The organism is Rahnella variigena (assembly GCF_003610915.1).
GTDB lineage: Bacteria > Pseudomonadota > Gammaproteobacteria > Enterobacterales > Enterobacteriaceae > Rahnella > Rahnella variigena.
The window spans coordinates 1,901,207-2,016,549 of the sequence record NZ_NSDJ01000001.1 but is presented as its reverse complement, the minus strand read 5'-3'; the positions used below and the strand labels follow the sequence as shown (position 1 = coordinate 2,016,549).

Annotated in this window: 100 protein-coding genes, 1 other RNA gene and 1 other annotated feature (1 of these 102 cut by a window edge); of the genes, 54 read left to right on the top strand and 47 right to left on the bottom strand. The window is 51.9% G+C overall.

The window, feature by feature from the left end:
* The 3 genes in view from purC to dapA are tightly spaced (at most 56 nt apart) and all read right to left on the bottom strand, a layout consistent with a single transcriptional unit that may run on beyond the window.
* Positions 1–238: the beginning of a phosphoribosylaminoimidazolesuccinocarboxamide synthase gene (purC, locus tag CKQ54_RS09235; RefSeq protein WP_015698209.1), read on the bottom strand. 476 nt of this gene lie to the left of the window's left edge; only the first 238 of its 714 coding nucleotides appear in the window; it begins with the start codon at positions 236–238; the stop codon falls past the left edge of the window.
* A gap of 56 nt (positions 239–294) precedes the next feature.
* The gene (gene bamC / locus CKQ54_RS09230; protein ID WP_120160264.1) at positions 295–1,374 is read right to left on the bottom strand and encodes an outer membrane protein assembly factor BamC; all 1,080 of its coding nucleotides are present in this window, start codon (positions 1,372–1,374) and stop codon (positions 295–297) included.
* 16 nt (positions 1,375–1,390) lie between these two features.
* Positions 1,391–2,272, bottom strand: a complete 882-nt coding sequence (gene dapA, locus CKQ54_RS09225; protein ID WP_095925033.1) for a 4-hydroxy-tetrahydrodipicolinate synthase — start codon at positions 2,270–2,272, stop codon at positions 1,391–1,393.
* Between the two features lie 145 nt (positions 2,273–2,417).
* On the opposite strand from dapA, the gene CKQ54_RS09220 reads away from it, so the two are divergent.
* A complete protein-coding gene (locus CKQ54_RS09220; protein WP_120160262.1) occupies positions 2,418–2,984 on the top strand; it encodes a glycine cleavage system transcriptional repressor in 567 nt (188 codons plus the stop codon).
* 25 nt (positions 2,985–3,009) lie between these two features.
* On the top strand, positions 3,010–3,483 hold the full coding sequence (gene bcp, locus CKQ54_RS09215; RefSeq protein WP_112287579.1) for a thioredoxin-dependent thiol peroxidase: 474 nt from the start codon (positions 3,010–3,012) through the stop codon (positions 3,481–3,483).
* 73 nt (positions 3,484–3,556) lie between these two features.
* Here bcp and CKQ54_RS09210 read toward each other — a convergent pair whose 3' ends face one another.
* Positions 3,557–4,621, bottom strand: a complete 1,065-nt coding sequence (locus tag CKQ54_RS09210) for an AI-2E family transporter (protein WP_120160260.1) — start codon at positions 4,619–4,621, stop codon at positions 3,557–3,559.
* Positions 4,622–4,881: 260 nt separating this feature from the next.
* Here CKQ54_RS09210 and bepA point away from each other — a divergent pair, with 260 nt between their 5' ends.
* Positions 4,882–6,411 (top strand): beta-barrel assembly-enhancing protease, encoded by a 1,530-nt coding sequence (bepA, locus tag CKQ54_RS09205; RefSeq protein WP_165929022.1) that lies wholly within the window; start codon positions 4,882–4,884, stop codon positions 6,409–6,411.
* A gap of 27 nt (positions 6,412–6,438) precedes the next feature.
* Positions 6,439–6,795, top strand: a complete 357-nt coding sequence (arsC, locus tag CKQ54_RS09200) for an arsenate reductase (glutaredoxin) (protein WP_120160256.1) — start codon at positions 6,439–6,441, stop codon at positions 6,793–6,795.
* A gap of 64 nt (positions 6,796–6,859) precedes the next feature.
* Here arsC and hda read toward each other — a convergent pair whose 3' ends face one another.
* The 3 genes from hda to upp form a co-directional block, all read right to left on the bottom strand.
* A complete protein-coding gene (hda, locus tag CKQ54_RS09195) occupies positions 6,860–7,567 on the bottom strand; it encodes a DnaA inactivator Hda (protein ID WP_013576559.1) in 708 nt (235 codons plus the stop codon).
* 164 nt (positions 7,568–7,731) lie between these two features.
* Positions 7,732–9,024 carry a uracil permease gene (uraA, locus tag CKQ54_RS09190; RefSeq protein WP_120160254.1) on the bottom strand — a complete coding sequence of 431 codons (1,293 nt, stop codon included), beginning with the start codon at positions 9,022–9,024 and terminating at the stop codon, positions 7,732–7,734.
* Between the two features lie 206 nt (positions 9,025–9,230).
* The gene (gene upp, locus CKQ54_RS09185) at positions 9,231–9,857 is read right to left on the bottom strand and encodes a uracil phosphoribosyltransferase (RefSeq protein ID WP_095925026.1); all 627 of its coding nucleotides are present in this window, start codon (positions 9,855–9,857) and stop codon (positions 9,231–9,233) included.
* A gap of 348 nt (positions 9,858–10,205) precedes the next feature.
* Between upp and purM the strand changes: the two genes are divergently transcribed.
* From purM to CKQ54_RS09155, 6 genes are all read left to right on the top strand, one after another.
* On the top strand, positions 10,206–11,243 hold the full coding sequence (gene purM / locus CKQ54_RS09180) for a phosphoribosylformylglycinamidine cyclo-ligase (RefSeq protein WP_120160253.1): 1,038 nt from the start codon (positions 10,206–10,208) through the stop codon (positions 11,241–11,243).
* Positions 11,244–11,285: 42 nt separating this feature from the next.
* Complete coding sequence (gene purN, locus CKQ54_RS09175) at positions 11,286–11,924, top strand: phosphoribosylglycinamide formyltransferase (RefSeq protein ID WP_120160251.1); 639 nt, start codon at positions 11,286–11,288, stop codon at positions 11,922–11,924.
* A 220-nt stretch (positions 11,925–12,144) separates the two neighbouring features.
* Positions 12,145–12,720 carry a spermidine N1-acetyltransferase gene (gene speG, locus CKQ54_RS09170; protein ID WP_112287572.1) on the top strand — a complete coding sequence of 192 codons (576 nt, stop codon included), beginning with the start codon at positions 12,145–12,147 and terminating at the stop codon, positions 12,718–12,720.
* A gap of 365 nt (positions 12,721–13,085) precedes the next feature.
* The gene (gene ppk1, locus CKQ54_RS09165) at positions 13,086–15,155 is read left to right on the top strand and encodes a polyphosphate kinase 1 (RefSeq protein ID WP_112287571.1); all 2,070 of its coding nucleotides are present in this window, start codon (positions 13,086–13,088) and stop codon (positions 15,153–15,155) included.
* A gap of 22 nt (positions 15,156–15,177) precedes the next feature.
* Complete coding sequence (gene ppx, locus CKQ54_RS09160; protein ID WP_120160249.1) at positions 15,178–16,725, top strand: exopolyphosphatase; 1,548 nt, start codon at positions 15,178–15,180, stop codon at positions 16,723–16,725.
* 93 nt (positions 16,726–16,818) lie between these two features.
* Positions 16,819–18,182 (top strand): IS3 family transposase gene (locus CKQ54_RS09155; RefSeq protein WP_120349673.1). Its coding sequence is split into 2 segments (ribosomal slippage): positions 16,819–17,308 and positions 17,308–18,182, totalling 1,365 coding nucleotides; the frame shifts between segments, so codons are not numbered across the junction.
* Positions 18,183–18,257: 75 nt separating this feature from the next.
* Here the strand turns inward: CKQ54_RS09155 and CKQ54_RS09150 are convergent.
* Positions 18,258–20,489, bottom strand: a complete 2,232-nt coding sequence (locus CKQ54_RS09150; RefSeq protein ID WP_120164066.1) for a sensor domain-containing phosphodiesterase — start codon at positions 20,487–20,489, stop codon at positions 18,258–18,260.
* 503 nt (positions 20,490–20,992) lie between these two features.
* Between CKQ54_RS09150 and CKQ54_RS09145 the strand changes: the two genes are divergently transcribed.
* The 3 genes from CKQ54_RS09145 to CKQ54_RS09135 all read left to right on the top strand — a co-directional run bounded on the left by CKQ54_RS09145 (position 20,993) and on the right by CKQ54_RS09135 (position 25,131).
* The gene (locus CKQ54_RS09145) at positions 20,993–21,211 is read left to right on the top strand and encodes a YfgG family protein (RefSeq protein ID WP_112287568.1); all 219 of its coding nucleotides are present in this window, start codon (positions 20,993–20,995) and stop codon (positions 21,209–21,211) included.
* Positions 21,212–21,220: 9 nt separating this feature from the next.
* On the top strand, positions 21,221–22,660 hold the full coding sequence (gene mgtE, locus CKQ54_RS09140) for a magnesium transporter (protein WP_120164065.1): 1,440 nt from the start codon (positions 21,221–21,223) through the stop codon (positions 22,658–22,660).
* A gap of 134 nt (positions 22,661–22,794) precedes the next feature.
* Positions 22,795–25,131, top strand: coding sequence for a PAS domain S-box protein (locus CKQ54_RS09135; RefSeq protein WP_244220189.1), 2,337 nt, complete (start codon positions 22,795–22,797; stop codon positions 25,129–25,131).
* A gap of 10 nt (positions 25,132–25,141) precedes the next feature.
* On the opposite strand, the gene alkA is transcribed toward CKQ54_RS09135, so the two are convergent.
* Both alkA and cysS read right to left on the bottom strand, forming a co-directional pair.
* Positions 25,142–26,005, bottom strand: coding sequence for a DNA-3-methyladenine glycosylase 2 (gene alkA, locus CKQ54_RS09130; RefSeq protein WP_244220255.1), 864 nt, complete (start codon positions 26,003–26,005; stop codon positions 25,142–25,144).
* A 182-nt stretch (positions 26,006–26,187) separates the two neighbouring features.
* Positions 26,188–27,579 (bottom strand): cysteine--tRNA ligase, encoded by a 1,392-nt coding sequence (cysS, locus tag CKQ54_RS09125; RefSeq protein ID WP_120164063.1) that lies wholly within the window; start codon positions 27,577–27,579, stop codon positions 26,188–26,190.
* 227 nt (positions 27,580–27,806) lie between these two features.
* On the opposite strand from cysS, the gene ppiB reads away from it, so the two are divergent.
* Complete coding sequence (ppiB, locus tag CKQ54_RS09115) at positions 27,807–28,301, top strand: peptidylprolyl isomerase B (protein ID WP_113876111.1); 495 nt, start codon at positions 27,807–27,809, stop codon at positions 28,299–28,301.
* Between the two features lie 25 nt (positions 28,302–28,326).
* The gene (gene lpxH, locus CKQ54_RS09110) at positions 28,327–29,049 is read left to right on the top strand and encodes a UDP-2,3-diacylglucosamine diphosphatase (RefSeq protein ID WP_120164062.1); all 723 of its coding nucleotides are present in this window, start codon (positions 28,327–28,329) and stop codon (positions 29,047–29,049) included.
* A 111-nt stretch (positions 29,050–29,160) separates the two neighbouring features.
* On the opposite strand, the gene CKQ54_RS09105 is transcribed toward lpxH, so the two are convergent.
* The gene (locus CKQ54_RS09105; protein WP_120164061.1) at positions 29,161–29,793 is read right to left on the bottom strand and encodes a MiaE family protein; all 633 of its coding nucleotides are present in this window, start codon (positions 29,791–29,793) and stop codon (positions 29,161–29,163) included.
* A gap of 180 nt (positions 29,794–29,973) precedes the next feature.
* Between CKQ54_RS09105 and purE the strand changes: the two genes are divergently transcribed.
* Together purE and purK are read left to right on the top strand one after the other, a co-directional pair.
* Positions 29,974–30,483: a 5-(carboxyamino)imidazole ribonucleotide mutase gene (purE, locus tag CKQ54_RS09100; protein WP_120164060.1), complete on the top strand. Its 510-nt coding sequence runs from the start codon at positions 29,974–29,976 to the stop codon at positions 30,481–30,483.
* On the top strand, positions 30,480–31,544 hold the full coding sequence (gene purK, locus CKQ54_RS09095) for a 5-(carboxyamino)imidazole ribonucleotide synthase (protein WP_120164059.1): 1,065 nt from the start codon (positions 30,480–30,482) through the stop codon (positions 31,542–31,544). The genes purE and purK overlap by 4 nt, the downstream gene beginning before the upstream one ends.
* Positions 31,545–31,689: 145 nt before the next feature.
* Here the strand turns inward: purK and ybbP are convergent, their stop codons facing one another.
* Together ybbP and ybbA are read right to left on the bottom strand one after the other, a co-directional pair.
* A complete protein-coding gene (gene ybbP, locus CKQ54_RS09090; RefSeq protein ID WP_120349672.1) occupies positions 31,690–34,122 on the bottom strand; it encodes a putative ABC transporter permease subunit YbbP in 2,433 nt (810 codons plus the stop codon).
* On the bottom strand, positions 34,119–34,805 hold the full coding sequence (ybbA, locus tag CKQ54_RS09085) for a putative ABC transporter ATP-binding protein YbbA (RefSeq protein ID WP_112287557.1): 687 nt from the start codon (positions 34,803–34,805) through the stop codon (positions 34,119–34,121). The genes ybbP and ybbA overlap by 4 nt, the downstream gene beginning before the upstream one ends.
* Between ybbA and tesA the strand changes: the two genes are divergently transcribed.
* From tesA to CKQ54_RS09060, 5 genes are all read left to right on the top strand, one after another.
* Positions 34,776–35,405, top strand: coding sequence for a multifunctional acyl-CoA thioesterase I/protease I/lysophospholipase L1 (gene tesA / locus CKQ54_RS09080; protein WP_120161142.1), 630 nt, complete (start codon positions 34,776–34,778; stop codon positions 35,403–35,405). The two genes, ybbA and tesA, sit on opposite strands and share 30 nt — an antisense overlap.
* A gap of 120 nt (positions 35,406–35,525) precedes the next feature.
* Positions 35,526–36,302, top strand: a complete 777-nt coding sequence (locus tag CKQ54_RS09075) for an SDR family oxidoreductase (RefSeq protein WP_120160746.1) — start codon at positions 35,526–35,528, stop codon at positions 36,300–36,302.
* An 87-nt stretch (positions 36,303–36,389) separates the two neighbouring features.
* Positions 36,390–37,247 carry a co-chaperone YbbN gene (locus tag CKQ54_RS09070; RefSeq protein WP_112287555.1) on the top strand — a complete coding sequence of 286 codons (858 nt, stop codon included), beginning with the start codon at positions 36,390–36,392 and terminating at the stop codon, positions 37,245–37,247.
* Between the two features lie 235 nt (positions 37,248–37,482).
* On the top strand, positions 37,483–38,403 hold the full coding sequence (locus tag CKQ54_RS09065) for an SPFH domain-containing protein (RefSeq protein ID WP_095925004.1): 921 nt from the start codon (positions 37,483–37,485) through the stop codon (positions 38,401–38,403).
* Positions 38,403–38,858, top strand: a complete 456-nt coding sequence (locus CKQ54_RS09060; RefSeq protein ID WP_112287554.1) for an NfeD family protein — start codon at positions 38,403–38,405, stop codon at positions 38,856–38,858. Before CKQ54_RS09065 ends, CKQ54_RS09060 begins: the two co-directional genes overlap by 1 nt.
* 9 nt (positions 38,859–38,867) lie before the next feature.
* Here the strand turns inward: CKQ54_RS09060 and cueR are convergent, their stop codons facing one another.
* Positions 38,868–39,269, bottom strand: a complete 402-nt coding sequence (gene cueR / locus CKQ54_RS09055) for a Cu(I)-responsive transcriptional regulator (protein ID WP_112287553.1) — start codon at positions 39,267–39,269, stop codon at positions 38,868–38,870.
* A 145-nt stretch (positions 39,270–39,414) separates the two neighbouring features.
* Here cueR and copA point away from each other — a divergent pair, with 145 nt between their 5' ends.
* The 7 genes from copA (at position 39,415) to CKQ54_RS09020 (ending at position 50,241) form a co-directional block, all read left to right on the top strand.
* On the top strand, positions 39,415–41,946 hold the full coding sequence (copA, locus tag CKQ54_RS09050; protein WP_120160748.1) for a copper-exporting P-type ATPase CopA: 2,532 nt from the start codon (positions 39,415–39,417) through the stop codon (positions 41,944–41,946).
* A gap of 90 nt (positions 41,947–42,036) precedes the next feature.
* Entirely contained in the window at positions 42,037–42,837 is an 801-nt protein-coding gene (locus CKQ54_RS09045) for a TraB/GumN family protein (RefSeq protein ID WP_120160749.1), read from the top strand.
* Positions 42,838–43,088: 251 nt separating this feature from the next.
* Positions 43,089–43,568, top strand: a complete 480-nt coding sequence (ybaK, locus tag CKQ54_RS09040) for a Cys-tRNA(Pro)/Cys-tRNA(Cys) deacylase YbaK (protein WP_120160751.1) — start codon at positions 43,089–43,091, stop codon at positions 43,566–43,568.
* Between the two features lie 45 nt (positions 43,569–43,613).
* Complete coding sequence (locus CKQ54_RS09035) at positions 43,614–44,825, top strand: MFS transporter (RefSeq protein WP_120160753.1); 1,212 nt, start codon at positions 43,614–43,616, stop codon at positions 44,823–44,825.
* A 237-nt stretch (positions 44,826–45,062) separates the two neighbouring features.
* Positions 45,063–46,754, top strand: a complete 1,692-nt coding sequence (gene ybaL / locus CKQ54_RS09030) for a YbaL family putative K(+) efflux transporter (RefSeq protein ID WP_112287548.1) — start codon at positions 45,063–45,065, stop codon at positions 46,752–46,754.
* A gap of 147 nt (positions 46,755–46,901) precedes the next feature.
* Positions 46,902–48,146 (top strand): sensor domain-containing diguanylate cyclase, encoded by a 1,245-nt coding sequence (locus CKQ54_RS09025; RefSeq protein ID WP_120160755.1) that lies wholly within the window; start codon positions 46,902–46,904, stop codon positions 48,144–48,146.
* Positions 48,147–48,312: 166 nt separating this feature from the next.
* Entirely contained in the window at positions 48,313–50,241 is a 1,929-nt protein-coding gene (locus tag CKQ54_RS09020) for a metallophosphoesterase family protein (protein WP_120160757.1), read from the top strand.
* A 38-nt stretch (positions 50,242–50,279) separates the two neighbouring features.
* Here the strand turns inward: CKQ54_RS09020 and CKQ54_RS09015 are convergent, their stop codons facing one another.
* The 4 genes from CKQ54_RS09015 to CKQ54_RS09000 all read right to left on the bottom strand — a co-directional run bounded on the left by CKQ54_RS09015 (position 50,280) and on the right by CKQ54_RS09000 (position 54,604).
* The gene (locus tag CKQ54_RS09015; RefSeq protein WP_120160759.1) at positions 50,280–51,599 is read right to left on the bottom strand and encodes an inosine/guanosine kinase; all 1,320 of its coding nucleotides are present in this window, start codon (positions 51,597–51,599) and stop codon (positions 50,280–50,282) included.
* Positions 51,600–51,637: 38 nt separating this feature from the next.
* Positions 51,638–52,600, bottom strand: coding sequence for a ferrochelatase (gene hemH, locus CKQ54_RS09010; protein ID WP_120160761.1), 963 nt, complete (start codon positions 52,598–52,600; stop codon positions 51,638–51,640).
* A gap of 359 nt (positions 52,601–52,959) precedes the next feature.
* Positions 52,960–53,604 carry an adenylate kinase gene (gene adk, locus CKQ54_RS09005; RefSeq protein WP_112287544.1) on the bottom strand — a complete coding sequence of 215 codons (645 nt, stop codon included), beginning with the start codon at positions 53,602–53,604 and terminating at the stop codon, positions 52,960–52,962.
* Between the two features lie 103 nt (positions 53,605–53,707).
* Positions 53,708–54,604, bottom strand: a complete 897-nt coding sequence (locus CKQ54_RS09000) for a DMT family transporter (RefSeq protein ID WP_120160763.1) — start codon at positions 54,602–54,604, stop codon at positions 53,708–53,710.
* Between the two features lie 105 nt (positions 54,605–54,709).
* Between CKQ54_RS09000 and CKQ54_RS08995 the strand changes: the two genes are divergently transcribed.
* A complete protein-coding gene (locus CKQ54_RS08995) occupies positions 54,710–55,579 on the top strand; it encodes a LysR substrate-binding domain-containing protein (protein WP_120160765.1) in 870 nt (289 codons plus the stop codon).
* 46 nt (positions 55,580–55,625) lie between these two features.
* Here the strand turns inward: CKQ54_RS08995 and htpG are convergent, their stop codons facing one another.
* From htpG to dnaX, 4 genes are all read right to left on the bottom strand, one after another.
* A complete protein-coding gene (htpG, locus tag CKQ54_RS08990; protein WP_165353166.1) occupies positions 55,626–57,491 on the bottom strand; it encodes a molecular chaperone HtpG in 1,866 nt (621 codons plus the stop codon).
* Between the two features lie 167 nt (positions 57,492–57,658).
* A complete protein-coding gene (recR, locus tag CKQ54_RS08985) occupies positions 57,659–58,264 on the bottom strand; it encodes a recombination mediator RecR (RefSeq protein WP_112287540.1) in 606 nt (201 codons plus the stop codon).
* Complete coding sequence (locus CKQ54_RS08980) at positions 58,264–58,593, bottom strand: YbaB/EbfC family nucleoid-associated protein (RefSeq protein WP_112287539.1); 330 nt, start codon at positions 58,591–58,593, stop codon at positions 58,264–58,266. Before CKQ54_RS08980 ends, recR begins: the two co-directional genes overlap by 1 nt.
* Positions 58,594–58,634: 41 nt before the next feature.
* The gene (dnaX, locus tag CKQ54_RS08975) at positions 58,635–60,584 is read right to left on the bottom strand and encodes a DNA polymerase III subunit gamma/tau (RefSeq protein ID WP_120160767.1); all 1,950 of its coding nucleotides are present in this window, start codon (positions 60,582–60,584) and stop codon (positions 58,635–58,637) included.
* Positions 59,235–59,299: a sequence feature (DnaX frameshifting element), on the bottom strand. It overlaps the preceding gene by 65 nt.
* Positions 60,585–60,905: 321 nt before the next feature.
* On the opposite strand from dnaX, the gene CKQ54_RS08965 reads away from it, so the two are divergent.
* Entirely contained in the window at positions 60,906–62,972 is a 2,067-nt protein-coding gene (locus CKQ54_RS08965; protein ID WP_120160770.1) for an alpha-amylase, read from the top strand.
* A gap of 64 nt (positions 62,973–63,036) precedes the next feature.
* Here CKQ54_RS08965 and apt read toward each other — a convergent pair whose 3' ends face one another.
* Positions 63,037–63,588 (bottom strand): adenine phosphoribosyltransferase, encoded by a 552-nt coding sequence (apt, locus tag CKQ54_RS08960; RefSeq protein ID WP_112287535.1) that lies wholly within the window; start codon positions 63,586–63,588, stop codon positions 63,037–63,039.
* Positions 63,589–63,772: 184 nt separating this feature from the next.
* Positions 63,773–64,141, bottom strand: a complete 369-nt coding sequence (locus tag CKQ54_RS08955; RefSeq protein WP_113876128.1) for a DUF454 family protein — start codon at positions 64,139–64,141, stop codon at positions 63,773–63,775.
* Positions 64,142–64,262: 121 nt separating this feature from the next.
* Here CKQ54_RS08955 and priC point away from each other — a divergent pair, with 121 nt between their 5' ends.
* Both priC and rsmS read left to right on the top strand, forming a co-directional pair.
* Positions 64,263–64,799, top strand: coding sequence for a primosomal replication protein PriC (gene priC / locus CKQ54_RS08950; protein WP_112287533.1), 537 nt, complete (start codon positions 64,263–64,265; stop codon positions 64,797–64,799).
* A gap of 95 nt (positions 64,800–64,894) precedes the next feature.
* The gene (gene rsmS / locus CKQ54_RS08945) at positions 64,895–65,068 is read left to right on the top strand and encodes a pleiotropic regulatory protein RsmS (protein WP_015690305.1); all 174 of its coding nucleotides are present in this window, start codon (positions 64,895–64,897) and stop codon (positions 65,066–65,068) included.
* A gap of 60 nt (positions 65,069–65,128) precedes the next feature.
* On the opposite strand, the gene mscK is transcribed toward rsmS, so the two are convergent.
* Both mscK and acrR read right to left on the bottom strand, forming a co-directional pair.
* Positions 65,129–68,524: a mechanosensitive channel MscK gene (gene mscK / locus CKQ54_RS08940; protein WP_120160772.1), complete on the bottom strand. Its 3,396-nt coding sequence runs from the start codon at positions 68,522–68,524 to the stop codon at positions 65,129–65,131.
* Positions 68,525–68,696: 172 nt separating this feature from the next.
* Complete coding sequence (gene acrR, locus CKQ54_RS08935; RefSeq protein ID WP_112287531.1) at positions 68,697–69,335, bottom strand: multidrug efflux transporter transcriptional repressor AcrR; 639 nt, start codon at positions 69,333–69,335, stop codon at positions 68,697–68,699.
* A 141-nt stretch (positions 69,336–69,476) separates the two neighbouring features.
* Between acrR and CKQ54_RS08930 the strand changes: the two genes are divergently transcribed.
* From CKQ54_RS08930 to ykgO, 4 genes are all read left to right on the top strand, one after another.
* Complete coding sequence (locus tag CKQ54_RS08930) at positions 69,477–70,652, top strand: efflux RND transporter periplasmic adaptor subunit (RefSeq protein WP_112287530.1); 1,176 nt, start codon at positions 69,477–69,479, stop codon at positions 70,650–70,652.
* Positions 70,653–70,668: 16 nt separating this feature from the next.
* Positions 70,669–73,821, top strand: a complete 3,153-nt coding sequence (gene acrB, locus CKQ54_RS08925; RefSeq protein WP_113876130.1) for a multidrug efflux RND transporter permease subunit AcrB — start codon at positions 70,669–70,671, stop codon at positions 73,819–73,821.
* 119 nt (positions 73,822–73,940) lie between these two features.
* Positions 73,941–74,195, top strand: a complete 255-nt coding sequence (locus tag CKQ54_RS08920; RefSeq protein ID WP_112287528.1) for a type B 50S ribosomal protein L31 — start codon at positions 73,941–73,943, stop codon at positions 74,193–74,195.
* A 20-nt stretch (positions 74,196–74,215) separates the two neighbouring features.
* A complete protein-coding gene (ykgO, locus tag CKQ54_RS08915) occupies positions 74,216–74,356 on the top strand; it encodes a type B 50S ribosomal protein L36 (protein ID WP_004954542.1) in 141 nt (46 codons plus the stop codon).
* Positions 74,357–74,481: 125 nt separating this feature from the next.
* Here the strand turns inward: ykgO and CKQ54_RS08910 are convergent, their stop codons facing one another.
* From CKQ54_RS08910 to CKQ54_RS08900, 3 genes are read right to left on the bottom strand one after another with little or no spacing between them, the layout of a single operon-like run.
* The gene (locus tag CKQ54_RS08910; RefSeq protein ID WP_120160774.1) at positions 74,482–75,360 is read right to left on the bottom strand and encodes a metal ABC transporter substrate-binding protein; all 879 of its coding nucleotides are present in this window, start codon (positions 75,358–75,360) and stop codon (positions 74,482–74,484) included.
* A 43-nt stretch (positions 75,361–75,403) separates the two neighbouring features.
* A complete protein-coding gene (locus CKQ54_RS08905) occupies positions 75,404–76,261 on the bottom strand; it encodes a metal ABC transporter permease (protein WP_112287526.1) in 858 nt (285 codons plus the stop codon).
* The gene (locus CKQ54_RS08900) at positions 76,258–77,019 is read right to left on the bottom strand and encodes a metal ABC transporter ATP-binding protein (protein WP_120160776.1); all 762 of its coding nucleotides are present in this window, start codon (positions 77,017–77,019) and stop codon (positions 76,258–76,260) included. Before CKQ54_RS08900 ends, CKQ54_RS08905 begins: the two co-directional genes overlap by 4 nt.
* A 350-nt stretch (positions 77,020–77,369) precedes the next feature.
* Here CKQ54_RS08900 and CKQ54_RS08895 point away from each other — a divergent pair, with 350 nt between their 5' ends.
* The 3 genes from CKQ54_RS08895 (at position 77,370) to CKQ54_RS08885 (ending at position 78,581) form a co-directional block, all read left to right on the top strand.
* On the top strand, positions 77,370–77,723 hold the full coding sequence (locus CKQ54_RS08895; protein ID WP_120160778.1) for a hypothetical protein: 354 nt from the start codon (positions 77,370–77,372) through the stop codon (positions 77,721–77,723).
* A 240-nt stretch (positions 77,724–77,963) separates the two neighbouring features.
* On the top strand, positions 77,964–78,332 hold the full coding sequence (gene tomB, locus CKQ54_RS08890; RefSeq protein WP_104923047.1) for an Hha toxicity modulator TomB: 369 nt from the start codon (positions 77,964–77,966) through the stop codon (positions 78,330–78,332).
* Between the two features lie 45 nt (positions 78,333–78,377).
* Positions 78,378–78,581, top strand: coding sequence for an HHA domain-containing protein (locus tag CKQ54_RS08885; RefSeq protein WP_013576617.1), 204 nt, complete (start codon positions 78,378–78,380; stop codon positions 78,579–78,581).
* Positions 78,582–78,663: 82 nt separating this feature from the next.
* Here the strand turns inward: CKQ54_RS08885 and CKQ54_RS08880 are convergent, their stop codons facing one another.
* Positions 78,664–79,614, bottom strand: a complete 951-nt coding sequence (locus CKQ54_RS08880; RefSeq protein ID WP_244220254.1) for a LysR family transcriptional regulator — start codon at positions 79,612–79,614, stop codon at positions 78,664–78,666.
* 137 nt (positions 79,615–79,751) lie between these two features.
* Here CKQ54_RS08880 and CKQ54_RS08875 point away from each other — a divergent pair, with 137 nt between their 5' ends.
* The gene (locus CKQ54_RS08875; RefSeq protein ID WP_120160780.1) at positions 79,752–81,533 is read left to right on the top strand and encodes an adenine deaminase; all 1,782 of its coding nucleotides are present in this window, start codon (positions 79,752–79,754) and stop codon (positions 81,531–81,533) included.
* A gap of 80 nt (positions 81,534–81,613) precedes the next feature.
* On the top strand, positions 81,614–82,963 hold the full coding sequence (locus tag CKQ54_RS08870; RefSeq protein WP_120160781.1) for an NCS2 family permease: 1,350 nt from the start codon (positions 81,614–81,616) through the stop codon (positions 82,961–82,963).
* Positions 82,964–83,099: 136 nt separating this feature from the next.
* On the opposite strand, the gene ffs is transcribed toward CKQ54_RS08870, so the two are convergent.
* Positions 83,100–83,196: signal recognition particle sRNA small type (gene ffs / locus CKQ54_RS08865), an RNA gene on the bottom strand.
* 191 nt (positions 83,197–83,387) lie between these two features.
* On the opposite strand from ffs, the gene CKQ54_RS08860 reads away from it, so the two are divergent.
* The gene (locus CKQ54_RS08860; protein ID WP_112287521.1) at positions 83,388–83,696 is read left to right on the top strand and encodes an MGMT family protein; all 309 of its coding nucleotides are present in this window, start codon (positions 83,388–83,390) and stop codon (positions 83,694–83,696) included.
* Between the two features lie 85 nt (positions 83,697–83,781).
* On the opposite strand, the gene CKQ54_RS08855 is transcribed toward CKQ54_RS08860, so the two are convergent.
* A complete protein-coding gene (locus CKQ54_RS08855) occupies positions 83,782–84,363 on the bottom strand; it encodes a YbaY family lipoprotein (RefSeq protein ID WP_120160783.1) in 582 nt (193 codons plus the stop codon).
* 279 nt (positions 84,364–84,642) lie between these two features.
* Between CKQ54_RS08855 and tesB the strand changes: the two genes are divergently transcribed.
* Positions 84,643–85,509: an acyl-CoA thioesterase II gene (gene tesB, locus CKQ54_RS08850; protein ID WP_113876136.1), complete on the top strand. Its 867-nt coding sequence runs from the start codon at positions 84,643–84,645 to the stop codon at positions 85,507–85,509.
* A gap of 151 nt (positions 85,510–85,660) precedes the next feature.
* Here tesB and amtB read toward each other — a convergent pair whose 3' ends face one another.
* From amtB to CKQ54_RS08825, 5 genes are all read right to left on the bottom strand, one after another.
* On the bottom strand, positions 85,661–86,950 hold the full coding sequence (gene amtB, locus CKQ54_RS08845; RefSeq protein WP_120160784.1) for an ammonium transporter AmtB: 1,290 nt from the start codon (positions 86,948–86,950) through the stop codon (positions 85,661–85,663).
* Positions 86,951–87,034: 84 nt separating this feature from the next.
* Positions 87,035–87,373, bottom strand: a complete 339-nt coding sequence (glnK, locus tag CKQ54_RS08840) for a P-II family nitrogen regulator (protein WP_009639071.1) — start codon at positions 87,371–87,373, stop codon at positions 87,035–87,037.
* A 341-nt stretch (positions 87,374–87,714) separates the two neighbouring features.
* On the bottom strand, positions 87,715–89,514 hold the full coding sequence (locus CKQ54_RS08835) for a SmdB family multidrug efflux ABC transporter permease/ATP-binding protein (RefSeq protein ID WP_113876137.1): 1,800 nt from the start codon (positions 89,512–89,514) through the stop codon (positions 87,715–87,717).
* A gap of 1 nt (position 89,515) precedes the next feature.
* Positions 89,516–91,276 carry a SmdA family multidrug ABC transporter permease/ATP-binding protein gene (locus CKQ54_RS08830; RefSeq protein ID WP_120160786.1) on the bottom strand — a complete coding sequence of 587 codons (1,761 nt, stop codon included), beginning with the start codon at positions 91,274–91,276 and terminating at the stop codon, positions 89,516–89,518.
* Positions 91,277–91,411: 135 nt separating this feature from the next.
* Positions 91,412–91,867 (bottom strand): Lrp/AsnC family transcriptional regulator, encoded by a 456-nt coding sequence (locus tag CKQ54_RS08825; RefSeq protein ID WP_120160788.1) that lies wholly within the window; start codon positions 91,865–91,867, stop codon positions 91,412–91,414.
* A 119-nt stretch (positions 91,868–91,986) separates the two neighbouring features.
* Here CKQ54_RS08825 and CKQ54_RS08820 point away from each other — a divergent pair, with 119 nt between their 5' ends.
* Positions 91,987–93,030 (top strand): PLP-dependent cysteine synthase family protein, encoded by a 1,044-nt coding sequence (locus tag CKQ54_RS08820; protein WP_120160790.1) that lies wholly within the window; start codon positions 91,987–91,989, stop codon positions 93,028–93,030.
* A 171-nt stretch (positions 93,031–93,201) separates the two neighbouring features.
* Here CKQ54_RS08820 and cof read toward each other — a convergent pair whose 3' ends face one another.
* Entirely contained in the window at positions 93,202–94,020 is an 819-nt protein-coding gene (gene cof / locus CKQ54_RS08815; RefSeq protein WP_113876140.1) for an HMP-PP phosphatase, read from the bottom strand.
* Between the two features lie 208 nt (positions 94,021–94,228).
* Here cof and CKQ54_RS08810 point away from each other — a divergent pair, with 208 nt between their 5' ends.
* Together CKQ54_RS08810 and queC are read left to right on the top strand one after the other, a co-directional pair.
* Entirely contained in the window at positions 94,229–95,941 is a 1,713-nt protein-coding gene (locus CKQ54_RS08810) for an SgrR family transcriptional regulator (protein ID WP_120160792.1), read from the top strand.
* Between the two features lie 121 nt (positions 95,942–96,062).
* On the top strand, positions 96,063–96,761 hold the full coding sequence (gene queC / locus CKQ54_RS08805; protein WP_112287512.1) for a 7-cyano-7-deazaguanine synthase QueC: 699 nt from the start codon (positions 96,063–96,065) through the stop codon (positions 96,759–96,761).
* 84 nt (positions 96,762–96,845) lie between these two features.
* On the opposite strand, the gene CKQ54_RS08800 is transcribed toward queC, so the two are convergent.
* From CKQ54_RS08800 to bolA, 9 genes are all read right to left on the bottom strand, one after another.
* Positions 96,846–97,247 carry a YbgC/FadM family acyl-CoA thioesterase gene (locus CKQ54_RS08800; RefSeq protein ID WP_112287511.1) on the bottom strand — a complete coding sequence of 134 codons (402 nt, stop codon included), beginning with the start codon at positions 97,245–97,247 and terminating at the stop codon, positions 96,846–96,848.
* 118 nt (positions 97,248–97,365) lie between these two features.
* A complete protein-coding gene (locus CKQ54_RS08795) occupies positions 97,366–97,749 on the bottom strand; it encodes a ComEA family DNA-binding protein (protein WP_112287510.1) in 384 nt (127 codons plus the stop codon).
* 138 nt (positions 97,750–97,887) lie between these two features.
* Positions 97,888–99,768 carry a peptidylprolyl isomerase gene (gene ppiD / locus CKQ54_RS08790; protein WP_120160793.1) on the bottom strand — a complete coding sequence of 627 codons (1,881 nt, stop codon included), beginning with the start codon at positions 99,766–99,768 and terminating at the stop codon, positions 97,888–97,890.
* 165 nt (positions 99,769–99,933) lie between these two features.
* A complete protein-coding gene (gene hupB, locus CKQ54_RS08785; protein WP_013576637.1) occupies positions 99,934–100,209 on the bottom strand; it encodes a nucleoid-associated protein HU-beta in 276 nt (91 codons plus the stop codon).
* Between the two features lie 215 nt (positions 100,210–100,424).
* On the bottom strand, positions 100,425–102,779 hold the full coding sequence (gene lon, locus CKQ54_RS08780; RefSeq protein ID WP_015698322.1) for an endopeptidase La: 2,355 nt from the start codon (positions 102,777–102,779) through the stop codon (positions 100,425–100,427).
* Positions 102,780–102,970: 191 nt separating this feature from the next.
* On the bottom strand, positions 102,971–104,245 hold the full coding sequence (gene clpX / locus CKQ54_RS08775; RefSeq protein WP_112287508.1) for an ATP-dependent protease ATP-binding subunit ClpX: 1,275 nt from the start codon (positions 104,243–104,245) through the stop codon (positions 102,971–102,973).
* 205 nt (positions 104,246–104,450) lie between these two features.
* Positions 104,451–105,074 (bottom strand): ATP-dependent Clp endopeptidase proteolytic subunit ClpP, encoded by a 624-nt coding sequence (clpP, locus tag CKQ54_RS08770; RefSeq protein ID WP_056771081.1) that lies wholly within the window; start codon positions 105,072–105,074, stop codon positions 104,451–104,453.
* A 416-nt stretch (positions 105,075–105,490) separates the two neighbouring features.
* Positions 105,491–106,795, bottom strand: a complete 1,305-nt coding sequence (gene tig, locus CKQ54_RS08765) for a trigger factor (protein WP_112287507.1) — start codon at positions 106,793–106,795, stop codon at positions 105,491–105,493.
* 446 nt (positions 106,796–107,241) lie between these two features.
* Positions 107,242–107,556, bottom strand: a complete 315-nt coding sequence (gene bolA / locus CKQ54_RS08755; protein ID WP_013576642.1) for a transcriptional regulator BolA — start codon at positions 107,554–107,556, stop codon at positions 107,242–107,244.
* Between the two features lie 342 nt (positions 107,557–107,898).
* Between bolA and CKQ54_RS08750 the strand changes: the two genes are divergently transcribed.
* The 7 genes from CKQ54_RS08750 to cyoE all read left to right on the top strand — a co-directional run bounded on the left by CKQ54_RS08750 (position 107,899) and on the right by cyoE (position 115,327).
* Entirely contained in the window at positions 107,899–108,477 is a 579-nt protein-coding gene (locus CKQ54_RS08750) for a lipoprotein (protein WP_113876144.1), read from the top strand.
* Positions 108,478–108,622: 145 nt separating this feature from the next.
* Positions 108,623–110,101: a muropeptide MFS transporter AmpG gene (gene ampG, locus CKQ54_RS08745; protein WP_120160795.1), complete on the top strand. Its 1,479-nt coding sequence runs from the start codon at positions 108,623–108,625 to the stop codon at positions 110,099–110,101.
* 432 nt (positions 110,102–110,533) lie between these two features.
* On the top strand, positions 110,534–111,493 hold the full coding sequence (gene cyoA, locus CKQ54_RS08740; RefSeq protein WP_112287504.1) for a cytochrome o ubiquinol oxidase subunit II: 960 nt from the start codon (positions 110,534–110,536) through the stop codon (positions 111,491–111,493).
* 3 nt (positions 111,494–111,496) lie between these two features.
* On the top strand, positions 111,497–113,488 hold the full coding sequence (gene cyoB, locus CKQ54_RS08735) for a cytochrome o ubiquinol oxidase subunit I (protein WP_112287503.1): 1,992 nt from the start codon (positions 111,497–111,499) through the stop codon (positions 113,486–113,488).
* Positions 113,478–114,092 (top strand): cytochrome o ubiquinol oxidase subunit III, encoded by a 615-nt coding sequence (locus CKQ54_RS08730; protein WP_013576647.1) that lies wholly within the window; start codon positions 113,478–113,480, stop codon positions 114,090–114,092. Before cyoB ends, CKQ54_RS08730 begins: the two co-directional genes overlap by 11 nt.
* Positions 114,092–114,424 carry a cytochrome o ubiquinol oxidase subunit IV gene (locus tag CKQ54_RS08725; RefSeq protein WP_013576648.1) on the top strand — a complete coding sequence of 111 codons (333 nt, stop codon included), beginning with the start codon at positions 114,092–114,094 and terminating at the stop codon, positions 114,422–114,424. The genes CKQ54_RS08730 and CKQ54_RS08725 overlap by 1 nt, the downstream gene beginning before the upstream one ends.
* Before the next feature lie 18 nt (positions 114,425–114,442).
* Entirely contained in the window at positions 114,443–115,327 is an 885-nt protein-coding gene (gene cyoE / locus CKQ54_RS08720) for a heme o synthase (RefSeq protein ID WP_112287502.1), read from the top strand.
* Positions 115,328–115,343 lie beyond the last annotated feature (16 nt).

Sequence of the window (115,343 nt, the reverse complement as noted above, 5' to 3'; positions counted from 1 at the left end):
GCACTTCAGTGTCAGACAACAGGCGTTCCATTTGCGTAGGAATACCGGCTTCTTCCAGCTTAGCCATGATGAAATGGTTAAATTTGTTGTTAACCATACCTTTACGGTCGAACTGCTCAATACGCTGACCATCCAGTGCTGACGTATCGTTACGGAACTCCAGTACCAGAAGGTCCGGGTTTTCGGTGGTGTAGACGGTTTTCGCCTTGCCGCGATACAACTCAGCTAACTTTTGCATCTTTACTTACTCCAGTGGAAAAAACAGATGTAAAAAGGGGCCGGAGCCCCTTGGTATTATTTTGCGCTGCTCTGGCTAAACGCGGCCTGCATGACCGCCACCATCGCGTCGTTCTGCGACTGGCTGAGAGCATGTCCTTTCGGATCAAGGAACTGCAAGCTACTACGGTTGTCGAGGTCGCCAACCTGAAGTTTGTAATCACCGGAGCTGAGGCCCGGATCTTTCGCACCCAGTGTCTGCCACGCATCGTCATTCAGCGGTTTGTAAGTCACAGACATTGTACCTTGCGGACGGCTGCTGTCGGTCACTTTCATGCCGGCTTTCGCCAGGGCATTAGGCAGACGATCCCAGACCACACCGTAAGATGAACGGACGATCAGCACCGGTAAGCCGGTATCATCAGCGCCGCTCTGGACGTCGATTTCACCTACGCGGCGGTTATCGAGACGCGCCTGAGTATCCTGCTGCACTTTATCCAGGTTCGCCGTGATGGCGTTCATCATCTGGCTGTTGTAGCGCTGGATTTCGGCAGTAGACGTCACCGCTTTATCTTGCTGTTTCAGCTCAAGCGTTTTCACGGTCAGTGCCAGCTGGTAGCTCTGCTGTTTCACGCTGATCTGATAACGGCCCTGATACTGGAAGTCTTCATCCGCACGATTCCAGTCAATGAAATCGGTGGAGAGCGTCTGGTTCGCGTCATCACGGTTGGCAATTTTGAATTTATTTTGCTCAACAGCTTTAACGACGTTGTTCCACAAATCACGGTTTTGCGGCGTGTTTTCCAGCAGCACGGTACTGGTGTCGCCGGAGAACTGAGTCTGAGAACCGTTCAGCAATGCCAGCGGCTGGGCAGGTGGACGAATGTCGAGCTGCTTACCTACCGCGCCCTGCATTGCGCCTTGCTGAATATCATAAGTGCCGTTCTGCACTGGCAGGATCATGCCTGATGGTGCTTTCAGCTCATGCAGCGCGGGCGCATCCAGGTAGGCTTCATCACCGCTCACCTGGCGCTTGTAGCGCTGGTCACTGGAACATGCAGCCAGCAGCATAATCAGGGAAACACCCACGACTTTTGCTACGGCTGTTTTCTGCAATCGGGTCATCTGGAAACTATTCTTGTCAAATAAAGAGGCCATCAAATCTTCCTAAGAGTTACAGCAAACCGGCGCTTTTTAATGCTTCTTCCACGACCGGACGGGCAGCATCTGTTAACGGCGTCATAGGCAGACGCATCGTATCGGTTGCCATCAAACCCAGTGCCTTACAGGCCCATTTCACCGGGATTGGGTTTGCTTCTACAAACAAATTCTGATGCAAAGGCATCAGGCGCTGATTCAGGCGACGCGCCTCGGCAAAATTGCCAAGAGCAGCCAGCTCACAAAGTTGTGCCATTTCACGGGCAGCGACGTTAGCAGTAACGGAAATAACGCCCTTGCCACCCAGCTGCATAAAGTCCAGACCACTGGCGTCATCGCCGCTCAGCAGAATGAAATCTTCATCATCAACCAGCACTTGGATCTGACTAACACGACTTAAGTTCCCTGTTGCCTCTTTAACAGCAACAATATTCTTCAATTTTGCTAAACGCGCGATGGTCGGCGGCAGCATATCGCAGCCGGTACGTGAAGGCACGTTGTAGAGAATTTGCGGCAGGGAGGTGTTTTCAGCGATAGCTTTGAAGTGCTGATACAGGCCTTCCTGAGTCGGACGGTTGTAATAAGGGGTGACTGTCAGGCAGCCAACAACGCCACTTTTTTCAAAACGTTGCGTCAGAGAAATCGCTTCAGCGGTGGCATTTGCACCTGTGCCTGCGATCACCGGAATGCGGCCGTCGGCCAGTTCCAGTGTTTGTAAGACCACGTCACCATGCTCTTCGTGGCTCAGCGTTGCTGACTCTCCGGTTGTGCCAACGGAAACGATCGCCGCAGTACCACTGGACACATGATAATCAATCAGTTTTTTCAGACTTGCGCGATCGACGGCACCTTTGGTGTCCATCGGCGTAACCAGTGCAACAATACTTCCCGTAAACATTGACCTTCCCCTCCACAAACAGGTCACTCATGGTACTTTTGACACCACTGCAAAAGCAAGCAATCAACGAGCGGTAACCGCTTGTCCGGCGGTTTTTTTTATGTTTACCTTGGGAATACTCCAAAGCACGACAGGAAGACCCATTTTGCCGCAGCCACAACAACATTATCTGGTCATCACCGCATTGGGTGCCGATCGCCCTGGTATCGTCAACACTATTACCCGTCAGGTGAGCAGCTGCGGCTGTAATATCGAAGACAGCCGGCTGGCAATGTTGGGCGATGAGTTTACGTTCATCATGCTGCTTTCCGGCAGCTGGAACGCCATCACCCTGATTGAATCCACCCTGCCGCAAAAAGGGGCGGAGCTTGAATTGCTGATTGTGATGAAACGCACCAGCGCGCATGAGCGCCCGCCGATGCCGGCAACTGTGTGGGTGAAAGTGGAAGTCAAAGACTCGCCGCATCTGATTGAGCGTTTTACCGATTTATTCGATACGCATCAGATGAATATCGCCGAACTTGCGTCAAAAACCCGTCCGGCGGACGCCACGTTGCCCGCGCAGCTTTCTATTCAGATCACGGCGCACAGCGCGGCAAATACCGATCCGGCAATTATTGAGCAGGCGTTTCATCAGCTATGTACAGAACTGAAAGCGCAAGGCAGTATTAACGTCGTTAGTTATTCTGAGAATGAAGATAAACTGCAGTAACAGCTGAAAGATACGGAGAAAGACAATGAGCCCACTGAAAGCCGGTGATCCTGCGCCGCAATTTAGTTTACCCGATCAAGATGGTGAACAAATTAATCTGGCCGACTTCCAGGGACAGCGTGTCCTGGTCTATTTCTATCCAAAAGCCATGACCCCGGGTTGTACGGTACAGGCCTGCGGACTGCGCGATAACATGGATCAGTTGAAAAGTGCAGGCGTCGAAGTGCTGGGGATCAGCACCGATAAGCCAGAAAAACTGTCGCGTTTTGCTGAAAAAGAGCTGCTGAACTTCACGTTGCTTTCCGATGAAGATCATCAGGTCTGCGAGCAGTTTGGCGTCTGGGGTGAAAAATCCTTTATGGGTAAAACCTACGACGGCATCCATCGCATCAGCTTCCTGCTCGACGGCAATGGCAAGGTCGAGAAAGTGTTCGACGACTTCAAAACCACTAACCACCATGACATCGTGATGGCCTATCTGAACGAGAAGTCTGCCTGATCTCTCACGCCTGACAAACGTTCATAAAAAAAAGCGCAGACGCGCTTTTTTATTTTTCACTCAGAGCCGGTTCTCAGACCGTTTCGTTCAGTGATTCATCCGGCCAGACGTGAACCACGGCTTTGACCAGCGTCGCCAGCGGTATTGCAAAGAATACACCCCAGAATCCCCACAGCCCGCCAAACACGACAACCGCCAGAATAATCACCAGCGGATGCAGGTTTACCGCCTCTGAGAACAGCAGCGGCACAATCACGTTACCATCGAGTCCCTGAACGACCAGATACGCGACAATCAGCGTCCAGAAATCCGCGCCGAGTCCCCACTGGAACATCGCCACAATCACCACCGGAATGGTCACCAGCATCGCGCCGATATACGGGATAAGCACAGATATGCCCACCAGCACCGCCATCAGCAACGAGTAACGCATGTCCATCACCACAAATACCAGATAAGTGGCGACACCGACGATGATCATCTCCAGCACTTTACCGCGGATATAATTAGTAATTTGCTGATTCATCTCCACCCAAACCTGTCCGGCCAGCCCGCGATCGCGTGGCAGCACGCGACGCACGGCATTGAGCATCTGCTCTTTATCTTTGAGGAGGAAGAACACCATCATCGGCACCAGAATCAGGTAAATCGCCAGCGTCAGTAAGCCAACCAGCGAGGCCAGTGAATATTTCACCACAGACTCGCCCAGCCCGGATAACTTGCTGCGCATGTTTTCGGCCATCATATCGATGATACCGGCATCGACCAGCGCCGGATAACGCTTGGGTAACGTGGCGGCAAAATCGTAAAAACGGTTAAGCATACTGGGCAAATCTGTCATCAGATTCACGCCCTGTTGCCAGGTAACCGGTGCAATGACGAACATGCCGAGCAGTAAAATACCGGCAAAAATAATCAGCACGACGCTGACGGAAAGCGTGCGGGAAAGCCCGACATGTTGCAGACGAACAGTTGGCCATTCCAGTAAATACGCCAGAACAATCGCCACCAGAAGCGGAGCAAGAATGCCATTAAGAAAATAAAGAATACAAAAACCCGCGACCAGGATGGCCAGCAGCGCAATGGCCTGGGGATCGGTAAAGCGACGGCGATACCACTGTAACAACATGTCCAACATCAGAGAACGCTCCTGTAGTTTCCTGTTCTGGCGGGTGTGCGCTGTATGTTCCCTGCGCGCGCAGACACAAGTAACTATCTAAAAAATTCGTTGTCATACAACTGTAGCTGCACAGTGTTTTAAACTCTCACGAGGATAGCTACTATAGAGACAGGCGCAAAGAAAAGCGTCAGAAAATAATGGTCTGACTCACTGATCATGGAAGAAAGGCTCGCAAAGCTCATCGGTATCGCGGTTCACTTATTGGGAAGCAAATGTTTATGGTCATGCGGTTGAAAAAAACGGTGATTGCCCTGTGTCTGGGCAGCCTGCTCACAGGCTCTATTCTGCCCGCAGGTGCGGATGACAGTTCATTCTGGTCAACGCCGGTGAGTTCTGCCAAAACCAGTTCACCCCTGGCTCCGCCGGTAAGCGACCAGTTACCCGATATCGGTACCACCGCAGGCGGCACGCTGAGCATCAATCAGGAACTGCAGATGGGCGATTTTTACGTCCGTCAGATGCGCGCCAGCACGCCGCTGATAAACGATCCGCTGCTTAATCAGTACGTCAATGAACTTGGCCAGCGGCTGGTAGCACACGCTTATTCCGTCCGTACTCCTTTTCATTTTTTTATCGTCAATAACGATGAACTGAACGCCTTTGCTTTCTTTGGCGGCAACGTGGTGATCCACTCTTCCCTGTTCCGTTATACCGATAATGAGAGCCAGCTGGCTTCCGTTATGGCGCACGAAATTTCCCACGTGACCCAGCGCCATCTGGCGCGCGCGATGGAAGATCAGCAGCGCAACGCCCCGCTGACCTGGGTGGGCGCACTGGGCTCTATCCTGCTGGCGATGGCCAGCCCGCAAATGGGCATGGCAGCGCTGACCGGTACGCTGGCAGGCACGCAGCAAGGCATGATCAGCTTCACGCAAGGCAATGAGCAGGAAGCGGACCGTATCGGCATTCAGGTTTTGCAGCGTGCCGGATTTGATCCGCAGGCCATGCCCGCCTTCCTGCAAAAACTGGCCGATCAGGCCAGCTATTCGACCCGCCCGCCGGAAATGCTGCTGACGCACCCGTTACCCGACAGCCGTCTGGCCGATATCCGCAACCGCGCCAACCAGATGCCGCACCCGATTGTGCAATCTTCACAAGATTACACCATGGCGAAAGTGCGCATATTGGGGATGTACGGTTCCGACAGTTTCCCGCTGAGCGATGATTATTTACTGAAGCTGAGCAACGGCAATATCCGTGAGCAGCTGGCAGCAAAATACGGCCATGCGCTGCAATTCTACAAAGCTAAAAAATACGATCAGGCACGGGCGATCCTCGAGCCGCTGCTGGCACAAAATCCCGGCAACGAATGGTTGCTGGATTTAGCGACCGATACCGATATCGAGAGCAAACGTGCACCGCAGGCTATTGCGCGTCTGGAACAGGCGGGTGCGGCGACCAGCTCAAATCCGGTACTTCAGCTCAATCTGGCCAACGCTTACCTCGAAGGGGCGAAACCGGCCAATGCCATGAAGATCCTCAACCGCTATACTTTCAATTACCCGGGTGATCCGAATGGCTGGGATCTGTTATCTCAGGCCGCTGCGGCGCAGGGTTTGCGTGCGCAGGAACTGGCCGCCAGAGCGGAAAGCATGGCGTTAATTGGCCGTCTGGATCAGGCGATTGAAATGCTGAGCAACGCCAGCGCATTACAAAAACTAGGCAGTCTGGAACAGGCCCGTTACGACGCACGCATCGACCAGCTTCGTCAGTTGCAGGGGCGATTCCGTCAGTATCAGAAAGGCTGATTTCAGCGCCAGAATGGAGAAATTTTAATGCCACATGATGTCGCGATTTACCACAACCCGGCGTGTTCAAAAAGCCGTGAGACTCTGAAATTACTGGAAGCAGAAGGCATTGAGCCGCAGGTGATTTTGTATCTGGAAACTCAGCCGTCGGTGGATAAGCTGAAAGAACTGCTGGGGCTGCTGAGCTTTAGCTCGGCGCGGGAACTGATGCGCAAAGGCGAGCAGATTTATAAGGATCTGAATCTTAAAGATAAAGACCTGAGCGAGGAACAACTGTTACAGGCAATGGCGGATCATCCGCGGCTGATTGAACGTCCGATTGTGGTTGCCAACGGCAAAGCGCGTTTAGGTCGTCCGCCGGAACAGTTTAAAGAGATTTTATAACCCCGCCAGTACATTCGGGTTCGGTTCACGAACCCGGCTGTCCTTTCCCATTAAAGCCTTCCGCTCACAGCCCGAGAATTTCTTTCACGAACGGGATCGTCAGTTTGCGTTGCGCGGTGATAGATGCGCGATCGAGCTGATCGAGCGTCATAAACAGCGTACGCATTTCCCTGTCCAGCCGTTTTAACAGGAAACGGCCCACGTCTTCCGGCAATTCAAAGCCGCGCAGTTTGGCGCGTAACTGCAATGCCTGAAGTTTTTCTTCGTCGGAAAGTGGCTGAAGTTTGTAGATTTGCCCCCAGTCGAGACGGGAAGCCAGATCCGGCAGGCTGAGATTCAGCTGACGCGGAGGACGATCGCCGGTAATAAACAGACGCGTGCGACCGGTTTCAAGAATGCGGTTATAGAGATGGAAAACAGCGGCTTCCCATTCATCATCACCGGCAATGCCTTCGATATTATCGATACACACCAGCGCCAGATGCTCCATGCCGTCCAGCACTTCCGGCACGAAATAAGCCCGCTTGTCTAAAGGCACATATCCCACCGCTTCGCCGCGCTGCGATAATTCTGCGCAAGCTGCGTGTAACAGATGGCTGCGGCCGCCGCCCTCGCGTGACCAGAAATAAATATAGGTGCCGTGTTCCTGATGCAATGCGCTCTGAATGGCAGATAGCAGAGAAGGGTTTTCCCCCGGATAAAAACTGGCAAAGGTTTCATCATCGGGTAGATAAAGTGGCAGGGAAAGCTGTGCCGGCGTATTCAGAAGCACCTCAACCGAAGCGGCATAAAGACCGCAGATGTTGTCACGTCAATAAAAGGAACTGCCGAATTCTAGCAAGGATCCGTCGTGAAATGAACTGTACCCGGTGCAACCGCTTGCGATCCGAGCACCTGACCGGCAAGCAGGTGCCTGACGGTCAGGAATGATCACGGTCAGACTGGCGGATTTTCCCGCTCATCTTCCACGTCAATGATCTGTTCTTCGCCGCGGAAAATCTCAATCACTTTGAACAACAGGCTCAGGAAGATACCGACGATCGTCGCCAGCGCCATGCCTTTCAGCTCAGCAGCACCGATGTGGATCTTCGCTCCGCTGACGCCGATGATCAGGATCACCGCAGTCAGGATCAGGTTCTGCGCTTTGTTGTAATCGACTTTCGATTCAATCAGTACGCGGATCCCCGAAGCGCCAATCACGCCGTAAAGCAGCAGCGAGACGCCGCCCATCACCGGTACCGGCACCGCCTGAATGGCCGCCGCCAGTTTCCCGATACAGGAAAGCAGAATAGCCAGGATTGCCGCGCCGCCGATAACCCAGGTGCTGTAAACCTTGGTGATCGCCATCACGCCGATGTTTTCGCCGTAGGTGGTGTTTGGCGTTGAACCGAAGAAACCGGACAGCACGGTCGACAGACCGTTCGCCAGCATCGAACGGTGCAAACCCGGATCCCGCAGCAAATCTTTCTTCACGATGTTTGCCGTCACGACCAGATGCCCGACGTGCTCAGCAATCACCACCAGCGCTGCAGGCAGGATGGTGAGGATAGCCACCCATTCAAAACGCGGCGTGTAGAAAGTTGGCAGCGCGAACCAGTGTGCGTTTTCAATAGCAGAAACATCCACTACGCCCATGAAGAACGAGAGTGCATAACCGACCAGCACGCCAATCAGGATCGGGATAATCGCCAGGAAACCGCGGAACAGTACGGAACCCAGAATCGTCACCGACAGCGTCACCAGAGAAATGGTGATGGTGGTGGAATCCACGGTTGCGCCATCGGCAGGCAGCAATCCGGCCATATTCGCTGCGACACCGGCCAGTTCAAGCCCGATGACGGCCACGATTGCACCCATCGCCGCGGGCGGGAACATCACGTTGATCCAGCCAATCCCGGCTTTCTTAACTATCAGCGCCACCAGACAGAACAGTAAACCGCAGGCAATAAATCCGCCCAGCGCCACTTCATACCCCATCGGCAACAGCAACAGCACAGGTGAAATAAACGCGAAACTCGAGCCGAGATACGCCGGTATCTTCCCTTTACAGACAAATAAATACAGCAAAGTCCCTATGCCATTGAACAGCAGCACCGTTGCCGGGTTTATCTTAAACAGAATGGGAACCAGAACGGTGGCACCAAACATGGCAAACAGATGCTGGAAACTCAGGGGGATTGTCTGCAGCAATGGCGGACGTTCGCTTACCCCGATGACACGACGGGTCATGAATGTGATCCTCTCAATGGTGTGATGTTGTATTAAACCGAACCCTTTGCTCGAAATAATTCGGGTTGCAGGAAGGCGGCAAGCCCGTGAGTCCCTGGGAGCATAGATAGCTATGTGACCGGGGTGAACGGGCGCAGCCAACGCATCTGCAGCCTGAAGTATGACGAGCAAAAAAAAGCCGACTGATTAGTCGGCTAAACGCTTATTTACTTCGTACCAAATATCTTGTCGCCCGCATCACCGAGCCCCGGGATGATGTAGCCTTTCTCGTTGAGCCCCTGATCCACCGAGGCGGTGTAGAGTTCAACGTCCGGGTGCGCGGCTTCGAGAGCGGCGATCCCTTCCGGTGCGGCAACCAGCACCAGCACTTTAATGCTCTGGCAGCCGGCTTTTTTCAGCAGGTCGATGGTGGCAATCATAGAACCACCGGTGGCCAGCATCGGGTCAACGACCAGCGCCAGACGTTCTTCGATGTTAGAAACCAGCTTCTGGAAATACGGCACAGGTTTCAGGGTTTCTTCATCACGGTACACGCCGACGACGCTGATACGCGCACTCGGAACGTGCTCCAGTACGCCTTCCATCATGCCCAGACCGGCACGCAGGATTGGCACGACAGTAATTTTCTTGCCTTTGATCTGATCGATTTCCACCGGGCCATTCCAGCCTTCGATGGTGACTTTTTCAGTTTCTAAATCGGCAGTCGCTTCATACGTCAGCAGACTTCCCACCTCAGAAGCCAGTTCGCGAAAACGTTTCGTGCTGATGTCGTTTTCACGCATCAGGCCCAGCTTGTGTTTCACCAGCGGGTGTTTCACCTCGACGATCTTCATTATTTATTCTCCTAAGGTGGTTGAGCTGCAAAAAAAAATCGCGAGATTATAACGCCATTTTTTTTGAACGCCATACCAATTAGCCTGATCCAAATCAACTTATCCTTCTTCATTGAAGCCGCAGCTGCGTTAGCGGCTCTCTCTCACCCGAATCACTGACTCAAGTCAGCTCATCGGGATTCGCTCGTTTGCTGCCTTGCTGCAACGCCAATGACTTCGGCTAAGTGTGGTATCTTTAAGTATAGATAGTGACTCTGAATAAGGCGCTCGCAAACGTTTGCTTCCACTGTTAGAATTGCCCCGCTTTATTCTTCAACCACCAACCCAAACCGCCGTGGGGACTTCGCAGTGACCGACAAAACCTCTCTCAGCTATAAAGACGCAGGCGTAGATATCGATGCCGGTAACGCATTGGTAGATCGCATTAAAGGTGTAGTAAAACAGACCCGTCGCCCGGAAGTTATGGGTGGATTAGGGGGTTTTGGTGCTCTCTGCGCGCTGCCGCAAAAATATCGTGAACCCGTGCTGGTTTCGGGTACCGACGGCGTTGGCACTAAGCTGCGTCTGGCGATGGATTTAAAGCGCCACGATACTATCGGTATCGACCTGGTCGCGATGTGCGTCAACGATTTGATCGTTCAGGGCGCTGAACCCCTCTTCTTCCTCGATTATTACGCCACCGGCAAACTGGACGTCGATATCGCCGCCAGTGTGATCACCGGTATTGCAGAAGGCTGTAAACAGTCTGGCTGTGCGTTAGTCGGCGGCGAAACCGCTGAAATGCCGGGCATGTACCACGGCGAAGATTACGACGTCGCCGGATTCTGTGTTGGCGTAGTGGAAAAATCAGAAATTATCGACGGCAGCAAAGTGGCTGACGGCGATGTGCTGATCGGCCTCGCCGCCAGTGGCCCGCACTCCAACGGTTACTCCCTGGTGCGCAAAATTCTGGAAGTCAGCAACACTGACCCGGAAACCACCACGCTGGCAGGCAAATCCCTGGCCGATCACCTGCTGGCACCGACCAAAATTTACGTGAAGTCGATCCTCAATCTGATCGAAAACGTGGACGTTCACGGTATCGTTCACCTGACCGGTGGCGGCTTCTGGGAAAACATTCCGCGCGTACTGCCGGAAAACACTCAGGTCATCATCGAAGAAGCCAGCTGGCAGTGGCCGGACGTCTTCACCTGGTTGCAGACTACCGGTAACGTCAGCCGTCACGAAATGTACCGCACCTTTAACTGTGGCGTGGGCATGGTGGTCGCACTTCCGGCAGAACTTGCCGACCAGGCCATTGCGTTACTGAATGACAAGGGTGAAAAAGCGTGGAAAATTGGCTATGTTAAGGCCTCTGACTCCGCTGAGCGCGTCGTTATTGAGTAATCAGTCAGGTCACTCTATTCACTGAAGACGACAGGTAGGGATATGAAAAGGATTGTGGTTTTGGTATCGGGCGAGGGAAGCAACTTACAGGCCCTGATCGATGCCTGCCAGCAGGGACGAATCAACGCAGAAATCAGTGCAGTCTTCAGTAATAAAATCGCTGCATACGGGCTTGAAAGAGCCCGTTTAGCCGATATTCCGGCACATGCGCTGGATGTAAAAGCTTACGAAGATCGCATCGCCTTTGACGTTGCACTGGCTGACGCTATTGAAATCTTTAAGCCCTCTCTGGTGGTTCTCGCCGGTTACATGCGGATCCTGAGCGCCGAATTCGTTCAGCGCTTTGCAGGGCGCATGATTAACATCCACCCTTCCCTGCTGCCGAAATATCCGGGTTTACATACTCACCGTCAGGCGATTGAAAATCAGGATGCCGAACACGGCACGTCCGTACATTTCGTGACGGAAGAACTTGATGGCGGCCCGGTGATTTTACAGGCCAAAGTGCCTGTTTTTGCTGAGGATACGGAAGAAGAGCTGGTTGCCCGCGTGCAAACGCAGGAACACAGTATTTATCCGCTGGTGGTCAGCTGGTTTGTTGACGGACGTTTATCACTGCAAAACGGTCAGGCGTTTCTGGATAACAATCCGCTATGTGAGCGCGGATACGCAGAAGATTAATCTGCTCTCGCCTCACGATTTCACTATAAACCGGCCACGTGCCGGTTTTTTATTTTCCATCATTTGACATTTGTTTACATTTCACCCGATATAATGCACATCCCGGCGCACGTTTAAACGTCGTTTGTGCGCCGACCTTCATCTGAAACACGGTTGTTTCAGACCTCATATTTACGAAGGTTACCCTCATAAAACGGCTTTTATAGTTGAGGAACACCCCATGTTTAGCCATAACAGCGTCAGATTACGTCCACTGGAAAAGGACGACCTGTCGTTTGTTCACCGTCTTGATAATAACGCCAGCATCATGCGTTACTGGTTTGAAGAACCTTACGAGGCTTTCGTCGAACTGACCGACTTGTATCACAAACACATCCATGACCAGAGCGAACGCCGCTTTATTATAGAATTCGAAAGCGGACCGGTCGGCTTAGTGGAGCTGGTGGAAATTAATCATATTCACCGCCGCGCGGAATTTCAGATAATCATTGACCCGCAACATCAGGGCAAAGGCTTTGCCGGTGATGCCGTGCGTCTGGCGATGGATTATGCCTTCTCTGTTCTGAACCTCTACAAACTGTATTTAATCGTGGATAAAGAAAATAAAAAGGCGATCCACATTTACAGCAAATTAGGGTTTGAGATCGAAGGTGAACTGAAACAGGAATTCTTTGTGAACGGGGAATACCGCAGCGCCATCCGCATGTGTATTTTCCAGCCGCAATTCCTGGCGAAGTACAAAACCAAACCGGTTCAGGTCAAAACTGAATCACTGATTGGCGCCAGCGCTGTGTAGTTTAGTGCTGTATAGTTTAGTGCTGTATAGTTTAGTGCTGTACTGTTTAGCGCAGTAAAAATCAGGCCATACATTACCGGTGAGGGGAAAAGAACTCCTTCACCGGTAAGACTTTTCCTGCCTTTTTCTCTCATTTATTCCCCTGATATAAACTCTCCTGAAATCATCCCCAGTTATGTTGGACTTTCCTGTCAATCTTTCGCAATATTGATAGCAGACACTAGGCCCCTCTCACTGACAGCTTCCTGTTGCGCTGACCTGAAAATATGGCCCGTAACACGAGGAATAAGCTGAGCTAAATTGCGGTGTTTTCGGGCAAATTTGCCTGTATGGGCCAGGTTGCAAGCTAAATGAACGGAGTGAAAATGGGTCAGGAAAAGCTTTATATCGAGAAAGAACTAAGCTGGCTGTCCTTCAATGAGCGCGTGTTGCAGGAAGCGGCAGACAAAAGCAATCCTCTGATCGAACGGATGCGTTTTTTAGGGATCTACTCCAATAATCTGGATGAGTTCTATAAAGTCCGTTTTGCCGATTTAAAGCGACGGATCCTCATCAGTGAAGAACAAGGCTTTCTGGGTGCTTCCCGTCATTTACTGAAAAAAATTCAGGCGAAAGTTCTGCGTATTGATCAGGAATTTGACAGCCTTTACAACGATTTGCTGCTGGAAATGGCGCGTAATCAGATCTTCCTGATTAACGAACGGCAGGTTTCTGAGAATCAGCAAGCCTGGTTGCGTCAGTATTTCAAACATCATCTGCGCCAGCACATCACGCCCATTCTGATTAATCACGACACCAATCTGGTGCAGTTCCTCAAAGACGATTACACCTATCTGGCGGTCGAAATTATCCGTGGCGAAGAAATTCACTATGCGCTGCTGGAAATTCCTTCAGATAAAGTGCCGCGCTTCGTCAATCTGCCGCCGGAAGCTCCGCGCCGCCGCAAACCAATGATCCTGCTTGATAACATTTTGCGTTATTGCCTGGACGATATTTTCAAAGGCTTCTTTGATTACGACGCGCTGAATGCCTATTCGATGAAAATGACCCGTGACGCCGAATACGATCTGGTCACGGAAATGGAATCGAGCCTGCTGGAACTGATGTCATCGAGCCTGAAACAGCGTCTGACCGCCGAGCCGGTGCGTTTTGTTTATCAGCGCGATATGCCCGATGAAATGGTCGAATTACTGCGCGGCAAGTTGGGTATCTCGAACTATGATTCCGTGATCGCCGGTGGCCGTTACCATAACTTTAAAGATTTCATCAGTTTCCCGAATGTCGGTAAAGCCAATCTGGTCAACCGCCCGCTGCCACGCCTGCGCCATTTATGGTTCGATAAATTCCGCAACGGCTTTGCGGCGATCCGCGAGCAGGATGTGCTGCTGTATTATCCGTATCATACGTTTGAACACGTGCTGGAGCTGCTGCGCCAGGCGTCGTTCGATCCGAACGTTTTATCCATAAAAATTAATATTTACCGCGTTGCGAAAGATTCACGCATCATCGAATCGATGATCCACGCGGCGCACAACGGTAAGAAAGTGACCGTCGTCGTCGAACTTCAGGCGCGCTTTGATGAAGAAGCCAACATTCACTGGGCGAAACGTCTGACAGAAGCCGGTGTACACGTTATTTTCTCTGCGCCGGGCCTGAAAATTCACGCAAAACTCTTTCTTATTTCCCGCCGCGAAGGCGATGAAATTGTCCGCTATGCTCATATTGGGACCGGTAACTTTAACGAGAAAACCGCCCGCCTTTATACCGACTATTCGCTGCTCACCGCGGATGCGCGCATCACCAACGAAGTCCGCCGGGTGTTTAACTTTATTGAGAACCCTTACCGTCCGGTCTCTTTCGAACATCTGATGGTGTCGCCGCAAAACTCGCGCGACATGTTGTATCGCCTGATCGACAAAGAAATTGCCAATGTACAGGCTGGCGGCACAGGCGGTATTACGCTGAAAATCAATAATCTGGTGGATAAAGGACTGATCGACCGCCTGTACGTCGCGTCTAACGTCGGGGTGAAAATCCGTTTACTTATCCGCGGTATGTGTTCGCTGGTCCCTAATTTACCGGGCTTTAGCGAAAACATTCAGGTGACCAGTATTATTGACCGCTATCTTGAGCACGACCGTGTTTATGTCTTTGAAAATGGTGGCGATACCAAAGTATTCCTGTCTTCTGCTGACTGGATGACCCGTAATATCGATTACCGAATTGAGGTTGCTGTCGCCCTGCTCGATCCACGCCTTAAACAGCGCGTTCTGGATATTCTCGAACTGCTGTTTAGTGACACGGTAAAAGCCAGAGTGATTGATAAAGAACTGAGCAACCGGTATGTTCCACGCGGAAATCGTCGCAAAGTGCGTGCGCAGCTGGCGATTTACGAATATCTGAAAGATCTGGAACAACAAAGTCAGCAAGCCTGAATCTCTGGAGCGCTACACAACTATGCCCCTTAAAAACAGCCCAATGAACGCCAAGCCACAGGAAATTGCGGCTATCGATCTCGGATCGAACAGTTTCCATATGGTCATCGCGCGCGTGGTTAACGGCGCGATGCAGGTCTTAGGTCGCCTGAAACAACGCGTTCATCTGGCCGATGGTCTCGACAATAAAAGTGTGCTCAGTGAAGAAGCCATGCAACGTGGGCTGGATTGCCTGGCTTTATTTGCAGAACGTCTGCAAGGTTTTCCGGACAGCAACGTCACCATCGTCGGCACGCATACCCTGCGTCAGGCGGTGAACGCCGAGGAGTTCCTCAGGCGTGCGAAAGAAGTGATCCCCTACCCGATTGAAATTATTTCCGGACAGGAAGAAGCCCGTCTGATTTTTATGGGTGTTGAACACACGCAGCCGGAAAAAGGTCGCAAGCTGGTCATCGACATCGGGGGCGGTTCTACGGAACTGGTCATCGGCGAAGATTTCGAACCTTTGCTGGCAGAAAGCCGCCGTATGGGCTGTGTCAGTTTTGCGCAGATGTTTTTCCCGGAAGGCGAAATCAGTCGCAGCAACTTCAAACGCGCGCAACTCGCTGCCGCACAGAAGCTGGAAACACTGGCCTGGCAGTACCGTCTGCAAGGCTGGCAGTATGCGCTGGGCGCGTCCGGCAGTATCAAAGCGGCTTACGAAGTGCTGGTCGCAATGGGGGAGAAAGATGGACTGATCACCCCTGAACGTCTCGAAATGCTGACCGAAGCGGTGCTGGATTTCAAAAAATTCAGTGATCTGGATTTACCGGGCTTATCAGAAGACCGTCAGTCAGTGTTTGTGCCGGGACTGGCGATTTTGCGTGGCGTATTTGATGCGCTGGCTGTCAAAGAGCTGCGTCTTTCAGACGGCGCGCTGCGTGAAGGTGTGCTGTATGAGATGGAGGGTCGTTTCCGTCATCAGGACATCCGCACGCGTACCGCAAAAAGTCTGGCCGACCATTACAATATCGACCGGGAACAGGCACGCCGCGTGCTGGAAACCACCGAGCAGCTATACAGCCAGTGGTTAGCGCAAAATACCAAACTGGTGCAGCCACAGCTGGAATCACTGCTGAAATTCAGCGCCATGCTGCATGAAGTGGGTCTGAGCATTAACCACACCGGAATGCATCGCCACTCTTCTTATATCCTGCAAAACACTAATTTGCCGGGCTTTAATCAGGAACAGCAAACGCTGCTGGCGACGCTGGTGCGTTTCCATCGTAAAGCCATCAAGCTGGAAGAATTGCCACGCCTGAATCTGTTTAAGAAGAAGCACTACATTCCGCTGATCCAGTTGCTGCGTCTTGGCGCATTACTCAATAACCAGCGCCAGTCCACAACCACGCCGGGATCCCTGCGGTTATCTACCGATGATAATCACTGGACGCTGCGTTTCCCGGCCGGCTATCTGGCGCAGAACAACCTGGTTCAGCTGGATTTTGAAAAAGAACAGAGCTACTGGGATGACGTCACGGGCTGGAAACTGATGCTCGAAGAAGAAGAAGACGGCGCCACGGAAGACTAATTCGTTTGTCGCAGTAAAAAAGCCCTCCGGCACAACGTGCTCTGGACTGCACCCCAAAAGTTGGACACCCAACTGAGTAAGGTGCAGTTTTTTATGGCGAAGCCAAAATATACCCTCGAAACCAGAATGGCTGTGGTCAGCCATTACCTCTACGGCAATGACGGGACACAACGGACCGCAGAACGTTTTGGTGTCGAAAGAACATCCGTTCGTCGCTGGGTCAGAGCCTGGCAATTACACGGTATTGATGGCATTACCTGGAAAAATGACCGCCATTCTCCGGCATTCCGGATTGCTGTTGTCCGGACTGTTCTCGGTGAAGAACTTTCAATGCGCGAAGCTGCCGCACGGTTTAATATCTCAAACGAGACCGTCGTCCGGCACTGGGTTAATGTCTACAAAGACGCTGGTGAGAATGGACTTCTGAGCATAAAACCCGGCCGGAGCAAAGGCATGACAAAACCCAAAAAAGCATCCCCACTTACCGATGAGGCGCTGGAAAAGTTATCTCCCGAAGAGCTGCGGGCTGAGCTCCGTTACCTGCGTGCAGAGAATGCCTACCTAAAAAAGCTAAAGGCCTTAGTTCAAAGCGAGAAAAACGGCAAAAAGCCGCAATAATCAGTGAACTAAGGCGTAATTATGCGCTTAGTGACCTTCTGCGTGCAGCGGGGATGTCCCGCAGTACGTGGTATCACAATGTGAACGCGCTGAAGCGAGTGGACAGGCATGCCGGACTGAAAGACAAAATCAGAGAGATATACCACCATCATAAAGGGCGTTATGGTTACCGCAGGATCACGCTCTCACTGAGAAAGCAGGGGCTGCTGGTGAACCATAAAACAGTACAGCGGCTGATGGCAGAGGTGTCGCTCCGGTCGCTTATCAGGGTGAAGAAATATCGCGCCTGGAAAGGGGAAGCGGGCAAGGCAGCCTCCAACATCCTGAGTCGGGACTTCAGTGCATCAAAAGCCAACGAAAAGTGGGTTACGGATGTTACAGAGTTCTCGATACAGGGTAAAAAGTTGTACCTGTCACCGGTTCTCGATCTTTTTAACCGGGAAATCATCTCATACAGCCTGTCGGAAAGACCGGTGATGGAAATGGTGAATACCATGCTGCGTGATGCGTTCGCAAAGCTCAGTCCAGAAGATGCCCCGTTGTTGCACTCGGATCAGGGTTGGCAGTATCGAATGGCAGCCTATCAGGCAAAATTAAAGGCAGAGGGCATAACGCAAAGTATGTCGCGTAAAGGAAACTGCCTGGATAATGCTGTAATGGAGAACTTCTTCGGTACGCTGAAATCGGAGTGTTTTTACCTGAGCCAGTTCGGGAGTCTCAGGGAACTGAGGGAGGCGATAGAGGGATATATCCATTACTACAACAACGAAAGAATAAGCCTGAAATTAAAAGGGTTGAGTCCGGTAGAATACCGAACCCAGGCCCTGAAAGCCGCTTAACATGAACTGTCCAACTTTATGGGGTCAGTCCACTCAGAGGGCTTTTTATTTTCTATGCCCCAATCCCCCGCGAAATCAGGTAGCAGGGAAATCGAGCAATGTGGCCAGTGGCTCCGGTTTACCCACCAGATATCCCTGCATGTAATCGACGCCCAGCGCATGGAGCGCGGCTTTCTGTTCTTCCGTCTCCACATACTCCGCCACAATAGACAGATGCTTCATACGTGCGACCTGGCAGATAGATTGCACAATGTAAGCATCCAGTGAATCGGTGAGCATATTGCGCACAAAACTGCCGTCAATTTTCAGGATGTCGGCCTGAATAGCTTTCAGACGTCCGTAACTGGCGTAACCGGTGCCAAAATCGTCTATTGCAATCCGGCAGCCATAAGCACGCAGTTCCCGCATCGCGAAGTCGGCATATTTCATATTCTGCAAAAGATGCGATTCGGTGACTTCCAGAACGATCTGGAACGGCTCAATTTCATATTCCAGCATCAGCGATTTAAAATCGCGGGTGAACGTCGGACGACATAACGTCGATGGCGTGAAATTCACGGCAAAACGCAGGCTCGGCAGACGTACACGGTTCTGATTAATAAACATCAGCGCATGCCGGAGTACCCACATATCCATCTGATAAGACAGCCCGAATTCGTGAACTACCGGCAGGAATTTATCCGGCGTGATCAGGGTATCCTGCGAACCATCAAACATGCGCAGCAGGATTTCGTAATAGCTGTCGCCGCGAACGCCCAGTATCGGCTGAGCCATCAGAACAAAGCGGTCGTCATCTAAAGCACGCTGAATTTTGTGCAGCATGTCGACTTTGTCTCTGATCTCCAGCTGAACCTGACTGTGGTCGCTTTTATTCGACTCAGGCTGACCGGTGGTCAGTGAAACTTCTGCAATACCACTGAGTTCACCCAGCAAAATAGGCAGATGCTCGACTGGCGAATATACCGTGCAGTACGACAAACCAATGTTGGGATGCAACGGCAACCCGTTCCAGAGCAGGCGGAAATCCTCGAGATAATCATGCAGCCCCTGCAATTTCATATCTGCATCTTCACAGTTCAGGCGCAGAACCAGATCATAGCCGGGTAAGTGATACACACGCTCGCCGGACTGAAGGAAAGGTTTGAGCCCGACCGCCAGTTGCTGTTTGAACTGGATCCGCAGCTGCATCCCGTAGTTACGGCTGAGAACGTCCATATCCGACACGCGGATGAAACAAAGCATGGAACGCGGATGGCGGGCTAAATCGCGGTTAAAGGCACGCAGATTAGGCAAACCAAACACCGGATCCAGCAAGGCGGCTGATCTGAATTTTTTCATCAGCAGTCGCTGGCGCGAAGAAAGCGCCGACATCAGCAACAGCGTAATGGTGTAAACCAGCATCAGCGCTGAGACAAAGACCAGATTATGGACAAAGCCGGTTTCTGAGATAAACCCCTGATAATTGTAGAATAATACAGTGAGCGTAATACTCCATACGATACTGATGAAGTAATAGCCATAGCGTAACGCCCCGAACAGCATCACAGGGAAAAGCAGCGTCAGAGTGTAATCACTCAGCAAAATTTTTGTGAACGGCTCGCTTATACTGGGCACGCTGAGCAGCGTGACCATGGTGGCCATGACCAGAAACCAGACCACCATTTCGGTGGTTTTCACGCCCGGCGCCCGCTGCTTACGCAACATCATCCGCAACACGCGCCAGTAGCGGGGCTGGCGAATCATGCGGATCACCAGGTAAATAACGTGCGAATTGAGCAAAATGCCGATGATCATCGCCTGCAAATTGATGAGTGTCCGCAACGTCACAAAATCAGCCGTGACCAGCCCCAGATAACCCGGCAGCAACCCGCTTTCCACCACAATCTGCAGTACGGTCATGAAGAAGACTGTGAGGAAAACCAGCAACCAGCCGACACGCATCCACGCCAGATTCATCAGACCTAATGGCGCCGACCAGCGATTTCCGGCCTGCCAGCGGTATCCGAGCCAGGCCAGAAAAAGAGAGGTGAAATAAATAACCGTCAGCAACGTCGCCATTTCTGCGCCGACCCTGAAATAATAACGCAGGAACAACGTCAGGACGATCCCGGGTAATGCAGCCCAGTCAAATACCATCAGCAGCGCAACACACGTCGCCAACGGCATATAAATCAGATAGGTGCGACCTTCAGGCAAGAATATGATCGGAGAAAGCCATGAGGTAACGGGGATCAAGACCAGCGCGCAAATGATGGGAAGTCCCCACCATTTATGGCGAATCTCATGCCAGGAAAAAATTTTACGCATTCAGTCCATCTAAGTTTTGCGCATGAACTTCATGCCGCGGTGAGTGATTCATCGTGTAACGGACGCCAGACAAGCTGGCTGACAACCGCAGTTGCAGACGTCGTCTAAAATTATCGTAGTAAAAACGTCACTTCACACAAAATAACTGAAGAAAAAAGAATACAGCGGAGGTCAGAGTACAACGCTTCAAAATAAGACTGAATTCTAATGTTACTTATCTTAAATCCCTTGATGCAGATCATTAAACACAATCTTTGTGTTTTAACGTAAAAATCATCTTAAACAAATTCATCGCGTGACTAACAAAATGGTTTTTATATCCAGTGATATAGAATAATCCCAGGAAAAAGGAAAATTACTCGTTTACAAAAATGGACGTAACGGAAATTCGCCTTTATTTGATTATCTGGCTGCTCGTTTAGATGTGTTATATATTGTAAACGTTATCATTTGCAGCTCTTCATCCTTCCACCGGAGCAACGATTTACTTAAGCGATAAAATTATGTCTCGAAAAACCAACATCACAATGACGAAAATCGTTTTATCGATCAGCTTCATTATTTTGTTAGGACGTCTGGTCTATTCCGGTATCGGCGCGTATTCCCACCATCAGAACCAAAAACAACAGCAAACAGATGGGCAAACTGTCGCACCTCAGGAACCGACTTCCGACAAAACTTGTACCGGCACACTCAAAACCTGCCGCTACCATAAGGACTAAGGATCCCGAATGTCTGCCGAAAAACCAAAAAGTTACGGTCAAAAACTCGCCGAGAGTCGTGGCCGGATCCTCGATCTCCTGCTTAACACCGATGATCTTGCTGACAGCATTCTCGGTGAAGAAATTGACGTTGATGATGCCACCCGCGCCAGGCTGATGGATTACACCGCGGAGCTGAGCTCGCGGGTGCAGAAACTCCATGCCGCTGACGTGGCGGATGTGCTGGAAGCGTTACCCATTCACGAACGCCTTGCGTTGTGGCGGCTGGTTGAACCCGCTGCCCGCGGTAAGGCGCTGGTCGAAGTCTCTGAAACCGTCTGGGACAGTCTCATTGAGGAAATGAGCGATAAAGACCTGCTGAAAACCATGTCTCTGCTGGATGTGGATGATCAGGTCTATCTGGCCGAATATCTGCCGCGTGACCTGACGGGCCGCGTGCTTACCTCACTGGATCCGCGTCAGCGCGATAAAGTGCGCGAGGTGATGAAATTCAATAAAGAGTGCGTCGGCAGGATCATGGACTTCGAGCTGCTGACGGTTCGCCCTGATGTTTCTCTCGGCACCGTGCAGCGCTTTCTGCGTCTGAATAAAGCCATCCCGGAAGCGTCCGATAAGCTGTTTATCACTGACCGTAAAAACACGTTATTAGGCGAACTGCCACTGACGGCGATTTTGCTGAACCCGCCGCATACGCTGGTTTCAGACGTCATGGTCACCGATCTCACCAGTTTTGAGCCGGAAGATAAAGCCGAAGACGCCGCCAGTGCGTTCGAACGTTATGACCTGATCACCGCGCCGGTGGTGGACAAAAAAGGCAAGCTGATGGGACGTCTGACGGTGGAAGAAATCGTCGATTTCGTCAATAACGACACCGACAGCAATTTACGCCGCATGGGGGGGCTGAGCCCGGAAGAGGATGTCTTTTCACCGGTCACTAAAGCGGTGCGTAATCGCTGGGCGTGGCTGGCGATCAATCTGTGTACGGCCTTCGTGGCGTCGCGCGTGATCGGTTTGTTTGAACATACGATTTCACAACTGGTGGCGCTGGCTGCCCTGATGCCAATTGTTGCCGGCATCGGCGGGAATACAGGCAATCAAACCATCACCATGATTGTCCGCGGACTAGCCCTGCACCATGTCCAGCTCGGTAACCTGAAGTTCCTGATGTTCAGGGAACTGGGCGTCGCGCTGATTAACGGCCTCGTCTGGGGCGGACTGATGGGCGTGGTGACCTGGCTGCTGTACAGCGACTGGGAAATGGGCGCCGTAATGACGCTGGCGATGGTGCTGAACCTGCTGCTGGCAGCGCTGATGGGCGTGGTTATTCCGCTGACCATGGTGCGTCTGGGGCGCGACCCTGCGGTCGGTTCCAGCGTGATGATAACCGCCCTGACAGATACCGGCGGATTCTTTATCTTCCTCGGCCTCGCCACCATTTTTCTGCTCTGACCCTCTTATTCCGGCCATCCGGCCGGAATATTCGTCAACTATTCCAACGTAACGTAAAAATTATATTAATAATTAGTCACGCTTTTCCGATACTGATAGTACGTGTCATTGTTTGTGCTCATGGTGACGCCTGAGTGATAAAAAATACAAAAACGACCATCACTACAACTGTTCTGGATCCAAACACCAGTCAGAAAAAGGTTTTCACCGTGGAAAAAAGCAAACCACCCTCGATCACAATAAGCCGGGCGAACTGGACATCTCACGTACTGTTAGGCATTTCTGTCTGCCTGCTGGCGCTCGCCTGTATGAACGTGATCCAGAAATCGTCCAGCCTTGCTGGCTTGTGGCTGCCAACAGCGCTGATGATCCCGGTTCTGTTTCGCCATCGCTACCGAGACTGGCTGCCATTACTGTGTGCCAGCGCATTGGGCATTGCAGCGGCACATTCCGTTCTGGGCACGCCTTTCCTGCGCTATCTGCCTTATCTGCTTAACAATCTTTTTGAAGCCGCATTTTGCGCGGCATTGTTGCGGCGATTGTTGCCGGAGCAGGATCCCCTTACCGGCCTCGGTTACTGGGTCAGATTCCTGATGGTTGCAGTCATTTTCTGTCCGCTGGTCAGCGCCTTGATCATGATCCTGTTTATCCTGAACATTCAATCGCCGGTGGAATTGCAAAGTCGTTTTGCTACCTGGTTCATGTCTGAAGCTGTCGCAATCCTGGCGCTTACCCCGCTCGGGCTGGTTTATCAGCGCGGTTATTTCAGGAAAAACCTGACTTCCGGGCGTTTTTTCGGATTGCTTCTGACGCTCATCATCACGCTGGCGGCAGGTTTTCTGGCGCTCAAATGGCTGCCTTATACCTTCGCTTTTATCACCATTCCGCTGTTGTGGTGCGCCATCCGTTTACCCCGCATTGAAGCGTTCATTATTTTCCTGTCGATGACGCTGATGATCGCCTTGCTGCACACCAGCGGCATTGTTTCCGTGCAGCCGCATACCGTCGTGCAAATTCCTCAGGGGCTGATTTTCCTGCCACTGCTGCTGATCCTGACTCCGGCAAACGCCATGGCGATGGCGATGCACGCCCTTCGGGCAGAGAAATCGCATATCACGCAAAGTGAAAATCGTTTTCGCAACGCGATGGAATACTCGGCAATCGGCATGGCGCTGGTATCCCCGCAAGGCAGGCTGCTGCAGGTCAATAAATCGCTGTGTAATCTGCTGGGGTATGAGGCGGAATATCTCACCACGCTGACCTTCCAGGAAATTACTTATCAGGAGGATTTGGGCAAGGATCTGGCGATGCTGGAGCAACTGCTTAACGATGAAATCCAGACCTACACCATGGAAAAACGTTACCTGTGTCGTAACGGAGAAGTGATTTGGGCTTTACTCGCCGTGTCGCTGGTGCGTGATGAAGAACACAATCCGCTATATTTCATTTCTCAGATTGAAGATATCAACGAGCTCAAACATACCGAAATGACCAATAAGCGTCTTTCGGAAGCGCTGCATGAAGAGAAAGAACTCATGCACATCACCCTCAATTCCATCAACGAGGCGGTGATTTCCACCGACCGGAATATGAATATCACGTTCATGAATCCGGTGGCGGAGAAAATGACCGGATGGACAGAGGAACAGGCGCAGGGCCAGCCGGTGAACCGCATTGTGCTCATCAGCAAAGGGCAGGATGGTCCGCTAATCGATAATCTGCTGCATTTTGATATCAATGAAAATCTTCACTCTTCCGTTGAGCGTTCGCTGGTGTTGCACGGCCATCATACCGGTCTGTTTGATGTCCAGCTGGCGGTGTCTCCGCTGCGGACGTTAAAAGATGAACCGATCGGCATCGTGCTGGTATTGCAGGACGTCAGCAGATCGCGCGAACTGATGCGCAGGCTGAGTTACAGCGCGTCCCACGATTTACTGACCGGATTGTCGAACCGTGGCAGTTTCGAATCCAGCCTGAAAAAAGCACTGAATCTGATAGCCACTGCGCATCAGTCGCACTGTCTGGCGTTTATCGATCTGGATCATTTCAAAGCGATTAATGACACGGCCGGGCACGCCGCCGGTGACGAACTGTTACGTCAGATCAGTACGCTGATGCAGGAACACATGCGCAACAGTGATCGCCTCGCGCGGCTGGGCGGCGATGAGTTTGCGCTGATCTTATTTGATTGTCCGGTGGAACAGGGTTTGAACACCCTCTCCAAACTGGTGAGTGAAATCAATCAGTTCGAATTTATCTGGGAAGACAAAATTTACCGCATCGGTGCCAGCGCCGGATTAACGAAGATGAATGACCCCACCGTCAGCGGCAGCGAGTACATGGCGCAGGCGGATAAGGCCTGTTATACCGCCAAAAATAACGGACGGGGACGGGTTTTCCGCTATGAGCCGCAACAGAAAACCGCCAGCGTTCATACCGACGACAGCATTTTCCCGCCTGAAAAACCTTAGCCGGCATGGATTAAGGCATATCCGGTTGCCAGTCATTATTGAACCATAAATGCAGCGTGGCGTAGGTACGCCACGGTTTCCAGACTTCGGCATAGCGGGCAATTTTTCCCGGCGTCATGCCCGGAAAACGCTGTTTAATCAGATAATCACCGCCAAGAAAAACGTCCGGCGCAGACCATGCCCGCATCGCCACATAACTGGCCGTCCAGCTGCCAATTCCCGGCATCGCCAGCAGTAACCGGACGCCTTCCTGCACATCGGTAATGTCATCGAGCGGCAACCGCCCTTCTTCCACTGCCTGCGCAATATTGATCAGACAGGCTGCGCGTTTGGCCTGCACGCCGATACCGCGTAAATCATCGACCGTTAATTTCGCCATCGCCGCCGGAGACGGAAACAAATGTGTCAGCGCCGCGAACGGCGTGCTCACCGGCTCGCCCCATTTTTCGGTCAGCCGGGTTGCCAGCGTCGCGGCCATTTTCACACTGACCAGTTGCCCGAGAATGGCCCTGACCGTCAGCTCAAAACGGTTGATGCAGCCCGGCAGACGTAATCCCACGGCGTTTTCAGCCAGCGGACCTAAACCCTCAGCGATAAGTAATGGCTGCGCATCGAGATCAAGTAAACGCCGCACCTGCTTTGCCACGCTATCCGTCACCGGCTCAAGCGACGGCGAAATCTCAAGTTCGACGCTGTTAATGTCCACCAAAGGCCGCAGCCGCAACCAGCCGTTCAGCCGCACGCCGTTGTGTATTACCGCCAGCGTCCGCTGATAATAGTCGCCGTCCTGCTGCTCGATGCCCTGCAACGCACGCGCACCGAGAAACGCCTTCATCCACTGCCAGTCATACGGAGGCTGATACGTCAGAAGCATTTGGGTCACAGGATGATCCTTATAAAAAAGCCTCCCGGAAGGAGGCTATATGTCTCGCATCTCCAAAATAACTGGAGTTGCAGCAAGGCGGCAAGTGAACGAATCCCGATGAGCTGACATAAGTCAGTGATTCGGGTTCGCGAACGCAGCCAACGCTGCTGCGGCTTCAGGTATGAAGGAGATTATTTACGACGCCAGGTGGTGCCGTTCGCGCCGTCTTCTAACACGATGCCCATTTCATTCAGACGATCGCGCGCTTTATCCGCCATACCCCAGTCTTTGCTGGCGCGGGCATCGTTACGCTGTTTGATCAACGCTTCGATTTCAGCAACTTCATCGTCGTTGTCCGCCTGCGCACCAGATTTCAGGAACAGCTCCGGATCCTGCTCCAGCAAGCCCAGCACGCCCGCCAGCTGACGCAATTCTGCTGCCAGACCGTTGGCCGCCGCCATATCTTCCGCTTTCAGGCGGTTAATATCGCGCGCCATATCGAACAGCACGGAATAGGCTTCCGGCGTATTGAAATCGTCGTCCATTGCCGCACGGAAACGCGCCACGAAAGCCTCACCACCGGCTGGCGTTGCAGTAACGTCCGTACCGCGCAGCGCGGTATACAAACGTTCCATCGAGGTACGTGCCAGTTTCAGGTTCTCTTCGCTGTAGTTCAGCTGGCTGCGGTAATGGCCAGACATCAGGAAGTAACGCACGCTTTCGGCGTCGTAATATTTCAGCACATCGCGCACGGTAAAGAAGTTGTCCAGTGACTTGGACATCTTTTCGCGGTCGATCATCACCATGCCGGAGTGCATCCAGGTGTTGACGTACGGGCCGTCGTGCGCGCAGCTGGACTGAGCAATTTCGTTTTCGTGGTGCGGGAACATCAGATCAGAACCGCCGCCATGGATATCGAAATGCGCGCCAAGCTGTTTGCAGTTCATAGCAGAACATTCGATATGCCAGCCAGGACGACCTTCGCCCCACGGTGACGTCCAGCTCGGCTCACCAGGCTTGGACATTTTCCACAGCACAAAGTCCATCGGATTGCGTTTCACGTTAGCTTCAACTTCAACGCGTGCGCCTGCCTGCAACTGATCCAGATCCTGACGGGATAACACGCCGTAATCAGGATCGCTCTCCACCCAGAACATCACGTCGCCGTTCGATGCCACATACGCGTGGTCACGGTCGATCAGCTTCTGCACGATATCGATGATTTCGTGAATGTGCCCGGTGGCACGTGGCTCAGAATCCGGCGGCAAAATGTTCAGTGCAGCAAAATCCGCGTGCATTTCGGCGATCATACGATCGGTCAATGCCATAAAGGTTTCGCCATTCTCCGCGGCACGTTTAATGATTTTGTCGTCAATATCGGTAATGTTACGCACGTATTTCAGGTCATAACCGACGTAACGCAGGTAACGCGACACTACGTCGAAAGACACAAAGGTGCGACCGTGGCCGATATGACACAGGTCGTAAACAGTGATCCCACACACGTACATCCCGACTTTACCGGCATGAATTGGCTTGAATTCCTCTTTTTGGCGACTCAGGGTATTAAAAATCTTCAGCATCAGGCTATTCCGTGTGTTGGGCGTAGAAAATGACGTTGGCGCATTTAAGCGACACTAACGGCCATAATATAACGAAAATGATTTCACCGAAACGGCATAAGGCCGCCGGACGGGCTTTAGTGGTCATAAAGGCGCTGCTGACGGCAACTTTTGAGTTATGGTATAAGAAAAGGCTATAGTAGCCGCTCTGACACAGAGCACACATCAACATTAGCAGGATGATAATTATGGTCACTTTCCACACCAACCACGGCGACATCGTCATTAAAACTTTCGCTGACAAAGCGCCAGCCACGGTTGAAAACTTCCTGAACTATTGCCGTAAAGGCTTCTACGACAACACAATTTTCCACCGTGTGATTAACGGCTTCATGATCCAGGGCGGCGGTTTTGAGCCAGGCATGAACCAGAAAAACACCGATGCACCTATCGATAACGAAGCAGACAACGGCCTGAAAAACACCAAAGGCACGCTGGCGATGGCGCGTACCAACGATCCACATTCTGCTACCGCACAGTTCTTCATCAACGTAACTGACAACGACTTCCTGAACCACAGCGGCAAAAACGCACAGGGTTGGGGCTACTGCGTATTCGCAGAAGTGGTTGAAGGTCAGGACGTGGTTGACGCGATCAAAGCCGTCAAAACGGGCCGCAGCGGTATGCACCAGGACGTTCCAAAAGAAGATGTTGTGATCAAAAGCGTGACAGTCAGCGAATAACCGACGTTTTTAAGAACACGTCGGCATGACCACGTTTTTTATCGCAGATATCCATCTTTGCGCACAGGAACCGGCAATCACTGCCGGTTTCCTTCGTTTTCTACGTGAAGATGCGCCACAGGCCGATGCTCTGTACATTCTCGGCGACCTGTTCGAAGCCTGGATTGGCGACGACGATCCGCAGCCGCTTCACGCAGAAATCTCCGCCGCACTGAATCATTTGCACCAGCAAGGCGTGCCCTGCTTCTTTATTCACGGCAACCGCGATTTTCTGCTCGGCAGACGTTTCGCCCGCGACAGCCTGATGACGTTGCTGCCGGAGAAAAAAGTGCTCGAGCTGTATGGCCGTCGCATCCTGATCCTGCACGGCGATACGCTGTGTACCGACGATGTCGCGTATCAAAACTTCCGCAAAAAAGTCCACAATCCGTTTATCCAGAAACTTTTCCTGATGCTGCCACTGAAATGGCGACTGGGCATTGCTGCCAGAATGCGCGCCAACAGCAAAGCGTCAAATCAGGGCAAATCACTGGAGATTATGGATGTGAACCCGCAGGCGGTGGTCAGCGAAATGCAGATGGCTGGCGTCGAGTGGATGATCCACGGTCACACCCATCGCCCGGCGATCCACGATGTGCCGCTGGAAAACAAAACCGGCCACCGCGTGGTACTCGGCGCATGGCACGAAGAAGGGTCGATGGTGAAAGTCACCGCCGATAACGTCGAGCTGATCAGCTTCCCGTTTTAAGTCACCTCAACGTTACCCGAAATAATTTGAGTTGCTGGAAGGCGACAAGCTCATGAATCCCCGGGAACTTAGCTGACTAAGTGACCGGGGTGAATGAGCGCAGTCAACGCATCAGCAGCCCGAAGTAAGAAGGGTAACGGGTACGCCTGAATGGAAGCGGAACTGTTCGTCTGGTGTAAGAATTAATTCCGCTTCAATCCTGCCAAACTCCTCTACCCGCTCACTGATATCCGTTCCGGCATATTGCTCTGCCAGCGCCAGATAATCGGCAAAATGGCGTGATTCAGATCGCAGCAGCGAAGTGTAAAAACGCGACAAGGTTTCATCGAGATGCGGCGCTATTTTGGCAAAACGCTCACAGGAGCGCGCTTCGATATAAGCGCCGATAATCAGCCGGTCGACCAGAATGTTCAGGTCATCGTGATGGCGGGTATGTTTAATCATGCCGCTTGCGTAGCGCGACGGTGAAAGCTGGGTGTAGGTGATATTGCGTTTTTGCATGATTTCCACCACTTGTTCAAAGTGATGAAGTTCTTCACGCGCCAGACGCGCCGCACAAAATAGCAGTTCGGTGCGATCCAGATATTTCGTCATCAGGCTCATCGCCGTCGCCGCCGCTTTCTTTTCACAGTTAGCGTGGTCAATCAGCATGACCGTCTGATTTTCCAGCGCCACATCCACCCACAGAGCGGGTGTTTCACAGTGAAGAAAATCATAAATCGGTGCCAGTAAAGCCTGCGTCATAAATCAGTTTCCACTCAAGTTTGTCTTTAATATATTGGTTTGGATTATACAAATCTGCCGCCAACTTCTCATCAAAAATGCGCCGTTTTCCGGCCACGCAACCGTTTTCCTCCCTCACGGAGCGTGTTATCATTTGCGCCCTCGCAGTTTCTATTTCCGAATCACAGGAGCTTTAAAGACATGTCATCCAACGTTACCCCGGCAAAAATCGCCATCGTTATGGGGTCTAAAAGTGACTGGGCGACCATGCAGTTCGCCGCCGAAGTTCTCACAACGCTGAATATTCCTTTCCATGTCGATATCGTCTCCGCTCACCGCACACCGGATAAATTGTTCACTTTCGCTGAGCAGGCTTCCGCCAATGGCTTTGATGTGATCATCGCGGGTGCCGGTGGCGCAGCGCATTTACCAGGCATGCTGGCGGCAAAAACGCTGGTGCCGGTGCTCGGTGTTCCGGTTCAGAGTGCAGCCCTGAGTGGCATCGACAGTCTGTATTCCATCGTACAAATGCCGCGTGGTATTCCGGTCGGTACGCTGGCGATCGGAAAAGCCGGTGCCGCTAACGCCGCATTGCTGGCCGCACAAATTCTGGCGCTGCACGATACTGAGATTGCTAAAAATCTGGCGGCATGGCGCACCGCGCAAACTGACGACGTGCTGAATAATCCCGATCCGCGGGAGGAAGCATGAAGCCGGTTTGCGTCCTTGGAAACGGTCAGTTAGGCCGGATGCTGCGTCAGGCGGGTGAACCGCTGGGCATCGCCGTGTATCCCGTCGGACTGGATGCCGAACCGGAAGCCGTGCCATATCAGCAAAGCGTGATCACCGCTGAAATCGAACGCTGGCCGGAAACTGCACTGACCCGCGAACTGGCAACGCACAACGCGTTTGTTAACCGCGAGATTTTCCCACGTCTGGCTGACCGCCTGACGCAAAAACAGTTGCTCGACCAGCTCGGCCTGGCAACTGCGCCGTGGCAGTTGCTGGCTGATGCCGCCGAATGGCCGCAGGTCTTCTCTCAGCTTGGCGAACTGGCGATTGTTAAACGTCGCGTCGGCGGGTACGACGGCCGTGGTCAGTGGCGCTTACGTTCTGGCGAAGAAAAAACTCTGCCGCAGGATTGCTACGGCGAATGCATCGTTGAGCAGGGCATCAATTTTTCCGGCGAAGTTTCGCTGGTGGGCGCACGCGGTCACGACGGCAACACTGTGTTTTATCCGCTGACCCACAACCTGCATCAGGACGGCATTTTGCGCACCAGCGTCGCATTGCCGCAGCCGGACGCAGCCCTGCAACAGCAGGCAGAAAGCATGCTGTCAGCCATTCTCAACGAACTGAATTATGTCGGCGTGATGGCGATGGAATGTTTCGTGGTCAGCGAAGGTTTGCTGATCAATGAGCTGGCTCCGCGCGTTCATAACAGCGGTCACTGGACGCAAAACGGCGCGTCCTACAGCCAGTTTGAGATGCATTTGCGCGCCATCCTTGGTCTGCCGCTGCCGAAACCGGTAGTCAGTACGCCGTCGGTGATGGTGAATCTGATTGGCACGGATGTGTCAGAAGAGTGGCTGAGCCTGCCGCTGGTCAATCTGCACTGGTACGAGAAAGACGTGCGTCCGGGTCGTAAAGTCGGACACCTGAATCTCAACGACGCCAGCGCCAGCCTGCTGAAAGACACTCTCAACGCACTGGTTCCGATGCTGCCGGCAGAATACGCCAGCGGCATTGAGTGGGCAGTTGAAAAGCTTTGATTTGATCGGCTCCTTCCCCTGCGAAGGGGAGGGTTGGGGTGGGGTATTAAGGTCAAAATCTCATAGTTAAAGTGTGCTTTGACAAACAGTTAGCCATTAAAACCCCCTCCCTGCCTCCCCCTTCGCAGGGGGAGGAGTTTAGAAACTACGCGTCGTATTGCCGGAATAATGCCCGCCCCCGCAACAACCGCACCCCCAGCCAGCCACCGCAGACGGACAACAACACCGCGCTAACCACCGGCACCGCAATCCACATCAGGTAATTCGGTTCCCACGGGAAATCGAACACCTTGCGTTGCAGCAGCCACAGTGCGGCTTCCGCGCCAATCGCGGCAGCGATACCCGCCACCAGACCAAGCACGGCAAACTCACACCACAGCGTCCGGTGCAGCATTTTTTTGCTGGCCCCCAGAGTGCGGTAAACGATCAGCTCCTGACGGCGCTGACGCATGCCGACCTGAATCTGTGCGAGTAATAACAATCCACCGCACAGCATCACCAGCAGAACCATCACTTCCAGCGCCCTGCTCACCTGCTGTAAGACCTGACCGACCTGCCGCAGGATAGAACCAATATCCAGCAAACTCAGTGTCGGGAACTGGCGGTTTAGCTGCGTAATGGTGCTGACATCCCCGTGATAACGGAAACTGGTCAGCCAGCTTTGCGGCTGAGCGTCCAGCGCTCCCGGCGGGAAGATGAAGTAGAAATTCGGCTTCAGGCTGTCCCAGTCCACTTTCCGCAGGCTGGTGATTTTGGCGCTGAATTCCTGCGTATCGCCGCTAAACGTCACGGTATCGCCTGGCTTCAGCCCCAGCCGCCCCGCCAGCCCTTCGTCAATCGACACTTCACCGGCTTTCGGTGGCCCGTTGCCCGCGACCAGCGGATTATGATCCGGCAGCCCCTCCATCCAGGTCAGATTCAGCTCACGGTTCACCGCTTCGCCGCCCGCATCGTCCGGTTTGATGATATCCGTGGCAACCTTGTCGTTAATCTTCGTCAGGCGAACCCGCACAATCGGATAGAAGGTTTCCGGCTCCGCTTTATGCTGATGCAGGAAATCCTTCACCTGCGGAATTTGTTCTTTGGTGATATTAAGCAGGAAGTAATTCGGGCTGTCCGGCGGCAGCTGTTGCTCCCAGCGATCCAGCAAATCTCCGCGCATCACCAGCAGCAAGGCCAGCAACATAAATGACATCGAGAACGCCGCCAGCTGACTGAGTGTCACCCACGGCTGGCGCAGCAAACGGTTAACGGCCAGACGCAGCGGTAACTGACGAAACGTCAGCTTGCGTAGCAGCAACAGCGCGCCCCAGCCAATCACACCGAGCAGCAGCGAAAGTACCAGCACGCCCGCCAGCAGTGACCAGAGCAGCGAACTGCCGCCCATCAGTGCCGCCAGCAGACCGACGACCACCAGCACCATCACCGGCAGGAAATACCGCAGCGGCCAGACATTCGCCACCACGTCATTGCGCAGCACACGCAGCGGCTGAGTGGCCAGTAACTGGCGATACGGGCGGATACCAATCAGCAGCGAGATCACCACCATCGCGCCCATCGACCACACCCACGGCCAGCCACCGGCAGGCGGTAACGCGGCAGGCAGAACCGGCGCCAGCACTTTCATCAGCACGGCTTCGAACAGCAGGCCGACCACGCTGCCGCAAATTCCCGCCAGCACCAGCACCGCCAGCCACTGACCGATGATCAGTTTTTGCAGCGCCTTTTTCCCGGCTCCCAGCGTTTTCAGCACCGCAACCAGATCGTAACGGCTGCGACAGTAATGCCCCATCGACACGGCAATGGCAGCAATCGACAGCATCAGCGTCAGCAGCGCCGACAATGTGAGGAATTGTTGTGAACGTTGTAATGATTTGCCCAGCGCGCCTTCGGAATCTTCCATGCCGCTCCAGCGCTGATCGGGCTTGAGCAGGCCTTTTATCGCCTCGCCGTACGTCTGAATAGCCTGCGGAGAACCGGCAAACATATAACGATAGGTCAGGCGACTGCCCGGCTGAATGGCACCGGTTTTCGGTACGTCATCCAGATTCATGATCACGCGGGGCGCGGTCTGAAACGGGTTAAACCCCGAATCTGGTTCCTGAACAATCACTCCGGCAATTTTCAGCGTGGTATCGCCGACGTCCAGATTGTCACCGACTTTCACGTTCAGCAGCGCCAGTAAACGTGGCGCAACCAGCACGGTTCCCGGCTCAGGTTTCAGCCCTGCCGGTTCGGTTTGTAACGCGCCATAAAGCGGATACGCCAGATCGGTGGCTTTGACGGCCGCCAGCTGCGGCGTTTCACCGGCAAAGGTCATGGTCATAAACGAGAGCTGACGGCTGACTTTCAGCCCCTGTGACTGCGCATCCTGTAGCCAGGCTTCGGTAATCGGATGCGCGGAACGCAACACGCGATCGCCTGCGATAAATTCGCGGCTTTGCTGACTCAGCCCTTTGTCCATGCGGTCGCTGATGCTGCCGAGCGCCAGCACACAGGCGACCGCCAGCGTCAGCGCCAGCCAGACAATCAGCAGCGAAGGCGATCGCCATTCCCGCCAGAACCAGCGCCAGATCATGCTTCCTCCCACAATTTCCCGTCGCGCAGACGTAAGCGCCGCTGGCAACGCGCCGCCAGCTGTTCATCATGCGTGACCAGGATCAGCGTGGTCGCCGCATCGCGGTTCAGTGAGAACAACAAGTCAACAATACGTTCGCCGGTTGCGCGATCCAGATTGCCGGTCGGCTCATCGGCAAACAGCAGTTTAGGTTTACCGATGAATGCCCGCGCCAGCGCCACACGCTGCTGTTCGCCACCGGAAAGCTGCGCCGGAAGATGATGCAGACGCCCGCCCAGCCCGAGACTTTCCAGCAACTGCACCGCCTGCTGACGGCTGCTGCTGTCGCTTTCGCCACGCAACAGCGCAGGAAGTTGCACGTTTTCCAGCGCGTTGAGCGTCGGCACAAGCATGAACGACTGGAACACAAAGCCGACATTTTTTGCCCGCAACGCTGCGCGCCCTTCCTCATTAAGTTCGCCAAGGGATTTGCCCAGCAACTTCACGTCGCCGCTGGTGCCATCATCCAGCCCGGCAAGAATGCCGAGCAGGGTGGATTTACCGGAACCGGATTCGCCAATCAGGGCAATTGTCTGGGCAGGTTTGACAACCAGCTCCACACCGGACAGGATGGTGAGCTGACCTTCACCCTGACCGACGTGCTTACTTAAATGATGAACTTCAAGAACATTTTCCGCTGGCATCTCCCCTTCCTTATGTTGTTAGGATTATTGAGTTTTCGCGCCGTTGCTGCTGATAACTTGCTGATTATTGGCGACAGTTTGAGTGCTGTCTATCGCCTTCCGGTAGCCGAATCGTGGCCGACATTACTGAATAATAAATGGCAAAAAGAAGGTGACAAGCCCACCATTATTAACGCCAGCATCAGCGGCGATACCGCTGAACAAGGGCTGGCGCGTTTGCAAACGTTGCTGGAACAACACCATCCGCGCTGGGTGCTGATTGAACTGGGCGCTAACGACGGATTGCGCGGTTTCCCGCCGCAAACCATTTCGCAAACGCTGACGCAGATTATCAGTCAGATCAAACAGGCCAATGCCCAACCGCTGCTGATGCAAATCCGCCTGCCGCCTAATTATGGCCGTCGCTACGGTGATGCGTTCTACGCTATTTATCCGGCGCTGGCGAAGCAGGAAAATATCCCGCTGGTACCGTTCTTTATGGAACAGGTCGCCGTTAAACCTGAATGGATGCAGGACGACGGTTTGCATCCGGCGCTGGCAGCACAGTCGTTTATTGCCGGCTGGATGTCAGAAAAACTCACACCGCTGCTGACGCATTAAGTTTAAAATACGACGAATAAAATAATACCGGGACGTGAGTAAAACCAAGACGTTACCTTTTCATCCGACTCCCTAGTAAATCACAGTCATAAAAAATAGGGACATCCCACAGGTAAAGTTATGCAAAAAGCTGTATTAATCACCGGTTGTTCAAGCGGTATCGGGCTGGTCGCCGCACAGGATTTACGCGCTCGTGGCTACCGGGTACTGGCGGCATGCCGCAAAACGCAAGATATCGACACGCTGCAACAAATGGGTTTTGAAACTGTTCAGCTCGATCTTGATGACAAACAGAGTGTGGAACGCGCCGCCGCCGAGGTCATCGCGCTGACGGGAAACCGTCTGTACGGCCTGTTTAATAACGCGGGTTACGGCGTTTACGGGCCACTTAACAGCATCAGCCGTGAACAGTTCGAGCAACAATTTTCTACCAATTTGTTTGGCACGCATCAGCTGACGCAGCTTTTGCTGCCGGCCATGTTGCCGCACGGCGAAGGACGCATTATCCAGACCAGTTCGGTGATGGGGCTGATTACCACGCCGCGTCGTGGCGTTTATGCCGCCAGTAAATTTGCGCTGGAAGCCTGGTCCGACACGCTGCGTATGGAGCTGCACGGCTCGGGAATTCAGGTCAGCCTGATTGAACCCGGCCCGCTGAGCAGTAATTTCACCGCCAACGTCAGTCAGTCACAAGCCGATCAGCCGGTAGAAAATCCGGGCATTGCACGACGTTTTACGCTCAAGCCGGAGGCAGTTTTACCCAAACTACACCATGCTTTAGAAAACCCGCGCGCGCGTTTTCGTTATCCGGTCACGCTGGTCGCCCACGCACTGACGGTGCTGAAACGACTGTTGCCAGCCCGTTTGATGGACAAAATATTACGCGGAAACAGCTAAGTAAAAACGATAAGGGGTTGAAGCGGCACGAGTCGCCCCCATTTCCTTTTTAATGCTTTTAACGCCTTAGTCAGAGAGACAGAATTCATGCTTGCACAACCTACAGTAATCGATATCAACGAATCCAACCTGCACCAGACGCTGGAACAATCTATGTCTGTGCCGGTGATGTTCTATTTCTGGTCTGAACGCAGCCAGCACTGCCTGCAACTGGGGCCGATTCTCGACAAACTGGCTGTGGAATACGCCGGTCAGCTGATCCTGGCAAAAGTGGATTGCGATGCCGAGCAGATGATTGCTCAGCAGTTTGGTCTGCGTTCTATCCCTGCCGTGTACCTGTTTAAAGACGGTCAGCCTGTCGATGGTTTCCAGGGTCCTCAGCCCGAAGAAGTGATACGCGAACTGCTGCAAAAAGTGTTGCCGAAAGAAGAAGAACTGAAACTCGCTCAGGCGCAGGAAATGCTGCAGGCGGGCAATGTGGCGGAAGCCCTGCCGCTGCTGAAAGATGCCTGGCAGCTGAGCAATTACCGCAGTGATATCGGCTTGCTGCTGGCGGAAACGCAAATTCATCTGAACCGCACCGATGATGCCGAAGCCGTGCTGGCGACCATTCCGTTACAGGATAAAGATTCCCGTTATCAGGGGCTGATCGCGCAAATCGAGTTGCTGAAACAGGCCGCCGACACGCCGGAAATTCAGCTCCTCCAACAGGAACTCCAGCAGGATCCTGAGAACGCCGAACTCATCGTCAAACTCAGCCTGCAATTGCATCAGGTCGGGCGCAACGAAGAAGCGCTGGAACTGCTGATGGCGCCGCTGAAAAAAGATTTAGGCGCGGCGAACGGTGCAGCGCGTAAAACGCTGATGGATATCATGGCCGCTCTCGGTACCGGCGATGCGCTGGCTGCCAAATATCGCCGCCAGCTATATTCTCTGCTGTATTAATTCATACTGCCCGGCTGTAAAACATCAGACGCACGTCACTGAACAGGACGTGCGTTTTTTTTGTGCTTTCCTCCGCCTTTTATCCCCTGAACTATCCTTTATTAATACGATGTAACGGTTATTTGTGCGACAATTGAGCACACACTTTGCCGGTCGGCCAGTGTGCCAGGGACATGTTTTTACTCGACTATTTCATCCGGATTAGTCAGGACACAGTTTTACAGGAGTTCACCCTATGTTTGATCTGATTCCCATTCCTATCCTTATTTTGATCGTGCTGGCGCTGCTGGTGGTTTACGCCGGGATCAAAATTGTGCCTCAGGGTTATCAGTGGACTGTCGAGCGCTTCGGCCGTTACACCAAAACGCTGATGCCGGGGCTGAATCTGGTGGTGCCGTTTGTGGACCGCATCGGCCGTAAAATCAATATGATGGAACAGGTGCTGGATATTCCTTCTCAGGAAGTGATTTCCCGCGATAACGCCAACGTTGCCATCGACGCCGTGTGCTTTATTCAGGTGATTGACCCGGCGCGTGCCGCGTATGAAGTCAGCAATCTGGAACAGGCGATCGTTAACCTGACCATGACCAACTTCCGTACGGTTCTGGGTTCCATGGAACTGGACGAAATGCTGTCACAACGCGACAACATTAACGCACGTTTGCTGCATATCGTCGACGAAGCCACCAATCCGTGGGGCGTCAAAATCACCCGTATCGAAATCCGTGATGTGCGTCCGCCTGCTGAACTGATCTCCGCCATGAACGCGCAGATGAAAGCCGAACGTACAAAACGTGCCGATATTCTGGAAGCTGAAGGCGTGCGTCAGTCTGCCATTTTGCGTGCTGAAGGTGAGAAGCAGTCGCAGATTTTGAAAGCGGAAGGTGAGCGTCAGTCAGCGTTCCTGCAGGCCGAAGCGCGTGAACGTGCGGCGGAAGCAGAAGCCCAGGCAACCAAAATGGTGTCTGAAGCGATTGAAGCCGGTAGCGTGCAGGCGATTAACTACTTCGTGGCACAAAAATATACCGATGCACTGACCAAGATCGGTTCTGCTAATAACAGCAAAATCATCATGATGCCGCTGGATGCCACCAGTCTGATGGGCTCCATTGGCGGGATTGCTGAGCTGCTGAAAGAAACCAAAGGCGGCAAATAATGCTGCACGATTTCATGGCAAATCCGCACGTATTCTGGCTGTCTCTGGGCGGCCTGTTGCTGGCGGCTGAGCTGGTGGGTGCGAGTGGTTACTTGCTGTGGAGCGGCGTGGCGGCAGCCTTAGTAGGCGCTGTCACTTGGATCCTGCCGTTGCCGTGGGAATGGTCAGGCACGGCGTTTGCGCTGCTGACCATTCTGGCGGCGTGGCTGTGGTGGAAGTGGCTGAATCAGCGTGTCGACAAATCTGCAGGCAATTCAGCGCTGAACCAGCGCGGCCAGCAGTTAGTAGGCACTCATGCCACCGTGCTGGAACCGGTCACTAACCAGTTTACGCGGGTACAGATCGGTGACAGCAGCTGGCGGGCAATTTGCGCGTCGCCGCTGAACGTCGGTGACAAAGTGGTGATCACCGGCGTAGAAGGCGCGACGCTGCGCGTGGAACCTGAGGCTCGCTAAAACAAAATCTCAGTGCTTATGACAGCATCCGCTGAGGTTATCAATGATCGGGCAGTCTGCCCCTTCGTCACCCGGACAGGCATCAGCCAGCGTCAGTAAGCGCTCACGCATTACTTTCAGTTCTTCAATGTGCCGCGCAATTTCGGCGGCCTTTTCTAATGTCCGCGCTTTCACGTCCGCACTGTGGCGATCCGGGTTGTGGAATAACGCCACCAGTTCCTGACACTCTTCCAGCGTGAATCCGACCTGCCGCGCCTGACGCAATAACGTCAGTTCTTCGATATGTTTTTGCGCATAACTGCGGTAGCCGTTTTCGCTGCGAGCCGGTGCAGTAACCAGCCCCTTCTCTTCATAAAATCGAATCGCTTTACTGGTGAGACCGGTTTTTTTCGCTACATCACTGATGTTCATTTCGCCTCCACGACAAGCTGATTGTTGCGCATGATACGAACATCATACGCCATGAAATTAAAATAACAGAGACTGCGGCTTGACCTTCCCCTTGCTGGAAGGTTTATCCTCTGTCCTGAGTGAAGTTAACCCAAGGAAAATGATCATGACAACCACCGTATTATCTCTGCAAGGCCTGTCCTGCGGGCACTGCGTGGCTTCAACGCGTAAAGCGCTGGAAGCCGTGGAAGGCACGACTGCCGTTGAAGTTTCTCTGGATAAAGCCATCGTCAAAGGCGATGCCAGCAGCCAGAGTCTGGTCGATGCCGTGGTTAACGCCGGTTATGAAGCACAGGTGGTGGAAGACGCATCCCCAAAATCTGAGCCGCTGACCGATAAGGCGAAAGTTTTGCCGGAACCCCTGTCAGCGGCGGCGTCACCTGTTCCGGCAGAAACTCATGCACCACAAACCGCAGACGACAGCGTGCAGCTGTTGCTCAGCGGGATGAGCTGCGCCAGTTGCGTCAGTAAAGTGCAGCGGGCGCTGGAAGGCGTGAGCGGTGTCGAACGGGCACGCGTCAATCTGGCGGAACGCAGTGCGCTGGTCAGCGGTAATGCCGACCAGAATGCGCTGATTGCCGCCGTTGAACACGCCGGTTACGGCGCCGAAATCATTATCGACGAAACTAAACGCCGTGAGCGCCAGCAACAAACCTCACGCAAAAGTATGATCCGCTTCAGCTGGCAGGCGGCTCTTGGCTTAGCTGGGGGTATCCCGATGATGTTATGGGGATTACTCGGCGGTGAAATGATGGTGACCGCCACCAACCAGACCGGCTGGCTGATTGTCGGCCTGCTGACATTGCTGATCATGATTGTCGCGGGCGGCCATTTTTACCGAAGCGCCTGGAAAAGCCTGATGCACGGCAGCGCCAATATGGACACGCTGGTGTCGCTCGGTACCGGTGCGGCCTGGATATTTTCCTTCGCCGTCAGCCTGTGGCCGGATGCGTTCCCGATGCAGGCACGTCATCTTTATTATGAAGCCAGCGTGATGATTATTGGTCTGATTAACCTCGGCCACGCGCTGGAACAACGCGGACGTCAGCGTTCGTCTCAGGCCCTCGAACGCCTGCTGGATCTGACCCCGCCGACCGCTCGCGTGGTTACCGAAGAAGGCGAAAAAAACCTGCCGCTGGCTGACGTTCAGCAAGGTATGACGCTGCGCCTGACGACCGGTGACCGCGTGCCAGTTGACGGCGAAATTCAACGTGGTGAAGCCTGGATGGATGAAGCGATGCTGACCGGGGAGCCGATCCCTCAGCAAAAATCGCAGGGTGAAAAAGTGCACGCCGGTACGCTGGTGAAAGACGGCAGCGTGCTGTTCCGCGCAGATGCCATCGGCAGCCAGACCACCCTTTCACGCATTATTAATCTGGTGCGTGAAGCCCAAAGCAGTAAACCTGAAATCGGGAAACTGGCGGATAAAATCTCTGCTGTCTTCGTACCGGTTGTGGTGCTGATTGCGTTATTCAGCGGTGCCATCTGGTACTTCTTTGGTCCGCAACCGCAACTGATGTATACGCTGGTGATTGTCACAACGGTACTGATTATCGCCTGTCCTTGTGCGCTCGGTCTGGCAACGCCGATGTCGATTACCGCCGGTGTCGGACGCGCCGCTGAGTTTGGTGTGCTGGTGCGCGATGCCGATGCACTGCAAAAAGCCAGTACGCTTTCCACGCTGGTGTTTGATAAAACCGGCACGCTGACCGAAGGCCAGCCGAAAGTGACAGACATTCATACGTTCAGCGGTTTCAGTGAACAACAGGTTTTACGGTTTGCCGCTGCACTGGAAAAAGGTTCACACCATCCTCTTGCCCAGGCCGTTGTTGAAAAAGCGCAAGGGCTGGAAATCCCTGATATCGCGAATTTCCGTACCCTTGGCGGGCTGGGTTTGCGCGGTGACGTGGAAGAACAATCCCTGCTGCTGGGCAATCAGGCGCTGATGCATGAAAACGGGGTGGATACTCAGGCGGCTGACACGATGCTGGATACGTTAGCCAGCGAAGGTGCCACGCCGGTATTGCTGGCTGCTAACGGCAAGATTGCGGCGCTGTTTGCCCTGCGGGATCCGCTGCGTGAAGACAGCGTCAGCGCGTTGCAGCGCCTGCATCAGCGGGGTTATCAGCTGGTGATGCTGACCGGCGACAACCCGCGAACTGCGCAAGCTATTGCGGCGCAGGCGGGAATTGACACAGTAATTGCCGGCGTGCGTCCGGAAGGGAAAGCCGACGCCATCAAAGCTTTGCAGGCCAAAGGGCAGCAGGTCGCGATGATTGGCGACGGCATTAATGATGCTCCGGCGCTGGCTCAGGCGGATGTCGGTATTGCGATGGGCAGCGGCAGCGACGTGGCGATTGAAACCGCGGCGATTACGCTGATGCGCCCGGGTCTGAACGGTGTCGCCGATGCGCTGGCAATGTCTCAGGCGACACTGCGAAATATGAAGCAGAACCTGCTGGGTGCTTTTGTTTACAACGTGATTGGTATTCCGGTTGCCGCCGGTGTGCTTTATCCGCTGACCGGAACTCTGCTCAGCCCGATAGTGGCGGGTGCTGCGATGGCGCTTTCTTCCATCACAGTGGTCGCCAACGCAAACCGTCTGTTGCGCTTTTCACCTAAAAAAGGACAGTCATGAAAAACACGCCGAAAAAACAAGACGTTTCCCCTGTTCGCTAAATCGCAGCCGCGTTAGCATGGTCTCTCATTTTTCGGGAGACCCTGCATTATGGCGCCTTTCTTAAACCGGGCATTCAGCTGGCTTCGCTGGCTGTTTCCCGCTGAGTATTCCTATCCCGCCCTGGATATCCGGCTTCCCGGCAATCGCTACCTGCATCTGGTCGGCAGTATTCATATGGGCACGCAGGATATGCAACCGCTGCCTGCGCAACTGTTGCGCCGCCTGAAAAAAGCCGATGCGCTGATAGTCGAGGCAGATATCAGCGGCACCGATTCCCCTTTCAGTATGACCGGCGAATATCCTCCGCTGGCTGAACGCCTTTCTGAATCGCAATATCTGCACGTCGAACGTTTATGCGAAGAACTGGGTGTGTCGATGTGGACGCTTAATCCTTTGCCGTCATGGCAGGTCGCGCTGATGTTGCAGGCCACGCAGGCGCAGCGTCTCGGACTGCGCGGAAATTACGGCATCGATTATCAGCTGTTGCACAACGCTAAAGAGCAGAACACGCCAGTCATTGAACTGGAAGGGCCGGAGGAGCAGTTTGCGCTGTTGCAGCAACTTCCCGACGACGGGCTCGGACTGCTGGAAGATACCCTGACGCACTGGCACACCAACGCGCGCCTGCTGCAAACCATGATCAGCTGGTGGCTGGACAGCAAACCAGGGCTGGCGGTCGAGCAGCTTCCGAATACCTTTAGCAGTGATTTATACGATGTGCTGATGAATCAGCGAAATGTGCGCTGGAAAAAACAGCTGCTGGACTTACCTGCAGGAAACTATGTGGTAGCAGTCGGTGCGCTGCATTTGTACGGCGAAGGGAATTTGCCGGAGCTGCTGAAAGGATAAAAAAATGGCCGGTTTTTAAGGCCGGCCAGTCAAAGAGGAATTTCATTTTATTAGTTATAGCTTCAGTACCGGCCTTTTCAGGCACAGCACCGGCGCGCACAGGGTATCAATCTGCGGCGGGTCTTGGCAATAACCATTCATTGCTCTACTATTTCATCCTCGCTCAGTAATCATACTTTATTGTTTGTTTTCATCAGATTGAGCTGATGACGATTTTCCGAACAAAAAAGTAAATAAAATAGGCGGTAATCATGACACCCGCGGTCATCCTCCTGGAAAAAAACAACGTCAGCTTTACCCTTCACCCGTACGAACACAGCAGCGATGAAACCAATTTTGGCGATGAAGCCGTGAAAAAGCTCGGGCTGGATGCGCGTCAGGTTTATAAAACGCTGCTCGTTTCGCTCAACGGCGATGCCAAAAATCTGGCCGTTGCCGTCACGCCGGTGGCGTCGAAGCTGGATTTAAAAAAGGTCGCCAAAGCCCTGAAAGCCAAAAAAGCCGACATGGCAGATCCGGCTATCGCCCAGCGCATCACCGGTTATCTGGTCGGCGGCATCAGTCCGCTGGGACAGAAAAAACTGCTGCCGACGGTGATCGACAGTCCGGCGCAGACGTTTTCCACGATTTATGTTTCAGGCGGTAAACGCGGACTTGATATTGAACTGGCGGCAGGCGATCTTTGCCGTTTACTCAAAGGCCAGTTTGCCGATATCGCTAAAGTCGACTGACAGGCAGGTACCCTGCACCTCTACAATAAGAAGGCTTCCTCCGCTATGACAGACACGACGTCAACGCCAGTCAGCCCGCAGAAAGACGCAGTCAAAAAGACTGCGTTTTCTATTCTGGCGGCGATCAGCGTTTCTCATCTGCTCAATGACATGATTCAGTCGCTGATACTGGCGATTTATCCGTTACTGCAAAACCAGTTTTCCCTGAGCTTTACGCAAATCGGGCTGATTACCCTGACGTATCAGATAACCGCCTCGCTGTTGCAACCGCTTATCGGCTATTACACCGACAAGCATCCGCAACCCTATTCTCTGCCGATCGGCATGGGCTTTACGCTCTCCGGCCTGCTGTTGCTGGCGGTCGCGCAGAGTTTTCCGGTGGTGTTGCTGGCCGCGGCGCTGGTCGGCACAGGCTCCTCGGTGTTCCATCCGGAATCGTCGCGCGTGGCGCGTATGGCTTCCGGCGGACGTCACGGGCTGGCGCAGTCGCTGTTCCAGGTCGGTGGCAATCTGGGTTCTTCACTTGGCCCGTTGCTCGCGGCGCTGATCATCGCGCCTTACGGTAAAGGCAACGTCGCATGGTTCTCGCTGGCGGCGCTGCTGGGGATTGTCGTGCTGCTGCAAATCAGTAAATGGTATCGCCAGCAAAATCAGATCGCCAAAAAGCGTGGCCCGGTGAACAGCAATATCACCCTGCTGCCGCGTAAAACCGTGGCGATGTCGATGGGTATTCTGCTGGTGCTGATTTTCTCAAAGTATTTCTACCTGACCAGCCTGAGCAGTTATTACACCTTTTACCTGATCCATAAATTTGGCGTCTCGGTACAAAGCGCGCAAATCCATTTATTCGTCTTCCTGTTTGCCGTCGCAGCGGGCACCATCATCGGCGGGCCGGTGGGCGATAGGATTGGGCGCAAATACGTCATCTGGGTCTCAATTCTGGGTGTCGCGCCATTTACGCTACTTTTGCCACATGCCAATCTGATGTGGACCAGCGTGCTTAGCGTGATTATTGGCGTGATCCTGGCCTCGGCATTTTCAGCCATTCTGGTGTTTGCGCAAGAGCTGATGCCAGGCAAAGTCGGCATGGTTTCCGGCCTGTTCTTCGGTCTGGCCTTTGGTATGGGCGGGCTGGGCGCCGCGGTTCTCGGCTATGTGGCGGATAAAACCAGCATCGAACTGGTGTATCAGATTTGTGCCTTCCTGCCGTTGCTTGGGATCCTGACAGCATTCCTGCCAAATATTGAACGCAAATAGCCCTTAACCTTTCCTTCCCGGCTGCCGATAGTTAAATATCGGCAGCGTCTGAACCCTTATTCCCTTGATATCTGCCTGATAAAACCCATTTAAATCCCGCGTTGGAATTTTTTTTATCGTCTGCTGATGATTTTTAATAAAAAAGGCCAAAATTCCCCAACGCGAAAACGATTTTTACCATAAACTTAGAAACAATCAGCAACATATTTGCTTTATGCATAACCAGAAGGAGTCTGAATGCATCATTCTACGCCTCTCATCACTACCATCGTTGGCGGTCTGGTCCTGGCTTTCCTGTTAGGAATGCTTGCCAACCGCCTGCGAATTTCTCCTCTGGTTGGCTATCTCGCCGCTGGCGTGCTGGCCGGCCCTTTTACACCGGGCTTCGTTGCAGACACCTCACTGGCCCCGGAACTGGCTGAAATCGGCGTCATTCTGCTGATGTTTGGGGTCGGTCTGCATTTTTCCCTGAAAGATCTCCTCGCCGTAAAGTCGATAGCCATTCCCGGCGCTGTAGCGCAAATCGCGGTAGCGACGCTGCTTGGGATGGGGTTATCAAGTCTGATGGGCTGGGATCTGGCGACCGGGTTGGTGTTCGGGCTGTGTTTGTCCACCGCCAGTACCGTGGTGCTGTTGCGTGCTCTGGAAGAACGGCAACTGATTGATAGCCAGCGCGGGCAAATCGCCATCGGCTGGCTGATTGTTGAAGATCTGGTGATGGTGCTGACGCTGGTTCTGCTGCCTGCGTTCAGCGGCATGCTGGAAAGCCATCACTCAAGCCCGGTCGAACTGCTGACCGGACTGGCGGTGACCATTGGTAAAGTGATTGCGTTCATGGTGCTGATGATGGTGGTCGGCCGCCGCGTGGTGCCATGGATCCTCGCCAAAACCGCCAGTACCGGTTCACGCGAACTGTTTACGCTGTCTGTTCTGGCGCTGGCGCTGGGCATCGCGTACGGCGCCGTCGAATTCTTTGATGTGTCGTTCGCGCTGGGTGCGTTCTTCGCCGGTATGGTGCTCAATGAATCCGAACTCAGCCAGCGTGCAGCGCACGACACGTTACCGCTGCGCGATGCGTTTGCGGTACTGTTTTTCGTCTCGGTTGGCATGTTATTCGACCCGATGATTCTGGTGCGTGAACCGCTGACCGTGATTGCCACGCTGGCGATCATCGTGTTCGGTAAATCCATCGCCGCGTTCCTGCTGGTGAAAATGTTCGGGCATTCCAAACGCACCGCACTGACGATTTCCGTCAGTCTGGCGCAGATTGGTGAATTCGCCTTTATTCTCGCAGGCCTTGGGATTTCACTGGGTTTGCTGTCTGAACATGGCCGCAATCTGGTACTGGCGGGGGCCATTCTGTCGATTATGTTTAACCCGCTGCTGTTCACGCTGCTGGAAAAATATCTGGCGAAAACAGAAACCATCGAAGACCAGAGCGTTGAAGAAGCCGTTGAAGACGAGAAGCAAATCCCGTTCGATTTATGCAATCACGCACTGCTGGTCGGTTATGGACGTGTCGGCAGCCTGCTCGGTGAGAAACTTCAGGCCGCCGGAATTCCGCTGGTGGTGATTGAAAATTCGCGTCCGCGTGTCGAAGCGCTGCGCGATCAGGGCATCAGCACGGTGCTGGGCAATGCTGCCAATCAGGAAGTGATGGATCTGGCGCGTCTCGACTGCGCCCGCTGGCTGCTGGTGACCATTCCGAATGGTTACGAAGCCGGAGAAATCGTCGCCTCTGCGCGTGCCAAACGGCCTAATATCGAGATTATCGCCCGCGCGCATTATGATGACGAAGTGACTTACATCCTGGAACGTGGTGCAAATCGCGTAGTGATGGGCGAACGTGAAATTGCCAACAGCATGGTCGATATGTTGCAGATAGATGCCATGACCGAAGACGAAAAAAGGCCGTTTTGCCCGATCTGATTTGTTCCTAACGCCGGGCGCAGTACTTTTGCTGCGCCTGCCCCCCTTCCCGCAAAAAATTCCCTTTAACTTTCGCGACATAAAAAACACCTAATCAGATCATTTCGCGGTATTCTCTTTTTATGTCAAAAATTGACCGGTACTGCGATGTTGCTATCCCATCTGGAAACATTGAACATTTTGAGCACGCCGGTCTGGGTTGTCTCAGTACATAACCAGCAAATTATTTTCGCTAATACGGCGGCCCGAAAACTTGCGGGTAACAGTTTGCTGGGCCCCCTGCGCAACGGTCAGTTTTCGGTCCAGTCTTTGCAATCCCTCGAGTCCTATCTGCCTCATCTGCAAAAAGGCGATCAGGTCATTGAAATCTGGACCATCCACAAAGAAGGCCGCGCCTTTCCCCTGAGCTGCCGTCTTTCTCTGGCACAATTGGGCTTGCAGGAACCGGTCATCGTGTTCGAAGGAACGCACACCTCCGCGGCCAACGTTCCGGCACCCGGTTCGTTCCTGAGCGAAGCCCGACCTTACCGCCGTGATCAGAGCGGTTTCTATGAGCGATTTTTCCAGACTAATACGGCGCCAATGCTGCTGATTGACCCTGCTAATAACGGGCAGATTGTCGATGCGAATCTGGCGGCGACACGATTCTATGGCTATACACGCGACGAAATGTGCATGAGACACACCTGGGAAATCAATGCGATGGGCCAGGACGTGCTGCCGGTGATGCATGAAATCGCCCGTCTGCCCGGCGGACATAAACCGCTGACCTTTGTGCACAAACTGGCGGACGGTAATCTGCGCCATGTGCAGACTTACGCCGGCCCGGTGGACGTGGATGGCGTGCGTCTGATGCTGTGCATCATTCACGATATTACCGAGCAAAAGCGCCTTGAGCAGGAGCTGGAACACGCCGCACTCCGTGATCCGCTGACCGGACTGGGCAACCGCCGCCAGTTTATGCAACTGGTAGAAAACGCGCGGACGCAAAATCCGCAACGCACGCACAATTTCAGTCTGATGCTGGTCGATGCCGATCATTTCAAAGCAATTAACGATCAGCACGGGCATAACAAAGGCGATGATGCACTGGTGATGCTGGCGAGAACGCTGGAAACGGGGATCCGCGAAAGCGATACCGTATTCCGCTGGGGTGGCGAGGAGTTTCTGATTTTGCTGCCGCTGACCGGTCTGGAAGGCGCATTACACGTCGCTGAGACGCTCCGCTTAGCCGTTGAAGAGTATAAGCATCCTGATTTACCTTCGATGACAGTGAGCGTCGGTGTGGTGCAGTACGAAACCGGAGAAGACTTCACCAGACTGTTTAAACGTGTGGATGACGCGTTATATCGCGCAAAGACATCTGGAAGGAATCAGGTTCAGATGGGATAGTTTGAGTTCAGAATTGGCAATAATTAATTATCGTCAACACATAGCCTTGCTGATGTTATTCACGGAATTAATGTTAATAAATTTTAATAGTTAATTCCATATACTTAAGAAAATCATCCGTTATCATCCAGCCTCTTTAATATGGATATTGACGGAAAATATAAACATGAATATATCTAAGAAAAAAACAAAAAAAACATTAACCCTGGCAATTTTATCAATTATCTCTGCAACCTCCTATGCTGCCTCTACTTATACCGCGCCGGGTATTACGTTCATGGATTCAGGTTCGGAATCTGCGGGGTCGATATCTGCAGGGTCGATACCTGCAGGATCGATATCTTCGGATTCGATATCGCCTGGCACGAATGTTCCCGCATCAATTATAGATGGAAGAACATATAATTCAGATGCCCATGGTCAGGGACATACAGAATCACCTGAGGACAGTGTAGACCCAGACAAAAATACTCACGCAGTAATGTCTGATAATTTAAACACCTTGTATTCTGCATCATCCACTAATGAACAACCGGTTATCACTACCAACGGTGACTTCGCCTTTACGTCCGGTGAAGTGAATTATAAAGTTAATGGCGAAGAGCGTAAAATAGACTATACGATCAGCTCAGACACAGTACAAGATGTGGAATTATCTCTTGGTACTTTTAAAACCAGAACGCTGGAAAAAATAAAAAACGAGCAGGGAGATAGTACAGTATCCTATGGTTCACTCGGTTCTCCTAAAGGCTGGGGTGAAACAGGAACCAAAGGCGAAATCTATTCCGCAAACTGGTCAGATGGACTCCACTTTTTTGAAGCAAAACAAGATGGTAATCCAAGCCGTAACAAGTGGTATTATCCGGAAAACAACAAGGACAATAAATGGTGGAAAATTGTCCATTCAATTGAATATTACGCAATTACCTCTGATCCGCAATATGCTCGCACACCCGACGGTGTTGACCAAAAAGAGCAGGCAAAACCGGCTATCTACAATCAGTACCAAGTGCTCAACAGTCTGAAAAGTACTTATGGTGATGCCTTTAAGGGCACCATCATTAACGGTGATATCACAGATTTTGGTCATGACTGGCAGTGGACAGAAATGAAAAAAGCCCTGGGAACGCTTAACCATGATTATTGGTATGGGTTAGGCAATCATGACTATGAAAATAATGTCGATGATTGTTTCACCAATAACTGTGCCGTACGCAGTATCCGTGAGCTGACCAACAATCTTAAATCGCGTAAAAATATTAATGCGATCGATTACAACGTAATTTCAGGTTATTCATTCCCTTCTCTTTCGACGAACTATACTGGGAGTTTCTCCTATAGCTTTGATATGTCAGGCATTCGTTTTCTCCAACTGAACAACTACGCCGAATACACCAAGCAATTTAGCGGATTTAGTATGAAAGACGCCCGCAAATATACAGTAAAAGTCACCCCTTCTGTAGACTGGCTGGAACAACAACTCGCTGACGCCCGTAAACAAGGTAAGGCTATTATATTACTTTCGCATATTAAAAATATGGGTGCAGCGAATTCACGCCTGCAAAAGATGACGGCAAAAAATAGCGATTATGATATTACAGCTATTTTCAACGGCCATACTCATGAAATGTCTGTAGGCGATTATTACGCCAACAGTGGTGCGACGTTCAAAGAAACTTTTTTATTGGTTGAAGTTAATAACCTCAAAAGAGAATTGTCCATTTATGAGGTTTCAGATAACAACCTGAAAACGAAAAAGTTAGAAGCCACTATCCCACTTAAACTTTCCGCAGTAGATAAGACCATTAAGGAAAATTCTTTCAGGGTTACACTGAAAAACGGTGGCGGTTATATTGGCGTTTATAAAGTTAAATACGTCCGGGAAGACGGATCAAATGCAACCATTGATCATCGTCTGGCATTAGGCAACACCGTCACTGTCGAAGTGCCACGTGGGGCTAAAAATGTTCAGGTTATTGGGAAAACAAAAACCGGTCGGTCACTTTATAACGTCAGTCTGAACGATTATAAAAATGTCTGTATTAAAAGCTGGGGAACACTGCCTAAAAACTTGCATTGGGCCTATTGCGGATAAAAACTATAGGCGGGGATGAAAATCCCCGCCTTGTTTATTTAACGTTCCCAGTAACTCTCTTCCAGACTGTCTTCACGCTCCGGCAATCCTCGCGTCAGGCGCGGTGAATGCTGGTTCAGCACCTGATAACTCACGCGGTTGGCGTATTTACACACCTGCGCCAGTGAGGAGTACGTCAGATACTCGCGGGTATGTTTGCTGGAATTCGGCACTGAAGTGCGGTGGAAACCGTTCGCGGCAATGTCATGCAGCAGCGCAGACAGCGCGCCATCCCCCGCCCCATTGGTATTCATGATTTTTTCCGGTCCGCCCATATACGGCGCAATGTGGGAATAAATCTTCAGCGGAACCTGACAACATTCACGACGCATCGCCCGGCTGAATTCATACTGATTAAATTCAGCAATCGCGCCCGGCAGCAACGGATGCTGAGTCGTGCGTTTGAATTCGTCCTCGGTATAACTCGCCATAAACAGACCGTTCGGTCCGGCGGTACACAACACCAGATCCACCCAGTCCAGCGCTTTATCCGCCGCCATCAGCGGATCTTTCATGCCGGTCAGCGCAAACCCTTCGTCTTCGTTCATCGCCAGAATCGACACGTTATCGCGGATGAAATCGCGCCATGCCTGCGGATCTTCCGCGATGACGTATTGCGTCCCCAGCGTTAACACTACCGGCACATGGTATTTTTTAGCGTATTCAATGGCCTGCATGGTGGCTTCTGGCATCGGTTCGCCCGGCTTGCTGCGCAGCAGGTACGAGGTGAGCAGCAGCGCGGACGCGCCGGCAATCACATCTTCCGGCACGCTGCAGGCATGCAGTTCATTCATTTTGCCCGGACTGATAGCAAAGGTGCGCTCGCCGGTGTCGCTGATCAGCGTGAAACAGCGGCCAATTGCGCCGTCCACGCCTTGCAGAAAGTTAAGATCCACACGGCTTGAGGTGTTACACAAATAGCGGTAAGCGTAATCACCGATTTTGACGTTGTTACACATCACGCCCAGCAGTACCGAACGGTCATCAGCCAGCACGGAATAGTTATGCAGCGTGTTACCGACGGTGCCACCGGCAAACTGATGGCTGATAAGCGCGTGGCTCATCAGTTCCTGATACAGCGCTTCGGACATATCATCGTCAAGAATATTGGATTCACCCGGCGTCAGGCCGTAACGGGCCACAAAATTTTCATCCACGCGCGCTTCAATATCGACCATTGTCTGGTCGATGCCGACGATGTACGAGGCCCCGGCTTCAGATTCCGGCTGCATGGCCTGCAGCATGGAATCACGCAATAAAGGGTCACGCGCGCTGACCGGAAAATAGTGTTTAGACTTACGTTTACCAGGAAATTTCATTCATTATTCTCGGGAAATTCAAAAAGCTCAGGCTTCATTCAGAAGTGCTGAGTGACCAGTTGTTGCAGCAGATCGATATGCTCCGGCTGGTCGTTTAAGGCGTCAATATATTCGAAGCGCTCGCCGCCTGCATGAATAAAAATCTCACGGTTCTCGCCTTTGATCTCTTCCAGCGTCTCCAGACAGTCTGCCGCAAAGCCAGGGCACATGATCTGAATATGCTTAACTCCCTGAGCCGGAAGGCCTTTCAGTGTTTCATCCGTGTACGGGGTCAGCCACGGTTCGCGACCAAAGCGCGACTGGAAGGTCAGCATTATTTTGCCCGACGGCAGTTGCAGTGCGTCGGTCAGCGCCTGCACGGTATCGCGGCAGCGCTGTTCATAATCATCGCCTTCAGCGACAAAACGTTTAGGAATACCGTGGAAGGAGAGCACCAGACGATCCGGTTCGCCATGCTGAGCAAAGGAACGTTCGATGCTGGCTTTGAGCGCAGAAATATAGGCCGGATGAGTGGCGTAGTCACGGATAAAGCTCATTGAAGGCAGGCGACGCTGAGATTTCAGCACGCGCGCCACACCGTCAAAAACCGCGGCGCTGGTTGAGCAGGAGTATTGCGGATACAGCGGCAGTACCACCATTTTAGTCACGCCCTGCGCCAGCAGTTTTTCAATAGGTTCTTTCATGCCCGGTTTGCCGTAGCTCATCGCCAGTTCAACCGGCGTGCCCGGCAGACGTTCTGCCAGCGCTTTCTGCTGACGGCGGCTGTACACCATCAGCGGCGAGCCTTCTTCCATCCAGACCGCTTTATACAGTTTGGACACGCGCGGGGAACGCAGCGGCAGGATCACCAAATTCAGGATCGGCCACCACAGCAGACGGGGCGTATCCACGACGCGGATATCACTCAAAAACTCAGCCAGATATTTTTTAACGGCCTGCGGAGTCGGTGCTTCCGGTGTTCCAAGATTGACCAGGAGAACACCGAATTTAGTCTGCGTCATGCTGAATATCCTAAATTGAAGGCATTGAAGCCGTGTGAAAAATGATGGGCGCCGCCGTTTTTTGGTGCTGCAATTTGCAATGCTGAAAAGAGGCGCAGGTCATTGTAACGAAAACAAAGACGATGGGAACAACGGCATAAGCTATCAATGCGAATTGTTATTAATACCCTTCATACTTCACGCGGCAGATGCGTTGGCTGCGTTCACTCACCCGAATCACTTACTTCAGTAAGCTCATCGAGACTCGCTCGCTTGCCGCCTTCCTGCAGCTCGAATTATTTTGGGTATTGGAAATGGAGACCCTAAAAAAACAAACGGGGCGACCGAAGTCACCCCGTGGTAGCGCGCAGTGCAGACGATTAGCTCAGGATTGCAGCCAGTTCGTCACGCACAGCAGAAACCTGCTGTGTGCCGTCAATTTTGACGTATTGAGTGTTACCCGCTTCTGCTTCTTTGCTGTAGTAAGATACCAGCGGCTCAGTCAGCTCATGGTATTCCACCAGACGTTTACGCACGGTTTCTTCCTGATCATCTTTACGGGTGATCAGTTCTTCGCCAGTCACATCGTCTTTACCTTCCACTTTTGGCGGATTGTATTGGATGTGGTACACGCGGCCAGAGCCCGGGTGTACGCGACGGCCAACGATGCGATCAACGATCAGTTCATCAGGCACATCAAATTCCAGCACGTAATCCACTTTGATGCCCGCGTCTTTCATGGCATCAGCCTGCGGAATGGTGCGTGGGAAACCGTCTAACAGGAAACCGTTACGGCAATCTTCCTGCTGAATACGTTCTTTCACCAGTGCGATAACCAGTTCATCGGTCACCAGTTTACCGGCATCCATAATCTCTTTTGCTTTCTTGCCGAGCTCACTTCCGGCCTTCACAGCGGCGCGCAACATATCACCGGTAGAAATCTGAGGAATACCAAATTTCTCCATGATGAATTGAGCCTGAGTACCCTTACCTGCGCCCGGAGCGCCCAGCAGAATGATACGCATTGCGTAAATCCCCTTGCATGTAATTATTATGAATCACGAAAACCGGTCAACCATACCATTCTGAGCACTTTTGCTCAAGGAACACCCCCCGCTGAAATTGGGGTTAAGCCTGCGCTATCCGGCGTTTTACCCACCAGGTTTGCGACACCACCGCCAGCACGATGATCACACCACCGGCAACCGCCGTCGGCGCAGGATCCTCATTTAAAAACAGTGAGATCCAAAGCGGTGCCAGTGCGGTTTCCAGCAGCAAAAACAGCCCCGCATTGACCGGAGAAACCAGCCGTGTCGACATCGTAATCAGCCCCATCGCCAGCGGCATAATTACCCCGCCTTCAAGTGCTATCCATAGCCATTGTTCACCGGCTAAGGCGGGTAAACCATGCAAAACGCTGCCACCGGAAAAAATCACTACACAAAAAGAGGCCAGGATACCGCCCAGTGAAGGCAGCCCGACGGTGCCGCTTTCGACTTTCGACGCGAAGATAAACGCCAGCGCCATCGACACCGCCGTGGCCAGTGCAAAATAGTTGGCGAAAGGGTCGTGGCCCGTGCTGCGTCCGCTCATCACCACGGCGACGCCCGACATTCCGGCCAGTGCCGCCAGCATCAGCGGTTTATCAATGCGAACGCGGAAGAAAATCCACGAAATCAATGCCGACACAAACGGTGTGGAAGAGATGATCACCAGCACCGTGGCGATGCTGCCGCGGTTGAGCGCATTGACGAAACACGCTGACGCAATACAGAAGAACAGCGTAGACAGCGCATTTTTACGGGTGATCCACGGTACGCCCAGCGTGGAACGCGAAGCCGGCCAGAACAGGTACAACATCGCCACCAGTGCCCACATAAACAGACCGCGCAGTACCACGATCAGCCATGAGTCTTCGACCGACATCAGGCGGATAAAAACGGAATCGGTACTGAGGATCACCCCGCCGAGAATGCCGATAAGAGTACCCGTAAAAGTGCCGTTTACCGGCGAAGACTGACGCATTTTTACCTCCTGTGATTCAACATGCGACAAGGTTAATGCGCTTTCAGCGGCAAAAAAAATGATATAAACAGACACAGTAGATGAAAAAAACTCACAAGGTTTAAAATGAATGATCTCCCTTCGCTGCGTGCCCTGCATTATTTTAAACAGGCAGCGCAGTTTGAAAGCTTCAGTACAGCGGCGGAATCCCTGAACGTGACACACAGCGCGGTCAGCCATCAGATGAAAAATCTCGAAGGCTGGCTGGGGACGGTGTTATTTAATCGCACAGCTGGCCGCGTGTTTCTCACCGCTGACGGAATTAAACTGAAAACCTGCTGCGATCGGGTATTTGATGAGATAGCAAAAACCTGTCACGAGATCCGAAATGGCAGCGAACAGCATCTTATCATTGCCTGCTCGCCCAGCTTTCTGGCGCAGTGGCTGCTGCCGCGCATCAGCCGGTTTTCACAACTTTATCCGCAGATAACGCTTTCTTTTCAGACGCAGACCCCGCCCGGACAACTGGAAAACCAGCGTGCCGATGTACTGATAAAAAGCGGTCCGCACATTGAAAACCCAGACACTGACGCTATGCACATTGCCTCTGATTTTATCGGGCCGGTTTGTGCGCCTGGCTTGTGCCATGGCCTGATGCCGCCGCCGGATTTCGGCGCCCTGCCCTTACTGCACGCAGATACGAAGATCAATGCCTGGCAGGAATGGGCAAAGGCGACGGGTGCGCGGGGCGATGTCAGTACCGGTAAACATTTCGATAATCTGATACTGGCAATCCAGGCAGCGAAAAACGGGCTGGGGATATGTATCGCACCGAAAATGCTGGTGGAGAAAGAGCTGGAGGAAGGTTCTCTGATTGCGCCGGCGGGCTTTTGCGAAGTGGATCGCGCTACGACCGTGCTGGTGAGTTCTCAGCGCCGTGACGAGCCGGAGATCCGTGCTTTCAGGGAATGGATCCGGGAAGAAGCGAGGCAATAAAAAAGGGTGTCGCTTTCACGACACCCTTTCGTTTTACGCCCGGCGATTACGCCTGTAACAGCGTGTTCATACGGCGGATGAACAGGTTTGGATCTTCCAGCGTGCCGCGTTCTGCGAACAGCGCCTGATCCAGCAACAGCTCAATCCACTCGCTGAACTGGTCTTCATCAGCCACATCAGAAGCACGTTTCACCAGCGCGTGTTCCGGGTTCAGCTCAAAGATGTATTTCACTTCCGGCGCTTCCTGACCGGCAGCGGCAAAGAGTTTTGCCATCTGCGTGGTCATTTCGTCGGCACCGGTGGTAACGATGGCTGGTGTATCGGTCAGACGGTGCGTCAGACGCACTTCTTTCACACGGTCCCCCAGCAACGTTTTCACGCGCTCAACGAACGGCTCCAGCGCTTTTTCAGCTTCTTTCTGCTCTTCGCTTTCGTCAGCCAGTTTGTCCAGTGTATCGTCGGCCTTGCTGACGGACTGGAAGACTTTGCCATCAAACTCAGTCAGATAGCTCATCATCCATTCGTCGATGCGGTCAGACAACAGCAGAACTTCAATGCCTTTTTTGCGGAACAGTTCCAGATGCGGGCTGCTCTTCGCCGCGGCATAGCTGTCAGCAGTGATGTAATAAATCTTGTCCTGACCTTCCACCATGTTCGCCACATACTCTTCCAGCGACAAAGTCTGCTCGCTGCTGTCGTTGCGGGTGCTGGCGAAACGCAGCAGTTTGGCGATCGCTTCTTTGTTTGCGCCGTCTTCTGCAGGACCTTCTTTCAATACCAGACCAAACTGTTTCCAGAATTGCAGATATTTTTCGTTGTCGTCTTTCGCCAGTTTTTCCAGCATTTGCAGAACACGTTTGGTCAGCGCACTGCGCAGGTTCTGGGTAATGCGGCTGTCCTGAAGGATCTCACGTGACACGTTCAGAGGCAGATCGTTGGAATCTATCAGACCACGAACAAAACGCAGGTAGTTCGGCATGAACTGCTCGGCTTCATCCATGATAAACACGCGCTGAACATAGAGTTTCAGGCCGTGTTTGTGATCGCGGTTCCACATATCCCACGGTGCCTGTGAAGGGATATACAGCAGGCTGGTGTATTCCTGCTTACCTTCAACGCGGTTATGGCTCCAGCTGAGCGGATCGCTGAAATCATGAGAAATGTGTTTGTAGAATTCTTTATATTCTTCGTCGGTTACTTCGGCTTTACCGCGGGTCCACAGGGCTTGCGCCTTGTTGATTTGTTCCCAGGTTACGGTGCCGTCTTCTTCGTTGCGGGTTTCGACTTCAACCGGCAGCGCAATGTGATCAGAGTATTTGCTGATGATGGAACGAACGCGCCAGTCATCCAGGAATTCGTCCTGATCTTCACGCAGATGCAGGGTGATTTCAGTGCCGCGATCTGCTTTCTCGATGTCCGCCAGGGTGTACTCACCTTCACCGGCAGATTCCCAGAATACCCCTTCGTCAGCGCTGGCACCGGCTGCGCGGGTGCGCACGGTGACTTTATCCGCCACGATGAATGCAGAATAGAAACCGACACCGAACTGACCAATCAGCTGGCTGTCTTTCGCCTGCTCGGAACCCACGGATTGCAGGAACGCTTTGGTGCCGGATTTGGCGATAGTCCCGAGGTTGTCGATCACTTCATCACGGCTCATACCGATGCCGTTATCGCTCAGTGTCAGGGTGCGTTTTTCTTTATCAAACGACAGACGGACGTGCAGCTCGCCATCACCTTCATAAAGCTCAGGTGCGGACAGTGCGCGGAAACGCAGTTTGTCGGCTGCATCCGAGGCGTTGGAGATCAGCTCGCGCAGGAAAATTTCTTTGTTTGAATACAGAGAATGGATCATCAGATGAAGCAGTTGTTTTACTTCAGACTGGAAGCCACGTGTCTCTTGTCCTTTCATACTCATCAAATTACCTCAATCCAGATACTGTTATTGACCAAATCAGACGTTGAGGAATAAGTGGGGTTATATGTCAGGCTTTTCAAGCGCAGGAGGAAATTTTTAAGAAGAAATGCAGAGGGATAGCAGAATAATACGAGGCGCAGAAGGCTGCGCCCGTATAACAGTCAGAACCGGAAGGGGTTACGCCCGGCGAGGGAATGTGACAGCGTGGTGCCATCGACCATATCCAGTTCGCCACCGACCGGCACACCGTGCGCGATACGGCTCGCCAGCACGCCAAACTGGCCGCACATTTCAGCGATATAGTTGGCGGTCGCTTCGCCTTCTACCGTCGGGTTGGTCGCCAGAATCACTTCCTGGATGTTTTCACTCTCCAGACGCTCTTCCAGACGGCCCAAACCAATGTCGTCAGGCCCGATGCCATCAAGGGGTGACAGGTGCCCCATCAGCACAAAATAGCGACCAGAAAACTGACCGGTTTGTTCTATCGCATGGATGTCCGCCGGACTTTCAACCACGCAAATCTGACCGTTTTCTTTACGCCGTGGATTGGCGCAAATGGTGCAGATTTCCTGTTCGGTAAAGGTACGGCAATCGGCACAGTGGCCGATCTCAGACATAGCACGTGTTAAAGACTGCGCCAGCCGCATTCCGCCGCTGCGATCACGTTGCAGCAGCTGGAATGCCATACGTTGCGCGGACTTCGGGCCAACGCCCGGCAGGCAACGCAACGCCTCCATTAAAGATTCAAGGAGAGGGCTGGTTTGCATCAGAACGGCATCTTAAAGCCTGGTGGCAACTGCATGCCGCCAGACACGGCTGCCATTTTTTCTTTCTGAGTTTCTTCGATACGACGTGCTGCATCGTTGAACGCCGCAGCGATCAGATCTTCCAGCATGTCTTTATCGTCTTCCAGCAGGCTTGGATCGATTTCAACGCGACGCACGTTGTGCGCACCGTTGATGGTGATTTTCACCAGGCCAGCGCCTGACTCACCGGTCACTTCCAGCTGAGCGATTTCCGCCTGAGCCTGTTGCATTTTTTCCTGCATTTGCTGGGCCTGTTTCATCAGGTTACCAATGCCGCCTTTTCCAAACATAGTCTTCTCTCTCAGCAATGGCCGCGTCACAATCGCGGCGTTTAAATTGGGCGGATACTTTCTTCATCCAGCTCCGCGTCGAAGAAACGGCGCAGCGTCTGAATGTTGTTATCCGCAATAATAGACTGACGCGCCTGCGCCAGTTTTTCTTCATAAATGGCCTGTCGCCATTCCAGCGGCGTCTTCACCGCCAGATTATCATCTTCCAGCACGGTCAGTTCAACCGGCGTCTGATGCAATGCCGATAAGGCATCCGTCAGCACTTTCTGCGCGGACGGCGAATTCAGGTGCTTTTGCGAGGAACGCAGGTGCAGGCAAATTTTACCCGGCTCCGGCTGCTCGCGATACGCATTCAGCGCCAGTTGCTGCACCAGTTTCGGAATGGTCATCCGGCTGATTTCAGCCGCCCATTCGTCGCGTTCAATCGCTTCTTCCGCCAGACGGGAAGCCAGTTCAGGCGATTTTTCATATTCCAGCGCGGTGCGCAGCGCTTTCGGTGTCGCTACCGGTTCCGGTGCGACTTCCGGTTCCATCGTCGCTTTCCAGCGATAAGCCTCTTCTTTTACCGGCGCGGCAGGTTCTTTCTTCACCGCCAGAGTCTGCGCACGTTCAGTCACCGAAGCGAGGCGCTCCAGTGCTGAGGTTGCCGGCCGCGCTTTTCCTGGCGCTGCCGGCTCAGCTTTTTTTGGGGTGGTACTCCCCTGCCTGAGCAATTGTGTTCGCGCCTGTAGAAGTTGCGCGGTGGAATCCGGCATCGCGGCCGGTTCGGCATTGCCCTGTGGCGGCGGCGCATTGTAGTTTTGTTGCGGCGACTGCTGCGGCTGCGCTACAGCAGGACGCGATGGCTGTGGCGCTACAGCCGCCGGAACTGCGACCGGCTGCGGAGCAGGTTCAGCAATAATTACTTTTGGATGGAAGGCCAGCGCACGCAACAGGGTCATTTCAACGCCCATGCGTTTGTCCGGCGCATACGCCAGCTCTTTGCGGCCAATCAGTAAGGTCTGGTAATAAAGCTGAACGTCAGCCGGCGGAATAACACGCGCCAGTTCGCGCAGACGTTGTTCGATAGCCGCGTAATGGTTATCGAGCACGGACGGCAACAGCTGAACCATCGCAATGCGGTGCAGCAGCGCCAGTGTTTCCACCAGCAGGTTTTCCCAGTCCACGCCACGTGACGCGGCTTGTTCAACCTGGGCCATCATCTGACCGCCATCGGCGCTGACCAGCGCTTCCAGCATCGCCAGCGGTTGTTCGTCGTCCAGCGTACCGAGCATTTGCGCCACGGTTTCGGTAGTGACGGCGCCCTGCCCCATGGCGATTGCCTGATCGGTCAGGCTCAGCGCATCGCGCATACTGCCGTCGGCAGCACGAGAAAGCAGCTGTAACGCACGCGGTTCAGTGGTGATGGTTTCCTGCGTTAATACGTGTTCAAGCTGTTTGCGGATCTGTTCAGCGTCCAGCGCTTTCAGATGGAACTGCAAACAACGCGACAAAATGGTGACGGGTAATTTTTGCGGATCGGTTGTCGCCAGCAGGAATTTGACGTGCGAAGGCGGCTCTTCCAGCGTTTTCAACAGCGCATTGAAGCTGTGACGCGAGAGCATGTGCACTTCGTCAATCAGGTAAACTTTGAAACGACCACGCGCCGGTGCGTATTGCACGTTATCGAGCAGTTCGCGGGTATCTTCGACTTTAGTACGGGAAGCGGCATCGATTTCAATCAGATCGACAAAACGACCCTGCTCGATTTCACGGCAGTTATCGCACACGCCACAAGGCGTGGAGGTAATCCCGGTTTCGCAGTTAAGTCCTTTTGCCAGCAGACGGGCGATGGTGGTTTTCCCGACGCCACGGGTTCCGGAAAACAGGTAAGCGTGGTGGATGCGCCCGAGCGACAGGCCATTGGCCAGTGCGGTCAGCACATGTTCCTGTCCGACGACGTCGGCAAAAGTTTGGGGGCGCCACTTACGGGCAAGAACCTGATAGCTCATTAACACTTCATCGTTGATTTATAATGAATAATTTGACGATACACGAAAAAACATCGTTTAACCCGATTTTCTGCGCGGGTCGGCGAACCGGCGACTAAAGGCTAAGCATAATGATGCACGCGCCAGACTGCCACTTCTTAGTGTACCAGCAGGGTCGCCATCATTCCTATTACTTTACTTTTTGCGTACCGCGCCGCAGTTTCTCCACCGTCGTCCTCCTCCTGACAATTCGCACAAGGGGATGAGGGCAAATTTTGCACACTGATTACACTGAATTCACCTCTGTTCTGATAATGCTTCCTGCCCCGTGTAAGGAGAGCCATGAAATACCTGACATTGCCTTTATTACTGCTCGTTTCCCCCGCCGCACAGGCCAGCTGGGCGCTGGAAGGTTTTCCTGCGTTTGCTGAGCCGGTCAGCGGAATATTCACCAGCGATGCCACGTTATCCAAAGGACAGCGCACACTGGAATTACATCAGGATAATCAGTGCTGGCAACCTTCGGGCGCGGTAAAGCTTAATGAGATGCTGTCGCTGCAACCCTGTGAAAGTCATCCGCCGGTAAACTGGAAACAGTTTCGCACGGGCGATTATCAGGTACGCATTGATACCCGCAGCGGCACGCCCACGCTTCAGCTGAGCCTGAAAACGGCGCAGGAAACCGTCGCTGCCGTGACAAAAACCTGTCCGCGCCAGGATGGCAAACCGCTGACCGTGGAGGTATCCGGTACCTTCAGCGATGGCGAAACAGTGCGTGATTTTTATTCCGGCCAGAGTGCAGTGGTCGCTAATGGCCACATCACGATGACGCCCGATCCGGCCAGCGGCGGCCTGCTATTGCTGGAATCTGCGACGCGTAAAACTCCCGCCACGTTCAGCTGGCAAAACGCCACCGTCTATTTCGTGCTGACCGACAGATTCGAAAACGGCAATCCGGATAACGATCACAGCTATGGCCGTCACAGTGACGGAATGCAGGAAATCGGCACTTTCCATGGTGGCGATCTGGCCGGACTGACCAGCAAACTGGATTATCTGCAACAACTGGGCGTGAACGCATTGTGGATCAGTTCGCCGCTGGAGCAGATCCACGGCTGGGTCGGTGGCGGCACCAAAGGCGATTTCCCGCATTATGCATATCATGGCTATTACACGCTCGACTGGACAAAACTCGATGCCAATATGGGCACCGGCGAAGATTTACAAAAGCTGGTCAGCGAGGCGCACAGACGCGGGATCCGCATTCTCTTTGACGTGGTGGTCAATCACACCGGTTACGCCACGCTGGCGGATATGCAAACGTTCCATTTTGGCTCGCTGTATCTCAAAGGCGATGAAATCGAAAAGACGCTGGGCAAAAAATGGACCGACTGGAAACCTGGCCCCGGCCAGAACTGGCACAGTTTTAATGATTACATCAATTTCAGCGACAAAGACGGCTGGAGCACCTGGTGGGGCAAAAAATGGATCCGCACCGATATTGGCGATTATGACTCGCCCGGTTATGACGATCTGACCATGTCGCTGGCGTTCCTGCCGGATATCAAAACCGGATCCACACAAGCCAGCGGCCTGCCTGTTTTCTATCGTCATAAACCTGATACCGCCGCCCGCGAAATCCCCGGCGCTACGCCCCGCGATTATCTGGTGACGTGGCTCAGTCAGTGGGTTCGCGATTACGGCATTGACGGTTTCCGCGTCGATACCGCCAAACACGTGGAAAAACCGACGCTGGCGTTGCTGAAAGCGCGTTCTGCCGAAGCACTGAAACAGTGGAAAGCCGCCAATCCTTCACAGGCGCTGGATGACGCGCCGTTCTGGATGACCGGTGAAGCCTGGGGTCACGGCGTAATGAAAAGTGATTATTACGATAATGGCTTCGACGCGATGATCAACTTTGATTTTCAGGATCAGGCAGCGGCGGCGCTGAATTGTTTTGCAAATATCGATGCCACCTATCAGCAGATGGCGGAGAAAATGCAGGATTTCAATGTGCTGAGTTATCTCTCATCACACGATACCCGGTTATTTTTCACTGACGATGCCAAAGGGTCAGTTCCCCTGCAACAACGCGCGGCGGATTTATTACTGCTGGCACCGGGCGCGGTTCAAATCTATTACGGCGACGAAAGCGGACGTCAGTTCGGCCCGACGGGTTCAGATCCTTTACAGGGAACGCGATCAGACATGAACTGGAATGAGCTGAACGGTGCAAAACAGGCGTTGCTGAAGCACTGGCAAAAACTGGGGAAATTCCGGGAACAACATCCGGCGGTCGGTGCAGGTGTGCAGAAATCACAGCAGACAGCAGAATATTACGCCTTCAGCCGTCAGCATGGTGACGATAAGGTGATGGTAGTCTGGACGGGAGAAAGCGGGAAAGAATAGTGCAGAAAGCAAAAGGCCTCGCGTTAACGGCGAGGCCTTTTTACATCACACTGCAGAATTTAAATCAGTGCCCGTCGAAACACACCAGGCTGTAGCAGGTGATATTGGCATCGTTCAGGCGTTTTTCACCGCCCAGTTCCGGCAGATTGATGATGAATGCAGCATCCGTCACTTCCCCACCCAGACGGCGGATCAGTTTCGCGGTAGCTTCAATGGTGCCACCCGTTGCCAGCAAGTCGTCAATCACCAGGATCTTCTCACCCGGCAGAATGGCATCCGTGTGGATTTCAAGACTGTCAGTGCCGTATTCCAGATCGTAAGTTTCGCTGATGGTTTCACGCGGTAATTTGCCCGGTTTACGCACGGGAACAAAACCCACGCCCAAAGCCAGCGCAACCGGCGCGCCAAACAGGAAACCACGTGCTTCGGTGCCCACCACTTTGGTGACGCCGGCATCGCGGTAACGATCGGCCAGTAACTGAATGCTTGCAGCGTAAGCTTTTGGGTCTTCCAGCAAGCTGGTGACGTCACGGAACAGTATGCCTGGCTTCGGATAGTCAGGGATGGTCTTGATACTGTCTTTAATAAACTGTAGCTGCTGTGCGGTAGCGGTCATAATGTTAATTGCCTGATAAAGCTGCTGTTCATACTTAAACGCGGGCGGTCAAATGTCCCCCGTCATGCCCTTTTAAAGCATGTCGTTCAAGGAAGGAAATTGGGAGCGCACCGACGTACGAGATGCCCAAATCTATGCAAAGCTGCTTTAAAAAGCAACCCGCAGCCGGACATGATCGCCTGTTTTATTGCTCAAGGTCAACCACTGGTAATCGCCACATCATGATCAGTAACGCAAACATCATGCAAACCAATAAAATACGCACCCACAATAACGGCACAAAATAGATCGAAATCGCGAATGTCGTCACAATCAGCGCAACGGCTTTTGGCTTCGCCCCTTTCGGCAGCGCGCGATGCGCCTGCCAGTGACGTAAATAGCTGCCAAACCAGGAACGGTGCAGCAGCCAGTGATGAAAGCGTGGAGACGAACGGGCAAAACACCAGGCGGCCAGCAGTAAAAACGGCGTGGTGGGCAACAGCGGCAGCACAACGCCCAGCGTTGCCAGTACCACACACAGCCAGCCGACCATAATCAGTAATATGCGCTTCATGCAGTTCCTTTTGATTCGCACAAATTGCCAGAAATTAAGCCCCCAGTTTATACAAGTGCAACGAAGGTGTCATAACCGCCGGTTGCAGGTAAGCTATGAGTGTCATTAATGGAGATAACCTGTGAGCACTGAACGAATTTTACATGTCCTTGATCAGCAAATAGAAACTCTGGCGCGGGAAATCGAACCCATCGGCCATGTTTCCGCTTCGCAGGCCCGGTTTGATATCGCCCTTTTCTCAACCAAAGGCACCCGTCTGCGCGATTATCTGGCAGAAATTAAGATGAATTTACAGCAACTCAATCAGGAAGTGGTTGAGAAACGTTCCGCGCAGGTGGCGTTTATTGCCGAGCGACTGGTGGCACAAATCACCGCCATGCAGCGTGAACTCGCCACGCAAACACTGCGTAAAACGCACCAGACGCCCGAGCGAAAAAGTCATGATAATTATACCAAACTCGCGGAAACTCAGCAGTTCGAGCGTCGTCTGATTGCGATGATTGAGGATCGGGAAACCACGCTCGGACAACTCGCCACGTTCAGCGATCAGCAACGCGTGCAAAAGGAACTGGCTGCGCTGGAAGGACGTTTAATGCGCTGTCGTCAGGCGCTGGCCAAAATTGAGAGGCAAATCGAGCGGCAGGAAAAAGGTTTTTGAATCTTTATCACATTTTTTTAATCCGGCGTTCAGACCCGCCATTTTCTTATCTATAATGGTAAGTCCAAAACCTGCTAATAATAATGTTGGCCAATATGTCCGTAGAAAATGCGCCTCCCGAACTTCAGCTTGCTGTTGATCTGATTTACCTGCTTGAGTGCAACGAAATTGCACCGGAAACCGCTCTCGCAGCACTGGAAATCGTACAACGCGATTATCAGGAGAAGCTGAAAAACAGCAAAAGCACGCTGTCTATTAGTTACCTTTAAGCCGTCCGGCTGACTGTATCAGGGGAACCTTTCGCATTCCCCTGAATTGCCCGCTTCCCATTAGCCCTGAGGCAACGCATCCGGTTCATCACCCGGTTGTCTCAACACGCGCTTAACTTCCTGAATCTCGCTGCCGTCCTGATTGTGCAGATACACTTCCAGCTGATTGAAGGCGATATTAATGTCGTTCTCGCGGCACAGTTTATCAATACTGCGGTTAAGTTCATCGACGGTATAACTGCGGTCACCCAGTTCACGAACATAAACTCGCAGTTCGTGATCGAGCGTGCTGGCACCAAAATTAAGGAAGAAGACCAGCGGTGCCGGATCACTCATCACTCGGGCGTTTTCATGCGCCGCCTGCAACAAGATCTCTTTCACTTTATCCAGATCAGAACCGTACGCCACACCAATTTTGATCAGCACGCGGGTGACGGTATCGCTCAGTGACCAGTTGATCAGCCGTTCCGTCACAAAGGCTTTGTTAGGAATGATCACTTCTTTACGGTCAAAATCGATAATGGTAGTTGCGCGGATACGGATACGACTGACCGTGCCGGAAAATGCTCCGATGGTCACAGTGTCGCCAATACGTACCGGGCGTTCGAACAGGATAATCAGACCTGAAACAAAGTTCGCAAAAATTTCCTGCAAACCAAAGCCCAGCCCGACCGACAGCGCCGCCACCAGCCATTGCAATTTATCCCACGAAACCCCGAGAGAACCGAGCGCTGTAATGGCCCCGATCACCGTGATCGAATACGTCAGGATGGTGGTAATAGCGTACGACGTCCCCTGCCGCAATTGCAGCCGCGACAGCACTACGACTTCCAGCAGGCCCGGCAGGTTTCGTGTCAGAACATACGCCACAATCACGGCGAGGAAACCGAGTAATAAATTGCCCAGCGTCACGGTTTGCTGAATGACCGCGCCCGCCACCGTGCTGGAGTAATGCCATAACGTTATGCTGTCGAGATAGGAAATCACCGTCAACAAGTCAGACCAAATCCAGTAGAAGACTGTCGCGAAGATGAAGAACAGCCCCATGGTGGTCAGGCGCAGCGACTGCTGGTTAATCTGATCCAGACCAATTTGCGGTTCTTCAACCGGCTCATTGCCTTCAGCGCCCTCTTTCGCCAGGTTTGTCTGACGGCGGGCCAGCGCACGACGATACGCCAGACGCCGTGCGGCAACACTTAATCCCCTGAGCGCAGTGAGATAAATAATGTTCCAGAAAATCAGCAGGTAAAGACTGTCAATCCAGCGGCCCGCAAGACGCAGCGTGGTGTAAAAATATCCGGTGACCACCAGCCCGACCAGGAAAGCCGGCGCAATCGCAATCGCCGTGACCACCACCAGACGAATGCTGTGAGAATCTTTTTCACGCCAGCCATCGCGTGCGATCGGGAATACGAGAACCGTCAGCGCCAGCAGCGTCAGGAAAATCACCACCTGCCCGATGATGTCATCCACCAGACCGAGCGGTGCTTTCTCGCCGCGCACGGACCAGAAAATCAGCGGCAACATCACCAGGCTCAGACGAATGACGGAACGACGATAATGCGCGCAAGTGGCCGCAGGTGTATTAAAGTGCCGCTCGTTGATCCCACCGGGTTTAAGAATACGATAGCAAAAGCCCATGACCAGCTGGAACACCGCCAGCCGCTGCGCCAGCGTCCATAAAAAGTCGCTCGGTTCGATATCACATTGCGAAAGCCAGTAGCCGACGCCCAGCATCAGCAACACGCCGGGTAAAACGTTCAGAGCCATCAGTAACAGCGCCTGCGGCGTGTGCAGCTGGCTGTCGCGCTTGAGTTGTCCGACATCATTACTCAACATATCAATCCGCTGATCAATGTATTTCCTGCGCCATAACAGCAGCAAAATAACGATTAGCAACGGGATGGTCACCGGCAGGGAATGCAACGCACCCAGCATCAGTTCACCCGGTGGAATACTGACATGCAGGTCGCTAAGTTGACTTTTGACATCGCCCGGCAATGATTTGATGAACTCCCAGTTCATCGGCTTGTTACTGCTCACCCAGAAAATCTGCTGAGTCAGCGTTTCGGTCAGTGACTGGTTGATGCTCAGCAATTGTTGCTGGTTAATCTGCAAATTGATGGCGAGCGACAGCTGATTACCCAGTTGCTTATTCAGTTGATCAAGCAGTTCTCGGCGCATATCAACAATCTGATCCAGCGCATCGCTGATATCGTCATTAATCGTCTCTTTGCTGTTGGTCACCACCCCCTGAATGTAACTGTCGCCCTGAAATAAGGCATCACGCTGCTGATTAATTTTGAACTGCTCAAGCCGCAAATCTGCAATCCGCGTGCTCATATCGGTCATCAGACCGGAAGGCGGGATAGTATTTTGCTGCTGCTGATACAAAATTCGTGACAATAATAAGCTGCCTTTCAGCACCGTAATTTGCTCTTTAAGGTCATGCTCAGCCTGCGCCGAACGATCCAGCCAGTTTTTAACTGTGATATTTTTCTGAACCAGCTGGTTGCCTTCCTCGGTTGCGGCAATCAGACGTTCACTGAGCTGGCGGTTAATTCCCAGTTCCTGCGCCACCAGCGGGTCATTTTGGATATTCGAGGCATCGTCCGGCGTTTGGGCTTCTTTCGCTGTCCGCTCGGACAAAATCAGCCGTTTGCCGTTGACCACTTCCTGCAATAACTGCGCGGTGTGTTCAAGCTGATTGATGTGCGCGTTGGTGTAATCACGTTGTTTTTGCAGTAAATCCTGCAACGTGGTATTGGCTTCGAGGCTCTTACGTTGCAGGTCAATCTGCGCCGCAAGTAAAGCCTGTTGCGTGACCAGCATGTTTTGTTGCGTGTTACGTAAATCCTGCTGACCGGGCGACATGCCGTTGAGCTGATTACGGATTTTCTGAATCGCCAGCGAATAGGAGTACATCGCGTTCTGGACGCGCTCAGGCTGAGTTTGCAGGGAAATCAGCTGCGTATTAAAAGTCGATAAATCTTCCTGCGAGGACTGCAAATCGTCGAGTGTGTCATTAAGACGGTTTTCCAGCTGACGCAGCGACAGAGCGGAAAGCTGAGCTTTATTCACATCATCTTTCGGATTGTTTTTGATCTGATCCAGACCGTCCATGGCGACCCGCAGCTTTTGCGGTGCGTCGGCGACCTGTTTTTGCAGCTGATTTGCTTCCTGCTTCACTCTTTCCAGCGCATCAAGATATTCCAGTGTGTGGATCAGATCCTGTTGCGAAAGCTTATCCACCGGCGTCAGGTTCTTCTGGCGGTTTAACGCATCAAGCTGGTTCTGAACTTCATTCCTGCCGGGAATATCATTACTTGCCGCATGGCCGGAAAAGGAGATAAAAAGCAGTGCAACGCATATCACAAACGTGAAAAAACCTGTCATTCCCCTTTTTTTCAGGGAAAGCCTTACATCAGAAGGGGCGGCTAAAAACCGGATACACATACGTCAGCGTCAACTCATTTACTGAATGAATAATATGGAGATGACAATAGCAGCGTTGGCGATGAAAGGAAGGAGAAAAGCGTTTCTGAATACAACATCAGAGTGTGTATTTTATAAACAAAACGGGATATAAATTTGCAGGCTTATTAATTAACAGGAAAGTATTGAGCGGTTATTTTACCGCAGTGAGAAAGGACGAATGGCACAACATGTCTATATAAGTATCCACGAATCGCCCAGCATTTCCTTCTAAATCAAAGCTTTCAGGAATAAATAACCAGTTTTCCATCAGCCCTGTGAGATAAGCACGAAGAATAATGGCGGCCTGGCGGGTATCAAGATCAACCGGGAGCTGCTTTTCTTCTATACAGCGCACGAGAATACGCTCGATTTTACCGTATCCTTCCATGTATAACGCTTTGCGCGCTTCATGAACTGATGTCATCTCCCCAACAAATTCACATTTATGGAATATAATCTCCATCAATGCTTTACGTTGGCTATCGGTGACAGTGGCGACCAGAATGTAAATTAAGATTTCGCGTAAAATACGCAGTGGATTATTCGGATACTTTGTCTGATACTCTACTTCAAGCACTTTTATGCGGGATTCATAAGCTTCCCAAATCGCATTAAACAGCTCCACTTTGTTCCTGAAATGCCAATAAATTGCGCCCCGCGTCACACCGGCTGCATTCGCAATATCAGTCAGTGATGTCGACGATACCCCACGGGCAGAAAACTCACGCACAGCAGCATCCAGAATCTGTTGTCTGGTTTCCAGCGCCTGTGATTTGGTTTTTCGTGCCATAGGTTTATCTTTAAGGGGAGTTTGATTTACATACATTCTTGAATGTATGTAACATAGCACGCACATACTAAAAGCGCAGCAATGGATTTGGAATGTTGTGATCCATTGGACAATTTGAAATCGGACACTTGAGGTTTATTTATGAACAAAAACAGAGGGTTAACGCCTCTGGCGGTAGTTCTGATGCTATCCGGAAGCTTAGCACTTACAGGATGTAACGATAAAGAAGCTCAACAAGGTGCACCTCATGCTCCGCAGGTTGGGGTCGTTACTCTCAAAACTGAACCGTTGAATGTGACTACCGAACTTCCTGGTCGTACTGCTGCTTTTCGCATCGCTGAGGTACGTCCGCAGGTTGGCGGCATTATTCTTAAACGTAATTTCGTTGAAGGCAGCGAAATTAAAGCCGGGACATCGTTATATCAGATTGATCCAGCCACTTATCAGGCCGCGTATAACAGCGCTAAAGGCGATCTGGTAAAAGCTCAGGCGAATGCACAGATTTCCCGTCTGACGGTGACTCGTTATAAACCTCTGCTTGGCACTAACTACATCAGTAAGCAAGATTACGATACCGCTGTGGCCACTGCCGCTCAGGCTGACGCCGCTGTTGTCAGCGCCAAAGCTGCGGTTGAAAACGCGCGTATCAATCTGGCTTATACCAAGGTCACCTCCCCTATTAGCGGACGTATCGGTATTTCGTCGGTAACTGAAGGTGCGCTGGTGTCGACCGGCCAGACCAATGCGCTGGCAACTGTTCAGCAACTTGATCCTATCTATGTTGACGTCACTCAGTCGAGCAACGATTTCCTGCGTCTGAAGCAGGAACTGGCAGATGGCTCACTCAAGCAAGTTAACGGCAAAGCACAAGTCAAGCTGCTGTTGGATAACGGTAAAGAATATTCACAGGCGGGTACATTAGAATTCTCTGATGTGACTGTTGATGAAACCACCGGTTCCATTACTTTGCGTGCCATCTTCCCTAATCCAAATGACGCCCTGCTGCCAGGTATGTTTGTGCGCGCGCGTCTGGATGAAGGCGTAAACGACAACGCTCTGCTGGTTCCTCAGCAAGGTATTACCCGTAACCCACGTGGTGATGCCACGGCGATGGTGATTGGTGCGGACAATAAAGTTGAAATTCGTACAGTGACCACAACGCAGGCAATTGGCGACAAATGGGTCGTGACAGACGGCCTGAAAAGTGGCGATAAAGTTATCGTGACAGGTCTGCAAAAAATTAAGCCAGGCGTACAGGTTACTGCACAGGAAGTCGATCAAAACGCAGCAGCACCCGCTACAGCGACGAAGTCTTAATAGGAGCCGGTAATTCATGGCTAAGTTTTTTATAGATCGTCCCATCTTTGCATGGGTAATTGCGATCATCATCATGTTGGCAGGGGGATTGGCAATACTTAAATTGCCAATCGCACAGTATCCAACCGTTGCGCCACCGGCTATCCAGCTGACCGCAACTTATCCGGGTGCGGATGCGCAGACCGTACAGGATACCGTTACTCAGGTTATCGAACAGAACATGAACGGTATCGACAACATGATGTACATGTCGTCGACCAGTGATTCATCAGGTACTGTTCAGATTACCCTGACCTTCGCTTCCGGTACTGACGCAGATATCGCGCAGGTACAGGTTCAGAACAAACTGCAGCTGGCAACACCATTGCTGCCGCAGGAAGTTCAGCAACAGGGTATTTCGGTTGAGAAATCGAGCAGCAGCTTCCTGATGGTAGCGGGCTTTATTTCCAATAACGGTTCAATGACCCAGGATGATATCGCCGACTACGTCGGTTCCAACATCAAGGATCCTATCAGCCGTACTGCGGGTGTAGGTGACGTTCAGCTGTTTGGTGCTCAGTACGCGATGCGTATCTGGATGGATCCGAACAAACTGAACAACTTCCAGCTGACGCCGGTAGATGTCATCAACGCCATCAAAGTACAGAACAACCAGATCGCAGCAGGTCAGCTCGGTGGTACACCACCGGTTCCGGGCCAGCAATTGAACTCATCTATCGTGGCGCAGACCCGTCTGAAGTCACCGGATGAATTCGGCAAAATCATTCTGAAAGTAAATCAGGATGGTTCTCAGGTTCGCCTGAAAGATGTGGCTAAAATCGAACTCGGCGGTGAAAACTACGACGTTATTGCCCGTTTCAACGGACAACCTGCGTCAGGCTTGGGTATCAAACTGGCAACGGGTGCGAACGCCCTGAATACCGCGGCGTCTGTAAAAGCCACACTGACTAAGCTTGAGCCATTCTTCCCGGCTGGCTTAGAAATTGTTTACCCGTACGACACCACGCCGTTCGTAAAAATCTCGATTAAAGAAGTAGGTAAAACGCTGTTCGAGGCCATCGTCCTGGTATTCCTGGTCATGTTCTTGTTCCTGCAAAACTTCCGCGCAACGCTTATCCCGACCATTGCGGTTCCGGTGGTCCTGCTCGGTACCTTTGCAATTCTGGCAGCGTTTGGCTATTCGATAAACACCCTGACAATGTTCGGGATGGTGCTCGCGATAGGCCTGCTCGTCGATGACGCCATCGTCGTCGTCGAGAACGTCGAACGTGTCATGGTCGAAGAAGGCCTGCCTCCGAAAGAGGCCACCAAAAAATCCATGGAGCAGATCCAGGGTGCATTGGTGGGGATCGCGATGGTGCTGTCCGCAGTATTCATCCCGATGGCCTTCTTCGGTGGTTCTACCGGTGTTATCTACCGTCAGTTCTCCATCACCATCGTTTCGGCCATGGTGCTGTCGGTTCTGGTGGCGATGATCCTGACACCTGCGCTTTGTGCGACCATGCTCAAGCCGGTTGCCAAAGGTGAGCATCACGATAAGAAAGGTTTCTTCGGCTGGTTTAACAAGAAATTTGACCAAAGCACGCACCACTACACCGACAGCGTAGGCAACATTCTGCGCAGCACCGGTCGTTATCTGGTGATTTATCTGCTGATCGTTGTCGGCATGGCATTCCTGTTTATCCGCCTGCCAACCTCCTTCCTGCCGGAAGAAGACCAGGGCGTATTCCTGACCATGGCGCAATTGCCAGCAGGTGCGACCCAGGAGCGTACACAGAAAGTGCTCGACGAAGTCAGCGATTACTATCTGACGAAAGAAAAAGCCAACGTGAAGTCCGTGTTTACGGTTAACGGCTTTGGCTTTGCTGGTCGTGGTCAGAACACCGGTATCGCGTTTATCAGTCTGAAAGACTGGTCTGAGCGTAGCGGCTCGGAGAATAAAGTTCCTGCCATTGCAGGCCGTGCGATGGGCGCATTCAGCACCATTAAAGATGCACTGGTATTCCCGTTCAACTTGCCAGCGATTGTTGAGTTGGGTACAGCGACAGGCTTCGACTTCCAGTTGATTGACCAGGCTAACCTTGGACATGACAAACTGACACAGGCACGTAACCAGTTGCTGGGCATGGTTGCTCAACATCCGGACTTGCTGACTCAGGTTCGTCCAAACGGTCTGGAAGATACACCACAGTTCAAAATCGAAATTGATCAGGAAAAAGCAACGGCACTTGGCGTTTCAATTTCCGACATCAACACCACTCTCGGTGCTTCGATTGGTGGTAGCTACGTCAACGACTTCATCGACCGTGGTCGCGTGAAGAAAGTGTACGTTCAGGCTGAAAATAAATACCGTATGTTGCCGTCAGACATCAATAACTTGTATGTCCGTGGCAGTGCTGGCCAGATGGTGCCGTTCTCCGCATTCTCCAGTGCGAAATGGGAATACGGTTCACCACGTCTGGAACGTTACAACGGTCTGCCATCCATGGAAATTCTGGGTCAGCCAGCTCCGGGCAAAAGTTCGGGTGCTGCAATGGAGATGATGGAGTCTCTGGCTTCCAAACTTCCAAGCGGTATCGGCTATGACTGGACCGGTCTGTCCTATCAGGAACGCTTGTCAGGGAACCAGGCTCCGGCCTTGTACGCTATCTCCCTGATTGTCGTATTCCTGTGTCTGGCAGCGTTGTACGAAAGCTGGTCAATACCGTTCTCGGTCATGCTGGTGGTTCCGCTCGGGGTTGTGGGTGCGCTTCTGGCAGCCACGATGCGCGGACTCAGTAACGACGTTTACTTCCAGGTAGGCCTGCTGACCACCATCGGGTTGTCCGCGAAGAACGCCATATTGATTGTTGAGTTCGCCAAAGACCTGATGGACAAAGAAGGTAAGGGTCTGATCGAATCCACACTTGAAGCGGTTCGTATGCGTCTTCGTCCGATTCTGATGACCTCACTGGCATTTATCCTCGGTGTAATGCCGCTGGTAATCAGCTCCGGTGCAGGTTCCGGTTCTCAGAACGCCGTAGGTACCGGCGTAATGGGCGGGATGATCACAGCAACGCTGCTGGCGATCTTCTTTGTTCCGGTCTTCTTCGTAGTGGTTCGTCGCCGCTTCGGTAAGAAGAACGAGGATATCGAACATACGCACAAAACAGAGCATCCGACGCTGTAACGGATCCTCATACTGACGAAAGGCCGCTTATGCGGCCTTTTTTTTCGCCTGAGTCTTGAACCGGAAAACAGATGGGTGCATACTCATTGTTATAGTATAACATAACAACTTGAGGCATTATGAAACCCGCTATCCATCCTGCGTATCGCACCGTGGTTTTCCACGACACCAGTGCTAATGAATACTTCAAGGTCGGTTCAACCATCTCGACAGACCGCACCATTGAGCTGGAAGGTGCAACCTACCCTTACATCACGATTGAAGTTTCTTCCGCTTCCCATCCGTATTACACCGGTAAGCAGAAAGAGTATTCAAAAGAAGGCAGCACCGCGCGATTCAATCAACGCTTCGGCAGCTTCCTCGGTAAAAAGTAAACAACATCAGGGAAATTGTTATGCAGGTTCTGAGTTCATTACGTTCGGCAAAAAATCGTCATCCGGATTGTCGCGTGGTTCGCCGTAAAGGCCGGATTTATGTGATCTGTAAAAGCAATCCGCGTTTTAAAGCCGTGCAGGGCAGAAAGAAAAAGCGTTAACGCTGCGCCTTTCCATTACGCCCTCATAAAAAATAAAAGCCCCGCCGCTTGCCCGACGGGGCTTTTTCTTATGTTAAGACATGATGTAAAACCTCCTCACAGCGAAACCGTGAGGAGGGGAAATCTTATTTCATGCTGGCAACGATCGTCTCAACGTTATGCTTAAACGCTTTGATATACGTCGTGGCCGGGCCTTGCGGGCCTGAAAGTGCTTCAGGATACAGCTCACCACCAGGTTGCGCGCCGCTCGCCGCAGCAATCTGTTTCACCAGACGCGGATCGGTTTGATTTTCGATGAAGTACGTTTTCACCTTCTCCGCTTTGATCTGCTTAATCAGCGACGCGACTCCGCTGGCGCTGGCCTCCGCTTCGGTAGAAAAGCCGACCGGTGCCATAAAGCTGACATGGTATTCCTGACCAAAATAACCGAAAGCATCATGGCTGGTCAGCACTTTACGCTTTGACTGAGGGATGCCGGTGAATTCAGTTTTGGCCCACGCATCAAGCTTCTGTAACTGCTCAATATAGGCGGTTCCGCGCTGGCGGAAATAGTCAGCATCTTCCGGATCGGCTTTGATCAGCGCATTCATCACATTGGTCGCATAAATCACGCCGTTCGCCATGCTGTTCCAGGCGTGCGGATCGGTAATTTGTTTGCCGTCTTCTTCCATTTTACGGGAATTAACACCTTCAGATGCCGTCACCAAATGACCTTTGTAACCGGAAGCCGTCACCAGACGATCGATCCACCCCTCCAGACCTAAGCCACTGACGAAAACGACATCAGACGCGTTAATCGCCTTACTGTCTTTCGGCGAAGGCTCAAAGCTGTGCGGATCACCGTCAGGTCCGACTAGCGTCGTCACTTTAACGTGCTCGCCGCCCACTTCCTGAACGATATCCCCGAGAATAGAAAAACTGGCCACCGCATCCACGGTTTTCGCCATAGCCAGCGGGCTCGACAGCAGGGCAGCTGCTGCGAGTGATACAGGTAATACTTTCATCATGTCCCCTTAATTGTGGTACTGCTTATTAATTTACTGCTGCTTAAGTTCGCGAAGCCGTTAACATCCCGCCCCGCTTTCCAAATAAAACTGAAATAAAGAAGATCACCGTCGCGCTGAGGACGATAGCCGGGCCTGCGGGCAGCGAAGCATAATAAGACCAGATAAGCCCGACGATACTGGCGATCACACCGATAATCATGGCGCTCAGCAAGGTATGGGGTAAATCCTGCGCCCAGAAACGTGCGCTGGCCGCGGGTAACATCATCAAACCGACGGACATCAGCGTGCCGAGGATCTGGAAGCCGGCAACAAGGTTCACAACGACCAGCGCCAGGAAAATCCCATGTATCGCCGCCAGCCATTTCCCTGCGCTGACCCGTAAAAACAGTGAATCGAAAGATTCTATGACCAGGGCGCGATAAATACAGGCCAGCACCAGCAATGACACACTGGTAATAATGCCGACCATAATCATTGCTGAGGAATCGATAGCGAGAATGGAGCCAAAAAGAACGTGTAGCAGATCAACACTGGAACCGCGCAGGGAAACCAGCGTCACACCCAGCGCGAGCGATCCCAGATAGAAACCGGCAAAACTGGCATCTTCTTTTAATTGCGTGCGGCGGCTCACCAGGCCTGACAGCATTGCCACTGCAAGTCCTGCAATAAAACCGCCAATTCCCATGGCGACCAGCGACATTCCTGAAATCAGATAACCGATAGCCGCACCCGGTAATACGGCGTGGGAAAGTGCGTCTCCCACCAGACTCATCCGGCGTAATAGCAGGAAAACGCCCAGAGGCGTGGCGCTGATGGATAATGCGATACAGGCAATTAACGCGCGGCGCATGAAACCAAACTCAATAAAGGGATCGGCCAGTAAATGAAAAAGCATCATGAATTGGCGGCTCCCGCGACGAGAGAAAAAGGTTCGGTCGAAATACAGGCATGCGCCTGATGCGGGAAGTGACCCAATACGTCGTGCGCCGTTCCCCACAGATTCTGTTGCGCGCTGAGGTAAAGCACATGAGGAAAATGCCGGGCAACCATTGAGATATCATGTAAAACCGCAATGACGGTTTTGCCTTCCTGATGCCACTGCGCAATCACCTTGAGCAGCAGTTCCGTTGTCTGGGTATCGATGCCGGTAAAAGGTTCATCAAGCATGATAAGAGGCGCCTGTTGCACCAGTAATCGCGCGAATAAAGTGCGTTGCAGCTGACCACCAGAAAGCGAACCTACGGGCAAATGCGACATTTCAGTCATCCCGACCGTCTCAAGCGCCTGAGTTACTGCGGTGGCTGACTGCTGATTTATGCCGCCAAAAAGTCCGCTTTGCGGCCAGCACCCCATGGCGACCAGGTCGAATACGCTGATCGGAAAACCGCGATCCAATTCCGCCTGCTGCGGTAAATAGGCCAGACGCGGACGCTTTCCGCCGGTGAAGGTAATATTGCCCGCAACCGCCTGCTGAAGGCCAGCCAGCGTTTTGAGGAAAGTGGATTTACCCGCCCCGTTAGCCCCGATAACCGCCGTCAGTGAGCCCGAAAGAAACTGCCCGCTGATCGGCATCGCAACCGCCCGGCGGTCATAGCCGACTTCAACATTATTAACAAAAATCATGGTAGCGATATTGCCCAGTAAATTGCGGCCCATAAAATAGCCAGTACAGCCAGCACGGCGAGACAGCGCACTGGCGAAGAAAGTGTAAAGAGTGTTTTGGTCATAGCCCCTCCATTCGTTACAATATAACATCACACACTAAGCTTTGTATCAATACATGAACTGTTTCGATTTTTTACCAGATGCCCTTTCGGAACGAGGATTGCACACCCCGGGCCAGGCGAAATTGTTAGAAAAGGGTAAAAATTGATGAATAGAAACTAATTGTCATTACAATCAGAAAGTTATGTTTTTTCGCACTGGAAATTTTTTTCTCTGCTCAAAACACATCCTGATAAAAGTATGCAATAATAGAAAGGTATGGAGTTCAAAGGCGAAAACCGGTGAAAAAATTTATCCCCTACCCTATTAATGGGGAAAATCTGACTCCTTCAGATTTGCTGCAGATTATTGAACGTTATTTATCTGAAATTGAAGAACCCTTAATTGGTGATTTAACTTACTTCTCAGAAAATGCACGTTACGAACCCAATTCTTTGCAAATCGTGTCAATCGTTGCAATTGGCGAAAATTGTTATTCGCTGAACTACCATTTCAGATGGACGATTTTCAACGGTTGTCTGGACATTAATGCACAAGAGTTCACGACGCAAAGTGTCACATTCCTTGTAAAGCCGGCAGGTCTGGAGTTTGATATTATTGATTTGTTCAAAGGTTCAACGGCTGAAGAATTGTAAGTTTGAGTAATACGTTTGCGCAGCTTTCTCAAAATGAATTATATTTAAATTATATGTTGTGTAATTAGCCTGAGAAAGTTCATCCCAAAGACTGCGATTGTCTTTGATGTATAAGTCAGTTCATAGCGTTAGTCAGTTCATAGCGTTAGTAGTGAGAGCCGTTTTCTGTAAGCCATCAAGTTTTGTTGTTTACTCACAGAGTGTTATCAACACCGAATAAACCATTACGGAGGGGATGATATGGATGAGTACTCGCCTAAGCGGCACGATATCGCTCAGTTACGCTACCTGAATGAAATGTTGTACGATGAAGGCATCGCGACACTGGGTGACAGTCACCACGGTTGGGTCAACGACCCCACTTCTGCTGTTAACCTGCAGCTCAATGAACTGATTGAGCACATTGCATCCTTTGTGATGAGCTTTAAAATTAAGTATCCGGACGATACCCATTTAAGTGATCTGGTTGAAGAGTATCTGGATGATACCTACACCCTGTTCAGCAATTATGGAATTAACGATTCTGATTTACGCCAATGGCAAAAGACCAAGAAGCGATTATTCAGAATGTTCTCAGGGGACTACATCTGTACCCTAATGAAGACTTGAGTAATAATTTATATGCAGTCATCAGATAAAAATGAAAAGGCTAAGATGAACAAAATCGACTATTTGATGCGTTTAAGAAAATGCACCACTATTGATACACTTGAACGTGTCATTGAAAAGAATAAGTATGAACTGTCCGACGACGAGCTGGAATTGTTTTACTCAGCAGCTGATCATCGTTTAGCGGAGCTAACGATGAACAAGCTGTACGATAAAATCCCGGTATCAGTCTGGAAATTTGTACGCTGACAGACAGAGTCAGGTCGAAATACCTTTCGACCTGACGCTCATAATTCATACAAAATAACTTAAGCAATTTTTAACTATTTCTTCAGATATTTCTTTCTGCTTTCTCTTTGATCTGCCGGTGAAATGTTTGTAAAAGAAACTGGAAACATTGTTCTGTTTTAGGCGAGCGCAGAGGCGCAGGCTTACGCATCATCGCAACTGTACGACTTAATGTGGGTTGCTGCAGATGAATCACTGTTAATTCATCATCATTAAGTGTTGCAGTATATAACTCTGGTAATATCGCCAGAGCCAGACGTGAACGAACTAAACCATATAACGTCTCCTGAAAATCCACTCGATAACTCACCCGCAAATTCAGCCTGTTACTTTCAATCAATGAACTCACCAGCCTGCTAACATTTCCTTTTGAAAACAAAGCAATATCCCTTTTAGCCAGTTGTCTCCAGGGAATATTATGACCTTCTGATAAGGGATCATCGCGCCGGATCACCGCCACAAAAGGGTCTTCCAGCAGCGGATATATCGCGACAGAATCCGGCACCGTGCTGTCGGTCGCACCAATACCAAAATCCACAGATCCGTTCTCCAGTTCCAGTAATAATGCATCGTTTGTCAGGTCATGAAATTCCACACGCATATCAGGGAAATATTCCGATAATAACTGCGGAACGACCGGGAATAACAACGTACTGACTGAAGGCACTAATCCGATACGTAAAGTTCCATCACCCCCCTGCCGCATAATTTGTTGCATATCATCGAAGGCACTATGCGCTGTATTCAGTAGCCTTTCTGCATAAGGTAAAACAGCTTCGCCCTGTTCGGTCAGGCTGACTCCCTGAGCGGTGCGGTTTAATAATTTTCCCCCCAGCACTGATTCAATTTGCCGCAGTGCGCTGCTTAAAGCTGGCTGACTGATCGCCAGACGGTTCGCCGTGTCGGTGAAACTGCGTAACTGCGCCAGCGTTACAAAGTATTGAATTTGCTTAAGGGAGAGCGCAGGCAACCGGCGCCAGGGTTCAGACATGATGGTCAGGGATCCCGCTAAAAATAGAAAACGTTTGCTCAGCATAACCGCATCTTATAAACGGATAAAATAATTCATCTGTGCAAAGCCATTCCCTCTCCCTACATTAGCCCCATCACTTTGTAAATCCGGATACTGACATGACTGAAAACATTGCTCCGTTACCCCTGCGCCAGCGCGCGGTTCAGGCTGCGTTAGGGAAAATCCCTTTTGATCGTCTGCTTATCAACGCAAACGTTATCGATATGGTGACGGGGGAAATTCGCGAAGCCGATGTCGGGATCATTGGCAATATGATTGCCAGCGTCCATCCGCGTGGAAAATTCTCTCAGGCAGAAAATGTCGATGACTTAACCGGTCGCTATCTTTCGCCGGGACTTATCGACACCCATGTGCATATCGAAAGCTCTCACCTTTCGCCGGAAAAATACGCCGGGATTGTCGTTGCTCAGGGGACGACCACCGTGTTCTGGGATCCGCACGAACTGGCAAATGTGCTGGGTGTCGCCGGTGTGCAATATGCCGTTGAGTCGAGCCGTAATTTACCTCTGCGCGTGATTTGCGCAGCCCCTTCCAGCGTACCTTCCACTCCAGGTTTAGAAATGTCCGGCGCTGACTTTCACGGTCAGGAAATGCAAACCATGCTGAGCTGGCCGGAAGTCGCCGGGGTTGCAGAAGTCATGGATATGCACGGCGTGATTAATGGCAGCGGGCGGATGCTGGAAATTCTCGAGGCCGGTTTAAACAGCGGCAAACTGATCGAAGGCCATGCCCGCGGGCTGAAAGATGAACAGTTGCAAGCCTATCTGGCGGCTGGCGTCACCTCTGATCACGAACTGACTTCTGCGCAAGATGCACTGGAAAAACTGCGCGCCGGTCTGACGCTGCAAATCCGCGGCTCGCATCCTTATCTTCTGCCGGAGATCGCTGCTGCGTTGCTGGCGCTGCCACATCTTTCCTCACAGATTACGCTGTGTACTGATGATGTTACGCCCGATCATCTGCTGGAAAAAGGCGGGCTGATTGCGTTAGTCAAGTTGCTAATTTCACACGGGTTACGTGCCGAAGATGTGTTGCGCATGGCGACTTTCAACGCCGCTATACGCATGCAACGTTCAGATTTAGGGCTGATTGCACCAGGCCGTACGGCAGATATCATCGCGTTTGATTCATTGGAAAATCTGCATCCGCACGCCGTATACGTGGCCGGAAATTGTGTGGCAAAAGAGAGCAAACTTCTCTTCACGCCAGCGGCGGCCAGTGGAGTGACACCTCCTCTTGACACAATGCGGCTCAGCGCACTTATTCCAGACGACTTCTGCATGAAAATTGCTGGGCTGACAAACGGCAAAGCCCGTCTGCGTAATATCAAAGGCGCACGCTTTACACAGTGGAGCGAAGTGACCGTTGACGTCAAAGACGGCGTGGTACAACTCCCGGAAGGCTTCAGCCTGATTTGGGTACAGCACCGCCACGGGCGGCACGACGCCACCCCCAAAATGGCATTACTGGAGGGCTGGGGAGAACTGCGCGGAGCGATTGCCACTTCCTACTCGCACGATTCCCATAATCTGGTGGTACTGGGACGTTCCCCCGCAGATATGGTTGTGGCGGCGAATCAGCTCATCTCCAGCGGCGGCGGAATGGCACTCAGCCAAAACGGCACATTGCTGGCTAAAGTGGATATGCCCATTGCCGGAATGCTCTCTGAATTGCCAGCGGAACAACTGGCTGAACAATTCAAAAACTTGCGTGAACTCAGCGCACAGATAGCCGACTGGGAACCCCCTTACCGCGTTTTCAAAGCCATCGAAGGCACATGTCTGGCGTGTAATGCCGGGCCGCATCTGACTGACTTAGGTCTCACTGACGGCGGACTGCGTGAAATCGTCGACCCGGTTCTGGAAATCTGGCCGGAATAAATCTGCCCTCCGGCGCCACGCCGGAACAGAAATGATAGCAAACACAACATTATAAAAATTATCGTCAGGGGAATTTAAGCATGTCTGAAAGTTCTGTTAAAAACGTAGCAACCTCAACGCAGGAAAGCTGGTTGCAGCGACGCTTTCATTTACATCAGCGCCAGACCCGGGTGAAAACCGAATGTCTGGCAGGGATCACCGGATTCCTCGCCGCTGCTTATTTGCTGGTGGTGATCCCCGGTTTGCTGGCAGTGAGCGGGATGGACAAAGGCGCGGCGACAACCGGCGTGATCCTGGTATTTGTGCTGGGCTCATTACTGATGGCGTTCTACGCTAATCTGCCGTTTATGGTCGGCCCCGGCATCGGCGGTTCCGTGCTGGTCGGAGTCACGCTGGCCGGTGACGGCATCAGCTGGCCCATCGCATTAGGGATAGCCTGCTGGTCGGGTATTTTATTCTTCGTGATGACTGTTTTTGGTCTGCGGGAAGTCGTCACACGTTCTGTGCCGCAGTCCATCAAACTCGGTCTGACGGCATCGATTGGTATTTTCGTTGCCCTGCTCGGTTTTCGTAACGCCGGACTGGTGATGGCTAATGCAAAGACACATGCACTGGCGTTAGGCGATTTCACCGCGCCGGGTGCGCTGATTGCGCTGCTCGGTTTGATGCTTGCCGTGGGATTGCAGGCGCGCAAAGTACCTGGAGCAATTCTCTGGGCTATTTTACTGGCGACCGTGGCCGGTATTCCGTTTGGTGTGACGCATCTGCCGGAACAATGGATTTCCCTGCCCCACTCAGTGGCTCCGCTGTTGGGCAAAGTCGATTTGATCGGCGCGATTAATATCGCTTTCCTGCCTTTCCTGTTCATCTTCTTTGCATCAGAATTCTTCTCAACGATGGGCACAACGCTGGCGGTAGGCGGAGAAGCCGGGTTGCTTGATGAACATGGCAATATGAAGCACATCAACCGTCCATTCATGGTGGACTCTGTTGCCGCAGCGCTCGGCCCGATTGTGGGGATCCCAGCCGCAACCGCGCTGATAGAATCGTCCGCGGCTGCAGAAGCCGGAGGTAAAACAGGCCTGACGGCGCTGTCTGCCGCAGTGATGTTCCTGCTGATGCTATTGTTCACACCGGTTGCGCTGATGATCCCGAAAGAAGCGACCGCACCTGCGCTGATCCTGATTGGCCTGAACATGTTCAGTAACCTGCGCAAGGTCGATTTGGCTAACTTCACTGATGCGCTGCCGGTGCTGATGATGGTGATGATTACCCTGATTTCCAACAGCTTCGGTACCGGAATTGCCGGTGGCCTGCTGTTTTACATCATCATTAAAGTGGTGGCCGGTAAGGTGCGCGAAGTGCCTTTGGGATTGTATATACTCGCCATCCCGCTGGTGTATTACTTTGCGACGCTGGTTCATCACTAAAAAAACCAGTAAACAATCAGCAAACCAGGGCGCGGATAACGTGCCCTTTTTTATGGGCGCAGTTTGGCTAAGAGGGAGTAATGAATCGGGAAAATAAGGGGATTGATAAAACGGGAAGGCCTGAAATTGGTGGAGGCCCTGCCAGCTACATCCCGGCACACACGACACCTGCTATGGCTGCTTCCTTCCGGACCTGACCGAGTTAACAAGTTAGCGTTGCGGGAGAACCAACAGGGCCCCCATTGACGTTGTCGGCTTCATTTCTCCTGAAAGAATCGAAGCGGTGGGCATTATCTGTGATGCCCGAGGCAAAAGCAAGTTAACCGCCGACAACCGTTGTTTTCTTAAACAATACGCCTGAATCTGGACGGACAGAAGGACATTTTTTGCGTCATACTGTTTGCCAAACACTGAGGAGGATGTCATGTCAGAGCCCGATAACTTTCGCCAGCGCGTATTCCAGATAATCGCTGCCATTCCCCCGGGTCAGGTCACGACTTATGGCAACGTCGCTCAGCTGGCTGGTTCTCCGCGGGCGGCACGTCAGGTGGGCGGTGTGCTCAAAAAGTTACCCGAAGGCAGCACACTTCCCTGGCATCGGGTGATTAATCGCCACGGTGAAATTTCCCTCCAGGGTGAGGACTTTAAACGTCAGCGTCAGGCGCTTCTGGCCGAAGGGATTATCTTTAAGAAAGGCAAAGTCGATTTAGAAAAGTATGGCTGGAAGTGGTAGTTTTGCGCACATAATTACGCAAATAAAAAAGCACCGCCGGAGCGGTGCCTGAATCATCACGAGTCACGAATAAGTAAGTAACGAATTAGTACGTTGCTGACTGTTTCGGAACTGCACTTACCGGTGCCGGTGCCGTGCCCAGACCCGAATTTGACGGGTTAGTCATTGGCGCCAGAGCATTCGGTTTAGTCGCCACAGGGACGGCTACGACCGGAACAAGTTGCAGGTCGGCACGCGTGCCCTGACCGTTATTGATGACTTCTTTGATGCTGTCAGTAACAAAGGTTACCTGACCATTAATGGTCACCGCCGCACTTAACAGAACACGCGCATTAGGCGCAATTTCCTGTGGGTTATACGGCAGGATAAAGGTAAACGGTGACTGTTTGCCCTGGGTTCTCGCGACTTTCTGCGAGATGACACGCGACGGCGCATCAGCAACCGAAGCATCAGACAAGGTCACGGTCAGAACCGCATCTGGCGGCAAGGCCACACGCTGATTGATGAACACGCTACCCGATACGTTCGGGCCGGTGATCGCAGGTGCAGTGGCCGGGCTGGCCGCGGTATTCACTGGAGGTTGCTGCGCTGGAGCCTCGTGATGCTGTGCGCATCCGGCAAGAGTCAGAGACAGCGCGGTTCCACCTACTATCTGCCAAAGTTTCATTGATCCTTCTCCCTTTTATTATTCGATTGTCGACAAGTTGTAACAAACGTAACCAGCGCCGACGATGAACTTAGTGACTTAAACCAGCTTACCCATTAATCATGGCACAAAAAACCAGAGTTCGCCGCCCCGAGGATAAAACAAGACTTCTGAGGTTTCAAAAGATCCACTATGATTAACAGGTTAGACCTGTCAGCGAAGGTGTATTTCAGAACATTCCTGCCTGCAGTATCCCGAACAACTTAGGTCAATATCACCGGTAACTTTCATGAGGCCACTATGAGTCAGGCATTAAAAAATCTGCTGGACCTGTTAGATCTGGAAAAAATCGAAGAAGGACTGTTTCGTGGTCAAAGTGAAGATCTGGGCTTGCGTCAGGTCTTTGGTGGTCAGGTTGTCGGTCAGGCGCTGTACGCCGCTAAACAAACCGTGCCCGTCGATCGCGGTATTCACTCTTTTCATAGCTACTTTCTGCGTCCGGGTGACAGCAGCAAACCCATCATTTATGACGTGGAAATTCTGCGAGACGGCAACAGTTTTAGCGCACGCCGCGTAAAAGCCGTTCAGCATGGCAAACCGATTTTTTATATGACCGCGTCGTTCCAGAGCCAGGAAACCGGCTTCGAACATCAGAACACCATGCCTGATGTCCCGGCACCAGAAACGTTGGTTTCAGAATCAGATATTGCCAAAAATCTGGCGCATCTGATCCCTGAAAAATTCCGCGAAAAATTCATTGGTCACAAGCCGATTGAAATGCGTCCGGTGAAATTCCACAACCCGTTGAAGGGAAGTGTAGAAGAACCTCACCGCGCGGTCTGGTTCAGGGCTAACGGAGAAATGCCGGATGATTTGCGCATCCATCAGTATCTGCTGGGTTATGCCTCGGACTTCAATTTCCTGCCGACTGCATTGCAACCGCACGGTATCGGGTTCCTTGAGCCGGGAATGCAGGTCGCGACCATCGACCATTCGATGTGGTTCCACCGCCCTTTCCGTATGGATGACTGGCTGCTATACGCCGTTGAAAGCACATCTGCTTCGGGCGCTCGTGGTTTTGTACGCGGACAATTTTATACCCGTGATGGCGTGCTGGTTGCCTCTACGGTACAGGAAGGCGTGATCCGCCAGCGGACGCCTGAATAAACATTCTCCGATCACGGTTGGCAAAAACTGTGCATTAAAAAGGGGCGATATCATTATCGCCCCTTTCGCATATCATCATTATTTTATTGTTTTGTACTGCTTAATGAGAGAGTTAGCGCACTACTTTCTCTGAAATCCTGTTACTGAGCCATTACTGGTTATAGGCGTTTTCGCCGTGGCTGTTCACATCCAGACCTTCACGTTCCTGCTCTTCAGGAACACGCAGGCCTACAATCATGTCAGCCACTTTGTAACCGATGAAGGCCACAACACCAGACCACACCAGTGTGACGCAAACGCTGAAGAACTGAACCCAAACCTGATGGCCCATGGTCACGCCTTCTGCGTAACCCACGCCGCCCAGAGAGCTGGAAGTGAATACGCCGGTCAGCAGGCAACCTACGATACCGCAGACGCCGTGAACACCGAATACGTCACAGGTATCATCAACGCGCAGCCATTTTTTCAGGGTAACAACACCCCACAGGCCAGTCACACCGCCGACCAGACCGATGATCAACGCACCGCCCACGCCGACCGTACCACACGCCGGAGTGATGGCAACCAGACCTGCGATAGCACCGGAACTTGCGCCCAGCAGAGAAGGCTTGCCGCGAACCATCCACTCAACCAGAGTCCAGGACAGGATTGCGCCAGCCGTTGCAATCACAGTATTCAGGAACGCCAGCGCGGCAATGGAACTTGCTGCACTTGCAGAGCCGGCGTTAAAGCCGAACCAGCCGACATACAGGATTGCAGCGCCAGTGAACACCATTGGCAGGTTGTGAGGTTTGAACGCTTCTTTACCGAAACCAGCACGTTTGCCCAGCAGATAAGCACCGACCAGACCCGCGATAGCGGCGTTGATATGAACAACGGTACCGCCGGCGAAGTCCAGCGCGCCATCAGCAGCCAGGAAACCGCCCGCCCACACCATGTGCGCCATTGGAATATAGGAGAAGGTCAGCCAGATCACGGTGAAAATCAGCACCGCAGAGAAACGCACACGTTCAGCGATACCACCGACGATCAGTGCCACGGTGATACAGGCAAATGAACACTGGAATGCCACATGGATCATCTGAGAGAAGGTGCCGGTAACAGAATCCAGGCCAATGCCTTTCATCATTACGTTGCCGAAACCACCGAAGAAGGCGTTACCTTCGCTGAATGCCAGACTGTAACCGTAAAGGATCCACAGAACGCAGACCAATGCGAAGGTCACAATAACCTGAGTCAGCATGGATAAAACGTTTTTGGAACGCAGTAAACCGCCGTAGAACAACGCTACGCCAGGTACGGTCATAAACAATACCAGCGCAGTACAAATCATCATAAAGGCGTTATCAGCGCCGTTGGCGGCGGCTGGTGCTGCGGCCATGGCAAACGAAGGCAATAATGCCACTGCGCCCAGCCCCATCATGGATAAAAGTTTTTTCATTATTAACCCACCCCTGTTTCTCAAAACTGTTTTTCTAATCTGATTTATCTCAAACCGGTTGGCATGAGAGATAAAAACCGGAAATTACAGTGCTGCTTCGTCGGTTTCACCAGTACGAATACGGATAACACGTTGCAATTCAGCAACGAAAATTTTGCCATCACCGATCTTGCCGGTGTAGGCCGCTTTGCTGATCACGTCGATCACTTCATCGAGCTGATCGTCAGCAATAGCAATGTCGATTTTTACTTTTGGAAGGAAGTTCACGCTGTATTCCGCGCCACGGTAAAGTTCGGCATGACCTTTCTGACGGCCAAAACCTTTAACTTCCGTTACGGTCAGCCCCTGAATTCCAACAGCAGACAGCGCTTCACGCACGTCTTCCAGCTTAAAAGGTTTGATCACCACAGTAACCAGCTTCATTGTGCCACTCCTCGAATTAAGGGCTTACCGCGAGAGGATTCGCGCCCGATACGCAAGGGATAAAGCAAAGGGTGTGCCAGAGTTGAAACTGATGAAAGATTCCTGCAATTCCCGCGCAAACTGGCATTTTCAGAATAATCGTGACCGGGCGCACAGTTGTTTCGCCACACAGCACACAGCAGCGCACGCACCATTTAAGTGCTCATCGCTGCTTTATAGTGCAAGGTGTAAACCGCAAGTATTTTGCCTGCATGAATACGGTGCGCGGGATGGGATGGCGCGAGGATAAGACGTTGAGGAGAGAATGCTGGCGTAGCGAACGCGTTACGCCAGCTGACAGTTTATGCGTTTTCTGTGGAAGGAATTCCCTGCTCAGCTGACGCCAGTTCTTGCCCGGCAAGTTGCAACTGATACATCTGATAATACCGGCCTTTTTCTGCCAGCAGCTGTAAGTGGTTGCCCTGCTCAACGGCTTGCCCGCGGTGCAATACCAAAATATTATCTGCATCCACAATCGTCGACAGCCGGTGTGCAATTACAACCAGAGTTGTTTGCTGACGAATGGCACGTAAAGCACGCTGAATTGCCTGCTCGGTTCCTGAGTCGATATTGGCCGTTGCCTCGTCAAGGATCAGAATTTCTGGTGCCTGCACCAAAACGCGCGCCATCGCCAGCAATTGTTTCTGTCCGACAGAGAGATTATTACCCTGTTCGCCCAGACGCGTATTCAACCCTTCCGGCATTCCCCGTACCAGCGGAGAAAGCTGCACAATATCCAGTGCGTGCCAGACCTGAGCTTCATCAATATCGCGACCTAAAGTCACGTTAGAGAATACCGATTCCGCCAGCACCACCGGATCCTGCTGGACCATAGCAATTCCCTTTCGCAGACTGGAGTGCGAGAGATCAGCAAGGTTACGCCCGTCGACGCGGATCTCACCTTTATTCAGCGGATAATAGCCCATCAGGAGATTCGCCAGCGTACTTTTGCCACTACCTGTGTGCCCGACCAGCGCCACAAATCCACGTGAAGGGACATGCAGGGTAATATTCTCCAGCACCCATTTGTCCGGGCGGTAGGCAAAACTGACGTCGCGAATATCAATCTCGCCGCTGGTCAGCAACTTATCGTCCGGTCCGTACTGCTGCTGAGTCCGGTCCATCAAATCAAAGATACGTTCACCTGCGACTACAGCCTGCTGGAGAATGGATTGCTGCGACGTCAGCTCAATCAGAGGTTCGTTGAGACGCCCGAGGTAGTTGATGAAAGCATACAAAACCCCCACGCCAATCGAGCCTTCGGCACTGAAACCGAACAAGATTAACAGGCCGCACAAAATCAGGGATGAAAATAAGCTGAGTAATGGCCGCAGCAAAAATCCTTCGAGCCTGAGCGTCTGCATGCGGGCCATATAATGTGACTGACTGGCGCGGGACAGTCGTTCACCAAAACGTTTTTGCTGACGGAATTGCTGAATAACGTTCATGCCATTAATGACTTCGTTGAAGCCATCATTAATGTCCGCCAGATAAGCACGCACTTTACGAACGACCGGCGTACTGTAAATCTGGTACAGCCCCATCACCACAAACACAGCCGGGAAGATGCAGATAGCCACCGAGGCAAGTCGCCAGTCAAGGCTGAACATCGCCACCAGCATTGCGCCAATCAGCGCAATGCTGCGCAAAACCGTCGATACAACAGTGACATAAAGGTCACGGATCACTTCAGTATCATTGGTCACACGCGAAATCAGCTGCCCGACCGGCTGGGTATCAAAGGCGCTCAAAGGCTGACGCAATGCCGCATCCATGACGTCGGTGCGCAAACGCTGCACCACGCCAACCGCAGCACGGTTAAACAGAAGTGCCTGAAAATAGTGCAGGCTTGCTGCCAGAAATTGCAGGAAGATGAAACTCAGCGCCAGCAAACTGACTTTCCCCCAGGGCATTTCACCTTTCGCCACATAGTGATCAATAAAGAAACTGATCAGGATCGGGCCGGTGACTTCCGCTGCGGCGGCAATCCACAGCATCAGCACCGCATAAGACAGAGGCTTACTGTAAGGTTTGCCATATCCCAGAAGACGTTTAAGCGTAGGCCAGAGCTTCTGGATTTTACTCACTTTTTGTTCAGCCATGTTATTCCGCCTCCTTTTCCGGCACATCATCCAGCGCAGCTTCAAGCTGCTGATAGCGGAACATATCGCGATACCAGCCCGGCTTCGCAGCCAGTTCGTCATGATCGCCACGCTGTGAAATGCTTCCGTGACTGAATACCAGAATCTCACTGGCTTCGGTCAACGCAGAAAGCCGGTGAGCGCTGATAATCACCGTTCTGTCACTGCCCCACTGACGCAGATTTTGCAGGATTTGATGTTCCGTGCGGCCATCGACGGCAGATAGCGCATCATCCAGGATCAGAATTTCAGCTTTCAGCAACAGCGCTCTGGCAATCGAAATACGTTGTTTCTGGCCGCCCGAAAGCATAACGCCACGTTCACCGACTTCTGTTTCATATCCCTGAGGCAAACGCAGAATGTCATCGTGAACGCTGGCAAGCCGTGCCGCTTCCTCAATGTCTTCCTGCGTGGCATCCGGCCGGCCGAGCGCAATGTTCTGCGCGACGGTGTCTGAAAACAGGAAAGGCGTCTGGCTGACTACCGCAAGCCGCGCGCGCCAGTCATCGAGCCGGATCTCTTTGAGTGACAGACCGTGGTAACGCACATCGCCTTCAGTCACATCGAACTGGCGCTGAAGCAATGCCAGCAAGGTACTTTTTCCAGAACCCGTCGGGCCACATAAACCGAGCATTTGCCCCGGTTTCAGGGAAAATGCCACGGACGTTAAGGCAGCGTGTTGGTGTTCGGGATAATGGAAATTGTTGATCTGCGCTTCAAGCACTGCGCGCCCCGCCGGTAAAGGCGTTGCGCCATCGGCCACCGCTGGCGCTTCCTGTAACAGGCTGCGGATACGGCTGTAGGCGGCACTGCCACGCTCTACGATATTGAACATCCACGCCAGCGCCAGCATCGGCCAGATCATCAGCCCCAGATACATCACAAAACTGGTCAGTTCACCGAGTGTCAAATGCCCGTTGACCACCATCCAGCTGCCGCCGCCAATGGCCAGAAGATTTGCCATGCCGATGGAGACGTAAATCGTCGGATCAAAACGTGCATCGACCCGGGCTACGCGCAGGTTTTTAGCACCGGTATCCGCGGCAACATCGGCAAATTGTGATGACTGATGATTTTCCAAACCAAAAGCTTTGATCATGCGGATGCTGGTCAGGCTTTCCTGCGCCTGATCGTTAAGAGAGGAAAATGCTGCCTGTGCGGTTTTAAAGCGGGAGTGCAACTGGTCGCCGTAACGCTTGATGATGATCGCCATCACCGGCATCGGCACCAGCGAAAGCAGCGTCAGTTCCCAGCTGATCTGGGTTGCCATGACAATCAGCACGGCAAGTCCCATAACCAGTGAATCCACCAGTGTCAAAACGCCCTCGCCTGCGGCAAACACCACGCGGTCTACGTCGTTGGTGGCACGGGCAATCAAATCGCCGGTGCGATGACGCAGATAAAAAGCCGGATGCTGACGACTGAGCTGGCGGAAGAAATCCTGGCGTAACTCGACGGCCAGCTTATAGGACGCACCGAATAACAGTACGCGCCAGACATAGCGCAGCAGGTACACGACTATCGCTGTGCCGAGCATCAGACCCAGCCATGCGAAAAGCACGTTGTAAGACATTTGTTTTGACGTTACGCCATCAATGATTATGCCCACCAGTTTTGGCGGCAGTAATTGCAGGACAGCAATAATGATCAGCAAGGCAACGGCACCCAGATACCGGCGCCATTCGCGACGGAAGTACCAGCCTAATTGTGCAAACAGTCTCACGCAGAGTTTTCCATACAAATAATAATGATTTTATTGAGTTAACAGATATCACAAATACCCGTTTGCTCTTCAGGCTGACAAGGATACCAGAGTTAACATGCGTTTCTGATGAAACTTTTTACTGCAACTTTTGCATTAAATGGGCAATGCGGTGGTCGATTTTATGCGCTCCATCGCAAAACTTGAGGTCACATCGTTCAGTCCCGGAATGCCGTTCACAAGTCGCTTGTAAAAGTTATCGTAGCTTTTCATATCGGAAACCTGCACCTGCAATAAATAATCATATTCTCCGGCCATCCGGTAGAAGCCCAGTACTTCCGGAAATGCTTCAACCTGTTGTACAAAGCGCTGATACCATTCGCTGTTGTGATGCTGAGTTTTGATCAGCACAAATGCCGTCAGACTCAGCCCCAGCTTATCGCCATCCAGCAACGCCACTTTGCCGCGAATAATCCCGTCATCTTCAAGGCGCCTGATTCTTTTCCAGCAGGGTGTGGAGGTGAGATTAACGGCATCCGCCAGTTCGTTCAGGGAAAGGGTGCAATCTTTTTGCAGCAGGGCTAAAAGCTTGAGGTCAATTTTATCTACCATAAAGCACTCCGGGAGAATATTTTTCTACAAATACGGCAAACCGTGGGTCAAAGAGTAACTTATTTCTCTGGTGATTACGTTATTCTTATCTCATCAAAACACTTTTATGAGTCTGCAACATGCGTAATTCCTGGGTCACTCACGCCATTAAAGAAATCGACGCCGATTTTCAACGTTCAGCCGACACACACTTAATTCGTCTCACACTGAATGACTTACCCGGGATTTCCATGTACCTGAAGGATGAGAGCACCCACCCTTCCGGCAGCCTGAAACATCGCCTGGCACGCTCACTGTTTTTATATGGTCTGTGCAACGGCTGGATCCGCGAAAATACGCCCATCATTGAAGCTTCTTCGGGCAGCACCGCCATTTCCGAAGCCTACTTCGCCCGGCTGCTCGGTCTGCCTTTTATTGCCGTGATGCCTTCCTGTACGGCTCCGCGCAAGATTCAGCAAATTGAGTTTTACGGCGGCCGCTGTCATTTCGTCGAAAATTCCAGCCAGATTTATGCGGCTTCTGAGCAACTCGCCAGAAAACTGAACGGCCATTATATGGATCAGTTCACCTACGCGGAGCGCGCGACCGACTGGCGCGGGAACAACAATATTGCCGACAGTATTTTCCGCCAGATGTCCCGCGAACCGCATCCGGTGCCGCGCTATCTGGTGATGAGTGCCGGTACCGGCGGAACCTCTGCGACGCTCGGGCGTTATATCCGTTATCAGGGGCACGACACCGAACTGGTGGTGGTGGATCCTGAAAACTCGGTATTTTACGATTATTATCAGCAACGTGACGCCAGCGTCACCGCGCAATGCAGCAGTCGCATTGAGGGCATTGGCCGCCCGCGTGCCGAACCCTCATTTATCCCTGACGTCATCGACAACATGATGCAGGTGCCCGATGCCGCAAGCGTGGCGACCGTCCGCTGGTTAGAAAAGGTGCTGGGACGAAAAGTCGGTGGCTCAACGGGCACCAATATGTGGGGCGCTTTGCAGCTGGCAAAACAAATGCGTGAGAAAGGCGAAACAGGTTCGATCGTCACCCTGCTTTGCGACAGCGGCGAACGTTATCTGAATACCTATTTTGACGACAGCTGGGTGACGAAGAATATCGGGGATATTTCCGTTTACGCTGCACAACTGGAAGGACTTAACTAATATTTTTCCAAAATAATTCGTGTTGCAGGCAGGTGGCAAGTTTGTGAATCCCGATGAGCTTACATGAGTAAGTGATTCGGGTGAGCAAACGCAGCCAGCGCATCTGCAGCTTGAAGTATGACGGAAAAAAGCCGGGACAGTTAAAGTGAACCCGGCTTGCTGCAATACCTTTTATTCGGGGGAATAGGTGAGGTGTGGAGTGTGCAGCCAGTGTTGCAAAAAGTGAGACACCGCCTGATTGCGGCAATGCCCGATGATTTGTAAGTGAGGAGATTGCTCTTTAAGCACCGGTAATGCGTTGCCCATTATCAGCCCCATCCCGACGCCTTCCAGCATTTCTTTGTCGTTCATGGCATCGCCAAAGGCCATGCATTCAGACATTTCAATCCCCAGCCCTGCCGTCAGAAGTGCCAGGGCACTGCCTTTATTGCTGCCCGCAGGCTGCACATCCAGACAATCTGCCGCTGAGAAACACAAATCTAAGCGCGGTCCGAAGTGCGCTTTCAGCTGAGGAACCAGCGCCAGCAGGGTTTCGTGAGGCGCGCAGAAACACACTTTACTGTTACCGGAATCCGGCAACAAACGCAGATCCTGCAACTGGTAACGGAAACCGCTGAACTGGTGCGGGATCAGTAAGTCTGGATCATCGAGCGACGTAAACCAGCCTTCATCGCGGAACACGTGCAGACTGGCCGGAGTATCCCATTGCGTGTGCAGAAGCTCATGCGCACAATCTTCGGACAAATCGCTTGCGTGCAACCTGTGGCCGGCTAAATCATGAATACGCGTGCCGTTACCGGTGATCAGGAAACCGTCCAGCCCGATATTTGCCAGAATATCTTTCATTTCAAGATAATGACGGCCGGTCGCAAACGTCAGTTTTACCGGTTTTTCAGCCAGCTGACGCAGCGTTGCCAGTGTTTTTTCGCCCAGGGTGTGATCGGGTAAAAGCAGCGTGCCATCCATATCAAATGCAGCTAAACGGTACATGTTTCCTCTCTGAGCGGGAATAATTTTCACTTTCAAAGTATGTACCCGGATTTGCGGAACTAATAGTGAACAGTTTATGAATACTGTTCCGGTTTTAGCTCACACTTTCTTTCTTCGCGTCAAGCCAGCGCGCCGTGCGTGGGATATCCTGAACAAACGATATGCTGAACAAACAAGTTAACCTGAAAAATAAGGTTCCGTATTTATCATGCGCCTGCAAAACCGCCTTAATCAATTCCAGCGTCTGCATCTCAAAACCGGATCGTTTCCGGTTCAGCTTACTGTGGCAGAGCTGGCAGACATTTTTTGCTGTAGCGAACGCCATACGCGAACTTTACTTACTCATTTTCAGGATGCGGGCTGGATTGAATGGAAATCACAGGCTGGCCGCGGTAAACGCGCCTCGCTCTGCTGCCTGAGAACACCCGAAGATCTGCGCGGCACCTATTTACAGGAATTACTGATTAACGGTGAACATTCTGCGGCACTGCAATTAAGCCAGCTGGATCCCACACACCTCAATGCCCTGCTGGCACCGCATCTCGGCGGACAATGGCAGGAAGACGCCCCCACATTACGCATACCATATTACCGCCCTCTCCAGCCTTTGGATCCTCTGACCCTGACGGGGCGGGCGGAGCAGCATCTCGCCCATACCATTCATGCGGGGCTGACGCGTTATATTCCGGGAAACTCTGCGCCACAGCCTGATCTGGCACATCACTGGCAGGTCAGTAACAATGGCAAAACCTGGCAGTTTTTTCTGCGCAGTCAGTTGTTCTGGCATAACGGCGAGCCGCTTAAAACACCGCAACTGATGGCCCGGTTCCAGCAGCTAAAAAATTCGTCACGCGGCAAACACAATCTGGCGTCCGTCACCCGACTGTCGCAGCCTCACGCGCTATGTCTGCAATTTGATCTCGATAAACCCGATTACTGGCTGGCACATCGTTTTGCCGATCTCAATTGCCTGCTTTCGCACCCTGAAGATCCGCACATTGGTGCCGGACCTTTCCGCCTGACCACGTTTTCCCCTGAGCTGGTCCGGCTGGAGCAACACACGTTGTATACGCTGCAACATCCTTATCTGGCGGCGATTGAGTTTTGGATCACGCCACAACTGTTTGCTCAGAAAAACAATGTCAGCTGTCAGCATCCGGTCAGGATCATTCTTGGCGAGCAAGAAGAATTAGCGCGGGTAAAACCGGTAAGACGCAGCACCAGCCTTGGGTTTTGCTATATCGCCGCCAATCTCCGGCGCGGTGTGTTAAATGAAACGCAGGCGCGGAAAATCGTTCGTCTGATCCAGCGCAGCGGCATGTTAAATAATTTGCCTATCGATCATGACCTGGTGAAATCCAGCAAAGAAATGCTGCCGGGCTGGCCAATTCCTTTGCATGATGATGCGGATGTTCCGCTGCCGGAAAAACTGACGCTGCTATTTCATCCGCCCGTTGAATTTGAACTGGTGGCGCAGGCGCTGAAAGAACGGCTGGCGAAAGAAGGTTGTCGGCTTGAGGTCGGGTATCATGCCGGCAGGCTTTGGGAAGACGATACGTTGCTCCGCTCGGCCGATCTTCTGCTCGGGGACCGCCTGATTGGTGAATCGCCCGAAGCATCGCTTGAAAACTGGCTACAGCAAGACCCGCTCTGGCCGGAGATCCTGCGCGATGAAGATTATGCGTGTCAGCAACAGCGCCTGGAAGTGATTCAGCAAATCCCGCAGGAAAACCGTCGTTCGGATGAGCTTCGCGATCATTTCTTTCAATGGATGAAATCAGGCATCGTGACACCCTTGTTTAATTATCAATATCAGGTCAGTGCGCCACCGCGTATCAGCGGCGTTCAGCTTACGGCCTGGGGCTGGTTCGATTTTTGTCAGGCCTGGGTTCCGCCACCCCTGCAGGATGAAAATGCGTGAAGGAGCTGTTTCACTACACTCTTTCACTACACTCTGGCACTAAAGAAAAGTAACATTAGGGCAGTTTTACTGTCCGGCGGGCAGTGAATTCAGATAATGGTTTCAACAACAGGTAATCAGAATGAAAAGAGCAGTGGTAGTTTTTAGCGGCGGACAAGATTCAACAACCTGTCTGATTCAGGCTCTGAAGCAATATGACGAAGTCCACTGCGTCACGTTCGATTATGGTCAGCGCCATCGTGCTGAAATTGAAATCGCACAGAAATTATCAGTGGAACTTGGCGCCCGTGCGCACAAGGTTCTGGATGTTGGTTTGTTAAATGAACTGGCCGTCAGCAGCCTGACCCGCGATAACATTCCGGTACCTAACTTTGGGGATGAAAATAACGGCGGCCTGCCAAGCACTTTCGTTCCAGGTCGTAATATTTTATTCCTGACACTGGCAGCAATTTATGCTTATCAGATCCAGGCTGAAGCGGTGATCACCGGAGTTTGTGAAACCGACTTCTCAGGTTATCCGGATTGCCGTGATGAGTTCGTGAAGGCGCTGAACACGGCCGTTTCGCTCGGTCTGGCACGCGATGTCCGTTTTGAAACGCCGCTGATGTGGCTGAATAAAGCGGAAACCTGGGCGCTGGCTGATTATTATCAGCAGCTGGATCTGGTCCGCCATAAAACGCTGACCTGTTATAACGGCATTGCCGGTGATGGCTGTGGCGAATGTGCGGCCTGTCATTTGCGCGCCAATGGTTTGCAGCAATTCCAGCAGGATAAAACGGGCGTGATGAACAGCCTGAAGCAGAAAACCGGTCTGCGCTGATTAAGCAGACGTCAGAAGCAAAGTGGGTGGCCATCAGACCACCCGTTTTCTATTAATCAGCTTGTTTATCAGTACTTAGCCAAATCAGTCGTTTTCCAGTTCCAGTTCACGTAATCGCTCCAGCAACTCACCTTCCAGCGGCAACGCCTTTTGCGTACGCAAGTCGATACAGACGAACGTCAGCGTCGCATCGGCAACCACTTCACCCTCACAGGTCACAACCTGTTCCAGCACACCGCTGCGTCCGTTTAATTGCTGCATGCTGCTGTCAATGCGCAACACATCGCCAAGCACTGCGGGTTTGCGATAATTGATGTTGATATTCACCACGATAAACGCGATTTTATTTTCGCTCATCCACTGGAAACCCGACTGATTATCGAGCCATTCCCAGCGGGCAGTTTCGAGGAATTCCAGATAGCGCGCATTGTTGACGTGCTGATAGACGTCGATATGAAAGCCGCGAACTTTGATAAAGGTATGCATAGTGGTTAAAAAACTCCTGATAGTCGTCTGAGGCATACAACCAAACTGGTCAGATGTCTTTAGAGATTAGCAGAAGAAAACGGCGGCAACCGTTAAGGGTTTACCGCCGCGACATCCGTCACAATTTCAGACGGTCCTTGTTACGTTCAAATAATGCGGCACCAATTCCCGGTACTTCGCGCAGTTGTTCCACATCGGTAAACTGCCCAAGTTCCTCGCGATAGCTGATGATGGCCTGTGCCTTCTTCATCCCTACCCCGTTCATCACCTTGGCAAATTCCTCTGCAGTCGCAGTGTTGATGCTGACAGTACTTTCATCTGTAACCGCAGCCTGCTCCTTTTTCACTTGCGGGCCTGAGACTTTACCTGCAGCCGTCACCGGCGCTGCCGTAGTAGTCGCCACAGGGCTGGTGGCATTGGGTGCCGCGTGTAACATAACGGGCAGAGTAGAAAGCCCCAGTGCCAGAGCCAACGAAAGTGATGTAATGCCTAATTTTTTCATGCTGTATCCTCCATGTGTTTGACAGCACGGAGAGAGTGCATCAGGCAGGAAAAGCGAACAACGGGCAAGTTTCAAATATGGAAAAGGCCGCGAAAGCGGCCTTTGTTTGTTGCAACGCGTTGCAAAACTTTGCGGCGTTTACTGGTTTTGTGCAGCTGAACCGTATTTGATTTTCGCTTCCTGACGCAGATTAGTCAGCAAGGCATCAAAGGTTACGTTCGAGGAGGTTTGTTGCATCTCCTGATTGAAACGTCCGATATCCGCTTCAGGTACGACACCCGACGTCACAGTATTCAGTTTAACCAGCACGCTGTTGCCTTTATTGTCCTGAGTCAGACCATAAACTGGCTGGTCTTTCTGAGGATGTGGCAACGCGTAGACGTTAGATTCAAACGCAGAAGGCTGCTGACTGCGCTGAACTTTCTGCACAGCACCGAAGCTCAGACCTGCCGCTTTCATCGCGTCATCGCCTTTGCCGTCTTTCAGAGCGGTCAGCAGTTTTTCGCCATCCATCCGTGCCTGATCTTGTGCTTTCTGGCGTTTAACCAGCGTCGTCACCTGATCTTTCACTTCAGCAAAAGGTTTCACGCCTTCCGCCTTATGCGCTTCTACACGAACCACAAAGGCGCGATCGCCATCGACAGTAATGATATCGGAGTTACTGCCCGGAGAACCGTCCTGACCAATCAGACCACCATCAAAAATCGCCTGTACGACAGGTTTGAAGTTGATGCCAGCAGGAATTTGGTTTTGGGTAAACCAGTCGGTATGCACCGCTTTAGTTCCTGCAACTTCTTCGGCTGAAGTCAGAGATTCATTATCATTGGTTGCCGCTTCGCTGACTTTCTGTTGCAGCGCGTAGTAAGCATCCAGTGATTTTTCCTGCTTAAGCTTGTCAGTGATCGCGTTACGGACAGCCGCTAACGGTTTGACCTGCTCAGGCGTCACGTCATCAAGGCGCAGGATGAAGAAACCGCTGTCAGATTTAATCACGCCGGAAACCTGACCTTTAGCCGTCAGATTAGCGTTCTTAAATTCTGGCAATGTGGTTTCAGGTTCCATCCAGCCCAAATCACCACCCTGTTTAGCGCTCAGGGCATCGGTAGATTTAGTCTTAGCCAGTTCGGCAAAGTCAGTCCCTTTTTTCAGCTCGGCGGCAACCGCGTCGGCATCAGCCTGTGATTTCAGGACAATGACGCTGTAACGGCGACGTTCAGGCTGACCGAACTCACTTTTGTGCTGATCGTAATAGGCACTGATATCAGCATCTGTCACTTCAGTTTTGCCCTGCATAGCCGCGGCATCCATTTCGATGTAGCTGACTTTTACCTGCTCAGGGGAAATAAAGCTGTTTTTGTTCTGGTCGTAGAAAGCCTGTAACTCTGCGTCAGTCACCTGCTGTTTAGCAGCCAGCGCATCGGTATCCAGAGTGGCGGTTTGTACTTCACGAACCTGCAGAAGCAGTGCAGCCAATGATTTGCTTTCTACCGGCAAAACGAAATCTGACTGGCCGTAGGCCTGCTCAAGCTGCTGACTGATGAGCTGCTGTTTCATCAACTGCGCAAAATTATCCGCGCTGTATCCCATGCTCTGGATACTTTGCAGATATTTGGCGTTATCAAAACGGCCATCAGTCTGGAATTGTGGGGTGGCAAAAATCGCATCTTTGATCTGCTGATCGCTGACGGTAATACCCAATTTTTTGGAATACTGATCCAGCAAAGTGACGTCAATCAGATTGCTCAGGGATTCCTGACGCAGTTGCTGCATGTAACCGTCACTGCCCGCCAGTTCAGAGAACTGATCGCCAAGTTGCTGCTGCAACCGGTTACGCTGGTTCTGTACAGCCTGCTCTAACTGAGCCCGACCGATTTCCTGACCATTCACTTTCGCTGCATAGTCGCCTGAACCGCCGACCAGGTAGTTGCCCACCCCTGTCAAAATAAAGGACAGAATAATCAGGGCCAGAATGATTTTGAGCACGACGTTGTTGGAAGCCGCGCGTAAATTGTCCATCATAGTGAGGCAACACTCCGCTGTAATAAAAAAAGCGCATCGTTCTCGATGCGCCTTGTATCTTACCTTACCAGCCCGATGACGTCAGGTTATTGTTTAACAACCAGACCTGAATGAAAAAGCATCAGTGATGCGCCTCACACGGTTGTAACGTCAGCTTGCAGATAATTAGCCGTTAACGGCATCTTTCAGCGCTTTACCTGCACGGAAGCCAGGTACTTTGGCTGCTGCAATGCTGATTTCTTTACCGGTCTGTGGGTTACGACCAGTACGTGCTGAACGTTCACGCACGGAGAAAGTACCGAAGCCTACCAGAGCTACTTCATCCCCCGCTTTCAGGGTGTCAGTGACAGATGCAAGAACAGCATCTAAAACACGTCCCGCTGCGGCTTTAGAAATATCAGCACCGGCAGCAATTTTGTCGATCAATTGTGACTTATTCACTCTTATCATCCCCTCTTAATTTCGTTCATCACGCCGCATTTTCCCTGCAGACGTGACCGCGCTGCTGTTATATCAATCTTGTCAGAGCGATGCAAGCGACTGAAAGCAGCCTGAAACCCTTTGACCGTTGACTACGTTAACGGCACAAAAAAAAGCTGGCAAGTGAGATTTCACCTGCCAGCCTGAGTTTTATTCAACTGTGTAAGCTGATGTCACTATTTTGCTGCCACCGGCAGTGCGCCGTAAGCCGGATTTTGCAATGCGATGTTCAGAACATCATCAATGCGTTTTACCGGGTGGATCTCAAGATCTGCCAGCACGTTTGCCGGAATTTCTTCCAGATCGCGTTTGTTGTCATCCGGGATCAGAACCACTTTGATGCCACCACGATGGGCTGCGAGCAGTTTTTCTTTCAGACCACCAATTGGCAGAACCAGACCACGCAGAGTGATTTCACCTGTCATCGCAACATCCGCACGAACCGGGTTCCCCGTCAGACAAGACACCAGCGCAGTACACATTGCGATACCGGCACTCGGACCATCTTTCGGCGTTGCCCCTTCTGGTACGTGAACGTGAATATCACGTTTTTCGTAGAAGTCAGGGTTGATACCCAGTTTATCAGCACGTGAACGCACAACGGTCAGCGCGGCCTGAATGGATTCCTGCATCACTTCACCCAGAGAACCGGTGTACGTCAGCTTACCTTTGCCCGGTACGCAGGCCGTTTCGATGGTCAGCAATTCGCCGCCCACTTCGGTCCACGCCAGACCAGTGACCTGGCCCACACGGTTTTCGGTATCAGCACGACCGTAATCGACCTTCTGCACGCCGAGGAAATCTTTCAGGTTGTCGCCGTTGATTTCAATGTGCTTGATGTTTTTATCCATCAGCAATTGTTTAACTGCTTTTCGGCAAAGTTTAGACAACTCACGTTCTAAACTACGCACACCCGCTTCACGGGTATAGAAACGGATAATGCCGATAATTGCGCTGTCATCAACCGTCAGTTCGTTCTTCTTAAGCGCATTACGCTCAAGCTGCTTCGGCAGCAAATGCTGTTTGGCGATGTTCAGTTTTTCATCTTCGGTATAGCCCGAAAGACGGATCACTTCCATACGGTCAAGCAGCGGAGCCGGGATATTCATCGAGTTCGAGGTCGCCACAAACATCACATCTGACAGGTCGTAATCGACTTCCAGATAGTGATCGTTAAACGCCACGTTCTGTTCCGGATCCAACACTTCCAGCAGAGCAGAAGCGGGATCACCACGCATGTCAGATGACATCTTGTCGATTTCATCTAGCAGGAACAGCGGATTTTTAACCCCGACTTTCGCCATTTTCTGGATCAGTTTGCCCGGCATGGAACCGATATAGGTACGACGGTGACCGCGGATTTCCGCTTCATCACGTACGCCACCCAGCGCCATACGCACATACTGACGGCCCGTCGCTCGTGCGATTGACTGACCCAGTGAGGTTTTACCCACACCCGGAGGCCCGACCAGACACAGGATTGGGCCTTTAATTTTGCTGACACGACTCTGTACTGCGAGGTATTCCAGAATGCGGTCTTTGACACGCTCCAGACCATAATGGTCAGTATCCAGAACTTCCTGCGCTTTGAGCAGGTCTTTTTTCACTTTGCTGCGGGCATTCCATGGCACCTGAAGCATCCAGTCGATATATCCACGGACAACCGTGGCTTCGGCGGACATCGGCGACATCATTTTCAGCTTTTGCAACTCAGCTTCGGTTTTTTCACGCGCATCTTTCGGCATTTTGGCCGCTTCGATTTTGCGTTTCAGCGCCTCATGCTCGTCAGGCGTATCGTCCATTTCGCCAAGTTCTTTCTGAATCGCTTTCATTTGCTCATTCAGATAGTACTCGCGCTGGCTTTTTTCCATCTGTTTTTTGACACGGTTACGGATGCGTTTCTCAACCTGTAACAGGTCGATTTCCGATTCCATCATCGCCATCAGATATTCCAGACGCTCGGTGATATCAAACATTTCCAGCACGGATTGTTTGTCAGCGAGTTTCAATGGCATATGCGCAGCGATGGTGTCAGCCAGACGTGCAGCATCTTCAATGCTGTTCAGTGAAGTCAGCACTTCCGGCGGGATCTTTTTGTTCAGCTTGATGTAGCCTTCAAACTGATTAATCGCAGTACGCACCAGAACTTCCTGCTCGCGTTCATCCACGGCAGGAGATTCAAGATATTCCGCCTGGGCAGCAAAATGCTCGCCACTGTCAGAAAGTGTCGTAATACGCGCACGTTGTAACCCTTCCACCAGCACTTTGACCGTGCCGTCCGGGAGCTTCAGCATTTGTAATATTGAGGCAACCGTACCCACGGAGAAGAGGTCATTAACGCCCGGCTCATCTGTTGAAGCTTCTTTCTGCGCCACCAGCATGATTTTTTTGTCGTGATCCATCGCAGCTTCGAGGCACCGAATCGATTTTTCCCTGCCAACAAACAACGGGATCACCATGTGCGGATAAACCACCACATCGCGCAAAGGCAATACGGGGATTTCTATGCGTTCAGAACGCTCAGGGTTCATAGAGCTCTCTCTTAGTTTAGCTTCCGCCAGGTTAAGGAAATCTCGTGAAACACGAGTCAGACGGGTTTCAGCAAGTCGTTAACTGAGTATATGGGGATGAATGTCTGACATTCAACGTTAAGAATGTGCGAAAAAAAAATGGGGGACAAAATCCCCCATTTCATGGCTAACTCTCTGGATAGATTGGCTAATTATTCGCCAGATGCCTGTTGCGCTTCTGGTTTGCCATAAATCATCAGAGGTTCTGACTGGCCCGCAATCACGGACTCATCAATCACCACTTTTTCGACATCTTCGAGAGACGGCAGATCATACATAGTGTCCAGCAATGCGGCTTCTACGATGGAACGCAGACCACGGGCACCGGTTTTACGGACCATGGCTTTTTTCGCAATCGCAACCAGCGCTTCATCGCGGAATTCCAGTTCAACGCCTTCCAGATTGAACAATGCCTGATATTGCTTAGTCAGGGCATTTTTCGGCTCTTTCAGAATCTGAATCAGAGCTTCTTCGTTCAGCTCGCTCAGGGTCGCTACCACTGGCAGACGACCAATGAACTCAGGGATCAGACCAAATTTGATCAAATCTTCTGGTTCAGCCTGCGCCAGCAACTGACCTTCGGTCGCTTTCTGTTCTTTGCCTTTCACTTCTGCACCAAAACCGATACCGGTATTGGTGTTGATACGCTGACCAATCACTTTATCCAGACCGGCAAATGCGCCGCCACAGATAAAGAGGATTTTCGACGTATCAACTTGCAGGAATTCTTGCTGTGGATGCTTACGTCCGCCTTGCGGTGGAACGGCAGCCACGGTGCCTTCAATCAGTTTCAGCAGCGCTTGCTGAACACCTTCGCCCGACACGTCACGCGTGATAGACGGGTTGTCAGATTTGCGGGAAATCTTATCGATTTCATCAATGTAAACAATGCCGCGTTGCGCTTTCTGTACGTCGTAGTCACATTTCTGCAGCAGTTTCTGGATAATATTTTCGACGTCTTCACCGACGTAACCGGCTTCGGTCAGCGTGGTAGCATCAGCCATCGTAAATGGCACATCCAGGAAACGCGCCAGGGTTTCAGCCAGCAGCGTTTTACCGCTACCGGTTGGCCCGATCAGCAGTATGTTGCTCTTGCCTAATTCGATACCGTTGCTGGTATCGCCATTACGCAGGCGCTTATAGTGGTTGTACACAGCCACAGCCAGCACTTTCTTCGCAGGTTCCTGGCCGATAACATAATCGTCAAGGTGCTGACGGATTTCATGCGGCGTCGGTAACGCACTGCGTTCACGGTGTGGCGCGACTTCTTTGATCTCTTCGCGAATAATGTCATTACATAAATCGACACATTCATCGCAGATATACACTGACGGCCCGGCAATCAGCTTACGCACTTCATGCTGGCTTTTGCCGCAAAAAGAGCAGTACAGCAGCTTTCCTGAACCGTCTTTGCGCTTATCTGTCATCAGTAAACCTCTTCTCTAGTATCAGTCCCGCAGCGTAACAAGAACACCACGGCACGACCATATTACACAACAGCCGCATGATTGGCTGATGTCTGTTCATTCCTGTTATGACTCATGGCAGGCAGGTTTTGCTTGATACAAAACCTGCCGTTGAGACGTCCGTATGAGTATAACTATAGACCATCAGCCCGGCAGAAATAAGCCGTCAGGCGCGATGGGTAAATACGGAATCCACTAACCCGTACTGTACAGCCTCATCAGCAGACAGGAAACGGTCACGCTCAGTGTCACGCTCTATTTCTTCAAGAGTTTTACCCGTATGTTTCGCCATCAGCTCATTCATACGTGATTTCACTTTGAGAATTTCTTTTGCGTGGATTTCGATGTCCGTCGCCTGGCCCTGGAAACCGCCCAGTGGCTGGTGGATCATCACGCGTGAGTTTGGCAGACAGAAACGTTTGCCTTCTGCACCGGCGGTCAACAGGAATGCCCCCATTGAACAAGCCTGCCCCATACAAATGGTGCTGACGTCCGGTTTGATAAACTGCATGGTGTCATAAATCGACATACCGGCAGTGATCACACCACCCGGTGAGTTGATATAAAGATAAATGTCTTTTTCCGGACTTTCTGCTTCCAGAAACAGCATCTGGGCAACAATAAGGTTAGCCATATGGTCTTCAACCTGACCTGTCAGGAAGATGATGCGTTCCTTAAGCAGACGGGAGAAGATGTCGTATGAACGTTCGCCCCGTGAAGTTTGCTCAACCACCATGGGTACCAACGCCATGTTTGGTGCAAATTGCTCTCTTTCACCACTGTATGACATAACCGTCTCCTAATAGATTCTGTTTGGCGCTCTTTAAAACCGATTCTACTTGAGATAGGCACACATGACTATGCTCAAGCGGCCAAGTCGCCATTTACACGCCTGACGGTCGTTATCAGTCAGATTTTAACTACAAATTTACCTGGGTTCGTTCTTATCAATTGGGGGATTTAGCCCCTTTTTTCAAGCCTGCAGGAATATTTCTTTTTCTCACGCTGTCCTGAACCGATGAAAGCCATTGTGGATGAGGCCAGTGTGAGGTTTCTACGTGGGCTGTGCCTTATAGTGATAAATATAGTGCAAAAACAACAGTCAAAAACAAAAAATACCTGATTTTCAGCAAATAAAAAGCCCGCAGTAAAAACTGCGGGCCTGAGAAGCGAACCTGTAAACAGGTTCAGCAACGTGCAATTAACTTATGCAGGTTGAGTCTGGTTCATCAGCTCAGTAAAGGTAGTGGCTTTTTCAGTCACTTTCGCTTTAGACAACAGAGTTTCGACCGCTTGTTCTTCCAGAGCGACGTTACGCATGTTGTTCATCAGCTCTTTGTTTTTGCTGTAGAACTCAACAACTTCTTGTGGATCTTCGTACGCAGAAGCCATTTCTTCGATCAGCGCTTTAACGCGATCTTCGTCAGCTTTCAGTTCGTGCTGGCTGATCACTTCGCCCAGCAGCAGACCAACAACGACGCGACGTTTAGCTTGCTCTTCGAACAACTCACGTGGCAGTTCCAGCGCTTGTTTTTCGTTGCCGCCGAAACGTTGTGCAGCCTGACGACGCAGAACATCTACTTCGCCGTCGATCAGTGCAGCTGGCACGTCGATTTCATTAGCGCTGACCAGACCGTCGATTGCCTGAGTTTTGATGCGGTTACGAACAGCGCCTTTCAGCTCGCGTTCCATGTTTTTACGCACTTCAGCGCGCAGACCTTCAACAGAACCATCAGCCACGCCGAAACGTTTGATGAATTCTGGCGTCAGTTCTGGCAGTTCACGCTCTTCAACTTTCTTCAGAGTGATCGCGAACTTAGCTGCTTTACCTTTCAGGTTTTCAGCGTGGTAGTCTTCCGGGAAGTTCACGTCGATTGTGAATTCTTCACCCGCTTTGTGACCGACCAGACCTTCTTCGAAACCTGGGATCATGCGGCCCTGGCCCATAGCCAGTACGAAATCAGAGGCTTTGCCGCCTTCGAAATCTTCACCGTCGATAGAACCGGAGAAATCAACGGTTACGCGGTCTTCAGCAGTGGCTGCAGCGTCAGTTTCTTTCCAGTCAGCTTGTTGCTTACGCAGAGTTTCCAGCATGGTATCAACATCAGCGTCGTTAACTTCAACAACAGGTTTTTCAACTTCGATGTTTTCCAGATCTTTCAGCTCAACTTCCGGGTACACTTCGAATTCTACGGAGAAATTGAAGTCTTCACCTTGCTTGTACTCACCCGGGATATAGTTAGGTGCGCCAGCCGGATTGATTTTTTCTTTGATGATCGCATCAACGAAATTGCGTTGCATCAGATCACCCAGCACGTCCTGACGTACTGACGCGCCGTAACGCTGTTCGATGATGTGGCTTGGTACTTTGCCTTTACGGAAGCCGTCAATACGTACTTTTTTAGAGACGTTGATCAGTTCACTGCTCACTGCTTTTTCAATGCTTTCAGCAGGAACAGTAATCGTTACGCGGCGCCCAAGGCCTTGAGTGGTTTCAACAGAAACTTGCATCTTGTTACCTCAAAAAAAAATCACAGTGCTCGGTCAACTCCAGAAGTCGTTCTCAAGATGAGAAGCAGCATCGAGTGCGCGAACTTACCTTGAAAACGACTTCTAAGAACCGGGACAGTTCTGTATCAGAACGTAGCCCTGTATTCGAGAGCGTCCGAAACCATTCCGGAAAAATTAGACGCGACATTATAGCGACGCAGACGCATTGAGTCGAGGACGGTATCTGTTACGCGGGAGGAAACTCACACGGGAATCGATCCATCGAAAAAAGCAGTCATTGCAAAGGCATTTCGCCTTGCCGTCTGTCCGTCAGAAGAAAAACAAAAACGGCCCGCGGGCCGTTTCTTGAAATTCGCATCTACTAATACCGCATCTGACAAGGAAAGTTCCAGTTTTACCGTCTCAAATGGCGATATTTATGCCTTTTTTGAATCAAATCGTGACGATCACGCCATTGTGCCCGCGCCGCGACAAGGCGGAGAGGCCGGAACCGTATCCTGCAAACCTTCCCATTCTTTCAGGGTGTAAGTATGCAGTGCCAGTGCATGAACGCTGCCCGCCAGCTCTTCGGTTAATCTTCCATAAATTGCACGATGACGCGCCAGGAAACGCTCGCCGATAAACTTATCGGACACCATGACGACTTTAAAATGGCTCTCGGAGCCTGCCGGGACATTATGACGATAGCTTTCGTCAGTCACTTCCAGAAACGCAGGTTCGAATGCTTCAACTAATTTTGCTTCTATTTGCTCACGAATCATAGCAATCTCCTTACACCGCATCAGCTGAGAACTGCGTCTGTCTGGTACTTCTATCTCTCTATAATGATAGGCTGTTTTCCGGACTCTATGCATGTCAGAACAATAAATTTCTGCTGCAGATTGATAAAAACGCCGCTCAGCCTGTCAAAGCTGATTCTGTCAAAGAAAGTGCTGTTCCGCCACGGATGATGAATGCCATCCGCCGGTTAACGACTTCTTTGCTGAAAAAAAGCGCAAAAAAGACGTTTTCCGGATTTTTGGGACTTCCCCCGGAAAATGGCAATGTTATGATGTCGGCAAAATTTTGAGCACTATTCCCTTATTAATATTGAGAAAATACACATGCTAAAGAAAATTATTTTCCCGGTTCTGGCGATGTTGATGCTGGCAGGCTGTGCCACCAGCACTAACACGCTGGACGTTTCTCCGAAAATTGTATTACCTTCACAGGATCCTACCCTTCAGGGCATCACCATCAGCATCAACGGTGCTGACCAGCGTCAGGATCAGGCACTGGCAAAAGTTAACCGTGACGGCCAGCTGATTTCCCTGACGCCTTCCCGTGACCTGCGTTTCCTGCTGCAGGAATCGCTGGAGAAACAAATGACCGCCCGTGGTTACATGGTCGGTGCTGACGGCGCTGTGGATCTGCAAATCGTGGTGAACAATCTATATGCCGATGTTCAGGAAGGTAACCTGCGTTATAACATCACCACTAAAGCCGATATCTCTATCATTGCAACGGCTAAAAATGGCAGCAAACAGGTGAAAAATTACCGCTCGACGTACAATGTACAGGGCGCACTGTCTGCGACTAACGCGAAAATCACCAATGCGGTTAATACCACTCTGGGTGATGTCATCAGCGACATGGCCTCAGATACCAGCATCAGCGACTTTATCAAAGCTAACGCGCGATAAGTTTCTGCTGTAAGAGTGAACACTTCTGCCCGGCTTGCCGGGCAGAATGCTTTCTGAGGCAAGTGATTGTCTTTCCCGATAAGCATCCCTTCCTTTATTATGCGTATGCGCCACTCTCTCACCGGTACGCAGGAACACTATTTTAATGAAAGGTCAGTATTTCAAGATTTTCACGCAGCGTAATACCGTCATTTTACTGCTTCTGGGCTTTGCTTCCGGCTTACCGCTGGCGCTGACATCCGGCACATTGCAGGCGTGGATGACAGTGGAAAACGTCGATCTGAAAACCATCGGGATTTTCTCGCTGGTCGGTCAGGCTTACGTTTTTAAATTCCTGTGGTCACCGATGATGGACCGCTATACGCCCTCTTTCCTCGGGCGCAGACGTGGCTGGCTGATACTGACGCAACTCCTGCTGGTGGTGGCGATTTTCGCCATGGGATTTATGGATCCCTCCAAAGATTTATTCTGGCTGGCGTCGCTGGCAGTGCTGATAGCCTTCGCTTCCGCGTCGCAGGACATCGTTTTCGACGCCTACAAAACTGATTTATTGCCGCCGGAAGAGCGAGGGAGCGGCGCGGCGGTTTCCGTACTGGGCTACCGGCTGGCGATGCTGGTATCCGGCGGGCTGGCCTTGTGGCTGGCAGACCGTTATCTCGGCTGGCAGCACATGTACTGGCTGATGTCAGGTCTGATGCTGACTGGCGTTATCGCTACCCTGCTGTCGCCGGAACCTGAAAACTCGCAACCCGCTCCGCGTACCCTCGAAATGGCGGTCGTCGCGCCGCTGAAAGACTTCTTTGCCCGTAACAATGCCTGGCTGATTTTACTGCTCATCGTGATGTACAAAATGGGCGATGCATTCGCAGGCAGCCTGAGCACCACATTTTTGATCCGCGGCGTCGGGTTTGATGCCGGGGAAGTCGGGCTGGTGAACAAAACGCTCGGTCTGGCGGCCACGATTTTTGGGGCCCTGCTGGGCGGGATGCTGATGCAGCGTCTGAGCCTGTTCCGCGCACTGATGCTGTTCGGGATTTTGCAGGCTGTATCCAATGCGGGTTACTGGATCCTTGCCGTTACAGATAAAGATTTGATCACCATGGGCACGGCGATTTTCTTCGAAAATCTTTGCGGGGGGATGGGGACGGCGGCCTTTGTCGCATTGCTGATGACATTGTGTAACCGCTCGTTTTCGGCCACACAGTTTGCGTTGCTTTCTGCGCTATCAGCCGTGGGCCGTGTATATGTCGGACCGATTGCCGGCTGGTTTGTGGAAGCCTATGGCTGGCCGTGGTTTTATCTTTTCTCGATTGTGGCGGCGGTCCCCGGCTTACTGCTGCTGGCGGTTTGCAGACAAACGCTGGAATACACTCAAAGCACCGACAGCTTCCTGCCACGCGTTCACTTTGCAAAATCCTACCGGTGGGCGCTGCGCTTTCTGCTGACGGGAAGCGTGCTGCTGATCCTGTGGCTGGTCACACTGATTGCCGACAGTATGGGCTGGGCTTCCTGGCAAGCTCTGGCGACAGTTTTGCTGGAAACCGGCGCATTTATATGTCTGACTGGTGTTATTTTAGGCAGTCTGCTCGACTTTTTATCTCTGCGCCGTACCGCACGTTCATGATTTGCCGCCATTCATTTGAAATGAGTGGCGCATTCATTTAACAACTGATCAATAAATATCACTCAACAATTTAAATTCAGAAAAAATAATATTCGCGGGGATAATTTTTCTCCGCCGCTTTTTGTTGATTTTATTTCACTCGTTTTAAACATTAATTTAACATTAATTAAACCTATCGAACGGATATCGGCCGGCAATAATATTGAGAAAATCTGTCACCCCTTGTTTTTCATCACTATAGAAAAAAATCTATACGCAACATATTGTTGCCCACTGTAAATTGTCACGATCCGTGACATGTGTGACTGCGTTAACATAAAGTGTCAACAGCGGCTTGACACTTGTTTAAGCGTGTTTACAGTCCTGCAACCTTCCCGTAAAATGCCCGCACACCTGAAGCGACAATAGAGCCCTAGTTATTGAGGTCGTTAGATGAGACTTAAGAAATACAATAAAAGTATTGGGATGTTGTCCTTATTTGCTTCCGCGTTATTGTTGAGCGGTTGCAATACGGCATTGATGGATCCCAAGGGAGCAATTGGACTCGAGCAGAGAACGCTGATTTTAACCGCTATCGGTTTAATGCTGATCGTTGTTATACCAGTTATTATCATGGCGTTTGCCTTTGCGTGGAAGTATCGTGCTTCCAACACAAAAGCAAAATACAGTCCTGATTGGTCCCACTCCAACAAAATTGAAGCCGTCGTCTGGACAGTTCCAATTATTATCATTGCCATCCTGGCAACGATAACCTGGAAAACCACCCACTCGCTTGATCCGTTCAAGCCTATCGTGACTGACGAAAAACCGATGACGGTTGAAGTCGTTTCTCTGGACTGGAAATGGTTGTTCATTTATCCGGAACAGGGCATCGCTACCGTTAACGAACTCGTCATTCCTAAAGATGTGCCGGTTCAGTTCAAAGTCACTTCTGACTCTGTGATGAACTCGTTCTTTATTCCTCAGTTAGGCGGGCAGATTTATGCGATGGCCGGTATGCAGACTCAGTTGCATTTGATTGCAAATGAAGCCGGTACCTACAAGGGCATCTCAGCAAGCTTCAGCGGCCGCGGTTTCTCTGGCATGAAGTTCAACACGATTGCGACGCCAACCCGTGCCGATTTCGACACCTGGGTAGCGAAAGTGAAAAGCGCACCGAACCAACTGGCAACCACTGATGACTTCAACAAACTGGCTGCACAGAGTATCGACAACCCGGTCGAATACTTCTCTGTTGCAAAACCTGGTTTGTTCAAAGAAATCATTGGCAAATACTCCATGCATGACATGAAGGCAGCGCCAGAAGGTCACACCATGCCAATGCCAGCAGGCAGCGACATGAAAGGCATGGATATGGGTGGACAGTCTCACGCAGCCGGAGCCGAGGAATAAACGATGTTCGGAAAATTAACGCTTGATTCGGTTCCGTATCATGAACCGATTATCATGGTCACAGTTGCCGCGATTATCATTGGTGGTCTGGCAGTCCTTGCCGGCATCACCTATTTCGGTAAGTGGAAGTATCTGTGGACCGAGTGGCTGACGTCTGTCGACCACAAAAAATTAGGTATCATGTATATCATTCTGGCCTTCGTCATGCTTCTGCGTGGCTTTGCCGATGCCATCATGATGCGTAGCCAGCAGGTTCTTGCTTCTGCAGGTGAACCGGGCTTCCTGCCGCCTCATCACTACGACCAAATCTTCACCGCGCACGGCGTAATCATGATCTTCTTCATGGCGATGCCTTTCGTAATCGGTCTGATGAACGTGGTTGTTCCTTTGCAAATCGGTGCGCGCGACGTTGCGTTCCCGTTCCTGAACAACGTGAGCTTCTGGTTTACCGCCGCTGCTGTTGTGTTGATCAACATCTCTCTGGGTGTGGGTGAATTCGCACAGACCGGCTGGTTGGCCTATCCGCCACTGTCAGGTAAGGAATACAGTCCGGGGGTCGGGGTAGATTACTGGATCTGGAGTCTCCAGATATCCGGTGTCGGTACCTTGCTGACCGGTGTTAACTTCTTTGCGACCATCCTGAAGATGCGCGCTCCTGGTATGCCGCTGATGAAAATGCCGGTATTTACCTGGGCCGCACTGTGCACCAACGTGTTGATTATCGTGTCCTTCCCGATCCTGACCGTGACTGTTGCACTGCTGACTTTAGACCGTTATCTGGGCACCCATTTCTTCACGAATGATATGGGCGGCAACATGATGATGTACATCAACCTGATTTGGGCCTGGGGCCATCCGGAAGTGTACATTTTGGTTCTGCCAGTATTTGGTGTGTTCTCAGAAGTTACCGCAACCTTCTCCAAAAAACGTCTGTTCGGTTACACCTCGCTGGTATGGGCAACCATCGCCATCACCGTGTTGTCGTTCATCGTTTGGCTGCACCACTTCTTCACCATGGGTTCAGGCGCAAACGTCAATGCCTTCTTCGGCATCATGACGATGATCATTTCTATCCCGACCGGGGTAAAAATCTTCAACTGGCTGTTCACCATGTATCAGGGCCGTATCACGCTGAATGCAGCGATGCTGTGGACCGTTGGCTTCATCATCACCTTCTCTGTGGGTGGTATGACCGGCGTTCTGCTGGCGGTTCCGGGTGCTGACTTCGTGCTGCACAACAGCCTGTTCCTGATTGCCCACTTCCATAACGTAATCATCGGTGGTGTGGTCTTCGGTTGCTTCGCAGGTCTGACTTACTGGTTCCCTAAATCCTTCGGCTTCACGCTGAACGAAAAATGGGGTGTGCGTTCATTCTGGTTCTGGATCATCGGTTTCTTCGTTGCGTTCATGCCACTGTACGTACTGGGCTTCATGGGTATGACCCGTCGTGTCAGCCAGAACATCGATCCTGAGTTCCACCCGTTGCTGGTTGTTGCGGCATGCGGTGCTGCACTGATTGCCTGCGGTATCCTCTGCCAGCTGATCATGATCTTCGTTTCCGTTCGCGACCGCGACCAGAACCGTGATCTGACCGGTGACCCATGGGGCGCACGTACTCTGGAGTGGGCAACCTCTTCTCCTCCTCCGTTCTACAACTTCGCTATCGTGCCGCAAATTCACGACCGCGATGAGTTCTGGGACATGAAAGAGAAAGGTACCGCTTACAAGCAGCCTGCTAAATATGAACCGATTCATATGCCACGTAACAGCGGCGCCGGTTTCATCATCGCTATGCTGAGTCTGGTTTGTGGTTTCGCTTTAATCTGGGATATCTGGTGGCTGGCAGCAGTGAGCTTCATTGCGCTGGTTGTGACCTGGATTGCGAAAAGCTTCGACGAAGATGTTGATTACTACGTGCCAGTTGAAGAAGTGGAACGTATTGAAAACCAACATTATGAACAAATCCGTAAAGCAGGTGTGAAACATGGCAACTGATACTCTGACTCACCACGATGAGGCCCATGCTGAGCATGGGCACCACGACGCAGGTGCAACCAAAGTCTTCGGCTTCTGGATCTACCTGATGAGTGACTGCATCTTGTTTGCGAGCCTGTTCGCAACGTATGCAGTACTGGTAAACGGGACCGCTGGCGGTCCCTCTGGTAAAGACATTTTTGAACTGCCGTTCGTGCTGGTAGAAACCTTCTGCCTGCTGTTCAGTAGTATCACTTACGGCTTTGCGATGCTGGGCATGAACAAAGGCAATAAAGCGGCTGTTAACGGCTGGTTGTTCCTGACTTTCCTGTTCGGTTTAGGCTTCATCGGGATGGAACTCTATGAATTCCATCATCTGATTGCTGAAGGCTATGGCCCGCAACGCAGTGGTTTCCTGTCTGGCTTCTTTGCGCTGGTCGCCACCCACGGTCTGCACGTGACCTGTGGTCTGATTTGGATCCTGACTATGATGGTTCAGGTTTCACGTCGCGGTCTGACTGAAGTCAACAAAACCCGTCTGATGTGTCTGAGCTTGTTCTGGCACTTCCTGGACGTAGTGTGGATCTGCGTGTTTACCGTTGTTTATCTGATGGGAGCGATGTAATGAGTCATTCTGCTACTTCCCATGGTGGCGCAAGCCACGGCAGCCTGAAGTCATACGCTATTGGCTTCATCTTGTCGGTTATCCTGACGGTGATCCCGTTTGCCATGGTCATGACCGACACGGCATCACATTCACTGATCCTGGGTACCGTGGTTGCGTCCGCAATCATCCAGATCGTTGTCCATCTGGTGTTCTTCCTGCACATGAATACGTCGTCGGAAGAGCGCTGGAACCTGGTGGCACTTCTGTTCACCGCTGTGATTATCTTTATCGTCGTTGTGGGCTCATTGTGGATTATGTATAACCTCAACCTCAATATGATGGTCAGTTAAAGAGCCGAGCTGCACGTGATGATTAAGCAATACCTGCAAGTAACGAAACCAGGAATTATTTTCGGCAACTTAATTTCTGTCATCGGGGGATTCCTCCTTGCTGCCAAAGGCAGCATCGACTTCCCACTCTTTCTCGCCACTTTGGTGGGTGTTTCGCTGGTTGTCGCATCGGGTTGTGTATTTAACAACTTTATCGACCGCGACATCGACCGGATCATGGAAAGAACGAAGAACCGGGTCCTGGTGAAAGGGCTTATTCCGCCGAAAACAAGCCTGGTTTACGCGACCATTCTGGGTATTGCGGGCTTTGCGTTGTTGTATATCGGAGCAAATCCGCTGGCGATGTGGCTGGCAGTGATGGGCTTTGTGGTTTATGTCGGCGTCTACAGCCTGTACATGAAGCGCAACTCGGTATACGGCACGTTGATCGGCAGCTTGTCTGGCGCAGCGCCACCGGTTATCGGTTACTGCGCCGTTTCAGGCCAGTTCGATACCGGTGCCCTGATCCTGCTTCTGATCTTCAGCCTGTGGCAGATGCCGCATTCGTACGCGATTGCCATCTTCCGCTTTAAAGATTATCAGGCAGCAGGCATCCCGGTTCTGCCAGTAGTGAAAGGCATCTCCGTCGCCAAGCATCATATTATCGTCTACATTCTGGCGTTTATGATTGCGACGCTGATGCTGACCCTGAGCGGTTACGCAGGTTATAAATACCTGGTCGTGGCCGCCGCTGTCAGTATCTGGTGGCTGGGCATGGCACTGAAAGGTTACAAAACGGAAAACGACGTGGTGTGGGCAAGAAAACTGTTTGGTTTCTCCATCATCACTATCATGTCGCTGAGCTTCATGATGTCCGTGGATTTTAATTCTGCACCGACATCGTTGCTGACCTACGTTTGGTAACATTCAATTTCAGTGT

Coding starts and splice junctions, on each gene's coding strand:
- bamC (WP_120160264.1), bottom strand. CDS start 1,374: ATGGCCTCTTTATTTGACAAGAATAGTTTCCAGATGACCCGATTGCAG.
- dapA (WP_095925033.1), bottom strand. CDS start 2,272: ATGTTTACGGGAAGTATTGTTGCACTGGTTACGCCGATGGACACCAAA.
- bcp (WP_112287579.1), top strand. CDS start 3,010: ATGAGCCCACTGAAAGCCGGTGATCCTGCGCCGCAATTTAGTTTACCC.
- CKQ54_RS09210 (WP_120160260.1), bottom strand. CDS start 4,621: ATGTTGGACATGTTGTTACAGTGGTATCGCCGTCGCTTTACCGATCCC.
- bepA (WP_165929022.1), top strand. CDS start 4,882: ATGGTCATGCGGTTGAAAAAAACGGTGATTGCCCTGTGTCTGGGCAGC.
- arsC (WP_120160256.1), top strand. CDS start 6,439: ATGCCACATGATGTCGCGATTTACCACAACCCGGCGTGTTCAAAAAGC.
- uraA (WP_120160254.1), bottom strand. CDS start 9,024: ATGACCCGTCGTGTCATCGGGGTAAGCGAACGTCCGCCATTGCTGCAG.
- upp (WP_095925026.1), bottom strand. CDS start 9,857: ATGAAGATCGTCGAGGTGAAACACCCGCTGGTGAAACACAAGCTGGGC.
- purN (WP_120160251.1), top strand. CDS start 11,286: ATGAAAAGGATTGTGGTTTTGGTATCGGGCGAGGGAAGCAACTTACAG.
- speG (WP_112287572.1), top strand. CDS start 12,145: ATGTTTAGCCATAACAGCGTCAGATTACGTCCACTGGAAAAGGACGAC.
- ppk1 (WP_112287571.1), top strand. CDS start 13,086: ATGGGTCAGGAAAAGCTTTATATCGAGAAAGAACTAAGCTGGCTGTCC.
- ppx (WP_120160249.1), top strand. CDS start 15,178: ATGCCCCTTAAAAACAGCCCAATGAACGCCAAGCCACAGGAAATTGCG.
- CKQ54_RS09150 (WP_120164066.1), bottom strand. CDS start 20,489: ATGCGTAAAATTTTTTCCTGGCATGAGATTCGCCATAAATGGTGGGGA.
- CKQ54_RS09145 (WP_112287568.1), top strand. CDS start 20,993: ATGTCTCGAAAAACCAACATCACAATGACGAAAATCGTTTTATCGATC.
- mgtE (WP_120164065.1), top strand. CDS start 21,221: ATGTCTGCCGAAAAACCAAAAAGTTACGGTCAAAAACTCGCCGAGAGT.
- alkA (WP_244220255.1), bottom strand. CDS start 26,005: ATGCTTCTGACGTATCAGCCTCCGTATGACTGGCAGTGGATGAAGGCG.
- cysS (WP_120164063.1), bottom strand. CDS start 27,579: ATGCTGAAGATTTTTAATACCCTGAGTCGCCAAAAAGAGGAATTCAAG.
- ppiB (WP_113876111.1), top strand. CDS start 27,807: ATGGTCACTTTCCACACCAACCACGGCGACATCGTCATTAAAACTTTC.
- lpxH (WP_120164062.1), top strand. CDS start 28,327: ATGACCACGTTTTTTATCGCAGATATCCATCTTTGCGCACAGGAACCG.
- CKQ54_RS09105 (WP_120164061.1), bottom strand. CDS start 29,793: ATGACGCAGGCTTTACTGGCACCGATTTATGATTTTCTTCACTGTGAA.
- purE (WP_120164060.1), top strand. CDS start 29,974: ATGTCATCCAACGTTACCCCGGCAAAAATCGCCATCGTTATGGGGTCT.
- purK (WP_120164059.1), top strand. CDS start 30,480: ATGAAGCCGGTTTGCGTCCTTGGAAACGGTCAGTTAGGCCGGATGCTG.
- ybbP (WP_120349672.1), bottom strand. CDS start 34,122: ATGATCTGGCGCTGGTTCTGGCGGGAATGGCGATCGCCTTCGCTGCTG.
- tesA (WP_120161142.1), top strand. CDS start 34,776: ATGAACTTCAAGAACATTTTCCGCTGGCATCTCCCCTTCCTTATGTTG.
- ybbA (WP_112287557.1), bottom strand. CDS start 34,805: ATGCCAGCGGAAAATGTTCTTGAAGTTCATCATTTAAGTAAGCACGTC.
- CKQ54_RS09075 (WP_120160746.1), top strand. CDS start 35,526: ATGCAAAAAGCTGTATTAATCACCGGTTGTTCAAGCGGTATCGGGCTG.
- CKQ54_RS09070 (WP_112287555.1), top strand. CDS start 36,390: ATGCTTGCACAACCTACAGTAATCGATATCAACGAATCCAACCTGCAC.
- CKQ54_RS09065 (WP_095925004.1), top strand. CDS start 37,483: ATGTTTGATCTGATTCCCATTCCTATCCTTATTTTGATCGTGCTGGCG.
- CKQ54_RS09060 (WP_112287554.1), top strand. CDS start 38,403: ATGCTGCACGATTTCATGGCAAATCCGCACGTATTCTGGCTGTCTCTG.
- cueR (WP_112287553.1), bottom strand. CDS start 39,269: ATGAACATCAGTGATGTAGCGAAAAAAACCGGTCTCACCAGTAAAGCG.
- copA (WP_120160748.1), top strand. CDS start 39,415: ATGACAACCACCGTATTATCTCTGCAAGGCCTGTCCTGCGGGCACTGC.
- CKQ54_RS09045 (WP_120160749.1), top strand. CDS start 42,037: ATGGCGCCTTTCTTAAACCGGGCATTCAGCTGGCTTCGCTGGCTGTTT.
- ybaK (WP_120160751.1), top strand. CDS start 43,089: ATGACACCCGCGGTCATCCTCCTGGAAAAAAACAACGTCAGCTTTACC.
- CKQ54_RS09035 (WP_120160753.1), top strand. CDS start 43,614: ATGACAGACACGACGTCAACGCCAGTCAGCCCGCAGAAAGACGCAGTC.
- ybaL (WP_112287548.1), top strand. CDS start 45,063: ATGCATCATTCTACGCCTCTCATCACTACCATCGTTGGCGGTCTGGTC.
- CKQ54_RS09025 (WP_120160755.1), top strand. CDS start 46,902: ATGTTGCTATCCCATCTGGAAACATTGAACATTTTGAGCACGCCGGTC.
- CKQ54_RS09020 (WP_120160757.1), top strand. CDS start 48,313: ATGAATATATCTAAGAAAAAAACAAAAAAAACATTAACCCTGGCAATT.
- CKQ54_RS09015 (WP_120160759.1), bottom strand. CDS start 51,599: ATGAAATTTCCTGGTAAACGTAAGTCTAAACACTATTTTCCGGTCAGC.
- hemH (WP_120160761.1), bottom strand. CDS start 52,600: ATGACGCAGACTAAATTCGGTGTTCTCCTGGTCAATCTTGGAACACCG.
- adk (WP_112287544.1), bottom strand. CDS start 53,604: ATGCGTATCATTCTGCTGGGCGCTCCGGGCGCAGGTAAGGGTACTCAG.
- CKQ54_RS09000 (WP_120160763.1), bottom strand. CDS start 54,604: ATGCGTCAGTCTTCGCCGGTAAACGGCACTTTTACGGGTACTCTTATC.
- CKQ54_RS08995 (WP_120160765.1), top strand. CDS start 54,710: ATGAATGATCTCCCTTCGCTGCGTGCCCTGCATTATTTTAAACAGGCA.
- htpG (WP_165353166.1), bottom strand. CDS start 57,491: ATGAAAGGACAAGAGACACGTGGCTTCCAGTCTGAAGTAAAACAACTG.
- recR (WP_112287540.1), bottom strand. CDS start 58,264: ATGCAAACCAGCCCTCTCCTTGAATCTTTAATGGAGGCGTTGCGTTGC.
- CKQ54_RS08980 (WP_112287539.1), bottom strand. CDS start 58,593: ATGTTTGGAAAAGGCGGCATTGGTAACCTGATGAAACAGGCCCAGCAA.
- dnaX (WP_120160767.1), bottom strand. CDS start 60,584: ATGAGCTATCAGGTTCTTGCCCGTAAGTGGCGCCCCCAAACTTTTGCC.
- CKQ54_RS08965 (WP_120160770.1), top strand. CDS start 60,906: ATGAAATACCTGACATTGCCTTTATTACTGCTCGTTTCCCCCGCCGCA.
- apt (WP_112287535.1), bottom strand. CDS start 63,588: ATGACCGCTACCGCACAGCAGCTACAGTTTATTAAAGACAGTATCAAG.
- CKQ54_RS08955 (WP_113876128.1), bottom strand. CDS start 64,141: ATGAAGCGCATATTACTGATTATGGTCGGCTGGCTGTGTGTGGTACTG.
- rsmS (WP_015690305.1), top strand. CDS start 64,895: ATGTCCGTAGAAAATGCGCCTCCCGAACTTCAGCTTGCTGTTGATCTG.
- mscK (WP_120160772.1), bottom strand. CDS start 68,524: ATGTGTATCCGGTTTTTAGCCGCCCCTTCTGATGTAAGGCTTTCCCTG.
- acrR (WP_112287531.1), bottom strand. CDS start 69,335: ATGGCACGAAAAACCAAATCACAGGCGCTGGAAACCAGACAACAGATT.
- CKQ54_RS08930 (WP_112287530.1), top strand. CDS start 69,477: ATGAACAAAAACAGAGGGTTAACGCCTCTGGCGGTAGTTCTGATGCTA.
- acrB (WP_113876130.1), top strand. CDS start 70,669: ATGGCTAAGTTTTTTATAGATCGTCCCATCTTTGCATGGGTAATTGCG.
- CKQ54_RS08920 (WP_112287528.1), top strand. CDS start 73,941: ATGAAACCCGCTATCCATCCTGCGTATCGCACCGTGGTTTTCCACGAC.
- ykgO (WP_004954542.1), top strand. CDS start 74,216: ATGCAGGTTCTGAGTTCATTACGTTCGGCAAAAAATCGTCATCCGGAT.
- CKQ54_RS08910 (WP_120160774.1), bottom strand. CDS start 75,360: ATGAAAGTATTACCTGTATCACTCGCAGCAGCTGCCCTGCTGTCGAGC.
- CKQ54_RS08905 (WP_112287526.1), bottom strand. CDS start 76,261: ATGATGCTTTTTCATTTACTGGCCGATCCCTTTATTGAGTTTGGTTTC.
- CKQ54_RS08900 (WP_120160776.1), bottom strand. CDS start 77,019: ATGGGCCGCAATTTACTGGGCAATATCGCTACCATGATTTTTGTTAAT.
- tomB (WP_104923047.1), top strand. CDS start 77,964: ATGGATGAGTACTCGCCTAAGCGGCACGATATCGCTCAGTTACGCTAC.
- CKQ54_RS08885 (WP_013576617.1), top strand. CDS start 78,378: ATGAACAAAATCGACTATTTGATGCGTTTAAGAAAATGCACCACTATT.
- CKQ54_RS08875 (WP_120160780.1), top strand. CDS start 79,752: ATGACTGAAAACATTGCTCCGTTACCCCTGCGCCAGCGCGCGGTTCAG.
- CKQ54_RS08870 (WP_120160781.1), top strand. CDS start 81,614: ATGTCTGAAAGTTCTGTTAAAAACGTAGCAACCTCAACGCAGGAAAGC.
- CKQ54_RS08860 (WP_112287521.1), top strand. CDS start 83,388: ATGTCAGAGCCCGATAACTTTCGCCAGCGCGTATTCCAGATAATCGCT.
- CKQ54_RS08855 (WP_120160783.1), bottom strand. CDS start 84,363: ATGAAACTTTGGCAGATAGTAGGTGGAACCGCGCTGTCTCTGACTCTT.
- tesB (WP_113876136.1), top strand. CDS start 84,643: ATGAGTCAGGCATTAAAAAATCTGCTGGACCTGTTAGATCTGGAAAAA.
- amtB (WP_120160784.1), bottom strand. CDS start 86,950: ATGAAAAAACTTTTATCCATGATGGGGCTGGGCGCAGTGGCATTATTG.
- glnK (WP_009639071.1), bottom strand. CDS start 87,373: ATGAAGCTGGTTACTGTGGTGATCAAACCTTTTAAGCTGGAAGACGTG.
- CKQ54_RS08835 (WP_113876137.1), bottom strand. CDS start 89,514: ATGGCTGAACAAAAAGTGAGTAAAATCCAGAAGCTCTGGCCTACGCTT.
- CKQ54_RS08825 (WP_120160788.1), bottom strand. CDS start 91,867: ATGGTAGATAAAATTGACCTCAAGCTTTTAGCCCTGCTGCAAAAAGAT.
- CKQ54_RS08820 (WP_120160790.1), top strand. CDS start 91,987: ATGCGTAATTCCTGGGTCACTCACGCCATTAAAGAAATCGACGCCGAT.
- cof (WP_113876140.1), bottom strand. CDS start 94,020: ATGTACCGTTTAGCTGCATTTGATATGGATGGCACGCTGCTTTTACCC.
- CKQ54_RS08810 (WP_120160792.1), top strand. CDS start 94,229: ATGCGCCTGCAAAACCGCCTTAATCAATTCCAGCGTCTGCATCTCAAA.
- queC (WP_112287512.1), top strand. CDS start 96,063: ATGAAAAGAGCAGTGGTAGTTTTTAGCGGCGGACAAGATTCAACAACC.
- CKQ54_RS08800 (WP_112287511.1), bottom strand. CDS start 97,247: ATGCATACCTTTATCAAAGTTCGCGGCTTTCATATCGACGTCTATCAG.
- CKQ54_RS08795 (WP_112287510.1), bottom strand. CDS start 97,749: ATGAAAAAATTAGGCATTACATCACTTTCGTTGGCTCTGGCACTGGGG.
- ppiD (WP_120160793.1), bottom strand. CDS start 99,768: ATGATGGACAATTTACGCGCGGCTTCCAACAACGTCGTGCTCAAAATC.
- lon (WP_015698322.1), bottom strand. CDS start 102,779: ATGAACCCTGAGCGTTCTGAACGCATAGAAATCCCCGTATTGCCTTTG.
- clpX (WP_112287508.1), bottom strand. CDS start 104,245: ATGACAGATAAGCGCAAAGACGGTTCAGGAAAGCTGCTGTACTGCTCT.
- clpP (WP_056771081.1), bottom strand. CDS start 105,074: ATGTCATACAGTGGTGAAAGAGAGCAATTTGCACCAAACATGGCGTTG.
- tig (WP_112287507.1), bottom strand. CDS start 106,795: ATGCAAGTTTCTGTTGAAACCACTCAAGGCCTTGGGCGCCGCGTAACG.
- bolA (WP_013576642.1), bottom strand. CDS start 107,556: ATGATTCGTGAGCAAATAGAAGCAAAATTAGTTGAAGCATTCGAACCT.
- CKQ54_RS08750 (WP_113876144.1), top strand. CDS start 107,899: ATGCTAAAGAAAATTATTTTCCCGGTTCTGGCGATGTTGATGCTGGCA.
- ampG (WP_120160795.1), top strand. CDS start 108,623: ATGAAAGGTCAGTATTTCAAGATTTTCACGCAGCGTAATACCGTCATT.
- cyoA (WP_112287504.1), top strand. CDS start 110,534: ATGAGACTTAAGAAATACAATAAAAGTATTGGGATGTTGTCCTTATTT.
- cyoB (WP_112287503.1), top strand. CDS start 111,497: ATGTTCGGAAAATTAACGCTTGATTCGGTTCCGTATCATGAACCGATT.
- CKQ54_RS08730 (WP_013576647.1), top strand. CDS start 113,478: ATGGCAACTGATACTCTGACTCACCACGATGAGGCCCATGCTGAGCAT.
- CKQ54_RS08725 (WP_013576648.1), top strand. CDS start 114,092: ATGAGTCATTCTGCTACTTCCCATGGTGGCGCAAGCCACGGCAGCCTG.
- cyoE (WP_112287502.1), top strand. CDS start 114,443: ATGATTAAGCAATACCTGCAAGTAACGAAACCAGGAATTATTTTCGGC.